The organism is Alloalcanivorax profundimaris, from assembly GCF_015265435.1.
Taxonomy (GTDB): domain Bacteria; phylum Pseudomonadota; class Gammaproteobacteria; order Pseudomonadales; family Alcanivoracaceae; genus Alloalcanivorax; species Alloalcanivorax profundimaris.
The window spans coordinates 113,240-226,535 of record NZ_JABJWH010000005.1; the positions used below are offsets into that span (position 1 = coordinate 113,240).

Sequence of the window (113,296 nt, forward strand, 5' to 3'; positions counted from 1 at the left end):
ACCAGATAGGGTTTGCGCGCGCCGCTGCCCCGGAACCGGCCCACCAGGGAAAGGCCATAGAACAGGTGTCGGGCGCTGAGCAGAAAGATGGCCACGCCGATCTCGGTCAGCGAGGCGCCCGCCGCCAGCAGGCTCAACAACAGGAACTGGCTGGCGCCGGAGTAGATCGCCACGGACATCAGCGGCGCCAGCCACCAGGCGTGGCCCATTTGCACGCAGAGCACGCCGAAGGCGATGCCCAGGGGCACGTAGCCGAGCATCACCGGGGTGGTCAGGGAGAGCGCGTGGCGCCAGGAAGAAAAACGGGACATCGCTACCACTTCAATCATGCGGCCGGGACGCGGTGGGCGTCATGGTCGCGCATGGTAGGCCGCCCCGGCGCGGATCGCCAGGGGTCAGCCGGTGACCTGGCGGGCGATCAGCCGTTTGAACGGGGTCAGGGTGTTGGCGGCTTTCAGGGCGGCGCCGCGCAACAGCCGGGCCGGTGCCCGGTCGTCGGTGTACAGCGACACCACCAGGTGGGTGGCGTTGAACAGCGGCAGGCTGCCGCGCCGGTGGGCGCGGTGGTAGCTTTCCAGCAGGTCGGCGGCCCCCGGATCGCGGCCCGCCCGGTGGGCCGGGGCGAGCCGGGCGGCCAGGTGCGCCACGCTGCTCAGGCCCAGGTTGAAGCCGTGGGCGGTGACCGGGTGCATGCCCACGGCGGCGTCGCCCACCAGGGCGAAGCGCGGGCCGTGAAAACGGCTGGCGTAGACCCCCACCAGGGGGTAGACGTGGCGCTCGCTGATGCGCGTCATGGCCCCCAGGCGGCCCTGGTAGCGCCGGGTGATGTCCTGGTCGAAGGCGTCGTCGTCCAGGGCCAGCAGGCGTTCCATTTCGGTGGCCGGCAGGGTCAGCACCACCGAAGCCCGGTCGCCGTTGAGCGGCAGCAGGGCGCGGGTCTGGCCGTGGCCGAACCACTCCCAGGCCTGATGATGGTGGGGCCGCTCGTGGCGCACCCGGAACACCATCATGCTCTTGCCGTAGTCGCACACCCGGGCCGGGATGCCCAGAGCCCGGCGGGTGGCGGAGAAGCGGCTGTCCGCGGCCACCAGCAGACGGGCCCGTGGCCGCCGGCCATCCTGGAGCGCGACGCTGGCCGCGTCCCGTTCCACGCGCGGGTCGCTCACTTCGAGGCCGGTCTCCACGGTGATCCCCGGGTGCCCCTCGACCGCCAGCCAGGCCGCCCGGCGCAGGTCCTGGTTGGGGACCAGCCAGCCGAGCTGATCGCGGTCGCCCAGGCGCGCCTCGATGTCCAGGCTGTGCCGGCGCAGGCCGTCGTCGAACACCCGCGCATGGCGCAGATCGGAAATGCCGTCGGCGGGCAGATGGTCCCAGATGCCCCAGTCGATCAGGTGGCGGCGGGAGGTGTGGGTGAGGGCGATTTCGCGGCCGTCGAAGGCTGGCTCCGCCAGGGCCGCGCGCGGCTGCTTCTCCAGCACGCGTACCTGGAGGCCGGCGTCGCCGAGCACCCGGGCCAGGCTCAGACCGGCGGGCCCGGCGCCCACGATGATCACATCCGCGTCCATTTCGCTTCCTTCCCCTAAGCCATGCTTGTCGCGCATTCTAGCGGCATCGCGACCCGGCACCTTGATCCAGGGCAGGGTTCGGTGCCTCCTTGGGCGGCGCGGGTGCATATGGCCATATGGGGCTGCTCCGTCGGTTGAGCGGTAGGAGGCTGGGCGGAGCACCTCGGAACAATCGCGAGTGAAGCCGCTACTACGGAGAGGGTCGGAGGGCGCGAAATGAGCAACCGGAGGGTGAAGCGGCGCCGGCTTTGCGCCTAAACTGCCGCCTTCGGGGAATCATGGGGACACCGGCATGAGCGAGTTGGAATTCTGGTTCGATTTCGCCAGTCCGTACGCCTACCTGGCGGCGGAAACCATCGAGTCCGCCGCCGGCGAAGCCGGCGTGGCGGTGCGCTGGAAACCCTTCGTGCTGGGCCCGATTTTCCAGGAACAGGGCTGGGCCGACTCGCCGTTCAACCTGTTCCCCGCCAAGGGGCGCTATCTGTGGCGGGATCTGCAGCGCGAGACGCGCCGGCTCGGGGTGCCCTGGCGGCGGCCCACCCGGTTCCCGTTCAACAGCGCCCTGGCCACCAAGACCGCCACCTGGATCGAGCCGGACGAGCGCCTGCCGGTCTACTGCCGGGCGGTATTCCGGGCCGGCTTCGCCGAGCGCCGCGACCCGGCCACCCCCTCGGTGGTGTCCGCCTGCCTGCGCGCCGCCGGCCTGGACGACAGCGCCCTGGAGCGGGCCCGGGCCGAGGACGGCGGCCGGCGCCTGCGCGCCGACGTGCACCGGGCCCGGGAACTGGACATCTTCGGCGCGCCGTCCTTCGTGGTGGACGGCGAGCTGTTCTGGGGCAACGAACGTCTTGCCTCGGCCCTTGAGCGCGCCTGGATCAGCCCCACCCTGGATTGCCGGTCGCCGCCGTAGGAGCGGCCGCGCGGCGTTCCTACAGCACCGAGACGCGGCCCGAATGGAGAACCCCACCAAAGCGTGGGCGGAACTACAGGTTTTCGACGTCGTCGAGCAGCGCCTCGGCGCGCTGGAGGATGGCCCGGCGCTTGGCCGGCTCCATGCGCTCCCAGGCCTTGTAGACCATGCCCATGCGCGGATGCTTCTCGAACCGCCCCCGATGGCGCTGAATGAAGTGCCAGTACAGGCTGTTGAACGGGCAGCTGTTGTCCTCCTCGGCGCTGCTCACCTTGTACCGGCAGTCGCCGCAGTAATCGGACATGCGCTGGATGTACTTGCCACTGGCCGCATAGGGCTTGGAACCCAGATAGCCGCCATCGGCGTGCATCACCATGCCCAGGGTATTGGGCAGCTCCACCCATTCGTAGGCATCCGCGTACACCGCCAGATACCACTCGTGGATTTGTTTCACCTCCACCCCCAGCAGCAGCACCAGATTGCCGGTGACCATCAGCCGCTGGATATGGTGGGCGTAAGCGTGTTCCCGGGTGGCGCGCACCGCCTCCGCCACGCAACGCATTCTGGTCTCGCCGCTCCAGTAGAACCAGGGCAGGTCGGCGTGGCTGTGGAGCCGGTTCTCCTCCTTGTAGTCGGGCATCAGCAACCAGTAGATGCCACGCACGTACTCCCGCCAGCCGAGAATCTGGCGGATGAACCCCTCCACGGCGTTGAGCGGCGCGCGGCCCTGGTAATAGCGCTGCTCGGCGGCCTCGCACACCGCCAGCGGGTTCAGCAGGCCGGCGTTCAGGTACTGGCTGAGCACGCCGTGGAACAGGAAATCGTCCTCCCGGGTCATGGCGTCCTGGTAATCGCCGAAGCCGGGCAAGGCGTGGTCCAGGAAATGCTCAAGGGCGTCCCGGGCCTGGCTTTCGGTGACCGCGAACCAGAACGGCTCCAGATCGCCGAACCGGTCCGGCCAGGTTTCCGCTACCTGCTCGATGACCCGGCGGGTGGTGGCGTCCGGCTCGAAACGCAGCGGGCCCGGCAGGGGGCGGCCGCCGTCGTAGCGCTTGCGGTTGTCGGCGTCGAAGTTCCAGCGGCCGCCCACCGGTTCACCGTCCGGTTCCATCAACAGGCCGGTGTGGCGGCGCATTTCCCGGTAGAAGAACTCCATGCGCAACTGCTTACGGCCCGCGGCCCAGCCCCGGAACGCCTCGGCGGTGCACAGGAAACGGCGGTCCTCGAGCAGCCGCACCGACAGGCTCAGCCGTTGCGGCCAGCGCCGTTTCATGGCCTCGCGCAGGCGGTACTCGCCGGGCTCGGTGACCAGCAATTCGCCGGCGTCCAGCTCCCGGGCGCTGGCCAGCACCGCTTCGCACAGATCCTCCAGGCCCTGGTCCAGGGAGTAGTAATCCACGCGCCAGCCCTGGCGGCGCAGGCGCGCGGCGAAATGGCGCATGGCGCTGAACAGGAACGCCAGCTTCTTGCGGTGGTGGGGCACGTAGCCGGCTTCCTCGCGCACCTCGGCCATGACCACGCGATCGCGGGCCGGGTTGCCTTCGGCCAGGCTGGCCAGGTCGGTGCTGAGCTGGTCGCCGAGAATCAGAATCAGGCGTGGGCGGGGCATGGGACGTCCTTTTCGTGGCGGGTGAAGCGTCGTGGCTGGCGAAAAAGCCTCCCTCCAGTGTAGCCACCGGCCATCAACGGCGGGTCAAACCGCCCGGTCGGCCATGCCATTCGGCGCCAGTTTCATTATCATGGGGCGCTTGCCCGCTTCGGGCTGGGTTCCCCCGGGGACGACGACGCTTCAGGACGGTCAATGATTCAGAAAAGAACCATCAATGTGCGCCGCGTGGTGAAGGTGCTGCAGGGCGCCGCCCGTGGCGGCGTGAGCATTCCCGCCTTGCTCGACGACTGCGGCATCGAGCGCCGGGTGCTGGAGGATCCTGAGGCGCGCATCGAGCGCGACACCTTCATCAAGCTGATGCTGCGTGTCATGCAGCAGACCCAGGACGAGTTCCTGGGTTTCGGCCAGGGCCGCAAGTCCAAGCCGGGCACCTTTTCGATGATGGCCCACGCGGTGATCAACTGCCCCAATCTGGAGTCGGCGGTGGACCGGGGCATCCGTTTCTACCAGCTGTTCAACCTCAGCATGGACAGCGAGCTGGTGCGCGACGGCGACACCGCCCGCCTGATCACCCGGGTCGATCCGCGCCTGGATTTCCGCGACGTCATCATCGAGGCGATGCTGTTTTTGTCGCTGCGCTTCATGAGCTGGCTGGTGGGCAAGCCGGTGGAACCGGAGGCGGTTTATCTGGACTACGAACCGCTGCGCGAGGACGACGAATACCGCTTCATGTTCGATTGTCCCACCCACTACGACAGCGAGTGCAACCAGGTGCTGTTCCCGGCCCACTACCTGGACCTGCCCCTGGTGCAGAACGAGCTGTCGTTGTCCAAGTTCCTGCGCGATTCCCTGGCGCAGTTGTTCGACGGCACGGTGCACAACGTGGGCCTGCCGGCGCAGATTCGCGCCATCATTTCCAATGAGTACGGCAACCACTTTCCGGATTTCGGCGAAATCTGCGAGAAGCTGGACATGACCCCGCAGACCCTGCGGCGCCGGCTCAAGGAGGGCAATACCAGTTACCAGGAGATCAAGGATTCGATCCGCAAGGACGCCTCGGTGTACTACCTGTCCAAGCCGGAACTGAGCATCGACGAGATCGCCCTGCTGATGGGTTTCAGCGAGGCCAGTTCCTTCCACCGGGCGTTCAAGAAATGGACCAACCAGACCCCGTCCGCCTACCGGCGGCAACATTTCGGCGATTTCCACGGAGACCTCAATGACCGCCGCTGACGACGCCACCGCGCGCCTGCTCGTGACCTGCCCGGACCAGCCGGGCATCATCAGTGCCGTATCCACGTTCCTGTACAACCACGGCGCCAACATCACCGATTTCGACCAGCATTCCAGCGACCAGCAGGACGGCACCTTCTTCCTGCGTCTGGAATTCCAGACCCCGGACCTGGACTGCAGCCACGAGGCCCTGGAAAACAATTTCCGCAACCGGGTGGCGGCGCGCTACGGCATGCAGTGGCACATCAGCCATCCCGGCGCCAAGAAACGCATGGCGATCCTGGTGTCGCGCCACGACCACGTGCTCATGGACCTGCTGTGGCGGGTGTCCCGGGGCGACATGCCGGCCACCATTCCCATGGTGATCAGCAACCACGACGATCTGCGCGACGAGGTGGAACGCTTCGGCATTCCCTACCACCACATCCCGGTGAACAAGGACAACAAGGCGGAGGCGGAAGCCCGCGCCCTGGAGTTGCTGGAAGGCCAGGCGGACGTGATCGTGCTGGCGCGCTACATGCAGATCCTGAGCCCGGAGTTCGTGTCCCGGCATCCGCACCGCATCATCAACATCCACCACTCCTTCCTGCCCGCCTTCGTCGGCGCCAACCCTTACCAGCAGGCCTGGGACCGGGGCGTCAAACTGATCGGCGCCACCAGCCACTACGTCACCGAGGACCTGGACCAGGGGCCGATCATCGAGCAGAACGTGCAGCGCGTGTCCCACCGCCATTCCGCCGCCGAGCTGCGCGGCCTGGGTCAGGACGTGGAGCGCCAGGTGATGCTGCGCGCGGTGCGCTGGCACCTGGAGGACCGCATCATCGTCGACGGCAACAAGACCGTGGTGTTCGTTAAGTAGCCGCCCCCCACGTTTTCGTAGGAGCGGCTTCAGCCGCGATGGGGCCCTTTTCATGGAGTCATCATGTCATCCAGCGAGGAAGTGTTCCTGGCGCTGTGCCGGCCCGGGTTCGAATCGGACCTGGCCGCGGAACTCACCGACCGCTGTGCCGAACTGGGGGCCTCCGGGTACCCCCAGGCCACCGACGACAGCGGCTATGTACTGTGGAACAACCTGCAGGGGGACCCGGACGCCCTGCTGGAAACCGGGCTGATCTTCGGTCGCTCCTTCTACCCGCTTACGGCGGCGTTCGAGGACCTGCCGGAGCAGGATCGCATCGGCGCCCTGTGGCCGGAGCTGGAACGCCAGGGGCCCTTCGCGGAGCTGTTCCTGGAGCACGCCGACACCAATGCCAGCCGCGAGCTGGCGCGTTTTCTGCGCGGTTTCCGCAAGGCCCTGGAGCCGCGCCTGCGCAAGGCCGGCCTGCTGCGCGACCGGGCCGACCGCCGCCTGCATCTGTTCTTCGAGGATTCCCGCAACGGCCGGGTCGGCGTGAGCCCGCTGGCGGTGCCGTTGCCGGAGGGCGGGCTGACGCGGCTGCGGCTGGCGCCGGAGGCGCCCAGCCGCTCGGCGCTGAAACTGGAAGAGGCGATGCTGCGCTTCCTGGGCCGGGGCAAGCCGCCGGGCCTGCACACCGCCGTGGACCTGGGCGCCGCCCCGGGCGGCTGGAGCTGGCAGCTGGCGCGCCTGGGCATCAAGGTCACCGGCGTCGACCATGGCCGCCTCGATCCCCGCCTGCTGGATGAATACCCGGTGCGCCATGTGTCCGGCGACGCCTTCACCTGGCGCCCGGAGCGGCCGGTGGATCTGGTGGTCTGCGACGTGGTGGACAAGCCGGCGCGCACCCTGGCGTTGATGCAGAAATGGCTGGAGCAGGGCTGGGCGCGCACCGCGCTGTTCAATCTGAAGCTGCCCATGGCGCGCCGCTACCGGGAGAGCCGGGCGCTGCTGGAGCGTCTCGGCGATGGCCTGGAGCGCCGGCAGGTGGGGGCGATGATCCAGGCCGCCCATCTCTACCACGACCGCGAGGAAATCACCGTCTGGGTGGACACCCGCGCTCACTGACCGGGGCGGCGCTTGCCGCCGCCCTCGGCGGGGCGGTTATAATGGCCGCCCTTTCACGCACCGCCCCGGGAACACCGATACCCGCCATGAGTGACATTCAGCCCCAACATCACCTCGACGCCACCGGCCTGCTGTGTCCGGAGCCGGTCATGCTGCTGCACGGCAAGGTGCGCGACATGGCCCCCGGCGAGCTGCTGGAAGTGCGTGCCACGGACCCCTCCACCGAGCGAGACATCCCCAAGTTCTGCCAGTTTCTCGGCCACCGCCTGGTGGACCGGCGCCAGGACGGCGAGCTCTACCTGTACTGGATCGAGAAGAAACCGGCCTGACCGGCGCCACCGGCGCTTGCCCCGGCGCCCCGGCCGGGCAAAGCTGGCGCCAATTGCCGCTGACCGTTTTTCCCCTAGTGTCGATCACCATGGTCAACGGCCACGGAACGGGGAGTGGTTGTTGACGTACGGCCGTGCTAGCTTTTCATCGCCAGCCGCCGATCCATAACAACAAGCACAACACTGGGGGAACGACCATGCGCATCGGTATCGTTGTCGACTCGACCTGCGATTTGCCGGAAGAGTATTTCCGCGAACACAATCTCCGCATCCTGCCCATTTCCATCCGTCTTGGCGAAGACGTGCTGGTGGATAAACGCGACCCGGACGTTACCGCGCGGTTCTATCGCGACCAGCTCGACGCCAAGGGCCGCGACGCCGAATCCATTCCCTATTCGGTGGACCAGATTCGCGCCGTTTTTCTCGACGAGCTGGTGCTCGACTACGACCTGGTGTTCTGCATCACCGTGTCCGGCAAGCGCAGCCAGATTTTCGACAACGCCACCCAGGCGTCCTTCTCGATCCTCAAGGAGTACCAGAAGGTGCGCGCCGACGCCGGCGTGCAGGGCCCATTCTCCATGCGCGTGATCGACAGCAAGACGCTGTTCTCCGGCACCGCGGTGCTGGTCTGCGAAGCGGTGGAGCTGATCCGGGGCGGCGCCAACCGCAACGCCATCCGTCTCAATATCGACGAGATGATTCCCCATGTATGCGGCTACATGGTGCCCGAGGATCTCGGCTATGTGCGCGACCGGGGCTTCAAGAAGGGCGAGCGCAAGCGGCTCTCGGATTCCATGCGCGGCCTGGCGTTGAGCGTCGGGTCGGCGCTGTCCATGCACCCGATCATCCGCATCCACGGCGGCGAGGAAAATCCGGCGGCGGTGAACCGCAGCTACGAGAAATCCGTGCGCCGGCTGTTCGAGCACGTGGCCGGGCGCATTCGCGGCGGCCATCTGATTTCCCGGCACGTGTGCCTGAGTTACGCCGGCGACATCAGCCGGGTCACGGCCATGCCCGGATACGCGGAACTGAAGGTGGCGGCGGAGGAGCGCGGCGTGCGGCTGCTGATTTCCACCATGAGCCCCACCGGCGCCATCAACGTGGGCGCCGGCTGCCTGTTCGTGGCCTACGCCAGCGAGAACGACCAGTTCGAGTAGAGCCCTCCCCCCTTGTAGGAGCGGCTTCAGCCGCGATCCCCGGCGGTTGCCGAAACCGGATCTTGGTGGGCTCCGTCGCGGGGTAATCGCGACTGAAGTCGCTCCTACAGGCGCTCCTACAGCCGCTCAGGGTTTAGTCCCGGAAGCGCTTGGTCAGGTCCTCGTAGGCGTCGATGCGCCGGTCGCGCAGGTAGGGCCAGATACGGCGCACGGACTCGGAGCGGTCCGGGTCCAGATCCGCCATCAGGATCTGCTCCTGGTCGTCGCCGGCGCGGGCCAGGTATTCGCCCTGGGGCCCGCAGATGAAGCTGTTGCCCCAGAATTGAATGCCGCCGTCGCCGTCCGGGGCCGGCTCGAAGCCGGTGCGGTTGGCCACCACCACCGGCAGGCCGTTGGCCACCGCGTGGGCGCGCTGCACGGTGATCCAGGCGTCCAGCTGGCGGGCCTGCTCCTCCGGGTCGTCGCTTTGGTCCCAGCCGATGGCGGTGGGGTAGAGCAGCAGGTCGGCGCCGGCCAGGGCCATCAGCCGCGCCGCTTCCGGGTACCACTGATCCCAGCACACCAGCAGCCCCAGCTTGCCGACGCTGGTGCGGATCGGCGTGAAGCCGGACTGGCCGGTGTTGAAGGTGGCGTCGCCGGGGGTGAAGTAGAATTTCTCATAGAAGCCGGGATCGTCCGGGATGTGCATCTTGCGGTACAGGCCGGCCAGGTTGCCGTCGCGCTCCAGCACCACGGCGGTGTTGTGGTACAGGCCGGTGGCGCGTTTTTCGAACAGGCTGGCCACGATCACGATGTTCAGCTCCCGGGCCAGGGCGCCGAGCACGTCGGTGCTGGGGCCGGGGACCGGCTCGGCCAGGTCGAACACCGAGGTGTCCTCGGTCTGGCAGAAATACAGGCTGCGGTGCAGCTCCTGGAGCATCACCAGCTCGGCGCCGGCGGCGGCGGCCTCGCGGATCTTCTCCATGGAGCGGTCCAGGTTGCGCGCCAGGTCGGCGCTGTTTTGCTGCTGAATGGCGGCGACGCGCATGGTGTTTCTTTCCAGAGTCAGGGCCAGAGTTGGGTGAATCAGTCTACAGCACGCCTTCCGGCAGTTGCATGGTCACGCAGTGCAGGCTGCCGCCCTGTTCGATCAGCGGCCGGCAGGGGATGCCCTCCACGGTCCGATCGCCGGCCACCTCCGCCAGGGCGTCCAGGGCCGCCGCGTCGCTGGCGCAGCCGTACACCGGCACCAGGATCTTGCGGTTGGTGATCAGGAAGTTGGCGTAGGTGGCCGGCAGCCGCTCCCCCTCGGCGTTGTACTGCGGCGTGGCCATGGGCAGGCGCGCCAGCTTCAGGTCGTGCCCGGCGGCCAGGGCTTCCAGTTCCCGGGCCATCTCGGCCAGGTCCGCGTAGTGCGGGTCCTGGCGGTCGTCGCAGCCCACGTAGGCGAGGGTGTCCGCGTTCACGAAGCGGGCCAGGGTGTCCACGTGGGCGTCGGTGTCGTCGCCTTCCAGTTCGCCGTGGTCCAGCCACCAGATGCGCTCCACGCCCAGGGTGGCGCGCAGCCGTTCGCTCAGCTCCGCCTCGGTGAGCAGCGGGTTGCGGTTGGGGTTGCGCAGGCAGGCGCGGGTGGTGAGCAGGGTGCCGCGGCCGTCGGTGTCGATGGCGCCGCCTTCCAGCACCAGGTCCACCGGCTCCCGGGGCGCCCGCCAGGGCAGGGCGGCGTTGAGGGCGTCGTCCCGTTGCGCGGGGAACTTGTGGCCCCAGCCCGTGAAGCGGAAATCCAGCAACCGGGTGTGGCCGTCCTCGGCCACGCTGATCGGGCCGAAGTCCCGGGCCCAGGTATCGTCGTAGTCGGCCCGCTCGATGCGCAGCCGCTCCAGGTCGGCGCCGGCCTCCGCCAGGCATTGGCGGGCCTGGTCGGCGCGCTCGTCGTCGCGGCACAGCAACAGCACCCGCTCATGGTCGAGCAGGGCACGGATCAGGGCGGTGTAGGTGGCGTGGGCGGCGTCCAGCTGGCCGGCCCAGTCGGTGTCGGCGTCGGGCCAGGCCAGCAGCACCCCCCACTGGGGGTGCCATTCGGGCAATAACAGGCGCATCGGGCGGCTCGCTGATTGGTAACGGCGCGATTGTGTGGCCGGCGCCGCACAGCGTCAATAGGCCGGCAGCGGTGTTATTCCTCGTCGGTGCGGCTCAGCGGTTCGTCCTTGTCGGCGTCTTCCGGCGGTGTTTCCCCGTCGATCACGATGCGCCCGGAGGCGGGATCGAAACGGAAGCGATCCGAGGACTGGTCCTGTTCCCGGCGGCGCTCCGCGTCGTCCCGGTCGATCTCCCGTTCTTCGTCGCCGCCGGCGGCACGCACGCCGGTGGTGCCCGGGGCGACGTCGGATTCGTCGGTCTCGCCGTCGTCATCGCGCTTGTTGTCGCGATCATCGTCGGAATCCGCGTCCCGGTTCTCGATGCGGGATTCCACCTCGATCTGGGCTTCCTCGTTCTCCACGTCGGCGGGCAGGGATTTGCCCTCCCGACGCTCGCGGATGGTGGTGGCCTCCCCGGCGCCGTCATCCTCGCCGCCCCGGGCGGCGCGTTCCTCGGAGACGCTGTGCAGGACGATGTCGTTCTCGAAATAAACGGTGAAGTCCGGGTAGTGCCAGCGGCCGATGGGCGGGTTGCCCACCGGGGCCTGCACCCGGGCCGGTTCGCCGAACTGCTGGCGAACCTGGGCCTTGCTCATGCCCCGGCCGGGCCCGTCGGCGGCCCAGGCGGCCATGGGCGAGACAGTCAGCGCCAGGACCAGCGCGGCAATGGTTATGTGCATGTTGTTCCTTCCCCCAAATGTGGATCGGCGAGTCTTATGTCCCGATAGCATCCACAGTCTGAACCTTTGTTCAAGTCGCGCGGTCCCAACTGGACCCTTGTCGCGAACGCCGCCGGTGTTCGCCGGCGGATTCAAATTCAACCAGGACCGCGCTGGACGGTCGTGGATGCCGATCACAACCTGCCGTGCCAATCCCGGTGACGGGCCGGTTTTCGTCTGGCGCCCCGCGGCCTTTTAGTGCTTAAATGCGCGCCATGTTTCGACCCTTTGCCCTGTTCGTGGGCCTGCGCTACACCGGCGCCCGGGCCCGTAATAGCTTCATTTCCGTGATCACCCTGATCTCCGCGCTCGGGTTGATGCTCGGCGTCGCCGTGTTGATCACCGTGCTGTCGGTGATGAACGGTTTCGACCGCGAGCTGCAGACGCGCATCCTCGGGATGGTCACCCATTTGTCCGTGCACGGCCGCGAGCCGGTGGAGGACTGGCGGCAGCTCGCCGATCAGGTGAGCGGCTACCCGGGCGTGGCCGCCGCCGCTCCCTTCATCCAGCTGGAAGGCATGCTCACCCACAAGGGCAACGTGGCCGGCGCCCTGGTCAACGGCGTGGAGCCGGAGGCGGAGCGCCGCGTGTCCATCGTCGGCGACATGATGTGGGAAGGCGAATTCGACGCCCTCCAGGACGGCGGCTTCGGCGTGGTGCTCGGCTACGGCCTGGCCCGCAAACTGGACGCGGAGGTGGGCGACAAGGTCACCCTGGTGCTGCCCGAGGCCAGTGTCTCGCCGGCGGGCGTGATGCCGCGCTTCAAGCGTTTCGAGGTGGTGGGGGTGTTCCGCGCCCGCGCCGAGGTGGACGGCCTGTACGCCTATGTGTCCTCCCGGGACGCCGCCGTGCTGCACCGCCAGCCCGGCACCGTGGAGGGCATTCATCTGCGCCTCGACGATCTGTTCGCGGCCCCGGAGATCGGCTGGCGCCTGCAGCAGGCCCTGGGCCCGGATTACTACACCACCGACTGGACCCGTACCCACGGCAACCTGTTCCAGGCCATCAAGATGGAAAAGAGCATGATGACGCTGCTGCTCAGCTTCATCGTCGCGGTGGCCGCCTTCAACATCATTTCCAGCCAGGTGATGCTGGTCACCGAGAAGCGCGGCAACATCGCCGTGCTGCGCACCCTGGGTGCCTCGCCGGGCACCATCATGCGCATCTTCATGGTCCAGGGCGCGGTGATCGGCCTGGCCGGCACCATTCTCGGCACGTTGCTCGGGGTGCTGCTGGCCAACAACGTCAGCGAGGTGGCCACCTGGATCGAGCGCACCTTCAACACCCGGCTGTTCGACGCCTACTTCGTGAACTATCTGCCCTCGCAACTGGAGTGGAGCGACGTGGGGATCATCGTCGCCATCGCCATGGTGATCACCTTCGCCGCCACCCTGTACCCATCCTGGCGGGCCAGCCGGGTCCGTCCGGCGGAGGCGCTGCGCTATGAATGACACCGTGCTGGCCGCCGACGGCCTGATCAAACGCTACCAGGAAGGGCAGGGCGAGCTGGAAGTGCTGAGCGGCGTGAACCTGACCGTGCGCCGGGGCGATACCGCCGCCATCGTCGGTGCCTCCGGGTCCGGCAAGTCCACCCTGCTCAATCTGCTCGGTGGCCTGGACACGCCCAGCGAAGGCTCAGTGGCGATCGGCGGCCAGCCCCTGGCCGGCCTGAACGACCGGGGGCTGGGCCGCATCCGCAACCACTACCTGGGTTTCGTCTACCAGTTCCACCACCTGCTGCCGGAATTCACCGCCCTGGAGAACGTGGCCATGCCGCTGCTGATCCGCCGGCTGCGGCCCGCCGAGGCCCGCGAGCGGGCGGCGCGGCTGCTGGACCAGGTGGGGCTGGCGGCCCGGGCCACTCACAAGCCGGCCATGCTCAGCGGTGGGGAACGCCAGCGGGTGGCCATCGCCCGGGCCCTGGTCACCGACCCGGCCCTGGTGCTCGCCGACGAACCCACCGGCAACCTGGACGAGCGCACCGCCGACCAGGTCCAGGAATTGATGCTGGATCTCAACCAGCGTCTTGGCACCGCCCTGTTGATCGTCACCCACGATCACCGCATCGCCGGGCGTTGCCAGACCCGCCACGAACTCCACGAAGGTCTTCTGCGAACCTTCTGACACCGGGTAAGCCCACGCCTACGCGAACTCACCGCGATCGCCGACAGCGGCGGCGCGGTGTGGCGGGGTAGTCTGGGTGTCGAAGGAAGGGGCGCCTCAGGCGCCGTCGCGGTCCTGCCGCCGGCGCCGCCGGGCGCGCAGGTTCCAGCTGCGCACCACCGCCAGCCGCCAGAACAGTTTCACCGCCAGGTAGGCGGTGAGGCCGGCGGCCAGGGCGCACACCAGGGACCCGGCCCACAGCGGCACCAGCTGCTCCACGAACCAGGCCACGTCGATGCCATGGGGCGGGCTGGGCGTCATGCCCAGCATCCAGGCGCCGATCCGGTAGGTGAAATAGAAGATCGGCACATAGGTGACCGGGTTGGAGATCCACACCAGCACCACGGACAGCGGCAGGTTGCAGTGGAAGCGCACCGCCAGCAGGGCGGCCAGCCCCATTTGCAGAGGAATCGGCAGCAGCCCGGTGAACACGCCGATGAAGGCGGCGCCGGCCAGGGAATGGCGATTGATGTGCCAGAGGTTGGGATCCGACAACACGCCGCCCAGAAAGCTCAGGGACTTGTGTCCTTTGAGGCGGTCAGGCGAGGGCAGGTATTTTCGGAATAACCGTTTCGGCATGTGAGACTGCTTCCCGGGCGGGAATCCGTACGAGGGTTCCGTTGCGGGCGCTATTATGCCGATCCGGAGCGCCCCCGCCTAGGGAATCTCCCCGGTCATGGCGGGTGGCCCCATCAAGGGAAGCGCAAGGATGCGATACGCGGGCCCCGCCGTGGCACTGATGGCGGCGGTATGGAGTGATTCTCCCTGGCCGCTGGCGGGCCTGCTGGCCCTGGCGGCGCTGACCCGCCGGTGGCGCCCGGTGGCCGCCGTGGCACTGGCCTGGACCCTGGGCGCGCTGGCGCTGCACCAGGGGCTGGCGGCGCGGCTGCCGGAGCGACTTAACGGCCAGGAACTGGCGGTGGAGGCCCGGGTGGTGGACCTGGTGGAACGGGACCGGCGCGCCCGCTACGGGGAGCCGGTGGCCCACCAGCGGCTGACCCTGGCGGTGCGCCTGCGCGACGGGGATCGCCGCTGGCCGGGCCGCCACCGGGTACGGGTCACCGCCTGGGGGGCGATGCCGGCCCTGGGCGCCGGGGATCGTTTCCAGGGCCGGGTGCGGCTGTATTTTCCCCACGGCTGGCACAACCAGACCGGCCCGGACCGGGCCCGTTTCGCCCTGGCCCGGCGGCTGGACGCCCGCGGCGTGCTGGTGGCGGTGGACGGCCCGGTGCGCGCCGCCGGTGGCCTGCACGCCTTCCGCGAGCGGCTGGCGGACCGACTGCGCCGGCGGCTGGCGGCCAGCCCCCTGGGCGCCGCCGTGATCCCGGCCCTGGTGGCCGGCGACCGGCGCGGCCTGGGCCCGGAATTGCGCGAACACTTCCAGGCCACCGGCACCGCCCATCTGCTGGCCATTTCCGGGCTTCACCTGACCCTGGTCACCGGCCTGCTGTGGTTCGCCGGTCGCTGGCTGCTGGCGCCGTTGTGCTGGTGGCTGTGGCCGGCCACCCGGCGGTTGGCCCTGCAGCAACTGGCCTGGGCGCCGGCCCTGGCCGGCGGGCTCGGCTACGCCGCCCTGGCCGGTTTCAGCCTGCCCACCCGGCGTGCCCTTATCATGGTGGCGGTGCTGGCGCTGTGCCAGTGGCACCGGCGGCACCCGCCGGCGGGGCACACCCTGGCCCTGGCGCTGTTGGCGGTGCTGCTGGTGGATCCGCTGGCGGCGTTGTCCGCCGGGCTGTGGCTGTCGTTCGGGGCGGTGGCGATGATCCTGCTGCTGATCCACGGTGGCCGACTGCCGGTGATGCTGGCCCTGCCGGTGCCCATGGCGGTGGCCGGCGCCGGCCTGTTCGGCGGCTGGGCCTGGTGGGCGCCGCTGGCCAATCTGTTGCTGGTGCCGCTGTTCAGCGCGCTGGTGGTGCCGGCGGCGTTGCTGGGCGCGGTGCTCGATGTGGGGCCGGTATTGACCGTGGCGGCCACCGGCGTGGAGGCGGCGGTGTGGGTGATGGAACAGCTGGCGACCTGGCCGGCGCCGCCGCTGCCACCGGCGGCGGGGTGGGGCGGGGTGCTGCTGGGAGTGGCCTGCCTGCTTTGGCTGCTGCCGGCCTGGCCCTGGCCGCGCCGGTTGTTGCTGCTGTGCCTGCTGCCCTGGTGGCTGCCGGACCCGGGCGCGCCGCCGCCGGGCCGGGTGGACCTGGTGGTGTTCGAGGTGGGCCAGGGCCAGGCGCTGGCGCTGCGCACCGCCGGCCATTTGGTGCTCTACGACGCCGGCCCGGGCTGGAACGGCGGCTCCGCCATGGCCCGGGTGGTGGTGCCCTGGCTGCGCCGCCACGGGCTGCGCCCGGACGTCACCGTGATCAGCCACGGCGATGGCGACCATGCCGGCGGCCTCGAGGATCTGCCCTGGCCGGGCCGCTTGCTGGCCGGAGAGCCGGACCGCGTCCCCGGCGCGGCGCCTTGCCGGGCCGGTCAGCACTGGCGTTTCGACGGCGTGGATTTCCGCGTGCTCTGGCCCCGGGACCGGGACTGGCAAGGCAACGATGCCAGCTGCGTGCTGCGGGTGGACGCGGTGGGCGCCAGCCTGCTGCTCACCGGCGACATCACCAAGGCGGTGGAATACCGGCTGCTGGGCAAGGTGGCGCCGGTGGACGTTTTGCAACTGGCCCACCACGGCAGCGCCTCGTCCAGCGCCGATGCCTGGGTGGCTTCCCTGGCGCCGCGCTGGGCGGTGGCCTCGGTGGGCTACGCCAACCGCTTCCGGCACCCGGCGCCGGACCTGGTCGCGGGCCTGGAAGCGGCCGGTGTCACGGTTCTGCGCACCGACCGGACCGGCATGATTGTGTTTCGTCTGGGGGGCCTTGATAATGCCGCGCTTGTAGAAAAATGGCGTCGGGATCACGGGCGACCCTGGCATCGGCCGGTGGGCGGGCGCTCCTGGTGAATTGGGAAAGGGGATTTACGTGCAGGATCTAGTGCAGTCCGGGGGCTGGATGATGCTCCCGATCCTGATCAGTTCGGTGGTGGCCCTGGCCATCGTGGTGGAACGCTTCTGGACCCTGCGTCCGAGTAAATTGTCGCCGCCGGATACGCTCAACCAGGTGCGCGGCTGGCTGCGCAAGGGGCAGCTCAACGCCCAGCGTCTCAACGCTCTGCGCGAGCAGTCGCCGCTGGGGCGCATTCTCGCCGCCGGCCTGGCCAATGCCCGCCACGGCCGCGAAATCATGAAGGAAAGCATCCAGGAGGAGGCCACCGGCGTGGTCCACGACCTGGAGAAATATCTGGCCACCCTGGGGTCGATCGCCGCCATCGCGCCGTTGCTCGGTCTGCTGGGCACGGTGATCGGCATGATCGACGTGTTCGCGGCGATCATGATCCACGGCACCGGCGACGCCGCCCAACTGGCCGGCGGCATTTCCCAGGCCCTGCTGACCACCGCCGCCGGCCTGGTGGTGGCGATCCCGGCGATCTTCTTTCACCGCTTCTTCGTGCGCCGGGTGGAGGAAATCACCGTGGGCATGGAGCAGAACGCGGTGCATCTGGTGGATCTGGTGCACGGCGACCGGGAAGCGGCGCCGGAGGACAACGCCGGAGGTAAGCCGTGAAATTCCCGCGCCCGCGTCAGGAGGAAATCAGCGTCAACCTGACGCCGCTGATCGACGTGGTGTTCCTGCTGTTGATTTTCTTCATGGTGTCCACCACCTTCACCCGCGAGACCCAGCTGGCGCTGACCCTGCCGGAAGCCCAGGGCACGCCGCCGGAGGCGGTGCCCGAGGCGGTGGAAATCCTGGTGTCGCCGCTGGGCGAGTATCTGATCAACGGCGAGAAGCTGGCCGACAACAGCGAGCAGGGCCTGCGCTCGGCGCTGCTGCGCCTGGGTCAGGACAAGACCACCCGGCCGATGATCATCACCGCCGACGCCAACGCCAGCTATCAGGCGGTGGTGCGCGTCATGGATGTGGCCGGACAGCTCGGCTTTGATAAGCTGTCGCTCACCACGCGCGAAGCCGATGACGAGGGGCAATGAGCCAACTACCCGATGATGCCTGGCAGACCTACAAGCGGCTGCTGTCCTACGTAAAACCCCATTGGCCGATCCTGCTCGCCAGTTTTTTCGGTTACGCCATCTACGCCGCCACCCAGGCCGGCGCCGCCCAGCTCGCCGGCTACCTGGGCGAGACCGTGGTCAACCCGGAACCGCACCGGGTGGTGATCGTGTCCGTGGCCCCGTTCTTCATCGCCCTGGCCCAGGGCCTGGGCCAGTTCATGGGCAGCTATTCGATGACCTGGGTGGCCCAGGAAATCGTCTACCGGCTGCGCAATGATGTCTTTGGCCACGTGCTGCGCCTGCCCCAGGCGGAGTACAACAACAACGCCTCCGGGCGCATCATGTCGAAGATCATCTTCGACGCCCAGCAGGTCACCAGCGCCGGCACCGACGCCATCATCGTGATCCTGCGCGAGGGCCTCACCGTGATCGGCCTGATCACCTTCCTGCTCTACCAGAACTGGAAGCTGACCCTGATCCTGCTGGTGATGGCGCCGCTGGTGGCCACCGTGGTCAACCTGACCAGCAAGCGCTTTCGCCGCATCAGCCGCCGTATTCAGTCGTCCATGGGCAACATCACCCAGTTCCTGGGCGAGGCCATCGAGGGCAACCAGGCGGTGAAGATCTTCGGCGGCCAGAAGCTGGAGGCGGACCGCTTCCATTCCGTGAGCCGGCGTTTCTCGCGGCAGAACACCAAGCTTAACGCCAGCAAGATCGCTTCCACGGTGATCGTGCAGCTGTTCGTGGCGGTGGCCATCGGCGCGGTGACCTACCTGTACATCACGCTGATGGGCGAGGCGCTCACCGTGGGCGGCTTCCTGTCCTACATCGCCGCCGCCGGCATGGTGCAGAAGCCGCTCAAGCAGCTCACCGACGTGAACGTAAAAATCCAGCGCGGCGTCACCGGCGCCTCGTCCCTGTTCGAACTGATGGACCGGCCCGGGGAACCGGACCTGGGCACGCGCACCCTGAGCCGTACCAACGGCGAGATCGAATTCCGCGATGTCACCTTCGGTTATGAACCGGCGCAGCCGGTGCTGCGCAACCTGAGCTTTTCCGTGAACAGCGGCGAGACCATCGCCCTGGTGGGCCGTTCCGGCGCTGGCAAGAGCACCATTTCGGCGATGCTGCCGCGTTTCTTCGACCCGGACGCCGGCGAGGTGCGCCTGGACGGCGTGGCGCTGACGGACTACAAACTCGCCGACCTGCGCGCGCAGATCGCCATGGTCAGCCAGAAGGTGGTGCTGTTCAACGACACCGTGCGCAACAACATCGCCTACGGGGAAATGCGCGGCGCCGACGACGCCGCCATCGAGGAGGCGGCGCGCAACGCCTATGCCTGGGACTTCATTCAGCGCCTGGATCACGGCCTGGACACCGAGGTGGGCCAGGACGGCGCCCAGCTTTCCGGCGGTCAGCGCCAGCGTCTGGCGATCGCCCGGGCGTTGCTCAAGGACGCCCCGATCCTGATTCTGGACGAGGCCACCAGCGCCCTGGACACGGAATCCGAACACCACATTCAACAGGCCCTGGAACGGCTGATGGCCGGGCGCACCACCCTGGTGATCGCCCATCGCCTGTCCACCATCGAGAAAGCGGATCGCATCCTGGTGCTGGACCAGGGCCAGTTGATCGAGCAGGGCAGCCACGAGGAGCTGCTGGCTCGCAACGGCCTTTACACCCAGCTCTACAAGATGGACTTCGCCGACAACGGTAATGGCTGATTGGGCGCGCCGCATCGAGCAAGGCTGGTACGCCGGCAGCCCCTGGCTGGCGCCGCTGCGCCCGCTGGGCTGGCTGGTGAGCCGGGTGGCGCGGCGCCGGCTGCGCCGCTTCCGCGCCGCCGCCCCGGTGCCGCCGGTGCCGGTGCTGGTGGTGGGCAACGTCACCGTGGGCGGCACCGGCAAGACCCCCTTGGTGATCGCCCTGGCGCGCCGCGCCCGGGAACGGGGCCTCACCGTGGTGGTGATTTCCCGGGGCTACGGTGGCGAGAGCGACGATTATCCGCTCACCGTGCGCGCCGATGACGACCCGGCCCGGGTCGGCGACGAACCCCTTCTGATCGCCCGCCGCGCCGCCGTGCCGGTGGTGCTCGACCCGCGCCGGGCCCGGGCTCTGGACGAAGCGGTGCGCCGCCACGGCGCCGATCTGGTGATCAGCGACGACGGTCTGCAGCACTATGCCTTGCCGCGCTCCGCCGAGGTGGCGGTGATCGACGCCCGGCGCGGGCTCGGCAATGGCCGCTGCCTGCCCGCCGGGCCCCTGCGTGAACCCGCCGACCGGCTCGACCAGGTGGATTTTCTGGTCGCCAACGGCGGCCGCTGGCCGGGCGCCCTGACCATGCATCTGGTGCCCGGTGACCCGCAGCGCCTGGCCGACGGCGAAGCCCTGGACGCGGCCCGCTTCCGGGAACGCCATCCGGCGGTGCACGCGGTGGCCGGCATTGGCAACCCGGAGCGCTTCTTCCGCACCCTGGACCTGCTGGGCCTGGCGGTAACCCCCCACGCCTTCCCCGATCACCACGCCTTCCAGGCGTCGGACCTGGCGTTCGGCGACCAGCGGCCGGTGATCATGACCGAAAAAGACGCGGTAAAATGCCAGGGCTTCGACGATCCCCGTCTGTGGACGCTGCCGGTGCGCGCCGATCTGCCACCGGTCACCCTGGACGCCATGATCGACCGGACCCTGAGTCCTGGAGAGGAGAAACAATGAGTTTTTACGTGGTAGTGCCGGCCCGGTACGCGTCCTCGCGGCTGCCGGGCAAGCCCCTGGCGGATCTGGCCGGCAAGCCGATGATCGTGCGCGTGGCGGAACGCTGCGCGCGCAGCGGCGCCGGCCAGGTGCTGGTGGCCACCGACGACCCTCGGGTGCGTGATGCCGTGGGCGACGCCGCCCGGGTGGTGATGACCCGGGACGACCATCCCTCCGGCACCGACCGGCTGCAGGAAGTGGCCGCCCAATTGGGCCTCGACGACGACGACATCGTGGTCAACGTGCAGGGCGATGAACCCCTGATCCCGCCGGCGGTGATCGACCAGGTGGCCGACAACCTGCGCCTGCACGGCGACTGCCAGATGGCCACCCTGTGCGAGCCCATCGAGGACGCCGCCGACCTGTTCAACAGCAATGTCTGCAAGGTGGTGTTCGACGTCAACGGCCGCGCTTTGTATTTTTCCCGGGCGCCGATACCTTGGCACCGGGACGGCTTCGCCCGGGACCGGGAGGACCTGAGCGGCGGCCGCTGGTGGCGCCACATCGGCATCTATGCCTACCGGGTGGGCTTTCTGCACCGCTTCGTGGGCTGGCCGTCGGCGCCCCTGGAGCAACTGGAATCCCTGGAGCAACTGCGCGCCCTCGCCAACGGCGCCGCCATCCACGTGGCACCGGCCCGGGAGCCGGTGCCCGGCGGCGTCGACACCGAGGACGACCTGGCGCGCATGCGCCGTCACCTGGCGGGAGAAGCCTGATGTCCGTTTCCGTTCTGTTCGTGTGCCTGGGCAACATCTGCCGCTCGCCCACCGCCGAGGCGGTGTTCCGCCAGCGGGTGATCGACGCCGGCCTGCAAGAACGCATTCGCATCGACAGCGCCGGCACCGGTGACTGGCACATCGGCAAGGCGCCGGACCGCCGCGCCAGCGCCGCCGCCGGGCGCGGCTACGCCATGGACGACCTGCGCGCCCGCCAGGTCAGCGGCGACGATTTCCAGCGCTTCGACTATGTGCTGGCCATGGACGACAACAACCTGGCGGACCTGGAAGACCTGCGCGCCGCCGCCGGCGCCGGCGAGGGCGTGGTCCTGGCGCGCTTCCTGGATGTGCTCGGCGAGGACGGCCCCCGGGAGGTGCCGGACCCGTACTACGGCGGCGACGACGGCTTCGACCATGTGCTCAACCTGGTGGAGAAGGCCTGCGACCTGTGGCTGGAACGTCTGCGGGAGCGGCTGTGATCGAACGGGACGCGGACCTGTCCGGCGCCAACACCCTGGCGCTGCCGGCCCGGGCCGAGCGCCTGGCGCGGCCGGACAGCGAGGCGGCCCTGGCCGAGGCGCTGGCGACGCGGGGCGCCGGCGAGCCGCTGTTCGTGCTGGGGCAGGGCAGCAACATCGTGCTTGACGGTGATCTGCCCGGCCTGACCCTGATCCCGTCGCTCGGCGGCGTCGATTACCAGGAGCAGGGCGATGACACCGCCCGCGTCACCGTGGGCGCCGGGGTGGTCTGGGACACCCTGGTGGCGGACACCGTGGCGCGCGGCTGGCGCGGCCTGGAAAACCTGTCGCTGATTCCCGGCACCGCCGGCGCCGCGCCGTTCCAGAACATCGGCGCCTACGGCGTGGAGCTGGCGGACGTGCTGGACAGCGTGGACACCCTGGCGGTGGCGGACGGCCGGCCGGTGCGCTTCGCCGCCGCCGACTGCGAATTCGATTACCGGGACAGCCTGTTCAAGAGCCGCCGGCGCGGCGAGTTCATCATCACCGGCATTACCCTGACCCTGCGCCGCCACGGCCCCTGCCGGGTGGACTACGGCGGCCTGGCGGCGCGCTTCGCCGACGCCGACCCGGCGAATCTGGACCCGGCCACGGTGCGCCAGGCGGTGATCGAGCAGCGGCAAAGCAAGCTGCCCGACCCGGCGGTGCTGCCCAACGCCGGCAGCTTCTTCAAGAACCCGGTGGTGAGCGTTGCCCACCACCACCGGCTCAAGGCCGCCTGGCCGGAGCTGGTGGCCTTCCCCCACCGCGATGGCATGAAGCTGGCCGCCGGCTGGCTGATCGAGCGGGCCGGCTGGAAGGGCCGCCGCCTGGGGCCGGTGGGCATGCACCGCGACCAGGCCCTGGTGCTGGTCAACCACGGCGGTGCCCGCGCCGCCGACGTGCGCGCCCTGGCGGCGGCGGTACAGGCCGACGTGCGTGAACGCTTCGCCGTGGAACTGGAACAGGAACCGGTGGTGCTGCCCTGAGCCGTGCGTGACGTTGCCTCGTAGCGCCTCGTCGTGGTCCCCCTTCCGGGACCCTGTTTGACAGGATGTCAAACCGGGAGCCCCCAGGGACGGGTTCACGGCGTTCCCGGAAGGGGGACCACGACGAGGCGCGGCCTGGATGGAGGGCTCGGCTGGGTGTTCCGGCGAGCGCGATGAGCCCGGAATAATCCCATTATCCGTCGGTGGTTATGCCGGGACGCGCCTGTTAGCCTATTGGCGCTTCGTCTCGCCGGCGCGCCGCCATAAGAAATCAGGGTTTTTCGAGGTTCATGTCCTTTTCCGCCGACTTCCGGTTCGCGGCCCGCGCCGCCTTGCTGTCCGCGCTCCTGGCGCTGGGCGCCTGCGCCGTTCAACCGGACCCGCCGCCGACGCCGGTGGCGCCACCGGAGGCGTTTTCCCGGGACGGTGAGCGGCCCGCTCCCCAGCGCTGGTGGACCGCCTTCGACGACGACTCCCTGAACACCCTGGTGGACCAGGCCCTGGGCGCCAACCTGGACCTGCGCGTGGCCTATGAGCGGCTGCGTCAGGCGCGGGCGGTGCGCGACCGTCAGGAAGCCGGCCTGTTTCCCAGTGTCGAGGCCAACGCCGGTGCCCGGCGCCGCGACGACGGCGACACCGAGACCGACCTGTTCAGCGCCGGCCTGGCCGCCGAGTACGAGCTGGATCTGTGGGGGCGGGTGGGATCCCGGGCGGACGCCGAGGCCCTGCGCGCCCGGGCCGGCCTGGCGGACTACCGGGCCGCCGCCCTGTCCCTGGCGGCGGAGGTCTCCAATACCTGGTTCCAGCTGCTTACCCAGCGCACCCAGCGCCAGCTCGCCCGGGCCCAGCTGGACACCAACCAGGACGTGCTGTCGCTGATCCGCGCCCGTTTCGCCATCGGTGAAAGCGCCAGCGCCGACGTGCTGCGCCAGCGCCAATTGGTGGCCGCCTCCCGGGAGCAGCTGCTCAACGTGGAGGCGCGCATCCAGGTGCTGGAGCACCAGCTGGCGGTGTTGCTGGGCGTGCCGCCGGGGGCGGTGACGCTGCCCGGCGACGGCACCCTGCCGGCGCTGCCGCCGCTGCCCGCCACCGGCCTGCCGGCGGAGCTGGTGCGGCGGCGCCCGGATCTGCTCAGCGCCTGGTACCAGCTGCGGGCCGCCGACTCCGATCTGGCCGCCGCCGTGGCCGAGCGCTTTCCACGCCTGACCCTGTCCGCCTCGCTGACCAGTGAAAGCGAGGACAGCGCCGACCTGTTCGACGACTGGCTCTCCACCCTGGCCGGCAATCTGGTGTTGCCGCTGGTGGACGGCGGCCAGCGCCGCGCCGAGGCGCGTCGCTTCCGCTCCCTGCGCGAGCAGCGCGTGTACGAGTACGGCCAGGCCGCCCTGGTGGCCTTCCAGGAGGTGGAGGACGCCCTGGTCCAGGAGCGCCAGCAGCAGCGCCGCATGGACAGCCTGCGCGAGCAGGTGGAACTGGCGGACACCGCCTACCGGCAGCTGCGCATCCAGTACGTCAATGGCGCGGTGGGCTACCTGGAAGTGCTCAGCGCCCTGCAGGATCGCCAGGAACTGCGCCGCACCCTGATCACCGCCCGCCAGGAACTGCTGGCGTTCCGGGTCGCCCTGTACCGGGCCCTGGCCGGCGGCTTCCCGGTCACCGAAGAGGATGAGAACGCATGAGCAACCCGGTGGACGACCGGGCGGCGCGCCCGGAAAGCGGCCGCGCCGGCCGCCTGAAAACGGCGCTGATTTCCCTGGCCATCCTGCTGGCGGGCATTGCCCTGATGGTGCTGATTTTCAAAACCGAGCCCACCGCCACCCGCCGCGACGTGGCCAAGGAAACCGCCATGCTGGTGGAGGTGACCGCCGCCGAAGGGGGAACGTTCCGGCCGCGCATCGAGGTGATGGGGCGGGTGGTGCCGGCCCGGGAAGTGGCGCTGAGTGCCCGGGTCGGCGGCCGGGTGATCGAGCAGAGCGACGCCTTCGAGCCCGGTGGCCGGGTGGGCGAGGGCGAGCTGCTGCTGCGCCTGGACCCGGCGGATTACGAGACCACCCTGCGCCAGCGCCGCAGTGAACTGGAACAGGCCCGCGCCGACCTGGAGCTGGAGCAGGGCCGCCAGTCCGTGGCGCGGCAGGATTTCGAACTGCTCGGCGAGGACCTGGACCAGGGCAACCGGGCCCTGGTGCTGCGCCAGCCGCAGCTCAAACAGGCCCGGGCCCGGGTGGAGGCCGCCGAGGCGGCGCTGCGCCGGGCGCGGCTGGATCTGCAGCGCACCCGCCTGGCGGCGCCCTTCGACGCCCAGATTCTGAGCCGGTCGGTGACCTTGGGCAGCCAGATCAACGCCGGCGACGCCCTGGGGCGGCTGGTGGCCACGGACCGCTACTGGGTGGAGGCCAGCGTGCCCCTGTCCCGCCTGCGCTGGTTGCGCTTCGCCGAGGACGAGGGCGAGGACGGCGCGCCGGTGACCCTGCGCCAGGACGCGGTCTGGGGCGAGAACCGCCACCGCCAGGGCCGGCTACGGCGGCTGGTGGGCGAGCTGGACGACGCCGCCCGCCTGGCCCGGGTGCTGATCACCGTGGATGATCCGCTGGCCCTGGAGGCGCCGGAGGGCACCCCGGCGCTGATGCTGGGCGGCTTCGTGCGCACCTTGATCGAAGGCCGGGAGCTGCGCGACGTGGTGCGCCTGGAGCGCGGCCTGGTGCGCCGCGACGACACCGTCTGGGTGATGACCGACGGCGCCCTGGACATCCGCTCGGTGAAGGTGCTGCTGCGCGACGCCGGGCACGCCTACATCGCCGAGGGCCTGGAACCCGGCGACCGGGTGGTGCGCACCGACCTGGCCACGGTGGTGGACGGCGCCGCCCTGCGCCTGGAGCAGCCCGGCGAGGAGGCGCCGGAATGAGCGCGCCGCGCCGCCAGGGCTGGGTGGGCCCGATCGAGTGGATGGCGCGCAACAGCATCGCCGCCAATCTGCTGATGATCCTGCTGCTCGGCGGCGGCCTGTGGATGGCGGCGCAGGTGCAGAAGGAAATCTTCCCGGAAGCCCAGCTGGACGTGGTGGAAGTGGAGGTCACCTATCCCGGCGCCGCCCCGGAGGAGGTGGAGCAGGGCGTGCTGATGCCGGTGGAGGAGGCGGTCCAGGGCGTGGAGAGCATCGAGGAGATGGTCTCCACCGCCCGCGAGGGCAGCGGCGTGATCCAGCTGGAACTGGTGGCCGGCGCCAATCGCATGCAGGCGCTGCAGGACATCGAGCAGGCGGTGGACCGGGTGCGCACCTTCCCGGACCAGGCCGAGGAACCCCGGGTGCGGCTGCTGGCGCATACCTCGGACGTGATGGAACTGGTGCTCTACGGCGACGTGGACATCTGGACCCTGCGCCAGCTCGGCGAGCGGGTACGCAACCGGCTGCTCAGCGAGCCGGGCATCACCCGGGCGGACATCAGCGACGTGCCGGATTACCTGACCAGCGTGGAGATTTCCCAGGACGCGCTGCGCGAGTACGGCCTCACCCTGGAGCGGGTGGCGTCGATCATCGAGCAGTCCAGCCGCGACGTGCCCGCCGGCAACCTGGCCACGGACAACGGTGACATCCTGCTGCGCCTCAAGGAGCGCAAGCAGTGGGCGGACGAATTCTCGGGCATCGTGGTGAGCCGCGCGGACACCGGCGCCGTGGTCACCCTGGGCGACATCGCCACGGTCCGCGACGGCTTCGACGAGACCGGCTTCCATTCCCGTTTCAACGGCAAGCCGTCGGTGGAGATCGAGCTGTTCCGCACCGGCGACCAGTCGCCCCTGGACATCGCCGAAGCCGCGGAATCGGTGATGGCGGAGCTGGAGACCACCCTGCCGGAGGGCATCCGGGTACGCATCGACAGCAACCGCGCCGAGCAGTTCGAGGACCGCATGACCATGCTGCTGGAGAACGGTGTGCTGGCCATGGTCATCGTGCTGGTGGTGCTCAGCCTGTTCCTGGAGTACCGCCTGGCGTTCTGGATCATGATGGGCATGACCGTGTCCTTCGTGGGCGGCGTGCTGTTCCTGCCGGCCATGGGCGTGAGCATCAACATGATCTCCATGTTCGGCTTCCTGATGGTGCTCGGCATCGTCGTCGACGACGCCATCGTGGTGGGGGAGAACATCTACGAGTACCGCGAGCAGGGCATGGATTTCATGGAGGCGGCGATCCAGGGCGCCCGAGACATCGCCGGGCCGGTCACCTTCAGCATTCTCACCAACATCGTCGCCTTCATGCCGCTGCTGTTCATGCCCGGCGTCACCGGCAACTTCTGGTGGCCCCTGGGGGCGGTGGTGATCGTGGTACTGGCGATCTCCCTGTTCGAAGCGCTGTTCATCCTGCCCGCCCACCTGGCCCACAGTGGCCGGGGCACGGTGACCGTCTACGGGCGCGCCCTGCACTGGGTGCAGCGCGCCTTCTCCAGTCGCTTTCAGGTGCTGGTGGAGCGGGTCTACCGGCCGCTGCTGGACCGCGCCCTGCGCTACCGCTACCTGACCCTCAGCGCCGCCATGACCCTGATGCTGGTGGTGGGCGCCTACGCGGTCAGCGACCACATGGGCATGATCATGATGCCGGAAGCGCCGGCGGACGAGATCGAGGCGGGCATCCGCCTGCCGGTGGGCACCACGCCGCGCCAGGCCGCCGAGCTGGCCCTGGCCCTGACCCGCGAAACCGAGCGCCTGTTCGAGGAACACGACCTGGGCCGCAACGCTTACGGCATCAAGAGCAACGTGCGCGGCGAGCAGGCCATCGACGTGGAGCTGGTGCTCAAGCCCGAGCACGAGCGGGACCTCACCGTGCAGCAGATCGTCGAGCTGTGGCGGGACCAGATCGGCGACTTCAAGGGCGTCGACCAGATCACCTTCGAGGCGGAGCAGGGCCCCGGCTCCTGGCGGGACGACATCAGCGTCGACCTGAGCCACACCGACATCGACGTGCTCGCCGTCGCCAGCGAGCGGCTGCTCAACGAGCTCAAGGCGCTGTCCCAGACCCGCAACGTCAACGACAGCTACACCGCCGGCAAGCCCCAGTTCGACATCAGCCTGACGCCCCAGGCGGACGCCCTGGGCCTCACCGGCGCCGAGGTGGGCCGGCAGCTCCGCGACGCCTTCTACGGCGCCATCGCCCTGCGCCAGCTGCGCGGCATCAACGAAAACGAGATCCGCGTGCGCCTGCCGGAAGCGGAGCGCCAGGATCTGCGCTATCTGGACACCTTCATCGTTCAACTGCCCGACGGCGGCGAAGTGCCGCTGATGGACGTGGCGCGGGTCACGGTGAGCGAGTCGTTCCGCTCCATCGACCGCCGCGACGGCCGCCGGGTGATCACCGTGGGCACCGACGTGCTGCCCAAAAGCGCTACCAGCCAGGTGCTGGACGTGGTGCGCAACCGCATCCTGCCGGAACTGCGCGCCGACTACCCGGGCCTCACCTGGACCTTCCAGGGCGGCCAGGCGGACATGCGCGAATCCACCTCGGCCCTGTGGGGCGGCTTCGCCCTGGCCCTGGGGGTGATCTTCGCCCTGCTGGCGGTGGCTTTCGGCAGCTATGTGCAGCCGCTGGTGGTGATGCTGGCGATTCCGTTCGGCGCCGTGGGCGCGGTGCTCGGCCACATGCTGCTGGGCATGGAACTGTCCCTGGTCAGTTTCATGGGCATCATCGCCCTGGCCGGGGTGGTGGTGAACGACTCCCTGATCATGGTGGACTACGCCAACCGCCAACGGCACCGGCTGAGCGCCGCCGAGGCGATGTACGAGGCGGGCCTGCGCCGTTTCCGGCCGATTATTCTGACCACCCTGACCACCTTCGCCGGCCTGATGCCGATCATCTTCGAGACCTCCCTGCAGGCGGCCTACCTGATTCCCATGGCGGTCTCCCTGGGCTTCGGCATCGTGTTCGCCACCGCGCTCATCCTGTTCGTGGTGCCGTGCCTCTATCTGGCCCTGGACGACCTGATTGAAAGCGGCCGGCGCGGCTTTAACCCCGATCAACCGGCGCGGCATTAACCGACCCGCCGGGCCATCGCGGCTAAAGCCGCTCCTACCGCAACCTCCCACGCCATACTACGGTGCCGCGCATGACGCTACCTCGAAGCATCCGGGCGTGGGCCCCCTTCCGGGACCCTTGAGAACAGGACGTTCGAAAGGGAGCCTACAGGGACGTACTCGCGGCGTTCCCGGAAGGGGGCCCACGCCCGGATGCGGCCCGGATGGAGAAAACACAGACCGGAAGATCACCACCATAATGCCGGCACAAAAAAAGCCGCCCGAAGGCGGCTTCTTTTGTTACGGCGGGCTCAATCAGGCGCCGGGGTTGGCGTCCTGATCGTCCCCGGACGCCTGCTCGGCCTGCTGCTGCCGACGGCGCTGACGCGGGTCGTTGCCGGCCCGGCCGGCGGGGATGTCCGCCGGCTTCGGCTTGGCGAAGGAGGGCGCCTCGAAGGTGCTCTCCTGGGCCGCCGGTGCCGGCTTCTCGGGCTCCGGCTTGGGCGCCGGACGCGGCGCCGGCGTACCCGGCGCGCGGGAGCGCGGGTCGTTGGCGGCGCGGCGCGGCGCGGCCTGGTCGCCGTCGGCGCGGGGCGCTTCGGCGGCCGGCCCGGCCTCGGGCTTCGCCGGGGCGGCGGCCTCCGGTTTTGGCTCGGCGTCCGCCGGCGCCGGGGTCTCCTCCGGCTTGGCGTCAGCGGCCGGTTCCGGCTGCTTGGGCGCTTCGGCCGCGGGGGCCGGCTGTTCCGGCGCCGGCTGCCGAGCCGGTTCGGCCTGCTTGGCCGGCTCCGGCTGCTCGGCCTGCTTCGGCGCCGGCTCGACCGGAGCCTCGGCGGCCGGCTCAGCCGGTGCCGGAGCGGCGGGGCGGGCCTGGTCGGCACGATCCGCCGCCGGCGTGGCCGGTTGCGCCTCGGCGGCCGGTTTGGCCTCCTCCGTCGGTTTGGCGGCCTCGTTGTCGGCCGGCTTGGGCGCGGCGGGCTCCGCCTTCGGCTGGTCGGCCTCGGCGGCCGGCTTCACGGTCTCGGCGGGACGCTCGTCCCGGGCCGGTGCCGGAGCGGGCTGCTGATCCGCCTTGGGCCGGTCGTCGGCCGGAGCGGCCTGGGCCGCCGGCTTCTGGTCGCGGTCGGCGTCGGGCACGGTGGCCTGCTGCTCGGCGGTTTTCTCCACGGCGGCCTGGGGCGCCTGGGCCTCGGCGGCCTGCTCGGCCTGGTCGCTTCGGGCGGCCTGGCTGGCCGCGTGCTCGTCGGCGGGCACCAGCTTGGCCTTGGGCGGCCGGCTGTCACCGCGCTCCTGATCGCGGCCCGGAGTATTGTCCTCCGAGGTCATGCGCGGGGGCAGGGTGGAGGCTTCCTCCCGGGGCGCGCCGTCCTGGGCCTTGGCCGGTTGCTGGGCCGGAGCGTCCTGGCCGTCGTCGCTCTTGGCGGCGGGGCGCTGGCGTTCGCGCAGCGGCCGGTCGTCCTTGGACTCGTTGCGGCGCGGGGCCTTGGGGCCATCGTCCTTGCGCGGACCCTTGTCCTGCTTGTCGCCGCCTTTATTGCCGGTGCCGCCCTTGTTGTCTTGACGGTTGTCTTGACGGCTGTCTTGACGGTTGTCCTGACGATTGTCGGGCTTGCCGTCGCTCTTGTTGTCCGGACGATTGTCGGACTTGTTGTCGCGGTTGTCACGATTGTCGTTATTGCGGTTGTTGCCGCCACGACCGCCACGACGGTTGCGATTGCGGCCACCACGGTTGTCGCCGCCCTTGCTGTCGCCGTCGTCCTTGCCGCCCTTGCGCTTGTCGTCGCGCTGGCCGTTCTGGTCGCGGTTGCCCTTGTCGGCTTTGTTGTCGCCGCGCGGGTCGCGCTGGCCGTCACCACGCTGGTTGCCGCCCTTGCCCCGGTTCTGGCCGCCGCGACGGTTGTCGTTGCGGTTGCCCCGGTTGGCGTCACGGCCGCCACGGCCCTGAGTCTTGCCGTCGCGCTGGTCGTCACGCTGCTTGCCGCGCGCCTGCTGCTCCTCGTCGGAGCCGCTGAACAGGGCCGCCAGCCAGGTGAAGAAGCGGGCCAGCAGGCCGGGCTGCAGGGGTGCCTGGTCGCCCTTGGCGGGCGCTTTGGCGGGCTGCGGCTTGCTCTGCTGTCTGCTTTGCGGCTTATTCTGCTGCTTGGGCGCCTGGGGCTTTTCCGCCTCCGGCTTGGGCGGCGGCGGCGCGGTGTCCGGAGCGACCACCTTGACGGCGGGCTCCTGGGTCTTGATCTCGGTGTCCTGGGCGGAAACCGTGGCCGGGTCCTTGTGCCCTTCGTGGAGCTCCAGCTCGTGGCTCACCAGGGCCTTGGTCTGGTCGTCGCGGATGCGCTCCACCTCGAAGTGGGGCGTTTCCAGGTTGGGGTTGGGGATGACCAGCACGCGGACCTTGTGGTTGGCCTCGATCTCGCGCAGTACCTGGCGCTTCTCGTTGAGCAGGAAGGTGCCCACGGCGACCGGCACCTGGGCCTGGATCTCGCCGGTGCGCTCCTTCATCACCTCCTCCTCGATCAGGCGGAGGATGCTCAGGGCCAGGGATTTCACGTCGCGGATATGGCCCAGGCCGTCACAGCGCGGGCAGACGATGCTGGAGGTCTCGCCGAGGCTGGGGCGCAGCCGCTGGCGGGACAGCTCCAGCAGGCCGAAGCGGGAGATGCGGCCCAGCTGGATGCGCGCGCGGTCCGCCTCCAGGGCTTCGCGCATGCGGTTTTCCACCTCGCGCTGGTTGCGCGCCGGGCCCATGTCGATGAAGTCCACCACGATCAGGCCGCCGATGTCGCGCAGACGCAGCTGGCGGGCGATCTCGTCCGCCGCCTCCAGGTTGGTCTGCAGGGCGGTTTCCTCGATGTCCGCGCCCTTGGTGGCGCGGGAGGAGTTGATGTCAATGGACACCAGCGCCTCGGTGGGGTCGATGACGATGGAGCCGCCGGAGGGCAGCTTCACTTCACGCTCGAAGGCGGTCTCGATCTGCGACTCGATCTGGTAACGCGAGAACAGCGGCGTGTCGTCGTTGTACAGCTTGATCTTGTGCTGGAAGTCGGTCATCACCTGCTGCACGAAGGCCTGGGCTTCGTCATAGACCTTCTGCGAGTCGATCAGCACCTCGCCGATGTCCTTGCGCAGGTAGTCGCGGATGGCGCGGATGATGACGTTGGATTCCTGATAGATCAGGAACGGCGCCTTGCGGGTCTCGGACGCCTCGGCGATGGAGCTCCACAGCTTGAGCAGGTAGTTGAGGTCCCACTGCAGCTCCTCGGCGGAGCGGCCCAGGCCGGCGGTGCGCACGATCACGCCCATCTCGTCCGGGATCTGCAGGCTGCCCAGGGCATCCTTGAGCTGCTGGCGCTCCTCGCCCTCGATGCGGCGGGAAATGCCGCCGGCGCGGGGGTTGTTGGGCATCAGCACCAGGTAGCGGCCGGCCAGGCTGATGAAGGTGGTCAGGGCGGCGCCTTTGTTGCCGCGCTCCTCCTTGTCCACCTGGATGATCACTTCCTGGCCTTCCTTGATCACATCCTTGATGTTGATGCGACCCTGGATGTCCTTGGGATCCTTCTGGAAATACTGGCGGGAGATTTCCTTCAGGGGGAGGAAGCCGTGGCGCTCGGCGCCGAAGTCCACGAAGGCGGCTTCCAGGGAGGGTTCGATGCGGGTGATCTTGCCTTTGTAGATATTGGCTTTTTTCTGCACGCGGGTGCGATGTTCGATGTCCAGATCATAGAGTCTCTGGCCATCCACCAGCGCAACCCGAATCTCTTCGGGGTGCGTGGCATTGATCAACATACGTTTCATTGTGCTACCACAAGGTTCGTGGCGGCATGCAGCGGGCCGGTATCAATACCGGTATCAGACCTGGGGTCCGGGGGCGGGGAAATGCCTGTCAGGCATGAACGTCACGTGTGGTGGCGCGAAGCGCCGGATCAACGGTGATGGCGTGCCTGCTCTCGACCTTTCCTTGTTCTCCGGACTGGGTGAAGTTGCGCCGTTGGCGTCGCTCGCGAGGCGATATCCTCGTATCGGCTTCACGCTGCGTCCGGCGCGCCAGGGCGCCGGACCGGGTAAACTCTTTGCGTCTGTATACCGTCTCGGTGTGTCGTCGGGCGCGTAACGCGCGGCCACGACGGCACGCCGTTTTGTCTTCGACCGGATGCTGCAGACCGCCGGTGTTGGTTGTCGGTCGCCCGCCGGAGGGAGTGTGTGACCGCTCCGCGGTGCCATGCAGCGTCGGGGCCCGGAGGCCCGTTCGTCTTTTTTTGTCGGGCGGGCTGGCGGGTACTGTGTCTACCGACGGCGAATGGTCGCTGCGCGTCGCCGTTGGCCAGCCTCGGCCGACACCGGATAATAGCAGTGAAACTGCAATACGATCAATCAGATACATTAATGAAGCGTGAACCGGTCTAAGCCGACCCGCCGACGCTGGCGCGCGCCCGGCGCCTTGGCTAGAATCGCCGCATGTCAGACACCCCCGCCGCCGATCGCGTCACCTTCATCACCATCGATGATGGCCGTGACGGCCAACGCCTGGATAATTTCCTGTTCGTCCACCTCAAGGGCGTGCCGCGTTCGCGCATCTACCGGATCATCCGTTCCGGGGAGGTGCGCGTGAACAAGAAGCGCGCCAAGCCCACCACCCGGCTGGCCACCGACGACCGGGTGCGCATCCCGCCGATCCGCACCAGCGAATCCTCGGCGCCGCCGGTGGTCAGCGACGGCCTCGCCGAGCGCCTGTCCCGGGCGCTGCTGTACGAGGACGAGCGGCTGATGATCTTCAACAAGCCCGCCGGCTTGGCGGTGCACGGCGGCAGCGGCGTCAGCCTGGGGCTGATCGAGGCGCTGCGCGTGCTTTACCCCAAGGAAACCCAGCTGGAGCTGGTGCACCGGCTCGACCGCGACACCAGCGGCTGCATCATGGTGGCCCGCCACCGGGGCTTCTTGCGCAAGCTGCAGAAGCTGATGCAGAACGGCGGGGTGGAAAAGCGCTACTGGCTGCTCTGCCAGGGCTTCAAGGGCAATACACGCCGCATGGAGGCGCCGCTGCTCAAGCTCATGCAGGGCAATGAGCGGGTGGTGCGGGTGTCCCGGGAGGGCAAGCCCTCGGTGACCGATTTCACCCTGATCGAGCGGCTCGGCGACGTGGCCCTGGTGGAAGCCGTGCTGGGCACCGGGCGCACCCACCAGATCCGCGTGCACGCCCAGTTCGGCGGCTTCCCGCTGCTCGGCGACGACAAGTACGGCAGTGACCGGGGCGACCGCAAACTGGCGGACCTGGGCCGTCGCCGGCTGTGCCTGCACGCCCGCACCCTGGCGTTCCGCCACCCGCACAGCGGCAAGAACATCTCCGTGACCGCGCCCCTGGACGAGGATTTCGAGGCCATCCTGGATGGCCTGCGGGCGGGGAAACGCCGATGAACTATGATCTGGTGATCTTCGACTGGGACGGCACGGTGATGGATTCCACCGCCCGCATCGTCGAATGCATGCACAGCGCCGGCCGTGATCTTGATCTGCCGGTGCTGGACGACGACACCGTCCGTGGCATTATCGGGCTGGGGCTGCCGGAGGCGATCCGTACCCTCTATCCGGACATCGACGCCCCCATGCTGGGCCGCATGCGCGACCGCTACGCCTTCCATTTCGTGGCGGCGGAAGCCACCCCCAGCCGGCTCTATCCGCACGCGGAGGCGACCCTGGCGGCGCTGCGCGACGCCGGCCTGCGGCTGGCGGTGGCCACCGGCAAGAGCCGCAAGGGGCTGGACCGGGTATGGGGCAACGCCGGCCTGGGGCACTGGTTCCACGCCTCCCGCTGCGCCGACGAGAGCCGTTCCAAGCCCCATCCGGCCATGGTCGAGGAATTATTGCTGGAACTGGCTGTCCGTCCGGAACGGGCTCTGGTGGTGGGGGATACGTCCTTCGATCTGGAAATGGCCCGGTCCGCCGGCGTGGACCGGGTGGGCGTCAGTTACGGCGCCCATCCCGTGGACCGGCTGATGACCTTCGAACCCCTGGCGGTGATCGATGCCTTGCCGCAGCTGCTGCCCGTGGTGGGGCTGCCCGGGGACCCTGAACGCGAGCGACTTGAACACGAGCGAAGAGTGTGACGATGGAAGGCAACAATAAAGAGTGGAAACTGATCGAGAAACTGCTGGGCCAGGCCCAGGCGGAGCAGCGTAAAAGCCGGCGCTGGGGGATCTTCTTCAAGAGCCTGGGCTTTATTTATCTGTTCTCGCTGCTGTTTCTGTTCTCCGCCAACCGGCCCGGGGATTCCCTGGCGGTGGCCGAGCCCCATGTGGCCATGGTGGACCTGAACGGCGCCATCATGGCCGACTCCCCGGCCAGCGCCGATCTGATCAGCACCGGCCTGCGCGAGGCCTTCGAGGCGGAGAACGCCCAGGCGGTGCTGCTGCGCATCAACAGCCCCGGTGGCTCGCCGGTGCAGTCCAATTTCGTCTACAACGAGATCCGTCGCCTGCGCGCCGAGCATCCGGACAAGAAGCTGTACGCGGCGATCACCGACATGGGCGCCTCCGGGGCCTACTACATCGCCTCGGCGGCGGATGAGATCTACGCGGACCCGGCCAGCATCGTCGGTTCCATCGGCGTGATCATGGCCAACTTCGGCCTCCAGGAAGCCGCCGACAAGCTGGGCGTGGAGCGCCGCGTCTACACCGCCGGGGAGAACAAGGACCTGCTGGATCCGTTCGCGCCGGTGAAGGACAAGGACCGCGAGCACGTGCAGACCATGCTCGACGAGATTCACCAGCAGTTCATCGGCGCGGTGAAGCAGGGCCGGGGCGACCGCCTCAAGGTGGACGGCCATCCGGAGCTGTTCTCCGGGCTGTTCTGGACCGGCCAGCGGGCCCTGGAGCTGGGTCTGGTGGACGGCCTCAAGAGCCCGGGGCAGGTGGCCCGGGACGTGGTGGGCGTGGAACGCACCGTGGACTACACCGTGAGCGCTTCGCCGCTGGACAAGGTAATGAAGAAGTTCGGCGTGTCCATCGGTGACGGCCTCGGCCAGGCGCTCGGGTTGGAAAGCGGGGCGCCGACCATTCGGTAGCGACTGATCGCGACTAAAGTCGCTCCTACAGCGAATCAATGGCGCGTAGGAGCGACTGGGCGGCATGCCGCTTTAGTCGCGATCCGCCGTCAGGCGGGCAGGGCGACGCCTTCGGCGGCCAGGAAGTCGGTGAGCAGGATCAGCGGCAGGCCCACCAGGGCATTCGGGTCGCGGCCTTCCAGACTCTTGAACAGCACGATGCCCAGCCCCTCGGATTTGAAGCTGCCGGCGCAGTTGAGGGGTTGCTCCACCTCGATATAGCGCTCAATCTGGGCGTCGCGCAGGTGCCGGAAGTGCACCGTGAAGCGCTCGCAGGCGCTTTGCGGGCGGCCGGTTTCCGCGTTCAGCAGGCACAGGCCGGTGAGAAAGGTCACGGTGCGGCCGCTGGCGCGGCGCAGCTGGGCCACGGCGGTGTCCCGGTCGCCGGGTTTGCCGAGCACCTCGCCCTCGATCACGGCGACCTGGTCGGAGCCGATGATCAGGGCGTCCGGGTGCCGGTGGGCGAGGGCGGAGGCCTTGGCGCGGGCCAGGCGCAGCACCAGTTCGGTGGGCGTTTCGCCGGGCCGGGCGCTTTCGTCGATGTCCGGGCTGTGGTGGTCGAACGCCAGACCCAGCTTGCCGAGCAATTCGCGGCGGAACGGCGACGAAGAGGCCAGGATCAGGGGCTGAGACCGTTGCTTCATGGCTGACTCGCTTGCTGTTGGGGGCTTGGGCGCGGCGCAGTGTACCGACCCGATCCGGCCCGTGCACGAAAAATCCAGCTTTCTCAACCAGTTAACGCGTGTCCCCCGGTCGCAATTTGGCTTTGACAGGACGCGGGGGCGCGCCTAGAATTGCGCGCTTATGTTTTCAGGGCAACTGCCACCGTATCTGGAACCGCGCAAGTACGCGGACCAGGAACGCGTCGTCGAAGGCGAAGCCCGGGTCGGGGACCTGCCCCGATTGCGGGAATATCGCGACAGCCAGGATCAGCCGGTCCGGGTGAAGCTGGCCTTTGGCCGCGATGATGACGGCCGCGGACGTGTTCAAGGTCGTGTGGAGACCACCCTGATACTGGTTTGCCAGCGTTGTCTGGAACCGGTGCACCATCCCGTCGCGGCCGACGTGGATCTGGTGCTGGTGTGGAGCGAGGGTCAGGCGAAGGCGTTGCCGACGTATCTGGATCCCCTGCTGGTCACCGAGGAACGCGTGAGTCTGGCGGAGCTCGTCGAAGAGGAGCTGCTGCTGGCCCTGCCCCTGGTGGCTCTGCACGATGAGTGCCCGCGTCCGGCGTCGACCGGTTCCGAGCCGGAACCGGAGGATGACCCGGACGACACGCAAACCAATTCGGATAATCCGTTTGCCGTGCTGGCCCAGCTGAAGGGCCGCCGCAAGTAACACGCCGAGGAGCAAGTAATGGCTGTTCAACAGAATCGCAAGACCCGTTCCAAGCGCGGCATGCGCCGTTCCCACGACGCGCTGTCCGCGCCCACCCTCACCGAGGACGCCAACACCGGTGAGGTGCATCGTCGTCACCACATCTCTCCGGACGGCATGTACAAAGGCCGTCAGGTGATCCGCAACGACGAGATCGACGACGAAGAAGAGTAAGTCCCGCCGCCGCCCGGCGTGGTGGCGTTCGGACCGAACCGAGACGGGAGCCCTGGAGGCTCCCGTTTTGTTAAGGCCATGACGACCCCGTATCATGGCCGTCGCTTCTTCCAGATGGAATCTTGCCATGTCAGCGGTTGTGACCTTGGCCGTGGACGCCATGGGTGGTGACCACGGTCTGCCGGTGACCGTGCCGGCGGTGGCGCGGGTGCTGGCCCGCCATGCCAATCTGAACGTGATCATGGTGGGCGCGCCGGACGCGCTCGCCCCGGAACTCAAGAAGGACGGCCTGGACAGCCACCCCCGGGTGAGCGTGGCGCCGGCCTCCGAAGTGGTCGCCATGGACGATCCGGTGGCGGTGGCCCTGCGCCAGAAGAAGGATTCGTCCATGCGCGTGGCCATCAACCAGGTCAAGGAAGGCCACGCCCAGGCCGCCGTCAGCGCCGGCAACACCGGTGCCCTGATGGCGGTGAGCCGGTTCGTCCTCAAGACCCTGCCTGGCGTCGACCGGCCCGCCATCTGCACCGCCATCCCCACCGCCTCCGGGCATTGCCACATGCTCGATCTGGGCGCCAACGTGGACTCCGAACCGGAACACCTGCTGCAGTTCGCCATGATGGGCCAGGCGGTGGTGCGCGCCGTGGACGGCCAGAAGCGCCCCAAGGTGGCGCTGCTGAACATCGGTGAGGAGGACATCAAGGGCAACGAGCAGATCAAGGAAGCCGCCAACCTGATGCAGGCCGCCGGCGACCTCAATTACGTGGGCTTCGTGGAAGGCAACGGCATCTTCCTGGGCGACGTGGACGTGGTGGTCTGCGACGGCTTCGTTGGCAATGTGTCGCTCAAGACCATGGAAGGCGTGGCCAAGATGATCGGCGGCATGATCCGCGAGGAAGCCGGCCGCTCCCTGCTGCGCAAGCTCAGTGGCCTGTTCGCGCTGCCGCTGCTGGGCGGCCTGAAGAAACGCATGGACCCGGATCGCTACAACGGCGCCAGCCTGGTGGGCCTCAATGGCGTGGTGGTGAAAAGCCACGGCGGCACCAGCGTGGAAGGCTTCGCCAGCGCTCTGGAAGTGGCGGTACTGGAAGCCGAGCGCAACGTGCCGGCGCTGATTCGCGACGCCCTGGCGCCGGCCGACTCTTTGTAGGAGCGGCTTCAGCCGCGAAACGGCGTTGCCGGCTGCGAGCCATCGCGACTGAAGCGGTACGCCGCCCAGTCGCTCCTACAAAGCGGCCGGGCGTCGCGATCGCGGGGCGGGCCCGAACGGCTCCGGTTCATACTTTGTTGCAGGCCGGCACCGGACAAGTCCGGCGAGGACGGGCATACTGCCGGCCACGAAGCAACGGGCGAATACCGATAGAGGATCCCCATGTCGAAAACCGCATTCGTTTTTCCCGGTCAGGGCTCCCAAGGTCTCGGGATGCTGGCCGATTTCGCCGACCGCACCCCGGTGCGTCAGGCCTTTCAGGAAGCCTCCGGCGCCCTGGACCTGGACCTTTGGGCCCTGGCCCAGGACGGCCCGCAGGACGCCCTCAACCGCACCGAGAATACCCAGCCCCTGCTGCTTACCGCCGGCGTGGCGCTGTGGAAGCTGTGGGAGCAGGCCGGCGGCCCGCGCCCGGCGCTGCTGGCCGGCCACAGCCTGGGTGAGTACACCGCGCTGACCTGCGCCGGCGTGCTCAACCTGGGCGACGCCGTGCGCCTGGTGCGCACCCGTGGCCAGTTGATGCAGCAGGCGGTGCCGGACGGCCAGGGCAGCATGGCCGCGATCCTGGGGCTGGACGATGATCAGGTGCGCCAGGCCTGCGCCGACGCCGCCGCCGGCGAAGTGGTGGAGGCGGTCAACTTCAATGCCCCCGGCCAGGTGGTGATCGCCGGCCAGGCCAGCGCCGTGGAGCGCGCCGTGGCCGCCTGCAAGGAGGCCGGCGCCAAACGGGCCATGCCCCTGCCGGTGAGCGTGCCGTCCCACTGCGCGCTGATGAAACCGGCGGCGGAGCAACTGGCCGGCCATCTGGAGAGCACCAATTTCCATGCCCCGGAACTGCCGGTGATCAACAACGTGGACGTGGCCCGGGAAACCGACCCGGCGCGCATCCGCGAAGCTCTGGTGCGCCAGCTCTACTGCCCGGTGCGCTGGGTGGAAACCGTGCAGGCGCTGGCCGCCGAGGGCGTCGCGACGCTGTACGAGTGTGGCCCCGGCAAAGTGCTCAGTGGTCTGGCCAAGCGCATCGACCGGGGCCTGGCGGCGCGCCCCCTGGAAACCGGCGACGCCTTCGACAAGGCCCTGAGCGGCGAATAATCACGAGGACAGCGTTATGAGCGAAGACAAGAAGGTGGCCCTGGTCACCGGCGCCACCCGCGGCATCGGCCGCGCCATCGCCGAGCAGCTGGCGGACGCCGGCTTCTTCGTGGTGGGGTCCGCCACCAGCGAGAAGGGCGCCGCCGCCATCGGCGAGTACCTGGGCGAGCGCGGCACCGGCGTGGTCATGAACGTGGCCGACGACGCCTCCGTGGCCGACACCCTCAAGCACATCAACGAGGCCCACGGCGCGCCGCTGGTGCTGGTCAACAACGCCGGCATCACCCGCGACAACATCATGCTGCGCATGAAGGCCGACGAGTGGTCGGACGTGATCAACACCAACCTGAACTCGCTTTACCGGGTGTCCAAGGCGTGCCTGAAGGGCATGACCAAGGCGCGTTGGGGGCGGGTCATCAACATCAGCTCCGTGGTCGGCACCATGGGCAACGCCGGCCAGGCCAACTACGCCGCCGCCAAGGGCGGGGTGGAAGGCTTCACCCGGGCGCTGGCCCGGGAGCTGGGCTCGCGCAACATCACCGTCAACGCGGTGGCGCCGGGCTTCATCCAGACCGACATGACCGACGCCCTGCCGGAGGCGCAGCGCGAGGCGCTGCTCGGCGAGATCCCCCTGGGCCGTCTGGGCGCGCCGGCGGAAGTGGCCAGCGCCGTGGCCTGGCTGGCCAGTGACGGCGGCGGTTACGTGACCGGCACCACGGTGCACGTCAATGGCGGTATGTTCACCGGTTGACGGAAGTCAGGGAATTGCACGGGACACCGGCGGCAAAAACCGCTATCGTGCCCGCAAAACATTTGGAAACCTAATCCGTGAAAGCGGGTGGCGAGAGCGGCTTGCAAGCGCGAATGGCGTTCACCTAGAATAGCCGCTCATAGGTGCTCGCACACCATCAACAGGAGAGTTATAACATCATGAGCAGCATCGAAGAACGGGTCCAGAAGATCATCGTCGAACAGCTCGGCGTTAAGCCGGAAGACGTCAAATCCGAAGCCTCCTTCGTCGAGGACCTGGGTGCCGATTCCCTGGACACTGTTGAGCTGGTAATGGCCCTCGAAGAAGAATTCGAGACTGAAATTCCCGACGAAGAAGCGGAGAAGATCAGCACCGTTCAAGCTGCCGTGGATTACATCAAGGTGCACAGCTGATACTGATCGCGGCCGACTGAACAGACAGTCAAAAAAACCGCAGGCTCGTCGGGCTTGCGGTTTTTTTTCGGAATATCGCCGGCCCGCGCCCGGGCTTTCGGGGACCGTGGCGCGTGCTACAGTGGGGATTGCGGCGGTCGCCGCGCGGCAATCCTGACGCGGGAGGAAAGCAGGTGACACGACGTCGAGTAGTAGTGACAGGTCTGGGCATGTTGAGCCCCTTGGGGGCGGACGTGGCCAGCACCTGGGAGGGCATCAAGGCCGGCCGCAGCGGCATCCGGCCCATCGAGCACTTCGATACCGAGGCCTTCGCCACCAAATTCGCCGGCCTGGTGCCGGAGTTCGCGCTGGAGGACTACCTGTCCCCCAAGGAAGCGCGCAAGATGGACCTGTTCGTGCAGTACGGCATGGTCGCCGCCATCCAGGCGATCCGCGACGCCGGGCTGGAGATGGACAAGGAAAACGGCGAGCGCATCGGCGCCGCCATCGGCTCGGGCATCGGTGGTCTCACCAACATCGAGGAGAACCACGAGAAGCTGCTGGCCTCCGGCCCGCGCAAGCTGTCGCCGTTCTTCGTGCCCAGCACCATCATCAACATGATCGCCGGTAACCTGGCGATTCTGTACGGCCTCAAGGGCCCCAACTTCGCCACCGTCACCGCCTGCACCACCGGCACCCACAACATCGGCTTCGCCGCCCAGCAGATCCAGCTCGGCACCGCCGACGTGATGATCGCCGGCGGCGCCGAGAAGGGCTCCACGCCCCTGGGCATGGGCGGTTTCGCCGCCGCCCGGGCGCTCTCCACCCGCAACGACGATCCCCAGGGCGCCAGCCGGCCCTGGGACAAGGACCGCGACGGTTTCGTGCTGTCCGACGGCGCCGGCGCCGTGGTGCTGGAGGAATACGAACGCGCCAAGGCCCGTGGCGCCACCATCTACGGTGAAGTGGCCGGTTTCGGCCTCAGCGACGACGCCTACCACATGACCGCGCCCTCCGAGGACGGCGCCGGGGCGGCCCTGTCCATGGGCAATGCCTTCCGCGACGCCGGCATCGATCCCTCGGAAGTGGGCTACGTGAACGCCCACGCCACCTCCACCAAGGTGGGTGACCTGATCGAGATCCACGCGGTGAAGAAGATCTTCGGCGACCATGCCCACAAGCTCGCCATGAGCTCCACCAAGTCCATGGTCGGCCACCTGCTGGGCGCCGCCGGCGCGGTGGAAGCGATCTTCACGCTGCTGGCCATGCGCGACTCCGTGGCGCCGCCCACCATCAACCTGGACAGCCCGGACGAGGGCTGCGACCTGGACCTGGTGGCCAACGAGGCCCAGGCCCGTCCCATCGACGTGGCCCTGTCCAACTCCTTCGGGTTCGGCGGCACCAACGGTTCCCTGCTGTTCCGCAAGGTGTGAGCGGCACGGTCGCCAGCGATGACCGGGGCCTCGCCTACGGCGACGGCCTGTTCGAGACCCTGCGGGTCTCCGCCGCCGGCGCCACGCCGCTGTGGCCGCGCCACCGGGCGCGGCTGCTGGCCGGCGCCGAACGCCTCGGCATTCCGGTGGACGCGGACGCGCTGGAGCGGTGCCGCGCCGAGGCCCTGGCCGACGCGGCCGGGGCCGGCGTGCTCAAACTGACCCTCACGCGCGGCCCCGGTGGCCGTGGCTATCTGCCCCCGGAACACCCCACGCCGACCCTGTTCGCCGGTTTCGGCCCGCTGCCGGTCTGGAGCGAGGCGCGCCGCCGCGACGGACTCGACCTGGGCGTCTGCGACACCCGCCTGGGCCTGGACCCACTGGCCGGCTGCAAGCACCTGAACCGTTTGCCCCAGGTACTGGGGCGCCGCGAGGTGGCCCGTGGGGGCTGGCACGAGGGGCTGATGCTGGACGAATGGGAGCGGCCGGTGGAGGCCACCGCCATGAACCTGTTCGCGGTGCATGGCGATACCCTCTGGACCCCCGCCGTGGACCGCGCCGGCGTCGCCGGCGTGGCCCGGCAATGGCTGCTGGAGCGGGCGGAAGGGCAGGGGTGGTGCATCGATGTGCGTATGAGGCCGCTGTCACATCTGCAAAGCGCCGACGGGGTTTTTCTCGCCAACAGTGTTGTGGGCGTGCTGCCGGTGCGTAAACTGGCGCCATGGGTCTGGCCGGTGCCTGAACCGGTACGACGATTTCAACGGGATCTGGATCACCTCTTTCAATAATGCGCCGAAAAATTCGATTACTCGGGCTACTGGTGCTGTTCATCGTGATCGGCATTCCGGTCGCCGGTTTCTGGGTGAGCAGCTATTTGCACAAACCGTTGCCGCTGGAGGACCAGGCGGTGGTGGACGTACCCAGGGGCGCGTCGTTCAGTGGCCTGCTCTCGGGCATGCGCCGCGACGGCCTGCTGGGCGACCCTGGCGAAGCGCGCCTGCGCCGCTGGGGCGCGCGCCTGTACAGCGCCTTCACCGGCCTGGACGCCCGGCTATACGTGGGCGAGTACCAGCTGGTGCCCGGCGACTCCCTGCTCACCCTGCTGGAGAAGATCGACCGGGGCGAGGTGATGCAGCGCAGCGTCACCCTGGTGGAGGGCTGGACTTTCCGCGAATGGCGCGCCCTGCTCGAGGGCCTGGACGGCCTGGCCCATGAAACCAAGGGTCTTGAGGAGGGCGAGATCATGGCCCGCCTGGGGCTGCCGGAACAGCATCCCGAGGGCTGGTTCGCGCCGGAAACCTATTTCTACACCCGTGGCACCTCGGACCTGGATCTGCTGCGCCGGGCCCTGGAACGCCAGCAGCGGATTCTCGACGACGCCTGGCTCTCCCGGGACGAGGACCTGCCCTACGACGAGCCCTATCAGGCCCTGATCATGGCCTCGATCATCGAGAAGGAAACCGCCGTGCCCGACGAGCGCGGCCGCATCGCCGGCGTGTTCATCAACCGCCTGCGGCGGGGTATGCGCCTGCAGACCGATCCCACGGTGATCTACGGCATGGGCGAGGACTACGACGGCAACATCCGCCGCTCCGACCTGCGCCGCGCCACCCCCTACAACACCTACCGCATCAGCGGGTTGCCGCCCACGCCCATCGCCATGCCCGGGCGCGACTCGATTCTCGCCGCGGTGCGCCCGGCGCCCACCGAGGACCTGTTCTTCGTGGCCCGGGGCGACGGCAGCCACAAATTCTCCAAGACCCTGGCCGAACACCAGCGGGCGGTGCGCGAGTACCAGTTGCAGCGCCGCTCCGACTACCGTTCGCGGCCGGAGCCCGCCAAGTGACCGGCCGCTTCATCACCCTGGAAGGCGGCGAGGGCGCCGGCAAAAGCTCCAACCTGGAGTGGCTGGCCGGACGTCTGCGCGACGCCGGGGTGGCGGTGACCGTGACCCGGGAACCGGGCGGCACCGATCTGGCGGAGCGCATCCGCGCCGTGCTGCTGGACCCGGGCCCGGAGCCCATGGCCGACACCACCGAACTGCTGCTGGTGTTCGCCGCCCGCGCCCAGCACCTGGCGGCGCGCATCCGGCCGGCCCTGGCGCGCGGCGACTGGGTGCTGTGCGACCGCTTCATGGACGCCACCTGGGCCTACCAGGGCGCCGGGCGGGGCCTGGACCGGGCCGCCATCGCGGCCCTGGAATCCCTGGTGCTGGAGGGGCTCAACCCGGACCGCACCCTGCTGTTCGACGTGCCGGTGGCCCAGGGCATGGCCCGCGCCGGCAAGCGCTCCAGCCCGGACCGCATCGAGCGGGAAGCGCAGGCCTTCTTCGAGCGGGTGCGGCAATGCTATCTTGAGCGGGCGGCGGCGGAGCCGGAGCGCTTCCGGGTGATCGACGCCGGCGCCGACCTGGACGCGGTGCGCGCGCAACTGGAAACCCATCTTCAGGAGATGCTGCGGTGGCGGTAAGCCAATCCCAGAGCCGGGCGCCGATCCAGGTGCCCTGTCCCTGGCACCGGGACGAAATGCAGCGGCTGCTGGACCAGCACGGCCAGGGCCGTCTGCCCCATGCCTTGCTGTTCGCCGGCGCCGCCGGCATCGGCAAGTTCCGCCTGGCCCAGGCGCTCGCCCAGGCGCTGCTCTGCGAGCAGCCCCGTGGCGGCCTGGCCTGCGGCGAATGCGGCGGCTGCCACCTGAGCGCCGCCGGCACCCATCCGGACGCCCAGACCCTGGCGCCGGAGGCCGGCGCCAACGGCATCAAGATCGATCAGGTGCGGCGGCTGGTGGAATTCGCCGGCCGCACCGCCCAGTACGGCGGCGCCCGGGTGGCGCTGATCGCCCCCGCCGAGGCGCTCAACCGCAGTGCCCAGAACGCCTTGCTGAAGACCCTGGAAGAGCCCGGCCGGGGCCTGGTGCTGCTTCTCGTCAGCGACCAGCCGAGCCTGCTGTTGCCCACCATTCGCAGCCGCTGTCAGCAACGTCATCTGCCGCTGCCCGGCCGCGACGCGGCCCTGGAGTGGCTTACGCCCCAGGTCGGCGAGCGCGACGCGCCGGCCCTGCTGGCCGCCGCCCAGGGCGCGCCGCTGCGGGCCCTGGGCCTGCAGGAGGCGGACTGGTTCGCCGCCCGCGAACAGCTCGCCGGCCAGCTGCTGGCGGTGGCCCGGGGCCACGCGTCCCCGGCCCAGGCCGGCCAGGCCCTGGCCGCCCACGATCCCCGGGTGATGGCCGGAGTGCTTTATGGCTGGCTGGCGCGCGCCTCGGTGCTGGCCGCCCTGGGCGAGCAGGGCGGCGAAGCGGACCCGGCCACGGTCACCGACCCCAAGGTGGAGCCGCTGCTGCGCCAACTGGCCGCCCAGGTGCCGCCGGCGCGGCTGCTGCGCGCCGCCCACCGGGTCATGGAAGGGCGCCGGCAGCTGCTGGGCGGCGCCAACCCCAACAAGGAGCTGCTGATGGAGCAGTGGCTGCTGGTGCTGGTGGGCGTTGACGCTTCCGCCAGCGGCTTCTAATCTGCCTGAAACAAAAAACGGGCGCCCGAGGGCACCCAGACGGGGGAGACAGACATGAAAATGCCCGGAGGCCGCAGCGGCATCCTGTCGCTGAGCATCAAGGACAAGGCGGCCCTGTATTCCGCCTACATGCCCTTCATCGCCAACGGGGGCCTGTTCATCCCCACCGACAAGGACTACCAGCTGGGCGAGGAAATCTTCCTGCTGCTCAACGTCATGGACGAGCCGGAGAAGATTCCGGTGGCCGGCAAGGTGGTCTGGATCACTCCCCAGGGCGCCCAGGGCAATCGCACCGCCGGCATCGGCGTGCAGTTCTCCGACCAGGACGACACCGCCCGCCGCACCATCGAGAACCACCTGGCCGGCGCCCTGCAATCGGATCGCCCCACCCATACCATGTAACCCCCCGATAGCGTGTAGAATAGGGCGCTTGTTCAAGTAAGCAGCGGAGACGCCGAGCCCTATGTCCGACACCGCGATCGACCTGGTGGATTCCCATTGCCATCTCGACCGGCTCAACCTGGACGCCTACGAGGGCGACTTCCAGGCCATGATGGCCGCCACCCGCGCCGACGGCATTTCCCACATGCTGTGCATCGGCGTGGACCTGGAAACCTTCCCGCGCGTGCGTGAGCTGGCGGAACGCCACGACGACGTGCACGCCACCGTGGGCGTGCATCCCCTGTACAAGGATTCCCGTGAGCCGGACGCCGACGAACTGGTACGCCTGGCGGATCACCCCCGGGTGGTGGCGATCGGCGAGACCGGCCTGGATTATTTCTACGCCAAGGAAGAGCGGGACTGGCAACGAAAGCGTTTCGTGGCGCACATCCAGGCGGCGCGGCGCACCGGCCTGCCGCTGGTGATCCACACCCGGGGCGCCAAGGACGACACCCTGGCGCTGCTGCGCGAGCACGGCGGCGGCGAGGTGCGCGGCGTGCTGCACTGCTTCACCGAGGACACCGACATGGCCGAGCAGGCCATGGCCATGGGCTTCTACATCTCCATTTCCGGCATCGTCACCTTCCGCAACGCCGAGACCCTGCGCGACACGGTGCGGGCGCTGCCGGTGGAGCGCCTGCTGATCGAGACCGATTCCCCCTGGCTGGCGCCGGTGCCGTTCCGTGGCAAGCCCAACGAACCCCGCCACGTGGCCCGGGTGGCGGAATGCGTGGCCGACCTCAAGGGCCTGCCGGTGGCGGAGCTGGCGCGCGTTACCCGCGATAACTTCTACACCCTGTTCAGCAAGGCGGCGTCATGAACGATCCGGTGCAACTGGGCCTGGCCGTGGCCCTGGCGGTGGCGGTCACGGCGCTGGTGGCGGTGATCCTGGCCCGGGCGCCGCTGACGCGGGCGCGCCGGGAGCGGGACCAGGCGATGCACGACGGTGACGCCCTGCGCCGGGAAGGCGAGCGCGAGCGCGAGCGGCTGCGGGCGCTGGAAGAGCAACTGCGCGACGCCCAGGAACAGGTGGCCCGGGAGCGCGCCGACAAGGCCCGCCTGGAAGAACGGCTCACCGGCCAGCGGGACAAGCTGGCGTTCCTGGAGCAAAGCCGCGAGCAGCTCAAGCAGGAGTTCGAGAACCTGTCGGCGAAAATCTTCGAGCACCGCAGCAAGCAGTTCGAGGAGAAGAACCGCCAGGGCCTGGACACCCTGCTCAACCCGTTCCGCGAGCAGCTGGCCGAGTTCCGCCGCCGGGTGGATCAGATCCACAGCGACGACACCCGCGCCCAGGCGGCCATGACCGAGCAGCTCCAGCATCTGAAAAGCCTGAACCAGCAGATGCACCTGGACGCCCGCAACCTGACCCAGGCGCTCAAGGGCCAGGTGAAAACCCAGGGCAACTGGGGCGAGATGATCCTGGAACGGGTGCTGGAAAGCTCCGGCCTGACCAAGGGCCGCGAGTACGACACCCAGGTGGCGCTGAAAAGCGAGGACGGCGGGCGCCGGCTGCCGGACGCCATCGTCCACCTGCCGGAAGACAAGGACGTGGTGATCGACGCCAAGGTGTCGCTGGTCGCCTACGAGCGCCTGGTCAGTGCCGAGGACGACGACACCCGGCGGGAAAGCCGCGACCAGCACCTGCAATCCCTGCGCGCCCACATCAAGGGCCTGAACATCAAGGATTACGGCAACCTGGAAGGGGTGCGCAGCCTCGACTTCGTGCTGCTGTTCATTCCCGTGGAAGGGGCCTTCATGACCGCCATGGAAGCGGACCCGGGGCTCTACACCGAAGCCTATGAGCGCAATATCGTGCTGGTCAGCCCGACCACGCTGCTGGTCACCCTGCGCACCATCCAGAATATCTGGCGCTACGAGTACCAGAACCGCAACGCCCTGGACATCGCCAACCGGGCCGGCCTGATCTGCGACCAGATCACCCGGCTCACCGAATCCCTCGGCGATGTGGGCGACAAGATCCACAAGGCCCAGCTGTCCTGGGAAACCGCCTACAAGCGCCTCACCGAGGGGCGCGGCAACCTGCTCGGCCAGGCCCACAAGCTGCGCGACCTGGGCGCCAAGGCGCGCCGGGCGCTGCCGGAGAAGGTGGACGACGAGGACGGCGAGGAGCGCGCCGACGATATCACCGACGCCGGCGACGATTAACGGCTTGGGAAACGCTCGCCGGCGCCCCCAGCGGGGCCGCGTCCCGCGCGGCTCCGTGGCTTGGAGACTGTAGGAGCGACCGGGCGGCGCACCGCTTCAGTCGCGATCAACGGTGGTCCGGTTGCACCAGCACCCGCACCCGTTGCCGGGTGCCGCCGCTCAGTTGCAGCACATAGTCATGGTCGGCTTCCAGGGTGTAGGCCACGAACTTGCGCAGCGCACGGCAGTCATGACGGCCGCCGAAGTCTTCCGAGGGCACCCGCTCGCCGTTGTCGTCCACCAGGTCCACCCAGCTGGCGTCGTCGATGTAGGCGCGGTAGGGCCCGGCCTGTTCGGTGTGGAACACCAGCGTGGTGGCGTAGGCGCCGTCCGCCAGGGTGTGGCGGCCGGGCTCGGCGACGAACCGCACCCGGGCCTGAGGCATCAGCGTGGCCCGGTAGGCGGTACCGGTGTCCAGGCGCGCCGGGGCGCCGTCCTCCCCGCCGGCCGGGGCCGGCAGGGACGGGGCGGCGAACCGGTCGATCACCGCCTGCTCCGGGGCCTCGTAGGTGTCGCAACCACTGTTCTCCGCCTGGGCCAGGGCGGCCACGGGCAAAGGCAGCAGCGCCAGGGCCAGCGCGTAGCGGGGCAGCGTGGTGGCGGCCCGGACCGTCCGCGCCACGGCGCGATCAAACAATGCTTTCATTCCGATCTCCTGAAGGCCGGCCATCAGTAACGCCAGCGCACCTTGGTGAAGTAGGTGCGGCCCGGCTCGTAGTAGCCCTCGTCGTAGGCGTGGAGTTTGTCGCCCAGGTTGTCCACGCCGGCTTCCACCCGCCATTGTGGCAGCGGCCGCCAGGCGGCTTTGAGGCCGGTGGTGACGAAACCGGCGGTTTGCCGGGTGCCGTCGCTGTCGTTGTAGCGGCCGCTGTCGGCGCGGGCGCTGGCGGTGAGCGTCCAGGTGTCGCCCAGGAACCAACTCAGGTAGGTGAAGCCGCTGTGGCGCGGGGTGTCCAGCGCGCGCACGTCCGGGTCGGACTTGTTGTCCCGGTCCAGGTAGGTGTAGTTCAGGTGGTACTGCCAGGCGGCGCCGATGTTCAGGGTCAGCTCCGCCTCGGCGCCCTGCAGCACCGACTCCGCCACGTTTTGCAATTGCGAGCAGGGTGGCGAGGTGCACAGGCTGTTGTCGATGGCGATGCTCTCGATGCTGTCGCCGATTTCATTGCGGAACAGCGCCGCGCCCCAATGCAGCCGGGTATCGGTGCCGACCAGGGCGTCGCCGGCCAGGCCGGCCTCCACGCCGGTGCTGGTTTCCGCGTCCAGATCCGGGTTGGGCAGGGCGGACCCCATGCGGAAGGAATAGCGGTCCTTGATGGTCGGGTAGCGGCTGCGTTTGGAGGCGATCAGGCGGCCCTTCAGTCGGTCATTGAAGGCGTAGAGCGCGCCCGCCTGCAGATTGACCGCGGAGGTGGACGCCAGGTCGAACGGCTGGATGTCGCCGTTGACCAGATTGTCCGCCTGCTCGCCGCGCAGCCGGTCGTAGCTGACGCCGGCCAGCAGTGTCAGCCGGTCGGTGGCGGCATAGCGGTCCTCCAGGCCCACCGACACGGTGCGGTCTTCAAAGCGCTGTTCCGGATCGCCGGCGTCGCCCACCTCCCGGTGCACATCGGTCTTGTAGTGCGCGGCCAGGCGCGGATCGTGGCGCTCGAACAGATCGGTGCCCAGTTCCACGCTGCCGCCCCAGGAGTAATCGTCGTAGGTGCTGTCGAAGGCGTAGGGCCGGTTCATGGTGCTGTAGGTGGCGTCGTCGTAGGAGCGCAGCGAATTCTCGAAGCTGTCGTAGTAGAGCCGCACCTTGGCCTGCAGATGCTCATGCAGCCGGGTCCTGGAGTTGAAGTAGAAACTTTCCTTGTCGTACCAGGGCCACCGCCAGAAACGCACCCGGGTGTTGGGGTCGTCGCCGGCGTAGGGCGGGGTCTGCTTCTCGCCGTCCTGCTTGTAGTAGCTGAACACGTACTCGTCGGAGGCGTTGGGGGTGAAGCCCAGACGCAGCGACAGTTTGCGATCCGTGTATTGCGAATTTTCGCGGCGGCCGCCGTCTTCGTCGGCGGTGGGCTCGAAATCGCCGGCCAGCGGGAAATAATCCTGATCGCGGATCGAGCCGCCGACCTGGGCGTACCAGAGCCCCTGGTTGGTGCCCACGTTGGCGTGGCTGTCCCAGGCATTGCGGGAAAAACGATCGTCGAAGCTCATGCCATAGCCGGCCTCCGCTTCGCTACCGAGACGGGGGCGGCGGCTTACCACGTTGATGGCGCCGCCCAGAGTGTTGGGGCCGGCCAGCAACGAGGTGTAACCCTTGCTCACCGAGATCTCGGCCACGTCGTAGGTGGTCAGGCGCGACAGGTCGATGTTGCCGTCATAGGGCACGTATACCGGTACGCCGTCGATGAACAGCGGTACCTGACGGGAATCGAAACCACGCACATTGATCAGTCGCTCACCGCGACCGCCCATCATCACGGTGTTGACGCCGGGCAGCAGCTCCAGGGCCTGGGACACATCGGTGCGGTTGAAACGGGCCATGTCGTCGGCGTCCACGGTGTCCTCGGTGGTGGCGTCGGAGAAGTCGGCCCGGGTGCCGTCGACGACCACCGGTTCAAGGACGCCCAGTTCGAAGCGGGAGGGCGTGTCATCGGCCTGAACGGCGGAACAAAGCAAGGCCAGCGGCAGGCACAGCGCCGCCGACGGGTTCGGTTTTTTCATGGAAGCTCTCGGTTATTCGTTATGCACGGCAGGATATAGCGAAGGGAATGGCGAGGGCAACCATGGGTCCAGCGGCGGGCTTCAGCGCAGGTCTTTTTTCAGGTCCTTTTCGAACTCATCGGCGAGAGCGCGCAGGGCGTCTTCCATTTCCAGGTAACGCTGGCGCACGCGGCGGCCGGTGTCGGTGAGGCGGGCGCCGCCACCGTGTTTGCCGCCGGGAGCGGAATCCACCAGTGGCGAGCGGAAGCAGCGGTTCATGGTGTCCACCAGCAGCCAGGCGCGCCGGTAGCTCATGCCCATGTCCCGGGCGGCGGCGGAGATCGAGCCGGTGCGGTCGATGGCCGCCAGCAGATCCGCCTTGCCGGGACCGAAGGCGATTTCCTCGTCGCGCATCCACCGCGCGCGAAGCTTGATGTACTTTTTGCTCGCCATGAAACTCCACCACCGGATTCGTCGAGGGCAGAGTGTAATCCACCGGCGCCTTCCCGCCCATGCCATCGGCACACAGGCTGGCCGCTTTGCGTTAACCTGCTTGATGCATTGCCCGTTATTGCTCGCTATTGAAGGAAACCGGTTATGAGTGGTTCCGCCTCGGCCCGTTTCGGGCCGCTGATCCTGGTGTTATTGCTGGCGTTCGCCGCCGCCGTGGCGGTGCTGATGGCGCCCCGGTCGTGGCTGGCCTGGACCGCCCTGGCCGGCGCCGGCGCGCTGGCCGTGCGCGGGGTCTGGGATTTGTTCCAGCCGCGCCACACGCTGTTGCGCAATTATCCGCTGCTGGCCCATTTTCGCTGGTTCTTCGAATTTCTGCGGCCCTTCCTGCGTCAGTACATCGTCGAGAACGACCGGGAAGGGCGGCCCTACAACCGTGACCAGCGTTCGCTGATCTACGAGCGGGCCAAGGACCAGGTGGACGTGAAACCCTTCGGCAGCGACCTGGATGCCTACGACGCGGAATTCCAGGTGCTGGCCCATTCCATGGCGCCGTGCCCCAAGCCGGACGCGGATTTCCGCGTGCGGGTGGGCGGCGAGCAGTGCGCGCGCCCCTACGACGCCTCGCTGCTGAACGTGTCGGCGATGAGCTTCGGCTCGCTGAGCGCGCCGGCGGTGGAAGCGCTCAATCTGGGCGCCCGGCGCGGCGGCTTCTACCAGGACACCGGTGAGGGCGGCATCAGTCCCTATCACATGCGCCACGGTGGCGATCTGGTGTGGGAGATCGGTAGCGGCTACTTCGGGTGCCGGGACAAGCGAGGGCATTTCGATCGCGGCCTGTTCCGCGAGCAGGCCGCCCGGGAGCAGGTGCGCATGCTGGAGATCAAGCTCAGCCAGGGTGCCAAGCCCGGCCACGGCGGAGTCTTGCCGGCGGCCAAGATCACCCCGGAGATCGCCGATACCCGCCGCATTCCACTCCATGAAGATTGCCGTTCGCCAGCGTACCACAGTGCTTTTTCCTCGCCCCGGGAACTGCTTGAGTTCGCCGCGTCATTGCGCGAGGACGCCGGTGGCAAGCCGGTGGGCGTGAAGCTGTGCGTGGGTCATCCCTGGGAGGTGTTCGCCCTGTGCAAGGCGATGCTGGAGACCGGCATTGAGCTGGACTACATCGTGGTGGACGGCGCTGAGGGCGGTACCGGCGCGGCGCCGGAGGAATTCTCCGACCATGTCGGACTGCCGCTGCGCGAGGGCCTGCTACTGGTGCGGAACGCCCTGGTGGGCACCGGACTGCGGTCGCGGGTGCGGCTGGCCGCCAGCGGCAAGATCTACAGCGCCTACACCCTGGCCGCCAATCTGGCCCTGGGGGCGGACTGGTGCAACGCGGCGCGTGCCTTCATGCTGAGCCTGGGTTGCGTGCAGACCAAGAGTTGCCACAACGACCGCTGCCCCACCGGGGTGGCGACCCAGAATCCGAGCCGCCAGCGCGGGCTGGTGGTGGCGGACAAGGCCCCCCGGGTGGCCAATTTTCAACGACACACCCTGGAGCATCTGGCGGAACTGATCGCCGCCGCCGGGCTGGAACACCCGGGCGAGTTGCTGCCGCGCCATCTGCTGCAACGGCGCGGCGCCACCGATCTGGTCACCCTGGACCGGCTCTATCCGTTCCTGGCGCCGAACAGCCTGCTGGAAGCGCCGGACGCCACGCCTTACGGGGACTGGTGGCATGCCGCCGACCCGGACAGTTTCCGGCCGCGTTGGCCGGTGGGGCCGGGGCATCACGCCCGGGTCGGCTAGCGGCCGAGCAGGTAGAAGGCCGGGTAGGCCGCCGCCCAGGCCAGAATCACCGGCGCCCAGTAGCCCGCCGCCAGTGTCAGGCGTGGCGCGGCGCGGTCGGCATCGCGGCTGGCGGCCAGCGCCGGCAGCAGGGCGGCCAGCGCCACCGCCGTGAACAGCAGATGCAGCCCGGCGAGCAGATGGTGGAAGTGGAAGAACAGCAGCGCCTGGTGTGGCTGCGTGCCCTCGTAGGCGAACGGCTGCCCGGGCAGGGGCAGCAGCCCGGCGCGGTACTCCAGATAGCCCTCCAGCCCCCGGCAGGCCAGAAACAGCAATCCCAGCAGCAGTGCCAGCACGATCCGGCCGGTGACCGGGCGCCGGCGACGGGTGGCCCGGTCGGCGCCTCCCAGGATCAACCCGGCGGTGAGCAGGGCCAGGCCACCGGCGGCGGCCAGGTCCGCGTGCAGACTTTGCGAGGCGGCGGCGAACACCGAGGGGGTGGTGCGCAGGTGCAGCAGGAACGCCAGCAGTATCGAGGCGAACAGCACCGTGGCCACGAACAGGTACAAGGCCAGACGCGGCCGCCCGCCATCGAGCAGACGGTGCAGCCCCGGCATGCCGTGGGCGACGATCATGGTGTGGCGGTGCGGGGCGCGCGCCATCATGCAAGCCGCTCCCCGCCACGCCCGGGGGCGGCCAAGGCGCGCCGCGCACCGATGGCCCGCTTGGCCATGGAGCCTCCTGCGTTGGGTGGCGGTCGTTCCCTGGTGAACTCAGAGTAGGGCGGCCTCGGGCGGGCCACAAGCGCCGCCGGCGCCGGGAACGTAAACAACTCAAAAATTCGCGCCATACGCCGCCACCACCCTGGCACCGGGATGACAGCCGCGTTACAAACGGGGACAACGTATTCAACAGCAAGGAGCAACCAATGCGTATTCGCGAACGTTTTGCCCTGGGCCTGTTCGCCGCCGCCCTGGCCGGCACCACCCAGGCCGCGATCACCGTTCCCATGCACGCCGTGGACGAGGACGGCGTCGGCGAGCGCGTCGGCCAGATCACCGTGACTGAGTCGGACCACGGCCTGGTGTTCACCCCGCAACTGGAAGGCCTGGACGAAGGCATCCACGGCTTCCATCTGCACCAGAACGGCTCCTGCGAGCCGGCCAAGAAAAACGGTGAGATGACCGCCGCGGCCGCCGCCGGCGGCCACTATGATCCGGACGAGACCGGCCACCACGGCACGCCCTGGGGCGACGGCCACCTGGGCGATCTGCCGGCGCTGTACGTGGACGATGACGGCAAGGCCACCTTGCCGGTGCTGGCGCCCCGCCCGGAGATGGACGACCTCAAGGGCCGCGCCCTGATGATCCATGCCGGCGGTGACAACTACTCCGACCAGCCCAAGCCCCTGGGTGGCGGCGGGGCCCGTGTGGCCTGCGGCGTGATTCCCGAATAATCACTGGCCTGAATCAGCCTTACGGCTGAGTAGCGATAAAGAAAAAGCCCCGCCGGTGTCGAACCGGCGGGGCTTTTTCGTGTCCGTTTCCTCTCTCGCTTATCCCCCCATTTTTCGTAGTCTTCACCAAATTTCATCGTTTTTCACTGCGATGAGTTTCATATTTTTCCGTAATATTCTGTGATTCATGGCACTTAATGGTCATTAATCTCATCACAAATACGATGAAAAGGTGAGCTCTTCATTTTTTTGCTAATGGTTTATTCACAGACCATTACCTACTATCCGCGCACTACGAATATCTTCTAGGTAGAATTAAATGCGCGGTTCAATCTTCTTAATCTTTCTCCTCCTTGCGGGGCTCATCGGCTCAACCAAAGCGGATCAGGTGGAGCCGCGCATCATCGGCGGCCAGCCGGTGAGCCAGGCACCGTCCTGGATGGTGGAGGTGGAGCGCAGCCTGTCGGGCCACCCGGCCCACGGCGCCACCCGCTGCGGCGGCACCCTGGTGGCGCCTCGCTGGGTGCTCACCGCGGCCCATTGCGTGCGTGACGACAACGGCACCTTCGCGGCCGATACCCTGTTCGCTGCCCTGGGCCATCTGAACCGCCACGACGAGCCCGAGGAGCGCATCGCGGTGGTGGCGGTGCATGTGCACCGGGGCTACCGCGACGACATCTATCACAACGATCTGGCCTTGCTGGAGCTTGAGCGGCCCTCCGCCATGCAGGCACTGGATCTCGCCAAGAGCGCGGAAATGAACCGTCTGCGCCGGGGCAATCCGGATGAAGCGCTGCTGGCGCTGGGCTGGGGCAAGACCGAGGACAGCAACCTGTCGCCGACCCTGCAACAGGCCGCCCTGGATTACGTCACCCCCAGCGAATGCGGCCGTTACTGGAACAATCTGGGCAGTGGCCAGCTGTGCGCCGGGGAAATGAATCCGGTGAGCGGGGTCGACCAGGACACCTGCCGTGGCGACAGCGGCGGCCCCCTGGTATTCCGCCGCGATGGCGGCGTCTGGCTGGCGGGCATCACCAGCTACGGCACCGCCCGGTGCGCCTCCGGCGTGCCGGCGGTCTACACCCGCGTCAGTGCCTATCTCGACTGGATCGAGCGCACCTCCGGCGGCGCCATGGTGGACCTGGAAAGCGCCAGCCACGGCGAAGCCCGGTACGCCGGCCCGGGCCAGTCCCTGAGCCTGGACACCCGCATCAGCAACCGCAGTCTGGTCAACCCGGCGCGCCGGGTCGGCGTGCGGATTTTCCACGGCGGCGGGCTGACGGTGTACGCCGACAACCTGAACTGCACAGCGTTCGCGGATCACACCGATTGCCTGGGTTTTGAAAGCCTGGACACCGGCGCCACCGGTGATGAGCACCGGTTGTGGTTGTCCCACGCCGACGCCGGTACCGGGGCGGCCTCCGCCCGGGTGGTGCCGATCAGCGACGAGCACGATTACTACACCGCCAACGAGGAAAGCCTGGATCTGGTGTTCTCCGACCAGCCGGATCTGAAGCTGGCCGCCACCGCGGTGCGCCGTGACGGCAAGGTACGCATCAGCGCCGAGGTGGAAAACCGTGCCGACCACCGTGACGCCTTCAATGCCTGGGTCAGCTTCCAGGTGCCGGACGGCTGGGACTGGACCAGCCTGCCGGAAGGTTGCACCGCCACCCAGCCGGTGCGCTGCGACCTGGGCGACCTGGGCCGGGGCGAGACCGTGACCCGTACCCTGGTGCTGGACGGTTCCGGGGATGGCCGGGTGTTCATGGAAGCGGGCAGTGCCAGCGGCGACTTCCCGGCCGGCGACGCCCGCTCCTTCGTGACCCCGTCCCGGGCCGGCAGCGAGACCGTGCGCGAGAGCGGCGGCGGTGGTGGTGGCGGTGGCGGCGGTGGTCCGGTAGGCCTCTGGCTGCTGGTGGTGCTGGCGGGGCTGGGCGCACTGCGCCGCCGTTGATCGGCCGGTCAGTCCACCACGGACAGATGCGGGCGCCGTTGCTCGGGAGTGAGGGCGCCCGCGTTGCCTTTCCAGGGCACGGCGCCGAAACCGGCGGGGACGGCGTCGAGCAGATAGGGCGTCTTGATGATGTCGAAGTAGGGCGAATGGTCGAAGTCGGCGGCGTGGAACACGCGCGGTTGCAGCCGCACCAGCCGCGCGCTGTCGCCATCGGCCTGCTTGACCAGCGGGTGCACCGGAAACTGAATGAAGGCGAACGCCTCGCCGGCGGTGGTGCCGGTGAGGGCGCGCAGCAGATCGTTGGCCCAGCGGTTCAGCAGGCGCCGGCGCAGCCGTCCGGGGAGCGCCCGCCAGGGCAGCAGCCACAGCAGGGCCAGGGTGCTCCAGCCATGCTGGGTGCCGGCGCCCAGCCGGCTGATGGCGAAGCGCAGGGCGTCCTGGCACTCCTCCGGGGACAGGTTCTGGGCACGGCACACGCGCAGATGCAGCCCGTGCAGGTTGCTCAGGTCCCGCACCCAGAGGCCGCGCTCCAGGCTGGCGTCCAGCACCAGCTGGGTGTCCGGGCCGCAGGGCAGGTAGTCGGCGAGCAGGGCGCGCAACGCCGGGTCGGCCACCTCGTGGGGACGGCCGATGTAGAGCAGGGCGCGGGAAAAGCGCGCGCCGGTGAGCACTTTCAGGCGCCGGTCCAGGGGGCTGTCGCCGTCCACCAGCAGCACGTCGCAGGGCTGTAGCTGGGCGCGCTGGCTTTCCAGATCACCGAGCGGCCACTCGCCTTTGTCGGGCTGCCGCTGGAGCCGCTCGCACAACCATTGGTAAAGCCGTTGGGAATTCATGGGGCGATCCTACAGCAGCGCCAGGGCGCGTTCCATGACCGAATAGTCAGTATGGAAGTGCGGTGACAGCCGCACGCCGCCACCGCGCTCCGCGCACACCACGCCGCCGGCCTGCAGCCGGGCACGGGTGTCCGCCGGCGCCTCGTCCTTCAGGCGGAAGGTGACGATGCCGGCGCGGCGGGACGGGTCCGCCGGGCTCAGCAGCTCGGCGCCGCGCGCCGCCAGGGTGTCGTACAGCCAGGTCACCCGTTCCCGCAGCGCCGCTTGCACGGTGTCCATGCCCAGTTCCTGGAACAGCGACAGGGAAGCGTCCAGGGCATGGGTGGCGAGCATGTTGGGGCTGCCGCATTCGAAACGGGTGGCGCCCTCGGCCACCCGCCAGTCCTTGCGGGTGTAGTCGCCGGCGGCCTCGATCATGTGCCAGCCGTACTGGTGCACGGTGAGCTGTTCGCGGGCCGCCGGGCGGGCGTAAAACAGCGCCAGGCCTTCCGGCCCGAGCATCCATTTGTGGCCGTCGGCGACCACGAAATCCGCGCAGCAGGCGGCGGCGTCGAAGGCCACCGCCCCCAGACTTTGAATGGCGTCCACGCAGAACAGCACGCCGCGCTCCCGGCAGGCGCGGCCGATGGGCGCCAGATCCAGACGGATGCCGCCGCCGTACTGCACCGACGACAGCGACACCAGCCGGGTGCCTTCGCCGATGGCGTCGATCACCCGCTGCTCGGCGCCTTCGCCGCTCACGTCCACTTCCACTACGTCCACGCCCCGGTCCGCCAGGGCCTGCCAGGGAATCCGGTTGGATGGGAATTCCTGGTCGCTGATCACCACCCGGTCGCCGGGGCGCCAGTCCAAGCCCTCGGCGATCACCGACAGGCCCTCGGAGGTGTTCTTGAGCAGCGCCACGTCCGCCGGGTCGGCGTTGATCAACCAGCCCAGGCGCTCGCGCAGGCGCGCTTCCACCGCCAGCCATTGGGGATAATCCCGGGCGCCGAGATGGATGTTCTGGTCGGCGAAGGCGACGACCGCGTCGCGGGTACGGCGCGGCCATGGGGCCACCGCCGCGTGGTTGAGATAGAGCACGTCGTCGCGCAGGGGAAATTCCGCTTTGAGATCGACCATGGGAGGCTCCTTGAGTATGATCCAGCCCGAATGGGGAGCGGCTCGGCGGCCGTCTCCGGGGGATTGTAGCGAGCCGGGCGGGGGCGTGCAGCGTCCCGGCTTGTGGTAGGGTAAACGCAGTCGCCACGAGGGCGGCGGATTGAGGAGAAGTCGATGGGTGATCTGGAAAAAGCGACGCGCAAGGCGCGGGAATTCCGCCAACGCGAGCAGGAAATCCTCGACGCCGCCCTGGCGCTGTTTCTGGAGCAGGGGGAAGACCGGGTCACGGTGGAAATGATCGCCGACCGGGTCGGTATCGGCAAAGGCACCATCTACAAGCATTTCGAAACCAAGAACGAAATTTACCTGCTGCTGATGCTGCGCTACGAGGAGGATCTGGCCGAGGTCTTCGACAGCATTTCCGACAGCAGCGACAAGGAAGCCCTGGCCCGGGAATACTTCCGCTTCCGCATCGGCGACCCGGCCCGCTACCAGCTGTTCGACCGGCTCGAGAACAAGGTGATCAAGGATCACGCCGTGCCCGACCTGGTGGACAAGCTGCACCGTCTGCGCGAAGCCAATTTTTCCCAGCTCACGCACATCGTCGAGGCGCGTATCCAGGAAGGGTCCCTGGAGGACGTGCCGCCCATGTACCACATCTGCGCCGCCTGGGCGCTGGCCCACGGTGCCGTGGCCTTGATGCAGTCGCCGTTCTATCAGCGACTGATCGACGACAAGCCGGATTTCCTCGACTTCCTGGTGGAAATCGGTATCCGCATGGGCAACAAGGGCCAGCGCGGCAAATAATCCGAACGGAAGGAGCCCATGAGCAAAGCCGAGGAATTACTGGCGCTGCTGGAAAAAGCCGAGCAGGACGAACAGGGCCTGCCGCCGGTGCACAAATGGAACCCGGAGCGCCACGACGACATCGACATGCGCATCGCCCGGGACGGCACCTGGTACTACCAGGGCTCGCCCATCGAACGCCATCGCATGGTGAAGCTGTTCTCCACCATCCTGCTGCGCGAGGGCGACGACTACTTTCTGATCACGCCGGTGGAGAAGCTGCGCATCCAGGTGGACGACGTGCCCTTCGTGGCCACCGGGGTGGAGCGGGTCGGCGGTGACGGCCCGGACAAACTGGTATTCACCACCAACGTGGACGGCCATGTGGTGGCCGGCGAAAAACACCCGCTGCGGGTGGAGACCGACCCGGACAGCGGTGAGCCGTCTCCCTATGTGCACGTGCGCGACAACCTGGAAGCCCTGATCGCCCGCAATGTTTTCTACCAACTGGTGGACTGGGCGCGCCAGGAAGAGCGCGACGGCGCCACCGTTCTGGTGGTCTCCTCCGGCGGCGTGGATTTCGAGCTGGGCCGCCTGTAGGGCCTACTTCACGGCCAGCACGGTCAGCAGCAACACCAGCAGCACCACGCTGATACCCCGCCACAAACGAATCCGCGCCTCCGGATCGCCGCCGGCGGCCCGGGGCACCGGGCCCGGCCGGCGCAGCGCCGCGCGCAGTTCCGCCACGTCATGGAAACGGTCCTCCGGGCGCGCCGACAGGGCCCGGGCCAGGGCCCGCTCCACCCCTTCGGGCACGAACGGATTGAGCCGGGTCATGGGCGGCAGCGGCCGGCCGGCGGCGCGCCGGTAATGGCCCCGCCAGGGCAGGATGCCGGTGAGCATTTCATGGATCACCGCCGCCGCCGCGAACTGATCCGCCCGTTCCGAGGGCGCCTCGCCCCGCGCCCGCTCCGGCGCCGTGTAGGGCCGCGTGCCCTGGGGGTGGGTGGAACCGGGCCGGTCGCCGCCGCGGGGGTGGGCGTTGCCCAGGTCGATCAGTTTCACCACGCCGTGGCGGTCCACCATCAGATTGTCCGGCTTCAAATCGTCGTGGAGCACATCGGCGCGGTGCAGGGCGCGCAGCCCGTTGAGCAACTGATCGGCCAGATACAGCCGTTCCTCCACCGGCGCGTCCGGGTGCTCCCGGGCCCATTGGTCCAGGGTCACGCCGTCGATGTACTCCAGGTAGAGGTACTGGCAGCTGGGCGGCCGGGGTGGCGTCAGCGGGCGCGGGAAATGGGGCCCGCGCAAGCGCGCCAGCAGCCAGCCCTCCAGGGCGAAACGCTGCAGCGCCTCGGCGTCGTCCTCCAGGTTCACCGACGGCGCCTTGATCACCCCGGTCCGGCCGTCGCCATCGCGCACCCGGTAAAGCTGGCTGCGCGGGCTGGCGTGCAGTTCCCGCTCCACGGTGAGGCCGTCCAGTTCCATGCCCGGGCGCAGCGGTGGCGGCAGCGGTCGTTCGTCCAGGGCGGCGCGGCGATCATTCAGGTCCGCCGACCCCGGGCTGTCCACGCACAGCAGCTGGCAGCTCAGGTTGTCTCGGGCGCCCAGGCGCCGGCCCGCTTCGATCAACCGCTCGGCCAGCAGGGCGGGGGCCTCCGGGCCAACCATGCCCTGCGCCAGCTCCTCCGTGGCGAGGGCGTCGTGGAGCCCGTCGCTGGTGAGCAGGAAGCGGTCGCCGGCGAGCAGCCCGGTGCTCACGTAGTCCACCTCCAGGCGCGGGTCAGCGCCCATGGCCCGGGTCAGCACCCGGGTGCCGCCCAGGGGCCGCTGGTGGTCCCGGGTCAGGCATTCCAGGCGACCCTCGCGCAGCCGCCAGATGCGCGAATCGCCCACCTGGAACAGATGGGCGCGGCCGCCGCGCAGCACCAGCACGGAGAGCGTGCACAGATGGGCGTCGCCGGCCCGGGTCTGGCGGTACAACCAGCGGTTGAGGGCTTCCAGCACCCGCTGGGCGGATCGTGGCACGCTCCACAGCGAGGGCGTGGCGTAGTAGTCGTTGAGAAAGCCGAGCACGCAGGACTCCGCCGCCTCGCGGCCGGCGGCGGCGCTGGACAGACCATCCGCCAGGGCCGCCGCCACGCCCTTGGTGCGCAGCGCCGCCGGGTCGTCGCCGGGCACCCGCAGGGCCACGGCGTCGGCGTTGTGCGGGCGGGGGCCGGCGTGGCTGGCCTGGCCGGCGCGCACGCGCAGGGCGGTCATCAGCCCACCTCGATAAGCTGCACGCGGCCCTGGTCGTCCACCTCGGCGATGTGGCCGTGGGGTTCCTCCAGGAAGCGCACCGCCAGCAGGGTCACCAGGGCGGCGCCGGCGATCACCAGAAAGAAGGTGCTGGCGTCCACGAAGGTGAGCACGGTGAGAAACAGTACCGCCCCGGCGTTGCCGTAGGCGCCCACCATGCCGGCGATCTGGCCGGTGAGGCGACGCTTGATCAGCGGCACGGTGGCGAACACCGCGCCTTCCCCGGCCTGCACGAAGAACGAGCAGCCCATGGTGGCCAGCACGGCGAGAACCAGCGGCCAGCCTTCGTTGACCCGGCTGAGCACGAAGTAGCCCACCACCAGGCCGGCGATCAGCAGCGCCAGCGCCTTCTTGCGGCCGAAGCGGTCGGACAGCCAGCCGCCGCCGGGTCGCGCCACCAGGTTCATGAACGCGTATCCGGCGGCGAGCAGGCCGGCGGTCACCGGCTCCAGGCCGAAGGTGTCGGTGAAGAACAGCGGCAGCATGGACACCACCGCTAGCTCCGAGCCGAAGGTAACCATGTAGGCCAGATCCAGGATCGCCACCTGCTTGAAGGCGTAACGGTCCCGTTCCGCCACGCCCTCGGCGAGCCGCTCCCGGTTCACCCGCCAGGCCTGCCACAGTTGCGCCAGCGCCAGCGCCAGCACCACCGTGCCCATGGCCAGTTGGGCGCCGGCGCCGAACAGGTTCAGGTTGCCTGGGCCGAGACGCCACAGGATCACCAGCAGGGCCCCGTAGAGCGGCACGCTCATGGCCAGGTAGAAAATCAGGTCGCGGCGGCTGGTCACCTCCAGGGCGCCGGTGCGCTTGGGCTTGAAGTAGGCGCTGCCCTTGGGGGTATCCCGGGCGCGCCACAAAAACACCAGGCCGTAGAGCAGGGCGACCAGGCCGGTGCTGGCGATGGCCCAGCGCCAGCCGTCGTCGCCGCCGAACAGCACCGCCACCGTGGGCAGGCTCATGGACGCCGCCGCCGAACCGAAGTTGCCCCAGCCGCCGTACATGCCCTCCGCCAGGCCCACTTCCCGGGCCGGGAACCATTCGCCGATCAGACGGATGCCGACCACGAAGCCGGCGCCCACGAAACCCAGCGCCAGCCGGGTGATCGCCAGTTGCTGGTAGGTTTGCGCGAAGGCGAACAGCCAGCACGGCACCGCCGCCAGGATCAGCAGCACGCCGAACACCCGGCGCGGGCCGAAGCGGTCCACCAGGGAACCGATCACCACCCGGGCGGGGATGGTCAGCGCCACGTTGAGAATCAGCAGCGCCTTGACCTGCTCGTCGGTGAGCGAAAACGCCTCGCGGATGGTGCTCATCATCGGGGCGTGGGCGAACCACACCATGAAGGTGATGAAGAAGGCCAGCCAGGACAGATGCAAAAGCCGGATGCGTGATTGTGAAAAAGCCAATGGATTCAAACCGGTCGAACTCATGGTTGCTCCCCTGCGTGTGAATACCTGGGGCGAACCGGCAGCAAGGCCCGTGCCATGGCGCCAGATGCTTGAAAACCTTGAAGAAATGTCCGTGCCGGGGGCGCCTTGGCCGGTTCCGGTGCGCGATCGGGGTTCAAAATGTGCCCGTTTGGAGTGCACGAAAACGTGCCTTCAAGTTGTGCACTCTTGCCCGACGAGGAGGCAGGCGGCCGCGTTGAATGCCCGCTCAAGGAGGGCCTTAGTTCAATAAAAACAAGGGTTTGTGGGTCTGGTATGCCCCTTGCTTGTAAGGCGGAGAACGATTCGCGACAGGGGTGCAACCCATGAACGAGCAAAAGGTTCTGCTGATTGGCCACGGCATGGTGGGCCAGCGTTTTCTGGAAGCCTTGACGGCCCGGGACACCGGGCGCCGTTATCGGATCACGGTATTGGGCGAGGAACCGCGCCCGGCCTACGACCGGGTGGGGCTGACCCGCTACTTCGCCGACCGGGACGCGGCGGCCCTGTCCCTGCTGCCGGATGGTTTCCTGGAGGAGCACGGCATCGAGCTGAAGCTGGGCACCCGCGCCGAGCACATCGACCGCCAGGCGCGCACCGTGCGCACCGACAGCGGCGAAACCCTGCACTACGACAAGCTGGTGCTGGCCACCGGCTCCTACCCGTTCGTGCCGCCCATCGACGGCAACGACCGGGACCACTGTTTCGTCTATCGCACCATCGAGGATCTGGACGCCATCATCGCCGGCGGCGAGGGCGCCCGGGTGGGCGCCGTGGTGGGCGGCGGTCTGCTCGGCCTGGAGGCGGCCAAGGCGCTCCACGATCTGGGACTGGAAACCCATGTGGTGGAGTTCGCGCCGCGCCTGATGGCGGTGCAGGTGGACGACGCCGGCGGCGGCCTGCTGCGCGACAAGATCCAGGATCTGGGCGTCACCGTGCACACCGGCACCGGCACCCGGGCCATCGTCGATGGCCAGGACCACCGCCACCGCATGGACTTCGGCGATGACCGCCACCTGGAAACCGACCTGATCGTGTTTTCCGCCGGCATTCGGCCCCAGGACACCCTGGCCCGGGAGTGCGGTCTGAGCCTGGGCGAGCGCGGTGGCGTGATGATCGACGACCACTGCCTGACCAGCGACCCGGACATCTACGCCATCGGCGAGGTGGCCCTGTGGGACAACCGGGTGTTCGGCCTGGTGGCGCCGGGCTACCAGATGGCCGAGGCCGCCGCCGCCCATCTGGACGGCGACCGGGAAGCCGCCTTCCGGGGCGCCGACATGAGCACCAAGCTGAAGCTCATGGGCGTGGACGTGGCCTCCATCGGCGATGCCCACGGCGCCACCCCCGGTGCCCGCAGCACGGTGTTCATGGACCAGGCCGCCGGCGTCTACAAGAAGGCGGTGGTCAGCGAATGTGGCAAGAAACTGCTGGGCGCGGTGCTGGTGGGCGACGCCGCCGATTACGGCACCCTGCTGCAGCTGTGCCTCAATGATATGGATCTGCCCGGCGACGCCGCCGCCCTGGTGGCCCCGGCCGCCGGCGAGGCGCCGGCCCTGGGCGCCGATGCCCTGCCGGACACGGCGCAGATCTGCTCGTGCAACAACGTTTCCAAGGGCGACCTATGCGCCGCCATCGACGCCGGCTGCCACAGTGTCGGCGAGCTCAAGGCGGAAACCCGCGCCTCCGCCACCTGCGGCGGGTGCGCGGCTCTGGTCAAGCAGGTGCTGGACACGGAACTGGAGAAGCGCGGCGTGGCGGTCAACAACCACGTCTGCGAACACTTCGCTCATTCCCGCCAGGAGCTTTACCACCTGGTGCGGGTGGACGGCATCCGCACCTTCGAGGAACTGTTGGCGCGCCACGGCAGCGGCCATGGCTGTGATGTCTGCAAGCCCACGGTGGCCTCGATTTTGGCGTCCTGCTGGAACGAGCACGTACTCGACCCGGCCCTGGCCGGCCTGCAGGACACCAATGACTACTTCATGGCCAACATGCAGCGCGACGGCACCTATTCCGTGGTGCCCCGGGTGCCCGGTGGCGAGATCACCCCGGACAAGCTGATCGTGATCGGTGAGGTGGCGCGCAAGTACGACCTCTATACCAAGATTACCGGCGGCCAGCGGGTGGACCTGTTCGGCGCCCGGGTGGACCAGTTGCCAGCGATCTGGCGGGAATTGATCGACGCCGGTTTCGAATCCGGCCACGCCTATGGCAAGGCCATGCGCACGGTGAAGTCCTGCGTCGGCTCCACCTGGTGCCGCTATGGCGTGCAGGACTCGGTGGCCATGTCGATCCGCCTGGAGGAGCGTTACCGGGGGCTGCGCGGCCCGCACAAGATCAAGATGGCGGTGAGCGGCTGCACCCGGGAATGCGCCGAGGCGCAAAGCAAGGACGTGGGCGTGATCGCCACCGAGAAGGGCTGGAACCTGTACGTGTGCGGCAACGGCGGCATGCGCCCGCGCCACGCGGAGCTGTTCGCCGCGGACCTGGACGACGACCAGCTGATCCGCGCCATCGACCGCTTCCTGATGTTCTACATCCGCACCGCCGACCGCCTGCAGCGCACCGCCGCCTGGCGGGAAAACCTGGAAGGCGGCCTGGATTACCTCAAGGCGGTGATCCTGGAGGACAGCCTGGGCCTGGGCGAGGAGCTGGACGCGCAGATGGCGCACATCGTCGAAACCTACCAGTGCGAGTGGCGCGCCACCCTGGCGGACCCGGAAAAGCTCAAGCGTTTCCGCCACTTCGTCAACGACGAAGGCGACGACGACCTGGTCTATGTGCGCGAGCGCGAGCAGCGCCGCCCGGCCTATCCCCACGAACGCATCCCGGTGCTGGAGGACGCATGATGAACGAGCAATGGCGGGCGGTGTGCCGCCTGGACGACATCGAGCCGGAAACCGGCGTCGGCGTGCGCCTGCCGGACCACCGCCAGGCGGCCCTGTTCCGCACCCGGGATGACCGCCTGTTCGCCCTGGACAACCACGACCCCTTCAGCCACGCCAATGTGTTGGCCCGGGGCCTGCTGGGGTCGCTGCAGGGGCGGCGGGTGGTGGCCTCGCCAATCTACAAACAGCATTTCTGCCTGGACACCGGCCAGTGCCTGGAAGACGAGGGCGTGCGACTGAGCGTTTACCCGGTGCGGGTGTCGCAAGGCCAGGTGGAACTTCTGGTCGAGCCTTCGCCATGACGGCCAGGCGCCTGGTGGTGGTGGGCAACGGCATGGCCGCCCGCCGTCTGCTCGAGGAACTGCTGGCCCGGGCACCGCGCCGCTACCGGATCACCGTGGTGGGCGACGAGCCCGGCGCCGGCTACAACCGCGTCATGCTGTCGCCGCTGCTGGCCGGCGCCACCGGCGAGGACGCCATCGTCACCCATCCGGCGGCCTGGTACCGGCGCCACGGCATCCGCCTGATCAGCGGCACCCCGGTGACCGCCATCGACCGGCGTCGTCGCCAGGTGCGCACCGGCGCCGGGCATCGGCTCGCCTACGACCGCCTGGTGCTGGCCACCGGCGCGGCACCGCGGCGGCTGGCGCTGCCCGGCGCCGACCTGGATGGCGTGCTCAGCTTCCGGGACCTGGCGGACACCCGCCGGCTGCAGGGGCTCGCCCCCCGCGCCCTGGTGGTGGTGGGCGGCGGTTTCCTGGGGCTGGAAGCCGCCGAGGCGTTGCTGCGCCGGGGCCACCGGGTGACCCTGGTGCACGGCCACGGCCATCCCCTTAACCAGCAACTCGATGCCTCCGCCGGCGCCCGCCTGCGCGCGGACCTGGAGGCCCGGGGGCTGCGCTTCGTGCTGAACCACCGGCCGGCGGCCCTGGAAAGCGACGGCCGGGGCGCGGTGACGGCGGTGCGGCTGGACGACGGCCGGCGCTTGCCGGCGGACGCGGTGATCCAGGCGGTGGGCATCGAACCCCGGGTGGCGCTGGCGCGCCAGTGCGGCCTGGCCCTGGGCCGCCACGGGGTGCGCGTGGACGACACCCTGCAAACCTTCGATCCGCGTGTCTACGCGGTGGGGGAGTGCGTGGAACACCGTGGCCGCACCTTCGGCCTGGTGGCGCCGCTCTACCACCAGGCGCGGGTGTGCGCCGGCCACCTGGCGGAGCAGGGCCTGGAGCGCTATCACTTCGAGGGCGCCGCCACCCGCCTCAAGATCGGCGGCATCGATCTGCTGTCCGCCGGCGATTTCCTGGGCGGCGAGGGCGATCAGGTGATCACCCTGGACGATCCGGCGGGAGGCTACCGGCGTCTGGTGCTGCGCGACCACCGCCTGGTGGGGCTGGTGCTGTACGGCGACGTGGCCGACGGCCCCTTCTACGAAACCCTGTGGCGGGAGGGGCGGGACCTGTCCGCCCTGCGCCTCAAGCTGCCGTTCGGCGAGGCGGCCTGCGCGCCGTCGCGACCGGCCGCCGCCGAGGAGGCCGCCGCATGAATCCGGGCGCCCAACCGATCACGAAAACCACCTGCCCCTACTGCGGGGTGGGCTGCGGCATGCTCACCGATGGTGCCCGTCTGCGTGGCGACGGCGATCACCCGGCCAACGCCGGGCGGCTGTGCGTCAAGGGCAGCAGCGTGCTGGACACCCTGGGCGAACAGGGCCGGCTGCTACATCCGCGCATCGGCGACCGGCGGGTGAGCTGGGACCGGGCCCTGGACGAAGTGGCCGGCCGCTTCCGCCGCGTGATCGAGGACCACGGCCCCGAGGCGGTGGCCTTCTACGTCTCCGGCCAGTTGCTCACCGAGGACTACTACGTCGCCAATAAGCTGATGAAGGGGTTCCTGGGCGGCGCCAACATCGACACCAATTCCCGGCTGTGCATGAGCAGCGCGGTGGCCGCCCACAAGCGCGCCTTTGGCGAGGACGTGGTGCCCGGCTGCTATCAGGACCTGGAGCTGGCGGACTTGGTGGTGCTTACCGGCTCCAACACCGCCTGGGCCCACCCCATCGTGTACCAGCGGCTGGCCGCCGCCAAGAAGCGCCGGCCGGCCATGAAGGTGGTGGTGATCGACCCGCGCCGCACCGCCACCTGCGACCTGGCGGACCTGCATCTGGCGATCCGGCCCGGCCAGGACGTGGCCCTGTTCAATGGCCTGCTGCGCTGGCTGCATGATCACGACGCCCTGGACCGGGACTACATCGACGCCCATACCCGGGATTTCCAGGCCGCCCTGGACGCCGCCGGGGACCAACCGTTGGCGGGCCTGGCGCGGCGGCTGGGGCTGCCGGCGGCGGACCTGGACACTTTCTATCAATGGTTCGCGCGGACGCCGCGCACCGTGACCCTGTTTTCCCAGGGCATCAACCAGGCCCGCAACGGCACCGACCAGGGCAACGCCATCATCAACGCCCACCTGGGCACCGGCCGGGTAGGGCGGCCCGGCGCCGGGCCCTTCTCGATCACGGGCCAGCCCAACGCCATGGGCGGCCGGGAAGTGGGCGGCCTGGCCAACCAGCTGGCGGTGCATCTGGATCTGGAGGACGCCGCCCACCGGGCGGCGGTGGCGGATTTCTGGGACGCCCCGGCCCTGCCCGCCGAACCCGGGCTGATGGCGGTGGACCTGTTCCAGGCGGTGGCGGACGGGCGCGTCAAGGCGATCTGGATTCTCGCCACCAACCCGGTGGATTCCATGCCGGAGGCGGACCGGGTGCGCGCCGCCCTGGAGGCCTGCGACACCGTGGTGGTGTCCGACTGCATGGCCGACACCGACACCCTGGCCTGCGCCGACATCGCCCTGCCGGCCCTGGGCTGGGGGGAGAAGGACGGCACCGTGACCAACTCGGAGCGCTGCATCAGTCGCCAGCCCGCCTTCCTGCCGGCGCCCGGCGAGGCGCGCCCGGACTGGTGGGCGCTGTGCCGGGTGGCGGAGCGGCTCGGGTACGGCGCCGCCTTCGACTACGCCGGCCCGGCGGACATCTTCCGCGAATACGCGTCCATGACCGGCCTGGCCCGTCGCTTCGGCAAGCAACTGGACCTGAGCGCCGCCGGCGACCTGTCCGATCACCAGTACCAACGCTGGGCGCCACGGGCCTGGCCTTTGGACGGTGGCGCGCGCTGCTTTGGCGACGGCCGTTTCAGTACCGCCGACGGCCGCGCCCGGTTCGTCGCCTGCGCGCCGCCGCCGGCGCCGGACACCAACCACCGCCGGCCCCTGCTGCTGAACAGCGGCCGCCTGCGTGATCAGTGGCACACCATGACCCGCACCGGCCGGGCACCGGCGTTGTTCAGCCACCGGGACGAACCCTTCGTGGACATGCATCCGCGCCGGGCCGCCCGGGAAGGGCTGGAGGAGGGCGGTTTCGCGCGGGTGCGCGGCGACGTCGGCGAGGCCCTGGCGCGGGTGCGCCTGGACCGGGGGCTGGGCGAGGACCAACTGTTCATGCCCATGCACTGGAGCGATTGTTTCAGTGGCCGCGCCCGGGTGGATGCCCTGGTGCCGGCGCACACCGATCCGGTGTCCGGCCAGCCGGCCTTCAAGCACACCCCGGTGGCCGTGGCGCCCTGGCGACCGGCGTGGCACGGCGTGATGCTGGGCGCCGGCGCGCCGCCGGCGGTGGACTATTGGGCGCGGATTCCCCTGGACCGGGAGATGGCCCTGGACCGTTATGTACTGGCGGGGGGCGCCCCGGTGGAGCCGGCGCGGTTCCAGGATTGGCTGCCGGCGGCGGCGCAGTGGCTGACCCTGGATGATCCCGCCGCCGGTCACTACCGCCGTGCCGGACTGGACGGCGAGGGCCGGCTGGTGGCCTGGCTGGCCCTGGCACCGACGCCACCGGCGGTGGACGTTGACTGGCTGGCCGGGGCCTTCCGGGAGCCGCTGGACGTCGCCGGCCGGGCACGGCTGCTGCTCGGCGACGGCGGTCAGGGGGGCGCCGATCGCGGCGCGGTGATCTGCACCTGCTACCAGGTGCGCGAGGCCACCTTGCGCGAGGCGGTGGCCGGGGGCGCCGACAGTGTCGCCGCCCTGGGCCGCTGTTGCCGGGCGGGCACCAATTGCGGCTCCTGCATTCCCGAGCTCAAGGCGTTTCTGGCCTAGAGGGCGTCTCGCCGGGTTTCGGCAGCCCGGTGCCGCACTGCTTGCAGTAGCGCGCGTCCGGGTCGTGGTCGTGGCGATGGCAGCCGGGGCACTCGCGCTCGTAGCGGCGCACCATGTGCGCCTTGGACATCTCGGCGCTGACGATGCCGGTGGGCACGGCGATGATGGCGTAGCCGGTGATCATCGCCATGGAGGCCACCGCCTGGCCAAACGGGGTCTGCGGGGAAATGTCGCCGTAGCCCACCGTGGTGATGGTGACGATGGCCCAGTAGATACTGCGCGGAATGCTGGTGAAGCCGTTGGCGGGCCCTTCCACCACGTACATCAGGCTGCCGAAGATGATGATCACCACGGTCACCGCGAACATGAACACGCCGATCTTGCGGCGGGTGCGCACCAGGGTGCTGCCGAGCTGGTTGGCCTCGTCCATGAGCTGCGCCAGCTTGAGCACCCGGAACACCCGCAGCACCCGCAGGGCGCGAATGGTGAGCAGGTAGTTGGCGCCCGGGAACAGCAGGCTCAGGTAGGTGGGGATCACCGATACCAGATCCACCACGCCGTAAAAACTGCGCGCGTAGCGCACGGGCCGGTCGCTGACCCACAGGCGGATCACGTACTCAAAGGTGAACAGCAGGGTGAAGAACCACTCCGCCGCGTACAGAATGACGCCGTATTCCTGGTGGATGGACTGCACGCTGTCCAGCATCACGGCGATCACGCTGGCGATGATGGCGATGATCAGCAACTGATCGAAATAGCGCCCGGCCGGCGTGTCGGTGCCGAAAATAATGTGGCGCCAGCGGTCGCGCAATGAGGCGGAGTCGAGGCTCATAACCCTCCTTACCGGGCCGCCCGCGGGCGGCGGTTCGTCGTGGAGTCGTCGGGGTCCGGCTATTGTGTCTTGTTCGGCCCCGCCTGACCACTTAGGGTTCGGCGCCATAGAAGAAAGAACAAACGCGTCCACGGGGGATTCATGACACGCTTGAAGGCGTTGTTCATCGCCTTGTACCCGGTTGCCGCCCTGCTCATCTGCCTGCACGCCCTGGGCCGCTGGTGGCCCGACGGCCACTGGCTGTGGCTGGGGGTGGTGCTGGTCAACGCGCCGATCCTGGCGCTGCTCGCCTGGCTGCTCGGGCGCGGCCCGGCACGCACCAGCCCGCATCTGCCCGCCGTGACCCTGTGCGCCTGGCTGGGCGCCGCCGTGACCCTGCTCGGCACCCTGGCCCTGGGCGACCCGCGCCCGCTGGCCTGGTTGTACACGGCGCTGGGCCTGCTCGGGATGTGCGCCTACCTGTTCTGGTACAGCCCCATGCAGCGTGACCCGGCGCGCGGCCCCCAGCCGGGGCGGCTGCTGCCGCCGCTCAGTTTCCGTGACTTGCGGGGGCGGCTGCGCAGCAGCGGTGATCTGCACGGCCGGCCGGCGGTGTTGCTGTTCTTTCGCGGTAACTGGTGCCCGATCTGCATGGCCCAGGTGCGTGAGCTGGCCCGCCGCCGGCCCCAGCTGGAACGGCGCGGCGCGCGCATCGTGCTGATCAGCGCCCAGCCCGGCAAGCGCACCGAGCGGCTGGCCCGGCGCCTGGGGCTGGAGCTGGAATGGTGGCTGGACGACGACCTGCGTGCCGCCGCCGCCCTGGACATCCTGGACCGGGGCGGCACCCCCCTGGGCCTGGAACTGTTCGGCTACGGCCCGGACACGGTGTTGCCCACGGTGCTGATCACCGACGCCCGGGGCGAGATCCGCTATGTGGACCTGGCCGACAACTACCGCGTGCGGCCGGAGCCGTCGGTGTTCCTGCGCGTGCTGGACAACATGACCCCGGTGCCTCGCTAGGGGTTTTGAACCAACGTCCCAAAAAACGCCCTCCCGGTAAACAAAGGTGTCCGGCCCGGGCCGCGCGCTAACCGTACGATTACCCCCGCTACGCTTCCTTACACAGCCGCAACGGCCTGTGTCTACATCGCGCGAACGCTTCCCTCCCATAGTCGGGAAATACCGAGAATCACTAAAATAAAGGGAGGGGTAGACCTTGGATATCAAACTCAAGCCTTTGCTCGGCGGCGGCCTGTTGGCGCTGATGCTCACCGCCTGTGGTGGCGGTGGCGGCGGTGGCGGGGGCAGCGACGGCGCCAACACGCCCACCCCGTCCACCCGCGAACTGCCCCAGGAAATGGCGGCGGTGGTGGACCAGACCAATGAATTCACCAACGAGTTCTGCCCGGACACCACCAACGGCCAGGCGCCCGGCGCCGAACTGGACCCGGCGGCCTGCTTGCGGGAAGCCGAGGACGGCGAGGGTGGCGGCGTGCCCGGCCTGGACGGCGTGGTGGCGCGTTTCTGCCCGGTGGCGGCGCAATCCTTCGACCCCGCCGGCCTGTTCGATCCGGCGGCCTTCGAAGCGGCCTTCGCCGACCCGCAGGGCTTCATCACCGACGGCCCGCTCAGCTTCCCGGTGGCCTGTCTGCAGGAATCCGCCACCAACCTGGGCGATATCCAGGAACTGGTGGGCGGCGACAACCCGCTCACCGATCAATTGTGCCCGCAGGCAGCGGCGGCGGATGAGTTCGACCCGGCCACCTGTTTCTCCGAAGTGGCCGGCTCCCTGGGTGGCGACGGCCTGCCCAGTCTGCCCGGCGGCGGTGGCGACGGCTCGCCCATCGGCGGCGCCGAGCAGATCTGCCCGGAGGCGTCCCAGAGCGAGATGGGCCCGGAAATGGCGATCAACTGCCTGAGCGAGACCACCCGGGTGTACATCACCATCATGGACATGATCACCAACCCCAATCCGGTCACCGGCGCGGTGTGTCCGGTGGAGGACAGCACCGGCCGGGTGGACCCGGTGGTGTGCTTCGAGGAAGCGCTGTCCGGCGGCGGCATGCCATCCCTGCCGGGCCTGGGCGATTTGCCGGGCCTGCCCGGTCTGCCCGGTCTGCCCGGCGGTGGCGACGGCGGTGACACCCCGGAGCTGCCCAGTGAATTCACCGACGCCCTGTCCGCCATCTGCCCGGACACCCTGGAAGGCGAAATCGGCCCGACCACCCCGGTGGACTGCCTCACCGAAGCCGGCGGCAACCTGGGAGGCCTGACCGACCTGCTCGGCGGCCTGGGTGGCGGTAACCCGCTTACCGACGCCCTGTGCCCGGTGGCGTCCGGCGGCGACTCCCTGGATCCGGCGGCCTGCTTCAGCGAAGCCCTGGCCAATCTGCCCTCCGGCGGGGGCGGCGGCGAGCCGCAGATTCCCGGCACCGGCATGTTGCTTGAGCAGATCTGTCCGAGCGCGGCGGCCGGCGAGTTGGGCCCGACCACCCCGATCGAGTGTCTGTCCGAACTGGGCAGCGGCTTCGGCGGCCTGGAAGACCTGCTCAGCGCCCTGGGCGGCGAGGGCGGCAACCCGCTCACCGGCCAGCTCTGCCCGGCGGCCTCCGAAGGCGGCCAACCGGACCCGGCGGCCTGCTTCATGGAGGCCCTGGAAGGCCTGCCCGGCGCCTTGCCGCTGCCCGGTGGCGACGGCGGCGGCACGCCGGAGATTCCCGGTGCCGACCAGCTGCTCGGCCAGATTTGCCCGGCCACCGCCGACGGCGAGATCGGCCCCACCACGCCGGTGGATTGCCTCACCGAGGCCGGTGGCAACCTGGATGGCCTGCAGGACCTGCTGGGCGGCCTGGGCGGCAGCAACCCGCTCACCGACGCCCTGTGCCCGGCGGCGTCCGGCGCCGATCAGCTGGACCCGGCGGCCTGCCTCACCGAGGCCCTGGGCAATCTGCCCGGCGCGCCGGGCGGTGACGGCGGGGTGCCGGAGATTCCCGGCCTCGGCGACGGTTTAAGCCAGATTTGCCCGAACGCCAGCGCGGGCGAGGCGGGTCCGACCACGCCGCTGGAATGCCTGATGGAAGCCGGCGGCAACTTTGGCCAGTTGGAGGACCTGCTGGGTGGCCTGGGCGGTGGCAACCCGCTTACCGATGCCCTGTGCCCGGTGGCTTCCGGCGCCGACTCCCTGGATCCGGCGGCCTGTTTCACCGAGGCCCTGGGCAATCTGCCCGGCGCGCCGGGCGGTGACGGCGGGGTGCCGGAGATCCCCGGCCTCGGCGATGGGCTGAGCCAGATCTGCCCGACCACGGTGGAAGCCGGCGTGGGCCCGACCACGCCCATCGACTGCCTGGTGGAGGCGGGCGGCAATCTGGAGCAGTTGCAGGATCTGCTGGGCGGCGGCCTGGGCGGTGGTGACGAGGGCGGCGACCCGATCACCAGCCAGCTGTGTCCGGAGGCGGGGGCCGGTGGTCTGAGTCCGACCCTGCCGTTCGAGTGTTTGTTGGAGGCGGGCGGCAGCCTGCCGGATTTGCTCACCGGTCTGCTTGGGGGGCTGGCGCCCTGATCGTCTGACCGGCTTTCAGTCCAGTCCGAAAAAGCCCCGGTTCCCGCCGGGGCTTTTTTCGTTGCGGTGCTTGCGGTGTGCCCTCCAGCGGGGACGCGACCGGGGGGAGGAGGATCAGCGGCCGCGGCGGGGCAGGGTGTCGCGCACCTTGTCGGCCAGGTCGCGGACCGCTTGCTCGGTGGTGTCCCAGCCGATGCAGCCGTCGGTCACCGACACGCCGTACTCCAGATCCTCCAGGTTGGCGGGGATCTTCTGATTGCCCTGCTTGAGGTGGGATTCCACCATCAGCCCGACGATGGAGGTGTTGCCCTCCAGGATCTGGTTGCCGATGTTTTCCATCACCAGGGGCTGCAGGCTGGGGTCCTTGTTGGAGTTGGCGTGGGAGCAGTCGACCATGATGTTGGTGGACACGCCGGCCTTGTCCAGGGCGGTTTCCGCCAGGGCCACGGACACCGAATCGTAGTTCGGCTTGCCGCCGCCGCCGCGCAGTACCACGTGGCCGTACTGGTTGCCCTTGGTGGTGGTCAGGGCGACGCGGCCGTCCGGGTCGATGCCCAGGAAACGGTGCGGGTGACGCACGCTGAGCATGGCGTTGACCGCCACGTCCAGGCTGCCGTCGGTGCCGTTCTTGAAGCCCACCGGGCCGGACAGGCCGGAGGACATTTCCCGGTGGGTCTGGGATTCGGTGGTGCGCGCGCCGATCGCCGACCAGGAGATCAGGTCCTGGATGTACTGCGGCGTGGTCGGGTCGAGCGCCTCGGTGGCCGCCGGCAGGCCCAGTTCGGCCACGTCGAGCAGCAGCTTGCGGGCGATGTGCAGGCCGTCCGCCACCTTGAAGGAGTCGTTCATGTAGGGGTCGTTGATGAGCCCTTTCCAGCCCACCGTGGTGCGCGGCTTCTCGAAGTAGACGCGCAGCACCAGAAACAGGGCGTCGTCCACGTCGGCGGCCAGTTTCTTGAGCCGCTCGGCGTATTCCAGCGCCGCCTTGGGGTCGTGGATGGAGCAGGGGCCGATCACCACGAACAGGCGCGGGTCCTTGCGGTCGAGGATGTCGCGGATTTGCTGGCGACCTTGCAGCACGGTGTTCAGCGCGCCGTCGCTCAGCGGCAATTCTTCCTTGAGGGCCCGGGGGGTGACCAGCACCTCCTGGGACTCGATGTTGATGTCGTCTACCTGTATCTGACTCATGATCTGGCTGCTTGTTGGTGGTGATGGCCGGAAGACCCGCAGTCTAGCGGAATACCATTAAGGTTTCAGCCTATGGCGCCGATAACGTGAATGCATTTTTTTGCTTTATTCACTAGGACTGTCATGAAACCTTTCTCTTTTAATGGTCTGCGTTTGCAGGCCAAGATTCTGTTGCTCTCACTGCTGCCAATGGTGGTGGCGGTGCTGGTATTGACGCTGTGGTCCGCGGTGGAACGGACCCGCGCCACCGATCACAGCCTTGAGCAGCAGCGTCAGGCGATGATCGGGATGCGCGAGCAGGGTATGCGCAATGCCACCGAAGTGGCCCGCTCGGCGATCCGCCCCTTGCTGAGCATGGATGACCAGGCGCAAGCGAAGCGCCGCGCCAAGGAGATGCTGCTCGGCATGAAATTCGGCGCGGACGGTTACCTGTTCGCCTATGACTTCCAGGGCAATAAAGTCGCCAACGCCAACAACCCCAACGATAACTCCTGGGATCAGCAGGACGCGGACGGCCAGTACCTGGTCCGCGACATGGTCCATATCGCCCAGGATCAGGGCGATGGCCCCTATCAGTACAAGTGGCTGCACCCCGGCACCGGCGAGGTGGAGACCAAATACGGCTATGTGGTCGCGGTACCGGAATGGGACTGGGTCATCGGCACCGGTGTCTACATCACCGACATCGACGAGGACATGGCCGCCATCGAAGCCGCCGCGCGGGCGGACCAGCGCCACTCGCTGATGGTCACCGCCCTGGCCGGCGGCGGCCTGCTGGTGGTCGTCGGCGTGCTGGCCACCTGGCTGGTCCGCCGGGTGGTCAAGCCGATCCGCGACACCGCCGGGGCCATGGAGGACATCGCCCGGGGCAAGGGCGATCTGACCCGCCGCCTGGCGGTTACCGGCAATGACGAGGTGGGCGAGCTGGCGCGCCAGTTCAATGCCTTCGTGTCGCGCATGCAGGACGCTCTGCGCGAGGTGCGCGACACCACCGGCTCGGTGAACGGCGCCGCCGACGAGATCGCCTCGGGCAGCGAGGAACTGGCCACCCGCACCGAGCAGTCCGCGGCCAGCCTGCAGGAAACCTCCGCGTCCATGGAGGAGATCACCGCCACCGTGGACCACACCGCCGACTCCGCCGAGCGCGCCAGCACCATGGTGGGCAGCGCCGCCCGGGTCGCCGGGGAGGGCGGCCGCGCCATGCAGGAGGTGGAAACCACCATGGCCGCCATCGACGAATCGGCGGCGCGCATCGCCGAGATCATCGGCCTGATCGACGGCATCGCCTTCCAGACCAACATCCTGGCCTTGAACGCTTCCGTTGAGGCGGCCCGGGCCGGCGAGCATGGCCGAGGCTTCGCGGTGGTGGCCCAGGAGGTGCGCAATCTGGCCGGGCGCAGCGGCGAGGCTTCCGCCGAAATCCGTGCCCTGATCGATACCTCGGTGACCCGCACCCGGCAGGGCTCGGAACTGGTGCGCCGGGCCGGCGCCACCATGAAGGAAATCGTCGACAGCGTGACGCCGGTGAGCGAGCTGATCGCCGACATCAGTACCGGCGCCCGGGAACAGAGCCGGGGCATCGGCCAGGTCAACACGGCGGTGGCGGAAATGGACGCCATGACCCAGCGCAACGCGGCCATGGTGCAGCAGACCTCGGCCTCGGCGGCGGAAATGCGCCGCCACGCCGAGCGCCTGGATACGCTGATCAAATCCTTCGTGCTGTAATCAGCCGCCGGCCAGCAGTTCCTCCACGTAGTCCGGCACCCGCTCGGAGGCCGGGCCGTGGCGGTGCTCGGCGAAGGCGGTGGCCTGCTCCGAGGGCTCCAGGTTGAGCTCCACGGTGTGGGCGCCGTGGGCGCGGGCCTCGGCCACGAAGCCCGCCGCCGGGTAGACGTTGCCGCTGGTGCCGATGCTGATGAAGCGTTCGCAGCCGGCCAGGGCGTCGAAAATGCGGTCCATCTCCAGGGGCATTTCCCCGAACCACACCACGTGCGGACGCAGGCACCCGGCCGCGCCGCACACCTGGCATTCCAGATCCGCGGCCAGGTCCGCCTCCACCGGCACCAGGGTGTCGGTGCTTTGGCAGCGGGCCTTGAGCAGCTCGCCGTGCATGTGAATGACGTTGCGGCTGCCGGCCCGTTCATGCAGGTTGTCCACGTTCTGGGTGATCACCAGCACCTCGCCGGGCCGCTCCCGCTCCAGCCGCGCCAGGGCCTGGTGGGCGGCGTTGGGGCGGATCGCCGGGTCGCGCAGTTGTTCGCGGCGGCGGTTATAGAATGCCTGCACGCCGTGGGGATCACGCTGGAACGCCTCCGGCGTGGCCACGTCCTCGATGCGGTGGTTTTCCCACAGGCCGCCGGCGTCGCGGAAGGTGTTGATGCCGGATTCCGCCGAGATTCCGGCGCCGGTAAGTATTACAATCTTTTCCTGCATGGTTCGCCGTCTCCGGTTTACCGTGGAACGTTCGCGGAGTCTTAATGGATACGATTATCGCACGGCAGGAAGTCCTGTCATTACCCGCCCGGGGGTCCGTCAATCTGCTGCATTTTCACCAGGGCATGGTGCTCCTGGTGGGCGCCGACGCCGTGGCCCTGTACCGCGACCGGCGCGCGGTGGAGGACCCCCTGGCCAACGGCCTGGTGGGCTACCAGCCGATCCCGGACGCGCTTTGTCCGCTGTACCTGGAGCCGGATGGCTACGTGGCGGAGCAAAGCTCCGGCTACATCGGCCTCAACTCCGGCGCGGTGCTGTTCGTGCGCCCGGACGGCGTGGCCCTCTACGCGTCCGGCGAGGACGCCCTGCGCAACCGGGATTGCCACTGGGTGATTCCGTTTCCGCCCCTCAACGCCTGACACCCAGCCTGCGATTGGAGACAAGCATGGCCGAAGAAAGTACCCGACTGCGTTTGCGTCAGCTCACCCTGGAGGATTACCCGGCGCTGGCGCGGCTGATGGACCAGGTCTACCACGACATCGGCGGTGCCTGGCCGGAGGAAACCATCGCCACCCTGATCCGTCTGTTTCCGGAGGGCCAGCTGGCCATCGAGGACAACGGCAATCTGGTGGCCACGGCCCTGACCGTGAAGGTGAGCTACGACCGCTTCTCCAACCCGCACCGCTACGAGGACCTGATCACCGACGACAAGGTGCGCTCGCACAGCCGCAAGGGTGATGCCCTGTACGGCCTGGACGTGTTCGTCGATCCGGAGTACCGGGGCTACCGGCTGGGCCGGCGTCTCTACGAGGCGCGCAAGGAACTGTGCCGGGAAGAAAACCTGCGCGCCATCCTGGCCGGCGGCCGGTTGCCCGGCTACAAGGATTACGCCGACAACATGAGCGTCACCCAGTACATCGAGGAGGTGGAATCCCGGGCCATCTACGACCCGATTCTCACCTTCCAGTTGTCCAACGGCTTTGACGTCAAGCGCCTGCTGGTCAAGTACCTGCCCGAGGACGAAAGCTCGCGGGGCTACGCCACCCTGCTGGAGTGGGACAACATCCTCTACCAGCCCGACGACGACGGCGACTGGCCGCGCCGCTCGGTGGTGCGCCTGGGCGTGGTGCAGCGGCGCATGCGCGCGGCCCGTTCGGTGGAGGACCTGCTCGGCCAGGTGGAGTTCTTCGTCGATTCGCTGTCCGATTACCGCGCCGATTTCGCGGTGCTGCCGGAGTTCTTCAGCGCGCCGCTGATGGGGCTCAAGCCGGACCTCAACTCGGTGGAGGCGGTACGTTATCTGGCCAGCTTCACCGAGGAGATCCGCGACGCCATGGCGGACATGGCGGTGAGCTACAACATCAACATCATCGGCGGCTCCATGCCGCTGGAAGAGGACGGCCGCATCTACAACGTGGCCTACCTGATGCGCCGCGACGGCTCCGTGGAGCAGCAGAAGAAAATCCACATCACCCCCCACGAACGCAAGGACTGGGCGATCCAGGGCGGCGATGATCTGCGCATCTTCGACACCGACGCCGGCCGCATCGGCATTCTGATCTGCTACGACGTGGAGTTTCCGGAGCTGGGCCGGCTGCTCGGCGAGCAGGGCATGGAAATTCTGTTCGTGCCGTTCTGGACCGACACCAAGAACGGTTACCTGCGGGTGCGCCACTGCGCCCAGGCCCGGGCCATCGAGAACGAATGCTACGTGGCGATCTCCGGCAGCGTCGGCAACCTGCCGCGGGTCGACAACGTGGACATCCAGTACGCCCAGTCCTCGGTGTTTTCACCCAGTGATTTCTACTTCCCCCACGATGCCATCATCAGTGAGTCCCAGCCCAACACCGAGATGCTGCTGTTCGCCGACATCGACCTGGAAAAGCTCAAGCTGCTGCACAGCGAGGGCTCGGTGACCAACATCCGCGATCGCCGCAAGGATCTTTACAGCCTGGTGTGGAAAGGCCAGCAGGCGCTCGATTCGGAAACCTAGACCGCGGTCAGCGCCGCTCGCGGAACGCCTGGGTGATCTGCCCGGCCAGGGCCTCGGCGGCGGGGGAGGGCGCCTCGCCGCGCACCAGGGCCACCCGGTAGTCGCCCAGGGCCGGCAGGCCGCTCTCGGCGCCGAGAATACGCAGGGGCGGGCGCACCAGGCTGCGCGGAAAGGCCGCCACCGCCAGATCGGCGATCATCGCCGCTTCCTGGCCGGCGCAGTGCTCACTGCTGTAGGCCAGCCGGTAGCCGATGCCGGCCCGGTCCAGCGCCGCCAGGGCCATGGCCCGCCAGGCGCAGCCGGCGTTGGCCACCGACAACGGCAGCGGCGAGCGCCGCGCCGCCACGCCGCCCTCGCGGCCCGCCCACACCAGCGGCTCGGTGTGCACCACCTCGCCGAGCCCCGGCGCCAGGTCGTCGTTGCCCTCGGTGATCAACACCATGTCCAGCCGTTCCTCCGCCATGCGCCGCACCAGCTCGCCGCTGCGCCCGGCCAGCACCTCCACCTGCACCGCCGGATGGGAACGCGCGAAGCGGCTCAGCACCTGGGGCAGGATGCGCGTGCCCACGTCGTCCGGGGTGCCCACCCGCACGGTGCCTTCCACCGACGGCGCCAGAAACCGCGACACCGCCTCCTGGTTCAGCTTGAGCAGCCGCCGGCCGTAGCCAAGCAGGGTCTCGCCCTCCGGCGTCAGGCGCACCTGGCGGGCCTCGCGCACGAACAGCGGGTGGCCCAGGGTCTCCTCCAGGCGTTTGATCTGCATGCTCAGCGCCGATGGCGTACGGAACACCTGCTTGGCGGCGCGGGTGAAACTGCCGCTTTCGGCGATGGCCACGAAACTGCGCAGCACCTCGGTATCGAGCAGCGGCGGGGCGGCCGGTTCCGGTCGGGGGGCGGTCATGGGCGGCTCCGGATTGCTTTCAGAAAAACTGAACGGTCAATGTAGAACTTTTCGTTGGATTGAACAAGGCGCCGACGCCACCCTGCGGTCATCCGATACCGAAAACCGCAGGAGGTGAACCATGCCGCGCTTCGATTGCGACCGTCCCAAACCGATCCCCCGGCGCCCGCCGGAACCGCCGTTCCCGATGCCCGCCATGCCGCCCCTGGGCCTGATCCACGCCCTGGAAACGCGGCTGCGCGCCTGGCTGAAACGCCGCCGCCTGCGCCGTCTGCTGGACTACGACGACCGCCGGCTCCGTGACCTGGGCTTCCACCGCGAGGATCTGCTCTGGGCTCTGCGTTTACCCCTCAGCCATGACCCCATCCAGGCCTTGCGCCACCGCCAAGAAGCCAGCACAGGCGATTAACCGCCAATGCCATACTTCGAAGCCGCGCGGGACGCTACCTCGTAGCGTCTTGTCGTAGTCCCCCTTCCGGGACCCTGTTTGACAGGATGTCAAACCGGGAGTCTCCAGGGATGGATTCACGACGTTCCCGGAAGGGGGACTACGACAAGACGCGGCCCGGATGGAGGGAACCTTCCGCCGCGTTTTCCCCTTCCGGGCGGGCATAAAAAAAGCGCCCCGAAGGGCGCTTTCTTGTTCCGCGAGGGACCCGCTTACATGTTCGGGTAATTGGGCCCGCCGGTGCCTTCCGGCGCCACCCAGTTGATGTTCTGGGTCGGGTCCTTGATGTCGCAGGTCTTGCAGTGGACGCAGTTCTGGGCATTGATCTGGAACCGCTTGTCACCGCTTTCCTCGTCGGTCACCACCTCGTACACGCCCGCCGGGCAGTAACGCTGCGCGGGTTCGTTGTACTTGGGCAGGTTGTACTCGATGGGAATGCTGGGATCCTTGAGCTGCAGATGGCAGGGCTGATCCTCTTCGTGGTTGGTGTTGGACAGGAACACCGAATCCAGCTTGTTGAAGGTCAGCTTGCCGTCCGGCTTCGGATAATCGATCTTCTTGCACTGATCCGCCGGCTTCAGGGTGTCGTGATCCGGCGTGGTATCGCGCATGGTGAACGGCAGCTTGCCGTTGAAGATGTTCAGATCGACGAACGCGAAGGCGGAACCCAGCAGGTTGCCGAACTTGTGCTGGGCGGGGCCGAAGTTGCGCTGCTGATGCAGTTCCTCGTACACCCAGCTGTTCTCGAAGGTGGCTTTGTACTCGCTCAGTTCGTCGCTGGCGCGGCCGTCGGCGATCGCCTTGGCGATGGTCTCGGCGGCCATCATGCCGGACTTCATGGCGGTGTGGTTGCCCTTGATCTTGGCGAAGTTCAGGGTGCCGGCGTCGCAGCCCACCAGAATACCGCCGGGGAAGGTCATCTTCGGCAGCGACTGCAGGCCGCCCTTGGCGATGGCCCGGGCGCCGTAGCTGACGCGCTTGCCGCCTTCCAGGTACTTTTTGACTTCCGGATGGGTCTTCCAGCGTTGCATCTCGTCGAACGGCGAGACGTGCGGGTTGGAGTAGGCCAGGTCGGTGATCAGCCCCAGGGTCACCTGATTGTCTTCCAGGTGATAAAGGAAGGCACCGCCCGGGCTGCCGGATTCGCTCAGCGGCCAGCCGGCGCTGTGCATCACCAGACCTTTCTGGTGCTTGGACGGATCGATTTCCCACAGCTCCTTGATGCCGATGCCGTAGTGCTGCGGATCCACGCCCTCGCGCAGGTTGTATTTCTCCATCAGCTCCTTGCCCAGGTGGCCACGGCAGCCTTCGGAGAACACGGTGTATTTGGCGTGCAGCTCCATGCCCGGGTCGTAGCTGGGCTTGTGCTCGCCGTCGGCGGCGACGCCCATCTGCCCGGTGGCGATGCCTTTCACGGAGCCGTCTTCATGATAGAGAACCTCGCTGGCCGGGAAGCCCGGGAAGATCTCGATGCCCATGCCTTCCGCCTGTTCCGCCAGCCAGCGGCACAGATTGCCCAACGAAATGACATAGTTGCCTTCGTTGTGCATGGTCTTCGGCGCGAACGGGCCGGGGACCTTGCTGGCCTTGTCGGCGCCGGTGAAATAATAGATTTCGTCGGCGGTGACCGGGGCGTTGAGGGGCGCGCCTTTGTCTTTCCAGTCGGGGAACAGTTCGTTCAGCGCACGCGGCTCGAACACCGCGCCGGAAAGAATATGGGCGCCCACTTCGGAGCCCTTCTCGACGACTACCACGCTGAGTTCCTGGCCGCTTTCCTGGGCGATTTGTCCCAAACGGCAGGCAGTTGCCAAACCGGAGGGACCGGCGCCGACGATGACGACGTCGACTTCCATTGATTCGCGTTCCACAGCCTGTCTCCTAGCTTTCGGTTGCGTTACGGCCCTTATCTTGCCTTATAGGGGCCGGCCGGGACCTCCACGCCGCGCTGCCGAGGGCCGGCCGGGGCCGAACGGCTTGGCTTATTTAAGGACGGAGGTTCTTGGGGTGGCGCGGAGTATATAAGCATCCTCCTTGTCGCACCACTGATTGCACCATTTTCGGAATCGTCTTTCACTTCGATTCAAACGGATGTTTGGATTATCCGTCGCCAGGTGGTTGATTTTCAAGAAGATCGGCGACCGGCGGGTCATGAAAAATGAACACAATTGGCAGAGAAATCATCCGCTTACGCATTTTTGGCCTATTGACGTTCCACAGGGCAGCGTTCAAGATACCGGACCTCGCGCGGGGCCCCGTGTTCGGCGTCGTCTCGCCCTTTTCATCGTTTCCGTCCCTCCCGGGGGCCGGGTTGCCACAAGGCTCGGTGGACTTCCAGACCCTGCTTTGTCGCAGCCACCGAACGCGCCGGTGGGTGACCGCTGGCGAACGCCCGCGGACGGGAACGACTCAAGTCACCAAGTGGAAGATTCCGAGGATCCTATGAAGGTTCTTGTACCCATCAAGCGAGTCATTGACTACAACGTTAAGGTTCGCGTGAAGGCGGACAACTCCGGTGTTGATCTCGCCAATGTGAAAATGGCCATGAACCCCTTCTGCGAAATCGCCGTGGAAGAAGCCGTTCGCCTGAAGGAAAAAGGCGTGGTGTCCGAGATCGTGGCCGTGAGCATCGGTCCCAAGGCCGCCCAGGAACAACTGCGTACCGCCATGGCGCTGGGCGCGGACCGTTCCATCCTGGTGGAAACCGATGAAGAGGTGCAGCCTCTGGGCATCGCCAAGGCACTCAAGGCCATCGTCGACGACGAGAAGCCGGACCTGGTGATCCTCGGTAAACAGGCGATCGACGACGACAACAACCAGACCGGTCAGATGCTGGCCGCGCTGGCCGGCATGCCGCAAGGCACCTTCGCTTCCGAAGTGGACGTGGCCGACGGCAAGGTCAAGGTTACCCGTGAAATCGACGGTGGCCTGCAGACCGTGGAACTGAAGCTGCCGGCGGTGGTGACCACCGACCTGCGCCTCAACGAGCCGCGCTACGCTTCCCTGCCCAACATCATGAAGGCCAAGAAGAAGCCGCTGGACAACAAGACCCCGGCGGACCTGGGCGTCGACCTGACCCCGCGCGTGACCATCGAGAAGGTGGAGAATCCGCCGGAGCGTCAAGCGGGCATCATCGTGGGCTCCGTGGACGAGCTGGTTGAAAAACTGAAGAACGAAGCGAAGGTGATCTGATGAGTGTTTTAGTTTACGCCGAACACGACAATGCCGCGCTGAACAAGGCAACCCTCAGCGTCATCGCCGCCGCCAAGGAAATTGGCGGTGACATCACCGTTCTGGTGGCCGGCAAGGGCTGCGGCGCCGTGGCCGAGGAAGCCGCCAAGGCCGAGGGTGTCGCCAAGGTGCTGTGCGCCGACAACGACGCCTACGAGCATCAACTGGCCGAGAACATCGGCGAGCTGGTGGCCGAGGTGGGCGCGGACTACGGCCACATCCTGGCCGCCGCCACCACCACCGGCAAGAACTTCGCGCCGCGCACCGCCGCGCTGCTGGACGTGGCCCAGATCTCCGAGATCTCCGACGTGGTCGACGCCGACACCTTCAAGCGTCCGATCTACGCCGGCAACGCCATCGCCACCGTGAAGTGCGCCGACGCCAAGAAAGTGATCACCGTGCGTCCCACCTCCTTTGATCCGGTGGCCGCCGAGGGTGGTTCCGCCGCCGTGGAAAGCCTGGACGTGGTGAAGAACTCCGAGCTGTCCTCCTTCGTGGGCGAGGAACTGGCCAAGTCCGACCGTCCCGAGCTGGCCAGCGCCGAGATCGTGATCTCCGGTGGCCGTGGCATGGGCAACGGCGACAACTTCGAGATCCTCTACAAGGTGGCCGACAAGCTGGGCGCCGCCGTCGGTGCCTCCCGCGCCGCCGTGGACGCTGGCTTCGTGCCCAACGACATGCAGGTGGGCCAGACCGGCAAGATCGTCGCCCCGAACCTGTACATGGCGGTGGGCATCTCCGGTGCCATCCAGCACCTGGCCGGCATGAAGGACTCCAAGGTGATCGTGGCGATCAACAAGGACGAGGAAGCCCCGATCTTCCAGGTGGCCGACTACGGTCTGGTGGCGGATCTGTTCGAAGCGGTACCGGAGCTCGACAGCAAGCTCTGAACCCGGTTCGACGTCCGACCCTGAAAAAGCCCGGCCACGCGCCGGGCTTTTTCGTTCCGGGCCTTAGCGGCTCCTACACGCCGTTCCCGGTGACGGCGTTGCCCGATGCCGTGCGCCATGGTGGCGCACAGGTCGCCCCGGGCGCCGCTTTGGCGCACGATTGCCGCCTAAAGATTTACAATTGCTGGCACGGCCTTTGCTCATACTGGAAAGGGCCCCGCAAGGTGGCGGGGCCGTGCCAGCGAGGGCGCCATGCGGTCATTATCCCTGCCGGAAGTCTCCGGCTACGACGAAATGATTCAACCGGGCGGGAAGGTCCGGGATTCCTACAAGGGTTACCACCGGTGGTTACTGGGCCAGGCCCGGGACAACCTGGTGCGCAAGCGCAAGGAAGCGGAACTGCAGTTCCACCGGGTGGGCATCACCTTCAATGTCTACGGTGAGGAGAACGGCACCGAGCGCCTGATTCCCTTCGACGCCCTGCCCAGGGTGATTCCGGCGCGGGACTGGCGGCATCTGGAAGCCGGCGCCATTCAGCGGGTGCGGGCGCTGAATCATTTCCTGCACGACATCTATCACGATCAGGCCATCGTCCGTGACGGCCGCATCCCCGCCGAGCAGATCTTCGGCAACAGCCAGTATCAGCCCTGCATGCAGGACGTGGACCTGCCCAATCAGGTGTATTCCCAGGTCAGCGGCGTGGACCTGATCCGGGACGGGGAGGGCACCTGGTACGTGCTGGAGGACAACCTGCGCACCCCGTCCGGGGTCAGCTACATGATCGAGAACCGGCGCATGATGATGCGGCTGTTCCCGGAGCTGTTCGCCCACCAGTCGGTGGCGCCGGTGGAGCACTACCCCTCGCTGCTGCTGGAAACCCTTCAGGAGGACAGCGGCGTGGCCTATCCCACCGTGGTGCTGCTCACCCCGGGGCGTTTCAACAGCGCCTATTTCGAGCACGCCTTCCTGGCCCAGCAGATGGGCATCGAGCTGGTGGAGGGCGCCGACCTGTTCGTCAAGGACGGCTTCGTCTACATGCGCACCACCGCCGGCCCCCAGCGGGTGGACGTGATCTACCGGCGCATCGACGACGACTACCTGGACCCGCTGGCGTTCCGCCCGGATTCCATGCTGGGCGTGCCCGGCCTGCTCTCGGTGTACCGCCAGGGCAACGTGGTGCTGGCCAACGCGGTGGGCACCGGGGTCGGCGACGACAAGTCCATCTATCCCTATGTGCCGGAGATGATCCGCTTCTACCTGGATGAAGAGCCGATCCTTTCCAATGTGCCTACCTGGCAGTGCCGCGACCCCAAGGCGCTGGATCATGTGCTGGCTCATCTGCCGGAGCTGGTGGTCAAGGAAGTCCACGGCGCCGGCGGTTACGGCATGCTGGTAGGGCCGGCGGCCAGCCAGGCGGAGATCGCCGCCTTCCGCGACCGTCTCAAGGCGCGCCCGGACAACTACATCGCCCAGCCGACCCTGTCCCTGTCCACCTGCCCGATCTTCGTGGACGAGGGCATCGCGCCGCGCCACATCGACCTGCGCCCCTTCGTGCTCAGCGGCAAGGAAAGCCGCCTGGTGCCCGGTGGACTCACCCGGGTGGCGATGAACGCCGGCTCCCTGGTGGTGAATTCCTCCCAGGGCGGCGGTACCAAGGACACCTGGGTGCTGGAGGACGGATCATGCTAAGCCGCACCGCCGCCGATCTGTACTGGCTGTCGCGCTATTTCGAGCGCGCCGAGAACACCGCCCGCATGCTGGACGTGGCTTGGAACCTGTCGCTGATCCCGTTTGCCGTGAATGCCCGAGAGGAAATCGCCGCGCCCCTGGTGATTTCCGGCAGCGGCGCGCTCTATGAACAGTGCCATGGCGAGGTTCGTATCGACCGGGTGTTGCACTTCTTCACCCTGGATGAGAACAACCCAGGCAGCATTTTTCATTGCCTGCGCGACGCCCGGGAGAACGCCCACGCGGTGCGCGGCAAGATCACCGCGGAAATGTGGGAAAGCGTCAACAGCACCTGGCTGGAGCTGCGCGAGATCCGCGAGTTGGGGGTGGACGGCTACGGCGTCAGCGAATTCTTCGACTGGGTGAAAAACCGCTCGCACCTGTTCCGGGGCGCCACCTACGGCACCAGCATGCGTAACGATGCCTTCCGCTTCCTGCGTCTTGGCACCTTCATCGAGCGCGCCGACAACACCGCGCGAATTCTCGACGTTCGCCATCTCAGCGGTGCCCCCGCCGGGGACACGGCGGTGGACTTCTACCGCTGGCACGCCCTGTTGAGGTCGGTGGGTGCCTACGAGGCCTACCGGGAAATCCACAGCGAAACCATCAACGCCGAGCGCGTCGCCGAGCTGCTGATCCTGCGGCCGGAAGTGCCCCGGTCGCTGCGTTCCTGCGTGCAGCAACTGTGCGAGCTGCTGCCCGCCATCGAGGGCGACGCCGGCCAGACCGCCAAGCGGCTGGCGGCGGTGCAGTTCGCCCGCCTGCAGTACGGCGACCTGGGGCACATCGTGGACACCGGCCTGCACGAATACCTGACCGACTTTCTGCGCCGCATCAACGAACTGGCGGACACCATCCGCGAGGAATACCTGGAGGTGGTATGAAACTGTCCATCCGGCACCGCACCGAGTACCGCTATTCCGAGCGGGTCCGCCACAGCACCCAGTACCTGCGGCTGACGCCGCGCCCGTCCCGGCGCCAGCGCATCCTCGACTGGCATCTGGATCTGCCGGAACGGGCCGAGCGGGCCTCCGACGGCTTCGACAACATCCTGCACGTGCTGACCCTGGATCAACCCCACCAGGGTATCGAGCTCACCGCCCGGGGCCAGGTGGAAATCACCGACGAGGACAGCGAGGACGACGACGACCGCCTGTCGCCGCTGGTGTTCGCTCGGGTGTCGCCGCTCACCGGCGCCGACCCGGCGCTCATCGACCTGGCGGAATCCCACCTTAGCACGCCGGTGCTGGAGCGCCTGGAACGGCTCAGTGAGCGCATCCTCGCGGACATGCCGTTCACCCCCGGCGCCACCGACGTGGCCAGCGACGCGATCAGCGCCTACCAGGGCGGGCGCGGCGTGTGCCAGGACCACACCCATGTGTTTCTCGCCTGCTGCCGGGTGCAGGGGATTCCGGCCCGCTACGTAAGCGGCTATCTTTACAGCGACGATTCCGAACATGTGGCCAGCCACGCCTGGGCCGAGGTCTGGCAGGACGGCGGCTGGCACACCTTCGACGTCACCAACCAGACCCGCCGTCCGCGTCATCACCTGAAGCTGGCGGTGGGCCTCGACTATCTCGATGCCTGCCCGGTGCGGGGCGTTCGCTATGGCGGCGGCGTGGAATCGCTCAAGGCGGTGGCACGGGTACGCCAATCCGGCGCTGACCACCAGTAAGGCGGGTGGAACGGAGTACAGCATGACTTATTGCGTGGCCCTGGCCCTCAAGGACGGCCTGGTGTTCGCCGCGGATTCCCGCACCAACGCCGGCGTCGATCAGATCGCCACCTACCGCAAGCTGCACAAGTTCGTGATTCCCGGCGAGCGCGTCATCGTCTTGATGACCGCCGGCAACCTGGCCACCACCCAGAGCGTACTGAGCCTGATGCGCATGCGGCTCAACAGCGACCAGCCCAACCTGTTTGGCGCCGCCTCGCTGTACGATGTGGCCAGCATTGTCGGCGCCACCGGCCGCGAGGTGGTGGCCCGGGACAGCGGCCAGGGGCAGGGCGGCGTGGATTTCGGCAGCAGCTTCATCGTCGGCGGCCAGATTCAGGGCGAGCCGCCACGGCTGTTCCTGGTCTACCCGGAAGGCAACTTCATCGAGTGCACCGCCGACACGCCGTACTTCCAGATCGGCGAAACCAAGTACGGCAAACCGATCCTGGACCGGGTGATCGACTACGACACCCCCCTGGACGACGGCATCAAATGCGCCCTGATCAGCATCGATTCCACCATCCGCTCCAACCTGTCCGTGGGCCTGCCCCTGGACGTGCTGCGCTACCCCCGCGACAGCTTCAGCGACCAGGCCCACTTCAACGTGGACGAACACCACGAAGGCTTCCGCCAGCTCGGCGAAGCCTGGTCCCAGGGCCTCCGCGACGTCTTCCAGCGCATCCCCGACCTGACCTGGGAGTGAGCCCGCCGCCCGGGCGGCGACAGGGCGATGGGCCGCATCAACGAGCCCGCGAGGCCGAATCCGGCCTCCGTTTTCATCGGTTAACTTCTGATCAATTTGTTCGGTGGAATTTTCCGGCCTCGTTTTGTTCTTTTTAATCAATGAGATACATTTAGAGTGTTCCCCACGGGCGTGGGGATGAACCGGGCTTGTCAGCGCCACCAGCGGGCGGCTGAGTGTGTTCCCCACGGGCGTGGGGATGAACCGGGTTCACCGTTTGCCGGTGATTGGGGGTCCAGGTGTTCCCCACGGGCGTGGGGATGAACCGCCCGCTCAGGACGGGCATGGAATCCACCGGGAGTGTTCCCCACGGGCGTGGGGATGAACCGGGCCTCAGCGCAGATTCCAGGGCCGCGATACGCGTGTTCCCCACGGGCGTGGGGATGAACCGTGATCGCTGCGGTGGCGCTGCTGCTGCGCACTGTGTTCCCCACGGGCGTGGGGATGAACCGGCCATTGCCGCAGTGCGCCTGGTCACCCTGAAGTGTTCCCCACGGGCGTGGGGATGAACCGTAATCACGTCGTTGTCCGGGTCCAGACTGGCAGTGTTCCCCACGGGCGTGGGGATGAACCGGCGCCTTGGATTTATCCGCACCGCATCGGGAAGTGTTCCCCACGGGCGTGGGGATGAACCGCTCCGCCATTTCCTGTTCCGGACTCACCTGCCGTGTTCCCCACGGGCGTGGGGATGAACCGAAAGCCGAACGCCTGGTCGTGGACATTGAACAGTGTTCCCCACGGGCGTGGGGATGAACCGCGGCCGGCTACACCGAGGACCTGGGCGGCCTGGTGTTCCCCACGGGCGTGGGGATGAACCGTACCGGCAGGCGTACTGCTCGGACTGGCTGCTGTGTTCCCCACAGGTGTGGGGATAAACCGTAGGCCGCCCATTCCGTCAGCTCACGGGCGGCGTGTTCCCCACAGGCGTGGGGAGATAAGCGAGGTTGCCGATTTGCCGCGCGTGCGGTGGTATCGGTTTCAACCCCGGGTTGCTCTGATTTGGAAGCGATAGTATATTCCATGATATATATCATGCCCTGGAGGTGCTTCATGACCGATACAGCAAAGGTATTCATGAGTGGGCGGAGCCAGGCAGTGCGGCTGCCGGCCGCGTATCGCTTCACTGAAAAAGAGGTTTTTATCCGCCGGGACCCGGTAACCGGGGACATCGTGCTGAGCCCGCGTCCGGAGAACTGGGCGGGCTTCCTCGAAGCGCAGGCCCGGACCGAGGTGCCGGATGACTTTCTGACACCGGATGACCGTGCCGCTCGCGATGCGCATCGCGACCCTCTTGAGGGCATGGATCGTGGCTAGATTCATGCTGGACACGAACACGGTGAGCCATTTGCTGCGAGGTCAGCCCGCCGTCGTCGCGGCCGTCACGGCTACTTCAATTGGTGAGCTCTGCATCTCGGCCGTCACCGAGGGAGAGTTGCGATTCGGGCTTGCACGTCGACCTGGCGCCACACGTCTGGCGGCTCTGGTTCGTGAGTTCTTGGCCCGGGTGTCCGTTGAGCCTTGGGATTCCGATGTGGCGCAACGATACGGTACGCTGCGGGCCGACAACCAGGCCCTCGGTGTATCACTGTCCGACCTGGATATGATGATCGCGGGGCATGCCTATTCGCTCGGCCTGGTGTTGGTGACGTCGGACAAGGCATTCAGACACATTCGGGGTCTTGAAGTCGAAGATTGGGCCGAAAGGTAAGCTTTATTCATGCGGACCTGGCAAGCCAGGGTGAACCCCGGCATGTCGTACTCCTGATCGCTGCAATCATATAAAAAGCTTGCCTCCATGCGGGTTGTCGAGCATGAGCCCCCTTTCCCGCGGATCCATACGATGCCGCCGCCCCTCAACCTGAAAGCGTGATACGCCAGCCCTGGCACCGCTGGAACCGGCTGGTCGCGTATCTACTTGCCCTCTATCAGGAGGCTAGGATAGGGCACTATTGCCCTGTCGGTTTTTTGATCGATTCGGTTGGTGGAAAATTGGAGCCTTAATTTATTCTTTTGAATCAATGGGATACATTTAGAGTGTTCCCCACAGGCGTGGGGATGAACCGCGGATCCAGTACAACGAGGGCGAACCGTACCTGTGTTCCCCACAGGCGTGGGGATGAACCGTATGGCCACGTCGTTGATGAATCCGGCGAGGAGTGTTCCCCACAGGCGTGGGGATGAACCGCAGCGCCGTGATCTGCCCGTCTGGCCCACGAAGTGTTCCCCACAGGCGTGGGGATGAACCGCGGCACCGACCGGAATTTTGGCTCGTTGAACCGTGTTCCCCACAGGCGTGGGGATGAACCCGGTCACTTTCAGGAAAACAAGCCGGTCTACCGGTGTTCCCCACAGGCGTGGGGATGAACCGGACATGGATTTGGGCCACCGCTGGCTGACCACGTGTTCCCCACAGGCGTGGGGATGAACCGAGCCGTCCGGAAGGTGGGTCACGTAAATCTGCGTGTTCCCCACAGGCGTGGGGATGAACCGATCCAGGTCGAGAGCTATCCGGCCCAGGGTCTGTGTTCCCCACAGGCGTGGGGATGAACCGGCCAGCTCGGGGCAGGCGCCGCGGCTTCGGTAGTGTTCCCCACAGGCGTGGGGATGAACCGGAGAACAACAATGCCGCAGTACATCGTTAATAGTGTTCCCCACAGGCGTGGGGATGAACCGGAACTCACCTGGGATGAACAGGCCACCTGGGGGTGTTCCCCACAGGCGTGGGGATGAACCGCGTGGGTCGAGGACCAGGTGAGCCAGTGGGCCGTGTTCCCCACAGGCGTGGGGATGAACCGGATCTGGCCGACCACATCGACCAGCAGCGCGAGTGTTCCCCACAGGCGTGGGGATGAACCGGGCAGCCGCGCGAGGGGGATTACTCGCGCACAGTGTTCCCCACAGGCGTGGGGATGAACCGCTGATGAAAGCGCGCCGGAGCCTGGACCAGAAGTGTTCCCCACAGGCGTGGGGATGAACCGGGCTCCCCGAGCACGTCCGCGAGGCGATGAAGGTGTTCCCCACAGGCGTGGGGATGAACCGAGTCAGGGGCCGCAATCCCGCCGGAAGAAATGCGTGTTCCCCACAGGCGTGGGGATGAACCGGAGGCCCCTTCAATCTCTGCGGCGGCGCCCCGGTGTTCCCCACAGGCGTGGGGATGAACCGTAGATCACGGCGACGATCGCCAGGGCGGCGACGTGTTCCCCACAGGCGTGGGGATGAACCAGATGCGGCGGACCTGCTGGAAGCCTACGACCAGTGTTCCCCACAGGCGTGGGGATGAACCGGCACCCCAGGGATAGCTGGGTGCAGTAGATCCGTGTTCCCCACGGGTGTGGGGATGAACCGGGTGAGGGCGACGCGCCGGACTGGAAACTGATGTGTTCCCCACGGGTGTGGGGATGAACCGCAGGACATGGAGGCCGAGCTGGGACTGGCCGCGTGTTCCCCACGGGTGTGGGGATGAACCGGGCAGCATGGTGCGCTCGGCGCGCTCCATCAGGTGTTCCCCACGGGTGTGGGGATGAACCGCTGGGCGCGGATTACGCCCGGGCCGGCAACGGGTGTTCCCCACAGGCGTGGGGATAAATTGGCGCGCATGCCAGGAAAGGGCGGTAACCGCCGCCGGGACTAAGCCGGCATGACGCCACAGTCAATTTTTCCCATTGTGATCCGCATCACGGATGCGCTAGATTGTGGCTTTGGCGGCGAGGCTTGGGGCAACGCCGCCAATCGCTCCACATTATGGGCCGAAGAGCCCAGACACAAAAAACCTCACCGTCGGATGGAACGGTTAAAAGAGGCGAAAGGGATTTGTCATGGGGACGCACGCTACTGAGTGGCCTTCCTGTTTTTATTATTGGGGTAAAGCACGGCCTGTTTCCGACGACGGTGCGGCGTACCACCTGTTACCGTTCCACAGCCTGGACGTGGCGGCCGTTGGCTGGCATTTGCTGGCACCGGAGCGCCCTTTGGCCAGGCTGTTAGGGCGTCGTCTCTCTCTTCCTCCGGCTCTATTGCGCCCTTTGTTGGTGTTCTTTCTCGGGTTGCACGATCTGGGAAAGTTCGCTCGTGCTTTCCAGGGGCTGGTGCCCATGCCGTCGCTGGTTGCACCGCTGACGTCCTGCCAGTATACCGAGCGTCACGACCGTCTGGGTGCCTTGCTGTGGTCGGAGGTCGGCATACGCTGGCTACGGGACGGTACCCTGGGATTTCCCGCGCAATCCTTTAACGGTGATCAACGCGCCGCGCTTGGTAACTCCTTGGGTGTTTTGACCAGCGTGGTGTTTGGTCATCACGGCAAACCCGTGGCGAGGGACGGCCTGCGAATCCAGTCGTTTTTTGGCGCCGACCAGCACACGGACGATGTCGAGGCGGCCGGTGCTTTTGTCGCCGAATGGTCGGCGCTCATGGACGTGCAATGGCCGGTTGAGCAACTGACCTCACCGCAATGGTCGACATCGTTACGCGGGTTGAGCTGGACCCTGGCCGGCTGGGCGGTATTGAGTGATTGGCTCGGCTCCAATCAGACTTACTTCGAATACGACGACCAGCCGGCTCCGTTGCAGGACTACTGGCCGGCGGCGCTTGAGAAAGCGGAGAAAGCCCTTCAGGGCACCGGTTTCGGGCACGCTCTTGAACCCCGGCCTTACGGTGGCCTGGCGGCGTGGTTCGGCGGTGTGCCGGTGACGCCCACACCGCTGCAAAAAGCAGTGGAGGAGGTGGAGCTGTCGGCCGGGCCTCAGCTTTTTATCCTTGAGGACGTGACCGGCGCCGGCAAGACCGAAGCGGCTTGTATCCTCGCTCAACGGTTGCTTCACGCGGGGGCGGCGGAAGGGCTCTATTTCGCATTACCCACCATGGCCACTTCCAACGCCATGTATGCCCGCCTGGGCAGCCTGCACCGTCACTTCTATACGGGAGAGGGCAAGCCATCCTTTGTCCTGGCCCATGGCGCCCGTGAACTGAACGAGGATTTCGTCCGCTCGCTGGTGGGTGACCAGCCTGACGATCGGAATTATGGTGCCGACGAGGCCTCTGCGTCGGCGCAATGCAATTACTGGCTGGCGGATTCGCGGAAGAAGGCGCTACTAGCGGACGTGGCGGTGGGGACCATCGATCAGGCGTTGATGGGGGTACTGCCATTCCGGCACCAGTCGTTGCGCCTGTATGGGCTGGCGCACAAGCTGCTGATCGTCGATGAAGTCCACGCCTACGATGTCTATACCCGGTCACTGCTGGCCGCGCTGCTGGCTCACCATGCCAGGCAGGGCGGCAGCGCCATCTTGCTGACCGCGACCCTGCCCCTTGCCCAGCGCCAGGCTCTGGTGAACGCATGGCGCCAGGCGTTGAACACCGACCCGGCGTTGTTGGAAGAGATGGCCTTCCCATTGCTGACCCGGACAGGCGGCGATCCGGTGGTCCTGGAGCAGCCGGTAGCGGCGCGGCCGGAGAGCCGCCGGTCGGTGGCGGTGGATTGGCTGCAGGATGAAGAGCAGGCGGTGGCAAGCGTGCTCGACGCCGTATCCCGGGGGCTGTCCGTGGCCTGGGTGCGAAACACGGTGGATGACGCCATCCGGGCTTACCAGGTGTTGCGGGAGCGTCACCCCGAGCCGGATCGCTGCGTCCTGTTCCATAGTCGTTTCGCCATGGCCGACCGCCAGCGGATTGAGTCCCGGGTGCTGTCGGCGCTCGGCAAGCATTCCGAACCGGAAGGGCGTCGAGGTCAGGTACTCATCGCTACCCAGGTTTTTCAGGAGAGCCTGGATTGCGACGTGGATGTGATGATCAGCGATCTGGCGCCGGTGGACCTGCTGATACAGCGGGCTGGCCGGCTTCAGCGTCATTCGCGTGGCGAGCGCCCGCCGCCGCGCCTGTGGGTGCTGGCGCCGCCGTGGGATGAACGGCCTCGGGCCAGCTGGCTGCGTGATGCCTTGCCTGGTACTTCCTTCGTTTATCCGAATGTGGCGATAAGTTGGCTCACTCAGAAGGTGTTGCGGGAGCGCGGCGGCATCCATCTGCCTGATGACGCGCGGACATTGCTGGAGGGCGTCTACGGCGTGCCCGAAGACGCCCTGCCGGAAGGGCTGCGTGATGCGCACCTTCAGCAGGAAGGTGAGGACCAGGGCCGGATCTCCATGGCGCGCTACAACCTGCTGGACCTGGCGGCCGGCTACGTTGGGGATGATCAGCCCTGGCTGGACGATCACCAGGAAATCGGCACCCGACTCAGTGACGAGCCCACCGTGAACGTGGTGCTTCTGAAGAAAGACGCACGGGGCGGGATGGAACTATGGAGCCAGGGCGAGCGCCACGCCGCCATGCTCAGCCAGCTTCGCCTGCGGGAAAGTCAGGCGCGCAAGCTGCCGGAATTGGCCGGGGCGGACCTGGCCGCCTGGGAAGAGCTGCAGGGCCGGTACAAAGCACTGAAATACACCCGGCCCTGGCTGCCCGAGCCGGACGCAGCGGTGCGCTACGATCCGGCCCTTGGGTGTGTGTTGGATTGAAAAAGCCCCGCTATGGCGGGGAACGTGTAGGTCGAATTAACAGGCACTGGCCTGCCGACGGTTCATCCCCGGCAGCGAGGAAATACGACCATGGGTGTAGTATAGATCGCTGCCGCTGGAAAAATCCAGTGACCGGCCGACTTGTGATTTCTGGTTTGCCTCAGTACGATGTTTCTTAATGGTCGTGCTAAGAGGCATTGCTTGTGAACAGACTGGCTGCTCATATCGCTCGTTGGTTTGCAGATCTAGAGTCTTGGAATTACGTCACCATCGCATTCTGGACGACGCGATTCGTCTGGAAGGGTTGGCGGTATTACCGAAACAGAAAGAAGCGGAGATAACTCAGGATGAATCTTCTGGCGGATGCTTGGCTACCATTCATAACGAAGAGCGGTGAGCGGTGTTATCTATCGCCTCTTAAGATGGCCAGTGCTGATGTCGTTGATCTGGCTCTGCCGCGCGCCGACTTTCAAGGCGCCGCCTACCAATGGCTGATTGGGCTGCTGCAGACTGCCTTGCCGCCCAGGCACCACGTTGACTGGCTAGAGCGTCTGACGCCGCCGGACCAGAAAACTCTGGAAGAGGCCTTTGCCCCGTTCCTGCCTGCCTTTGAATTGGACGGCGATGGCCCCCGTTTCATGCAGGACCTGGACCCGCTGGACGACGCCAAATCGTCGCCGGTGGCCGGGCTGCTGATCGACGCGCCGGGCGCCAACGGCATCAAGAACAATACCGATTTCTTCGTCAAGCGCGGCGGCACCGAGGTGATGTGCCCGGACTGCGCAGCCATGGCCTTGTTCACCATGCAGATCAACGCGCCGTCCGGGGGCGCGGGCTACCGGGTCGGCCTGCGCGGCGGCGGCCCTCTGACCACGCTGATTCTTCCCGAGGATGGCAACGCCAGTCTTTGGCAGCGGCTGTGGCTGAACGTGATGCCGGCGTCGGTGTTCGACCGTGACGGGCAGTCCTACACCGAGCCCTCGGCGGAGGAGGGCACTCTGTTTCCCTGGATGGTTCCCACCCTGGAAAGCAAGGCCAAAAATACCGAAGTGTTCCCGGAACACATGCATCCATTGCATCCGTATTGGGCCATGCCGAGACGCTTCCGTTTGATGATCGAAGACCGCCCCTGCCGCTGCGATTTGTGTGGCCGTGAGGCAGACCGCAGCGTACGCGGGGTGAAGGCCAAGAATTATGGCGCCAACTATGCCGGGCCCTGGCTGCACCCGCTCACTCCCTATCGCACGGACCCGAAAAAACCCCAAGAGCCGCCCTTGTCCAGCAAGGGCCAGCCGGGGGGCATCGGTTACCGCAATTGGCCCTACCTGGTGCTGCCAGACCCGGCCAATACCGGAGCGCTGCCGGCGACGGTGGTCCGTGATTTCCTCGGGGCCAAGTATCAGATCAGCAAAGATGAAAGGGCCTGGGGAAAAAACGTGGAGGCTCTGCTGACGAGGCCCCGGCTTTGGGTGTTCGGTTATGACATGGACAACATGAAAGCCCGCTGTTGGTACGGCACGGAAATGCCGTTGGTGATACTGCCGGAGGCCCTCCAGGACGTCTTTCGCCAGGTGGTGCAGCATTTCTGCGAGCTGACCCGCCAAGTGGTTTGGTTCACGCGTATGCAAATTAAGAACGCCTGGTTCGAGCGCCCCGGCGATACCAAGGGCGACACTTCGTACCTGGAGGCGCAGTTATACGAGAACACCGAGGGTGCCTTCTTCCAGGCGCTAGAAAGCATCAAGGCGGTGTTGATCGAGCACGGTGAAACAGCCGACCTGAGCGGCCCCGCCGACGCCTGGTTCCGGGCCCTGCGCGCCGCCTCACTGGCACTGTTCGAAGACCAGGTGCTGACCGCCGCCCAGGAGGCGCTGAATTGGCCGCGCGTGGTGTCCGCAAGGGGCCGCCTGCTGGCTTTCCTGAGCGGGCAGGGCAAGGGCGCCAAACCGATTACGAAGTTCGCCAGCGAATACGATGTTCCTCTGACGCGCAGCGAACGCGATACCAACAAGCGGGAGGAGGCGGTATGACCGAGATGGAGCTTGAAAACCCACGGAAGAAAGACGCGCGGATAGAGCGCTGTCACGTTCTCTCCGGCCACGAAGCATGGGCGGTGCGCGACTGGTGGCAGCGGCTGACTCTGGCCCCCGAGATGCTGAAGAAACAGGGTTCCCGGCCAGGCTGGTCAAAAGGCGTGCGCGCCGAGTTGCGCCGTTGCGACCGCCCGGAAGCCGCGCTGCTCACCGAGGGCTTTCGGCATCTTTGGGACGCGTTGGATCGTGATGAAACCCGAAAGGATCAGCTCTATGTCTGGGCCGGGGTCGCCATGGTCTTGTCGGAGCTGCGCGACGAGCAGGCCGGCGTTAGCCTGGCCGCCGAAGCGGGCAAACAAAAAGGCGATACCAAAAAGCCACGCATGAGCGAACTACGTTTTCAGCAACTGATGGAATGCCATTCCTTCGAGGAACTGCTGATGCGGCTCCGGCGTGCCCTGGCGCTGGTCAACAAGGAAGGCGTCAGCGTGGTGTCCCTGGCCGACGATATTCTGCAGTGGTGGAAGGAAAACGAGAGCCCGTGGCGGCCCGAACGGCCCACGCAGGGGGTGGCGTTCCGCTGGGCCAATGACTATTTCCGGCAAGTAGCCGGCTACCGCTCGAACAACGACTGAATTTTCACTCATTATAAATAGGGATGTGCCATGACTCATTTCATTCAAATGCATCTGCTGACGTCCTACCCGCCGGCCAATCTCAACCGGGACGACCTGGGGCGCCCTAAGACGGCGATGATGGGGGGCAGGAAGCGGCTGCGGGTATCCTCGCAAAGCCTGAAGCGTACCTGGCGCACCTCCGCGCTGTTTGAGGAAGCATTGGGGGAGCATTGCGGTAAGCGCACCAAGAAAGTGGGGCTTAACGCGGCCGCGGATCTGATCGGCAAGGGCGTCGATGAAAAAAAGGCGAATCAATGGGCGCTGGAGATCGCCAAGGTGTTCGGCGATGTGGAGAAAGGCAAGCTGGAAACCAGTCAGTTGGTACACATCGGCCCCGAGGAACAGACCGCGGTGAACGCCTTGGTGGCTACGCTGGCGGGGGAAGATCGGGCGCCGGAAAAAGATGAGTTGGTGGCCTTGCGGCACCATACCAGCGCCGTGGACGTGGCCCTGTTTGGCCGCATGCTGGCCGCGTCACCGTCTTTCAATGTGGATGCGGCCTGTCAGGTGGCGCACGCCATTACCGTGCACGCCGCCGAAGTGGAGGACGACTATTTCACCGCCGTGGACGACCTGAACACCGGCGAGGAACATCGCGGTGCAGCCCATGTGGGCGACGCGGGTTTTGGCGCCGGCCTGTTTTATTCCTATGTCTGTATCGATCGTCATGCTCTTGAGGAGAATCTAAAGGGCGACCGGAACCTGGCGGATCGGGCTATTGCCGCGCTGCTGGAAGCCGCCGTACGTACCTCACCCAAAGGCAAGCAGAACAGCTTTGGCTCCCGGGCTCACGCCAGCTATGTGCTGGTGGAAGCCGGCGATCAGCAGCCTCGCTCGCTGTCGGTGTCGTTCTTGAAGCCGGTGGGCGGTGACAACCAGGCGCTGGATGCCATTCAGCGTCTTGAACGTCAGGTGAGTGCCTTTGACGGCGCCTATGGCGCCGGTGCCGATCGTCGCTTCGTGCTGTCCGCCGAGCCGGACTACCCGGGCGCGCCTGAAGGCATGACGTCCGGGGATCTCGCTTCGCTGATCGAGTTTCTGAAGGCGGATCGCTAGGGGGCGCCATGAGCGAGTATCTTGTCTTCCGCCTGTACGCGCCGCTGGCCAGTTGGGGCGAAGCGGCGGTGGGCGAAACGCGCCCGTCGGGCACTTGCCCGGGCCGCGGTGCGGTGCTTGGCCTGCTGGGCGCGGCGCTTGGTGTGCGCCGTGACGATGCGGAAGGGCAGGCGGCTTTGTTCGGTGGCTTTAGGGTGGCGGTGAAGCAATACCGTGCCGGCTCTTTACTGAGCGATTATCACACCGCCCAGGTGCCCGCCTCGCAGTCGAAGGTCCGCTATCACACCCGCCGGGATGAGCTGAATGCGCCCCGCAAAGTGATCAATACCATTCTCTCCAGTCGGCAGTATCGCTGTGACGGCCTGTGGACGGTGGCGGTACAGGCTACTCCGGCGGTTCGGCAGGATCTGTCGACGCTTCGCGCGGCGTTGCTCAAGCCGGTGTTCCCTCTCTATTTGGGGCGTCGGGCCTGTCCTTTGGCGGCGCCACTGGCACCCGAAGTGGTGGAGCGCGACAGTTTAAAGGCGGCCCTGGACCACCAGTTCGAGCCGTTGCTCACCGGTCAGCAAGCCTGGTTGCGTGACGACACGGCTTGTCTGTATGCCTGGGAAGGCGCGGCCACGGACCTGGACGGCGACGATCGTCATGTTGAAAGCAACGACGTTTGGGATGACCCGCTCAACCGAGACCGCTGGCAGTTTGGCCCGCGCAAGGCATTCCGTCGCTATCAAGACGCCCGGGAGGTGGCCTGATGCATCTCTCTCGCGTTCGTGTCGATCTCAATGGTCTCGGCCGCGATGATCTGTTCGCGGTCATGGGCGGCGAGCCTTATGGCACGCACCAATTGCTATGGCGTTTATTCCCGGATTACACCGGGCCGAGGCCTTTTTTGTTCCGCCAGGAAATGGAAGACGGCGCCGATGGCGAAGGCCGCTGCAAGGGGCTGCCGTTGTTTTATATGCTTTCCCAGCAAACGCCGGTGGCGCTGCCGGGCCTGTTGGACGTGGAGAGCAAGTCCTTCGCGCCGCGCCTGGATGCGGGGGAAACCCTGGCGTTTCGATTGCGCGCCAACCCCACGGTGTCGCATCGCGTCGATGGGCAAAAACACTCCCGCCGCAGTGATGTACTGATGCACGCCAAATCGGCGTTTGCGCTGGACCAGCGCGCCAGCCAGGAGTGTAAGGACGCCATGGACGCGGCCGCGTGCCAGTGGCTGGCCGGGCAGGGCGAGAAGCACGGGTTTGCATTGTGCGGGCCACCGGAGGTCAGTGGTTATCGTCAACACAACCTGGGTCGCCGAAAAAAGGGTAAGCCGATTCAATTCTCGGGCGTTGACTATAGCGGCAAGCTGGAGGTGACCGACCCCGAGGCTTTCTTGGCATCACTGACGCAAGGCCTGGGACGTTCCAAGGCATTTGGTTTCGGCATGATGATGATCCGGCGTCCCTGACCATGGCGTTCGTGCCGCTCAAACCCATTCCCATCAAGGATCGCGTTTCGATGATGTTCGTCGCCTACGGGCGCATTGATGTGAAAGACGGCGCCTTCGTGGTGGTCGACGAGGTCAACGGGGAGCGGATGCACATTCCCGTCGGCTCGGTGGCGTGCATCATGCTGGAACCGGGCACCCGTGTCTCCCATGCGGCGGTCAAGCTGGCCGCGGTGACCGGCACCTTGCTGATCTGGGTTGGCGAGGCTGGCGTCCGGCTTTATGCCAGCGGGCAGCCCGGTGGCGCCCGCTCCGACAAGCTGCTCTATCAGGCGAAGCTCGCCCTCGATCCGGACCTGAGGCTCAAGGTTGTACGCCGTATGTTCGAGCAGCGGTTCGGCGAACCGGCTCCGGAGCGACGCAGCGTGGACCAGCTGCGAGGTATCGAGGGCGCGCGGGTACGCAAAATCTACGAGCTGATGGCGAAACAGTACGGCGTGGTCTGGAAGGGGCGGCGTTACGACCCCAAGGAATGGGACAAGTCCGATGTGGTCAATCAGTGCCTCAGTGCCGCCACCGCCTGTCTGTACGGTGTCACCGAAGCGGCGGTGCTGGCCGCCGGGTACGCACCGGCGGTGGGGTTCGTTCACTCCGGCAAGCCGCTGTCATTCGTTTACGACATCGCCGACCTGTTCAAATTCGATACCGTGGTGCCGGTCGCCTTTCGCATCGCGGCCAGTAAACCGGTTACCCCGGACCGGGCCGTGCGCGTCGCCTGTCGCGATGTCTTCCGGCAAAGCAAATTGCTCAAGCGCATCATCCCCGCCATTGAGGACGTCCTCGCCGCCGGCGGTATTGAGCCACCGCCCCCACCGGAAGACAGCCAGCCACCCGCCATTCCCGAACCGCAATCCCCGGCCGACAGCGGGCACAGGAGCCAGGGATGAGTATGCTGGTGGTGGTGACCGAGAATGTACCGCCGAGATTGCGCGGACGCCTTGCCGTCTGGCTGCTTGAGATACGCGCCGGCGTGTACGTTGGCGACGTCAGCAAACGCCTTCGTGAGATGATTTGGGAACAAGCCCAGGAACTGGCCGAAGACGGCAATGTGGCGTTCTGCTGGGCCACCAATACTGAATCCGGCTTCGACTTCCAGACCTGCGGTCAGAATCGCCGTGTTCCCGTCGATCACGATGGCCTGCGACTGGTCTCCTTTCTACCCGTCGACGAATCGTCGTCCTCCTGATTTCCCCTCTTTAATAATGCGCATTTTTTGACCGATTTATTCGGTGGATTTTCTGCCCCTGATTTTTTCCTTTTAGATCAGTAGGATACATTTAGAGTGTTCCCCACAGGCGTGGGGATGAACCGCGAGGTTGGCGGTTGACCAGCCCTTGTTCACGGTGTTCCCCACAGGCGTGGGGATGAACCGCCATCATCGGGGCGATGCTTAGCCGTCGATCCGTGTTCCCCACAGGCGTGGGGATGAACCGCCGGCGGGCTTTGGGTGCTGTTCGTTCTGGTCGTGTTCCCCACAGGCGTGGGGATGAACCGGCCATGGCGGCGTCACGACAGGTGGCCGGAAAGTGTTCCCCACAGGCGTGGGGATGAACCGGGCCGGCCACAGCCGGCGGGCGACCGGCTGGCGTGTTCCCCACAGGCGTGGGGATGAACCGCGATTTCGCACGCTGGGCAGACGCCGCCCTGTGTGTTCCCCACAGGCGTGGGGATGAACCGGGCATTCCGCTTCCATTCGGCTGCGCCCCATTGTGTTCCCCACAGGCGTGGGGATGAACCGCACCAACTGCAGCGGAACAGCGATGGCAGAACGTGTTCCCCACAGGCGTGGGGATGAACCGAAAACCAAGGCCTCCGGCAAGGCGCCAGCCAAGTGTTCCCCACAGGCGTGGGGATGAACCGTCCCACGGTTGCGTAAAAAACCAGCGGATCAAGTGTTCCCCACAGGCGTGGGGATGAACCGCCGGGCACCCTGGCACGATTCATCCGCCCGCCGTGTTCCCCACAGGCGTGGGGATGAACCGTTTCATACGCCTAGAGGGGCTTCCCTCCTATAGTGTTCCCCACAGGCGTGGGGATGAACCGTCGAATCCCTCTCATCAGCGATCGGCGCCTCAAGTGTTCCCCACAGGCGTGGGGATAAATCGGTGTCGGGGTGTTTTACCGCGAGGCTGGATCGCGACTGAAGTCGCTCCTACCGCGTTCTAGCGCGCTTTGGCGGCGACGTTTTCGGCCAGGGCGAGGGCGGCGGTGAGGCCGGGGGATTCGATGCCGAGCAGGTTGATCAGGCCGTCCAGGCCGTGATCGCGGTGATCCTGGATCAGGAAGTCCGGGTAGGGGTCGCCGTGCATTCGCAGCTTGGGGCGCACGCCGGCGTAGTCCGGGCGCAGGGCGCCGTGGGGCAGGGCCGGCCAGTAGCGGCGCACCGCTTGCTCGAAGGCCGGCCGGCGCGCCTCGTCGACGTGGTAGTTGGACGCCGGGATCCATTCCACGTCCGGGCCGAAGCGGGCGCGGCCGGCCAGGTCCAGGGTGAGGTGGACGCCCAGGCCGTGGGCCTCGGGCAGGGGGTAGATCAGCCGTTGGCTGGGCGCCGGTCCGTTGAGGGCGAAGTAGCTGCCTTTGGCGAAGCCCTGGTCCGGGCGCTGCCGGTCGGGGAAGCCTTCCATGGCCGCCACCAGGGGCACGGCACCGAGGCCGGCGGCGTTGATCAGCCGCTCGCAGGCCAGGTCCACGGTGCCGTCCGGCGTCGCCACCTCCAGCCGGAAATCCCCGGGCGCGCAGCGTACCGCCGTCACCCGGTGGCGGGGCGCGAGCAGGGCGCCGCCGTCTTCCGCTTCGCGCGCCAGGCTGGCCATCAGGCCGTGGCTGTCGACGATGCCGCTGTGGGCGGAGAACAGTGCCCGCTCGCCGGCCAGCCAGGGCTCTTCCCGGCGCAGGGTGTCCCGGTCCCATTCCGTCAGGCCGGTGGCGCCGGCGGCGCGGGCGTTGTCGTGCAGCCGTTGCAGGGCGTCCCGCTGGCCGGGGCCGGCGACGATCAGCTTGCCGCAGCGCCGGTGGCCGATGCCGCGCATCTCGCAGTATTCATGGAGGAGGGCGTTGCCGCGCAGGCAGGCGCGGGCCTTGAGGGAGTCCGGCGGGTAGTAGAGCCCGCCGTGGATCACCTCGCTGTTGCGCGAGGAAAGGTGCTCGCCGAAATGGGCCTCGTGTTCGAGCACCACCGGCGCCTGGCCGGCCCGGGCCAGGGCCCGGGCGATGGCCAGACCGACAACGCCGGCGCCGATGATGACGGTGCCGACGGTGTCCATCAGTCCGCGCCGTCCCCGGTGGCCTGGCGGGCGTGTTCGTCGCGGATGGCGTTGTCGTAGAACAGGTAGCGGGAGGTTTCGTAGAAACCCCGGGCCAGGTTGAACAGGTGCTCGTAGGTTTCCGGCTGCTCCTCGGAGCGGTCCTGTTCCGGGTTGTCGCTATACAGCTCATGCAGGCTGGCGGCTTCGCCGTCGTGGTTGAGCCGCGCCAGATGGTCGGCGGTGACCGCGCCGATCTGCGGCGCCGGCCCTTCGCGCAGCACCACGAAGGCGGTGCGGTCGCCTTCCGGTGCCGGTTGCTGGATGTCCCGGCCCAGGGTGGTGTTGTCGTAGTCCTGGCCGATCAGGCCGGCCACCGTGGGCATCACGTCGATCAGGCTCACCGCTTCGCGTATGTGGCGGGGTTCGAGCAGCGCCGGCGCGTAGATCATATGCGGCACATGGTGGCTCTCCAGGCCGAGCACTTCCTGGAAGCGGGGCATGTGGGGCAGGGTGGTGATGCGGTTGTTGTGGTCGCCGAAGAACACGAAGAGGGTGTTGTCGAAGTAACCGCTTTCCCGGGCCATTTCCATGTAGCGGCCGACGTTGTAGTCGAGCAGCCGCACGGCGTTGTACTGGGCGGCGTTGCGGAAGCCGTTGGCGCGCAGCTCCTCCTCGGACAGGTCGTCACGGACCTGGAAGTCGTCGTTGTTGGGCGGAATGGTGAACGGCCGGTGGTTGCCGGCGGTCTGGATGAAGGCGAAGAACGGCTGGTCCTCGGGGATCTGTTCGAGAATGGCGTTGGATTCCTTGAACAGCTCCAGGTCGGAGATGCCCCAGACGTCCACGTTGCCGCCTTTCCAGTCGCCTTCCTCGTACAGCTCCAGGCCCTGGATGCTGCGCGTGAGCAGCCCTTCCAGGTTGGCCCAGCCGGCGTTGCCGCCCACCATGTAGAGCTTCCGGTAGCCATCCAGCTGATTGACGATCATGCGTTGATGGCCGATCAGCGGGTTGCGGCTGGCGGTTTCCTCCGGGGCCACGTCGGGGATACCGGTGAGGAACGCCCAGATGCTCTTGGCGGTGCCGGTGACCGGCACGTAGAAGTGCTCGAAGAACCAGCCGTCCTCGGCGATGCGGTCCAGGTTGGGGGTGGGATCGAAAGGCGTGCCATAGGCTCCCACGCGGCTGGCGCCCAGGGATTCCAGCATCACCACCACGATGTTGGGCGGCCGTTGCGGGTCCAGGCGATGGGGCTGGACCGCCACGTGGCGTTCGTAGTTGAGCTCGCCCCGGCGTTCGGCGGGCAGGTCCAGGAAGTCCGCCATCATCGGGTAGTAGCGTTTCACCGCGTCCAGATCATAGGGGTCGGCGTCCAGCTGGCTGGTGTCGTAGAGGAACAGCACCGGGTTCAGGCCCAGGGCGGCGACCGCCTTGTCGCCGGACGCGAAGGCGTCGCTCCAGCGCAGAGGTACCGGGTTCTCCCAGTTGATGTGGGTGACCCGGCCGAGCAGGCCGAACACCACCAGCACGAACACGATGGCGCCGCCGGCCCACAGAGAGCGGGCGCGGATGCGCCGGGCCGGGCGTTTCAGCAGGCGCCGGCCGAGCACCGCGAACAGCCAGGCCATCAGGGCGGTGAGGCCGAGCCAGCCCAGGGTGATCCACACCACCGGGTAGCTCTCCCACACCATCTGCGTGGAGATGGCGGTGTCTTCCAGGAAGCGCAGGGCGGTGACGTTGAGCCGGTCACCGAGATAGACGTAGTGGCCGAAGTCGAGAATGTAGATCAGCACCACCACCAGCGTGGCCAGGGTCAGATAGGCCTGGGCGAGCCCGCGCATGAAGGCGGAGGTGGCCAGGTTGACGCGCGGCAGCCAGGCCAGCACGCACAGCGGCAGCACCAGCAGCAGGGCCAGCCTGAGGTCGAAACGCAAGCCCACGCCCAGCGTCTGCCAGAGCGCGCCGGAAGAGGCGGTCACGGTTTCGCCGACCTCCGAGAAAAACAGGTAGAACACCGCCCGCAGGGCCACCAACAGGACGAAAAACGCCGCCACGCAGGCGGCCAGAAAACGAAGCCGTCGGGACTGCAACCACCCCATGCGTGCCTCCTCGTAAAGGGAATTGACCCGGTTGATCCGGTAAACCGCCCATGGTACTCCCCCTGTCGGGTCGATGCATGGGCCATGATGGCGAATGGGACCGGCGTCAACGCGACCCGTTCCCGGCCCGGAGGACGGGGCGTTTCCATCACCGTGCCGGCGGTGCGATGATAATGGCTCCCTAACGCAGCCGAGCCCGAGCCGCGACATGGTGCGCAGCGAAACCCGCGACGGGGTCACGACCATCACTCTGACCCCGCATTTGTCCGCCGACTGGTCCCAGGTGAAGCGCTTCATGGCGCTGATCGCCGCGGTGGTGTTCGTGGTGGCCGCCGCCTGGACCGCCGCCGGCATCTGGCTGGCGCTGCCGTTCGCCGGCTTCGAGGTGGGCCTGCTGTGTTATCTGATGTACCGGGTGTGTTTCCGGCTCAGCTACCTCTACCAGCGCGTCATCATCGAGCCGCACCGGGTGCGCGTGCAGCAGGGCGTGCGCGGGCCGCCGCGCCGGGAGTGGGAGCTGCGCCGCCCGGACGCGCACCTGCATCTGATCATGCCGGTGAAGGCCATCGATCTGATGCGCCTGCGCCTGTGCGACGACCAGGGCGGCGTGGAACTGGCCGCCTTCCTCAACGGCGAGGGCCGCGAGGAGGCCCGCCAGGCTCTGCGCCGGGCGGGGCTGGTGGAAACCGCCGACCGCTGGTGGGAAACCGCCCGGCCTTGACACTTCCGCGATGGCGACGAAGGAAAGGCGATGAAGTACATCTTCGAAGTGCGCATGAAGGACGGGTACACCGTGGAGGAGTACGCCGAGGCCTGGCGGGAAGCCAGCCGTATGATCCAGCAGAGCCCCGGTGCCCGGGGCACCTACCTGCACCGCAAAATCGGCGAGCCGGACACCCTGCTGGCCATTGCCCACTGGGACTCCAAGGCGCAACGGGACGCCAAGGACGACAGCCGCAGCGCCCGGGTCAAGGCGATCCTGGAAAAACACGCCCGCACCTGCGAGATCACGCCCCTGGGCGAATTCGAGGAACCGGAATGGCAAGTGCCGCCGCAGCCGGGCAGTGGCAATGAGGGGCCGGACAATGAGGCGCCGGACAATGATTAGGCGCGCCGGCGTGATACTGGCGGTGGCGCTGCTGGCGGGCTGCGATTACAGCGACGCGCCCCAGGGCGCGCCTCTGCGGGCACTGGCCGCCCAGCCGGAGCGCTACCAGGAGACCCTGGTGGCCACCAGCGGCGTGGTGCGCGGTTTCGACGATCCGGAGCATTACTGGATCGAGGACGAGGCCCTCAACCGGGTGGAACTGATGCCCCTGACCGTGGCCCGGGACCACCTGGACCAGCGGGTCCAGGTGGTGGGCGAGTTTCATTACGAGCCGGGCCGGGGGCGGTGGCTGGAGGTTCGCGCCCTCAGCCCGCTTTGATCAGCCTTCTACCTTGAACTTCAGCCCGGCGTGCTCGGTGAGCCGCTTGATCAGCTTGTCGCCCAGGGCCGGCGCCGTGGTCCAGATGCCGCCGGCGGTGTCGGTGGCGTCGCGCAGCAGGCACAGGGCGCTTTCGCTGATCATCCGCGAGGTGGAACCGTAGCCCGGGTCCTTGTCGCCGGACACGCTCACCGCCAGTTGCTCGCCCTGGTCGTTGGCGCCGACGAACAGCACGTCGTAGAGGCCGTTTTCGCGCTCTTCCTTGCTCGGGCCCTCGCCGGGTTTGGGGGCGTCCTCGCCGGCCAGGGAGCGGTCCTCGGCGACCGCCTCGGCGGTGGCCTTGCCCTTGTCGCCGTCGCCGGTGAGGATCATTTCGTCATAGACGAAATCCTCGCCGTAGGGATGGCCGAGCAGGAAATTGGAGCGGTGCACGTTGCGGGTGTTGATGGCGGCCATGATGAACGGTGCCGCCCAGCTGCCCAGGGCGTCGTCGTACTCCGGCTTGGCCGCCGGCGGTTGCTCCGGCCCGCTGAAGCCCGGCGTGAGCGCGAACGGGTTGGTGAGCAGGGCGCGGATCTCCGGGTCCTTGGCCGCCGCCAGGGTGGCCTTGAGGCTGGCGGCGGTGCCGCCGGAGAAGGTGCCCTTCATGGCCCGCACCCGGCCCTTGACCCGGTTCAGCGGCGCCAGGCCTTTCTCTTTCGCCTGCTGTTCCAGGAAGAACACGCCCAGGTCGAAGGGGATGGAGTCGAAACCACAGGAAAACACGATGCGCGCGCCGCTCCGTTGGGCGGTGTCGCCGTAGCGGTCGATCATCTGGCGCATCCAGGCGGGCTCGCCGCACAGATCCACGTAATCGGTGCCGGCCTCCGCGCAGGCCTTCACCAGCGGCTCGCCGTAGAGCTGGTAGGGGCCCACCGTGGTCAGCACCAGACGGGTGCGTTCCGCCAGCGCCTTGAGCGTGTCCGGCTGGTCCGCGTCGGCGGTGACCACCGGCACGCTGTCGGCGATGCCCATCTCGGCGCGTACCGCCGCCAGCTTCTCGGCGTTGCGGCCGGCCAGTGCCCATTTCAGGTCGCCGCCGTAGGTCTGGTCCAGGTACTCCGCCACCAGCCGGCCGGTGAAGCCGCTGGCGCCGTAGACGATGAGATCGAATTCTCTCCCATTGCTCATAATCGGCAATCCGTTCTGTTGCGAATGATGCGCTCACTATAGACCCCGGACCGGCCCTCCGTGCAGGGTCGCGAACGGCCTTTTGATGGTGAAGGTGGCCGTTACTTGAAGTCCCGCGAGCGCACCTGCAGCTCGTCCAGGGCGTCGCGGGCGTCCTGGAGGCGCCCGGCCATCAGATGGACGATGCCCTCCGGGCTGATCTCCACGGTGCCGGTGACGATCACCAGCGGGCTTTTCAGCAGGGTTTGCCGGAAACGCTCCTGCACCGAGGTCCAGACCACCACGTTGGTGTTGCCGGTTTCGTCCTCCAGGGTCATGAACAGGGTGCCCTTGGCGGACCCCGGGCGCTGCCGGTTGGTGACCAGGCCCGCCACCCGCACCAGCTGGTTGGGCCGGGCGCGCTTCAGCTCCTTGGCCCGGTAGCAGCGCTTGAAGCGCGGCAGGTGGCGTACCAGGGCCATGGGATGGCGGCCCAGGGTCAGCCCCAGGTGCCGGTAGTCCTCGATCAGGGAGGTGTGTTCCGAGGGCGCGTCCAGGTAAACCCCGTCGTGGTCGTCGCGCACCGCGTCGCCGTCGCCGCCGAGCAGCGGCCGACGCGCCTCCAGGCCCTGCACGTCCCAGTGGGCCTGGTGGCGGTGGCCGCTGAGGCCACGCAGGGCGTTGCCGGCCACCAGGGCCTCCCGTTCCCGGTGATTGAGGCCGGCCCGCTGGCACAGGTCGCGCACGCTGGCGAAGGGGCGCTCGGCGCGGGCCGCCACCAGCCGGTCGGCGGCCTGTTGGTTGAAGCCCTTGATCTGACGCAGCCCCAGGCGCAGGGCCGGCTGCACCCCCAGCTTCTGCCGTTGCGGCTCCTCCAGGGTGTGGTCCCAGTGACTGTGCCGGGCGTCCGGCGGCCGCGTCTCGATGCCGTGGCGGCGGGCGTCCTGGAGAATCTGCGACGGTGAGTAGAACCCCATGGGCAGACTGTTGAGCAGGCCGCAGTAGAAGGCGCTGGTGTGGTGGCGCTTGAGCCAGGCGGACACGTACACCAGCAGGGCGAAACTGGCGGCATGGGATTCCGGGAAGCCGTAGCCGCCAAAGCCTTTCATCTGCTCGAACAGGCGGCGCGCGTAGTCGCCGCTGTAGCCGTTGGCGCGCATGCCCTGGATCACCTTGTCCTCGAAGCCCATCAGCTCGCCGCTCTTGCCCCAGCGGGCCATGGCCCGGCGCAGCCGGTCCGCCTCGCCGCCGGAGAACCCGGCGGCCACCATCACCAGCTGGATCACCTGCTCCTGGAAGATCGGCACGCCCTTGGTGCGCTCCAGCACGCCGCGTACCTTCTCGTCCGGGTAGTCCTCTTCCTCCAGGCCGTCCCGGCGGCGCAGGTAGGGGTGCACCATGTCGCCCTGGATCGGGCCCGGGCGCACGATGGCCACCTCCACCACCAGGTCGTAGAAGGCCCGGGGGCGCAGGCGCGGCAGCATGTTCATCTGCGCCCGGGATTCCACCTGGAATACCCCCAGGCTGTCGCCCTGGCAGAGCATGTCGTAGGTGGCCTCATCGCCGGCGGGGATGTCCTGCATCGCCATTGGCCGGCCCCGGTAGCCGCTCACCAGGCCCAGGGTCTTGCGGATCGCGGTGAGCATGCCCAGGGCCAGCACATCCACCTTCATCAGGCCCAGGGATTCCAGGTCGTCCTTGTCCCACTGGATCAGGGTGCGGTCGGGCATGGCGGCGTTTTCCACCGGCACCAGGGTGTGCACCGGGTCGCGGGTGATCACGAAACCGCCCACGTGCTGGGACAGATGGCGGGGAAAACCGATCATTTCCTGGACCAACTCCCGGTAGTGGCGGCCCAGGGTGGAGCCCCCCAGGCCCAGTTCCTGGAAGCGCTCCACCAGGGAGTCCGGTTTGTCCCACCAGGCCAGATTGCCACTGAGGCGCTCGACCACGTCCTGGTCCACGCCCAGGGCCCGGCCCACGTCGCGCACCGCCGAGCGGGTGCGGTAGCGGATCACGGTGGCCGCCAGGGCGGCCCGGTCGCGGCCGTACTTGCGGTACAGGTACTGCATCACCTCCTCGCGGCGCTCGTGCTCGAAGTCCACGTCGATGTCCGGCGGCTCGTCCCGCTCCTGGGAGATGAAGCGCTCGAACAGCAGCTGGCCGCGGTCCGGGTCCACCTCGGTGACCCCCAGGCAGTAGCACACCGCGGAGTTGGCGGCGGAGCCGCGCCCCTGGCAGAGAATGCCCTGGCTCCGCGCGAAGGTGACGATGTCGTGGACGGTGAGGAAGTAATGGGCGTAGCCGAGCTGGCGGATCAGCGCCAGCTCGCGGTCCACCAGGGCGCGCACCCGCTCCGGCACGCCGTCCGGGTAGCGGGCCTCGGCGCCCTGGTGGGCCAGGCCGGCCAGGTACTGGTCCGCGTCCTGGCCCGGCGGTACTACCTCCTCCGGGTACTGGTAGCGGATCTCGTCCATGCGGAACACGCACTGATCGGCGATCCAGGCCGCCTCTTCCAGCAGGGCCGGCGGGTAGATCGCCGCCAGCCGCTCCAGGGGGCGCAGATGGCGCTGGTCGTTGCGAAAGCGCTTATCGCCGAGCCGTTGCACCGTGGTGTTCAGGCGCAGGGCGGTGAACACCTCCTGCAGACGCTGACGTTCCGCCACGTGGTAGTGGACGTCGTTGGCGGCGGTCATGGCCAGCCCGTGGCGGCGCGCCAGGCCGTGCAGATAGCGGTAGAGCAGGGCGTCATTGCCCTCCTGCAGCAACTCGCAAGCCAGCCACAGACGCTCGCCGAAGTGCGCCTGGAGCAGGGCGGCGTGGGCCTCGTCGCGGGCGTCGCCGGCGGGCAGCCACAGGCACAGGGCATGGCGCTCGATGCGCGCCAGATCCCGCCAGTGCAGGTCGTAGTGGCCTTTTTCCGCGCGCCGGCGGCCCTGGGTAATCAGGGTGGCGATCTCCCCATAGGCCCGCCGATCCCGGGCCAGCAACACCAGCCGCAGCGCCCCCCGGTCTTCCTTGAGACGGAAATGGCTGCCAACGATAAGCTTGAAATTCAGAGGCTTACCCGCGTCTTTGTAAGTGGTTTCGAGGTTTTTCCAGGCCTGCCAGGCCCGCGCCACCCCGGCCAGGGAACCGTCGTCGGTGATCGCCAGCGCCCGGTAGCCCAGCGCATGGGCTTGCTCCACCAACTCCTCCGGATGGCTGGCCCCGGCCAGGAAGGTGAAGGCGGAGGTGCAATGCAGTTCCGCGAAGGCCATCAGAAAAAACCCTGCAACCACCAACCGTCCCGATCGTCCTGAAACACCCAGCAGCACAGCCCGTCCGGATGGTGGGCCACGTGGTAGCGGCGGGCGGCCTGGTCGTGCCAGGGCTGGCTGAAGCGCTCCTCCTGGGGAAACAGGCTGAGCGGCCGGTCGCGCCAGTGGGGCACGGCGTCGCGCACGCTCAGCGGGCGCGGCGGGTCCAGCAGCCACAGGGGCCGGTCCTCCGGCGTGGCCGGCGCGGCGGGGGGCGCCGCCGGCGCCGGCGGCCGTTCCAGGGGCGCCCGGCCCCGTTCGGTTTCCTCGGGCAGGTGGCCGGGGTCCCGGTCCGGCCGGTACAGGCGCAGGGCCGGCTCCGCGGCCAGCTTTTCCAGCAGGCCGGCCAGGGGCGCCCGGGCACCGGGGTCCGGGAACAGGTCCGCCAGGGCCGGATTGCGCGGGCGCGGCCGGCCGCCGTCCAGCCCCAGGCCCAGCACCGGCGCCTCCAGCACCTGATGCTCCAGG

Annotated in this window: 97 protein-coding genes and 3 CRISPR repeat arrays (2 of these 100 cut by a window edge); of the genes, 70 read left to right on the forward strand and 27 right to left on the reverse strand. The window is 67.8% G+C overall.

The window, feature by feature from the left end:
• Both HMJ39_RS01960 and ubiM read right to left on the reverse strand, forming a co-directional pair.
• Positions 1–311: the start of an AzlC family ABC transporter permease gene (locus HMJ39_RS01960; protein WP_194296076.1), read on the reverse strand. The gene continues 385 nt to the left of window position 1, outside the view; 311 of the gene's 696 nt are visible here — the first part of the coding sequence; it begins with the start codon at positions 309–311; its stop codon lies beyond the left edge, outside the window.
• 84 nt (positions 312–395) lie between these two features.
• Entirely contained in the window at positions 396–1,565 is a 1,170-nt protein-coding gene (gene ubiM, locus HMJ39_RS01965; protein WP_194296077.1) for a 5-demethoxyubiquinol-8 5-hydroxylase UbiM, read from the reverse strand.
• 292 nt (positions 1,566–1,857) lie between these two features.
• Here ubiM and HMJ39_RS01970 point away from each other — a divergent pair, with 292 nt between their 5' ends.
• On the forward strand, positions 1,858–2,475 hold the full coding sequence (locus tag HMJ39_RS01970) for a 2-hydroxychromene-2-carboxylate isomerase (RefSeq protein ID WP_194296078.1): 618 nt from the start codon (positions 1,858–1,860) through the stop codon (positions 2,473–2,475).
• Positions 2,476–2,548: 73 nt separating this feature from the next.
• Here the strand turns inward: HMJ39_RS01970 and HMJ39_RS01975 are convergent, their stop codons facing one another.
• Positions 2,549–4,084 (reverse strand): cryptochrome/photolyase family protein, encoded by a 1,536-nt coding sequence (locus HMJ39_RS01975; RefSeq protein WP_194296079.1) that lies wholly within the window; start codon positions 4,082–4,084, stop codon positions 2,549–2,551.
• 192 nt (positions 4,085–4,276) lie between these two features.
• Here HMJ39_RS01975 and HMJ39_RS01980 point away from each other — a divergent pair, with 192 nt between their 5' ends.
• From HMJ39_RS01980 to HMJ39_RS02000, 5 genes are all read left to right on the forward strand, one after another.
• Positions 4,277–5,317, forward strand: coding sequence for an AraC family transcriptional regulator (locus HMJ39_RS01980; RefSeq protein ID WP_194296080.1), 1,041 nt, complete (start codon positions 4,277–4,279; stop codon positions 5,315–5,317).
• Positions 5,304–6,176: a formyltetrahydrofolate deformylase gene (gene purU / locus HMJ39_RS01985; protein WP_194296081.1), complete on the forward strand. Its 873-nt coding sequence runs from the start codon at positions 5,304–5,306 to the stop codon at positions 6,174–6,176. The genes HMJ39_RS01980 and purU overlap by 14 nt, the downstream gene beginning before the upstream one ends.
• A 63-nt stretch (positions 6,177–6,239) precedes the next feature.
• Positions 6,240–7,280, forward strand: a complete 1,041-nt coding sequence (gene rlmM, locus HMJ39_RS01990; protein WP_194296082.1) for a 23S rRNA (cytidine(2498)-2'-O)-methyltransferase RlmM — start codon at positions 6,240–6,242, stop codon at positions 7,278–7,280.
• A gap of 86 nt (positions 7,281–7,366) precedes the next feature.
• Positions 7,367–7,609 (forward strand): sulfurtransferase TusA, encoded by a 243-nt coding sequence (gene tusA, locus HMJ39_RS01995; protein ID WP_161383814.1) that lies wholly within the window; start codon positions 7,367–7,369, stop codon positions 7,607–7,609.
• Positions 7,610–7,806: 197 nt separating this feature from the next.
• Positions 7,807–8,766, forward strand: coding sequence for a DegV family protein (locus HMJ39_RS02000; protein WP_194296083.1), 960 nt, complete (start codon positions 7,807–7,809; stop codon positions 8,764–8,766).
• A 133-nt stretch (positions 8,767–8,899) separates the two neighbouring features.
• Here the strand turns inward: HMJ39_RS02000 and HMJ39_RS02005 are convergent, their stop codons facing one another.
• The 3 genes from HMJ39_RS02005 to HMJ39_RS02015 form a co-directional block, all read right to left on the reverse strand.
• The gene (locus HMJ39_RS02005; RefSeq protein WP_194296084.1) at positions 8,900–9,793 is read right to left on the reverse strand and encodes a carbon-nitrogen hydrolase; all 894 of its coding nucleotides are present in this window, start codon (positions 9,791–9,793) and stop codon (positions 8,900–8,902) included.
• A 43-nt stretch (positions 9,794–9,836) separates the two neighbouring features.
• Complete coding sequence (locus HMJ39_RS02010) at positions 9,837–10,844, reverse strand: agmatine deiminase family protein (protein WP_194296085.1); 1,008 nt, start codon at positions 10,842–10,844, stop codon at positions 9,837–9,839.
• Positions 10,845–10,918: 74 nt separating this feature from the next.
• Entirely contained in the window at positions 10,919–11,563 is a 645-nt protein-coding gene (locus HMJ39_RS02015; protein ID WP_194296086.1) for a hypothetical protein, read from the reverse strand.
• Between the two features lie 254 nt (positions 11,564–11,817).
• Here HMJ39_RS02015 and HMJ39_RS02020 point away from each other — a divergent pair, with 254 nt between their 5' ends.
• Together HMJ39_RS02020 and HMJ39_RS02025 are read left to right on the forward strand one after the other, a co-directional pair.
• Entirely contained in the window at positions 11,818–13,053 is a 1,236-nt protein-coding gene (locus HMJ39_RS02020; protein ID WP_194296087.1) for a lipoprotein-releasing ABC transporter permease subunit, read from the forward strand.
• Positions 13,046–13,726, forward strand: a complete 681-nt coding sequence (locus HMJ39_RS02025) for an ABC transporter ATP-binding protein (protein WP_194296088.1) — start codon at positions 13,046–13,048, stop codon at positions 13,724–13,726. Before HMJ39_RS02020 ends, HMJ39_RS02025 begins: the two co-directional genes overlap by 8 nt.
• Before the next feature lie 96 nt (positions 13,727–13,822).
• Here HMJ39_RS02025 and HMJ39_RS02030 read toward each other — a convergent pair whose 3' ends face one another.
• A complete protein-coding gene (locus HMJ39_RS02030; RefSeq protein WP_194296089.1) occupies positions 13,823–14,344 on the reverse strand; it encodes a DUF2062 domain-containing protein in 522 nt (173 codons plus the stop codon).
• Between the two features lie 130 nt (positions 14,345–14,474).
• On the opposite strand from HMJ39_RS02030, the gene HMJ39_RS02035 reads away from it, so the two are divergent.
• The 11 genes from HMJ39_RS02035 to HMJ39_RS02085 all read left to right on the forward strand — a co-directional run bounded on the left by HMJ39_RS02035 (position 14,475) and on the right by HMJ39_RS02085 (position 28,775).
• Positions 14,475–16,700 (forward strand): ComEC/Rec2 family competence protein, encoded by a 2,226-nt coding sequence (locus HMJ39_RS02035; RefSeq protein WP_228462102.1) that lies wholly within the window; start codon positions 14,475–14,477, stop codon positions 16,698–16,700.
• 19 nt (positions 16,701–16,719) lie between these two features.
• A complete protein-coding gene (locus tag HMJ39_RS02040) occupies positions 16,720–17,361 on the forward strand; it encodes a MotA/TolQ/ExbB proton channel family protein (protein WP_194296090.1) in 642 nt (213 codons plus the stop codon).
• Complete coding sequence (locus tag HMJ39_RS02045; RefSeq protein WP_161383823.1) at positions 17,358–17,783, forward strand: ExbD/TolR family protein; 426 nt, start codon at positions 17,358–17,360, stop codon at positions 17,781–17,783. Before HMJ39_RS02040 ends, HMJ39_RS02045 begins: the two co-directional genes overlap by 4 nt.
• Positions 17,780–19,528: a lipid A export permease/ATP-binding protein MsbA gene (gene msbA / locus HMJ39_RS02050; protein WP_194296091.1), complete on the forward strand. Its 1,749-nt coding sequence runs from the start codon at positions 17,780–17,782 to the stop codon at positions 19,526–19,528. Before HMJ39_RS02045 ends, msbA begins: the two co-directional genes overlap by 4 nt.
• Positions 19,521–20,516, forward strand: a complete 996-nt coding sequence (gene lpxK, locus HMJ39_RS02055; RefSeq protein ID WP_194296092.1) for a tetraacyldisaccharide 4'-kinase — start codon at positions 19,521–19,523, stop codon at positions 20,514–20,516. The genes msbA and lpxK overlap by 8 nt, the downstream gene beginning before the upstream one ends.
• Positions 20,513–21,271, forward strand: coding sequence for a 3-deoxy-manno-octulosonate cytidylyltransferase (gene kdsB / locus HMJ39_RS02060; protein ID WP_194296093.1), 759 nt, complete (start codon positions 20,513–20,515; stop codon positions 21,269–21,271). The genes lpxK and kdsB overlap by 4 nt, the downstream gene beginning before the upstream one ends.
• A complete protein-coding gene (locus HMJ39_RS02065) occupies positions 21,271–21,750 on the forward strand; it encodes a low molecular weight protein-tyrosine-phosphatase (RefSeq protein ID WP_194296094.1) in 480 nt (159 codons plus the stop codon). Before kdsB ends, HMJ39_RS02065 begins: the two co-directional genes overlap by 1 nt.
• The gene (gene murB / locus HMJ39_RS02070; protein WP_194296095.1) at positions 21,747–22,757 is read left to right on the forward strand and encodes a UDP-N-acetylmuramate dehydrogenase; all 1,011 of its coding nucleotides are present in this window, start codon (positions 21,747–21,749) and stop codon (positions 22,755–22,757) included. Before HMJ39_RS02065 ends, murB begins: the two co-directional genes overlap by 4 nt.
• Positions 22,758–23,047: 290 nt before the next feature.
• Positions 23,048–24,436 (forward strand): efflux transporter outer membrane subunit, encoded by a 1,389-nt coding sequence (locus HMJ39_RS02075; RefSeq protein WP_194296096.1) that lies wholly within the window; start codon positions 23,048–23,050, stop codon positions 24,434–24,436.
• Entirely contained in the window at positions 24,433–25,659 is a 1,227-nt protein-coding gene (locus HMJ39_RS02080; RefSeq protein WP_194296097.1) for an efflux RND transporter periplasmic adaptor subunit, read from the forward strand. Before HMJ39_RS02075 ends, HMJ39_RS02080 begins: the two co-directional genes overlap by 4 nt.
• A complete protein-coding gene (locus HMJ39_RS02085) occupies positions 25,656–28,775 on the forward strand; it encodes an efflux RND transporter permease subunit (protein WP_194296098.1) in 3,120 nt (1,039 codons plus the stop codon). The genes HMJ39_RS02080 and HMJ39_RS02085 overlap by 4 nt, the downstream gene beginning before the upstream one ends.
• Before the next feature lie 294 nt (positions 28,776–29,069).
• Here the strand turns inward: HMJ39_RS02085 and rne are convergent, their stop codons facing one another.
• Positions 29,070–32,540, reverse strand: coding sequence for a ribonuclease E (rne, locus tag HMJ39_RS02090; RefSeq protein ID WP_194296099.1), 3,471 nt, complete (start codon positions 32,538–32,540; stop codon positions 29,070–29,072).
• A gap of 660 nt (positions 32,541–33,200) precedes the next feature.
• On the opposite strand from rne, the gene HMJ39_RS02095 reads away from it, so the two are divergent.
• Genes HMJ39_RS02095 through sppA form a run of 3 tightly spaced genes read left to right on the forward strand, consistent with a single transcriptional unit; the run spans position 33,201 to position 35,802 of the window.
• Positions 33,201–34,157: an RluA family pseudouridine synthase gene (locus HMJ39_RS02095; protein WP_194296100.1), complete on the forward strand. Its 957-nt coding sequence runs from the start codon at positions 33,201–33,203 to the stop codon at positions 34,155–34,157.
• The gene (locus HMJ39_RS02100) at positions 34,154–34,846 is read left to right on the forward strand and encodes an HAD-IA family hydrolase (protein WP_194296101.1); all 693 of its coding nucleotides are present in this window, start codon (positions 34,154–34,156) and stop codon (positions 34,844–34,846) included. Before HMJ39_RS02095 ends, HMJ39_RS02100 begins: the two co-directional genes overlap by 4 nt.
• 2 nt (positions 34,847–34,848) lie before the next feature.
• On the forward strand, positions 34,849–35,802 hold the full coding sequence (gene sppA / locus HMJ39_RS02105; protein WP_194296102.1) for a signal peptide peptidase SppA: 954 nt from the start codon (positions 34,849–34,851) through the stop codon (positions 35,800–35,802).
• Between the two features lie 89 nt (positions 35,803–35,891).
• Here the strand turns inward: sppA and HMJ39_RS02110 are convergent, their stop codons facing one another.
• Positions 35,892–36,485, reverse strand: coding sequence for a Maf family protein (locus tag HMJ39_RS02110; protein ID WP_194296103.1), 594 nt, complete (start codon positions 36,483–36,485; stop codon positions 35,892–35,894).
• A gap of 160 nt (positions 36,486–36,645) precedes the next feature.
• Here HMJ39_RS02110 and HMJ39_RS02115 point away from each other — a divergent pair, with 160 nt between their 5' ends.
• The 14 genes from HMJ39_RS02115 (at position 36,646) to rmuC (ending at position 48,380) form a co-directional block, all read left to right on the forward strand.
• Positions 36,646–37,179, forward strand: a complete 534-nt coding sequence (locus HMJ39_RS02115) for a YceD family protein (RefSeq protein WP_194296104.1) — start codon at positions 36,646–36,648, stop codon at positions 37,177–37,179.
• 18 nt (positions 37,180–37,197) lie between these two features.
• Positions 37,198–37,392, forward strand: a complete 195-nt coding sequence (gene rpmF / locus HMJ39_RS02120; RefSeq protein WP_194296105.1) for a 50S ribosomal protein L32 — start codon at positions 37,198–37,200, stop codon at positions 37,390–37,392.
• A gap of 127 nt (positions 37,393–37,519) precedes the next feature.
• On the forward strand, positions 37,520–38,539 hold the full coding sequence (gene plsX, locus HMJ39_RS02125) for a phosphate acyltransferase PlsX (RefSeq protein WP_194296106.1): 1,020 nt from the start codon (positions 37,520–37,522) through the stop codon (positions 38,537–38,539).
• 222 nt (positions 38,540–38,761) lie between these two features.
• Positions 38,762–39,691 (forward strand): ACP S-malonyltransferase, encoded by a 930-nt coding sequence (gene fabD, locus HMJ39_RS02130; RefSeq protein ID WP_194296107.1) that lies wholly within the window; start codon positions 38,762–38,764, stop codon positions 39,689–39,691.
• Positions 39,692–39,707: 16 nt separating this feature from the next.
• The gene (fabG, locus tag HMJ39_RS02135) at positions 39,708–40,442 is read left to right on the forward strand and encodes a 3-oxoacyl-ACP reductase FabG (protein ID WP_194296108.1); all 735 of its coding nucleotides are present in this window, start codon (positions 39,708–39,710) and stop codon (positions 40,440–40,442) included.
• 179 nt (positions 40,443–40,621) lie between these two features.
• Positions 40,622–40,855, forward strand: coding sequence for an acyl carrier protein (gene acpP / locus HMJ39_RS02140; RefSeq protein WP_194296109.1), 234 nt, complete (start codon positions 40,622–40,624; stop codon positions 40,853–40,855).
• 173 nt (positions 40,856–41,028) lie between these two features.
• A complete protein-coding gene (fabF, locus tag HMJ39_RS02145; RefSeq protein WP_194296110.1) occupies positions 41,029–42,267 on the forward strand; it encodes a beta-ketoacyl-ACP synthase II in 1,239 nt (412 codons plus the stop codon).
• Positions 42,264–43,055 (forward strand): aminodeoxychorismate lyase, encoded by a 792-nt coding sequence (gene pabC / locus HMJ39_RS02150; RefSeq protein ID WP_194296111.1) that lies wholly within the window; start codon positions 42,264–42,266, stop codon positions 43,053–43,055. The genes fabF and pabC overlap by 4 nt, the downstream gene beginning before the upstream one ends.
• The gene (gene mltG / locus HMJ39_RS02155) at positions 43,055–44,113 is read left to right on the forward strand and encodes an endolytic transglycosylase MltG (RefSeq protein ID WP_161384429.1); all 1,059 of its coding nucleotides are present in this window, start codon (positions 43,055–43,057) and stop codon (positions 44,111–44,113) included. Before pabC ends, mltG begins: the two co-directional genes overlap by 1 nt.
• Positions 44,110–44,736, forward strand: a complete 627-nt coding sequence (gene tmk / locus HMJ39_RS02160) for a dTMP kinase (protein WP_161384428.1) — start codon at positions 44,110–44,112, stop codon at positions 44,734–44,736. Before mltG ends, tmk begins: the two co-directional genes overlap by 4 nt.
• Positions 44,727–45,773 carry a DNA polymerase III subunit delta' gene (locus HMJ39_RS02165; RefSeq protein WP_256245230.1) on the forward strand — a complete coding sequence of 349 codons (1,047 nt, stop codon included), beginning with the start codon at positions 44,727–44,729 and terminating at the stop codon, positions 45,771–45,773. The genes tmk and HMJ39_RS02165 overlap by 10 nt, the downstream gene beginning before the upstream one ends.
• A gap of 54 nt (positions 45,774–45,827) precedes the next feature.
• Positions 45,828–46,175 carry a PilZ domain-containing protein gene (locus HMJ39_RS02170; RefSeq protein ID WP_161384427.1) on the forward strand — a complete coding sequence of 116 codons (348 nt, stop codon included), beginning with the start codon at positions 45,828–45,830 and terminating at the stop codon, positions 46,173–46,175.
• Positions 46,176–46,236: 61 nt separating this feature from the next.
• Entirely contained in the window at positions 46,237–47,034 is a 798-nt protein-coding gene (locus tag HMJ39_RS02175; RefSeq protein WP_194296112.1) for a TatD family hydrolase, read from the forward strand.
• Positions 47,031–48,380, forward strand: coding sequence for a DNA recombination protein RmuC (gene rmuC, locus HMJ39_RS02180; RefSeq protein ID WP_228462103.1), 1,350 nt, complete (start codon positions 47,031–47,033; stop codon positions 48,378–48,380). The genes HMJ39_RS02175 and rmuC overlap by 4 nt, the downstream gene beginning before the upstream one ends.
• A 106-nt stretch (positions 48,381–48,486) precedes the next feature.
• On the opposite strand, the gene HMJ39_RS02185 is transcribed toward rmuC, so the two are convergent.
• The 3 genes from HMJ39_RS02185 to HMJ39_RS02195 form a co-directional block, all read right to left on the reverse strand.
• Positions 48,487–49,065, reverse strand: coding sequence for a hypothetical protein (locus HMJ39_RS02185; RefSeq protein WP_194296113.1), 579 nt, complete (start codon positions 49,063–49,065; stop codon positions 48,487–48,489).
• Between the two features lie 23 nt (positions 49,066–49,088).
• The gene (locus HMJ39_RS02190) at positions 49,089–51,122 is read right to left on the reverse strand and encodes a TonB-dependent receptor plug domain-containing protein (RefSeq protein ID WP_194296114.1); all 2,034 of its coding nucleotides are present in this window, start codon (positions 51,120–51,122) and stop codon (positions 49,089–49,091) included.
• An 81-nt stretch (positions 51,123–51,203) separates the two neighbouring features.
• Positions 51,204–51,554, reverse strand: a complete 351-nt coding sequence (locus tag HMJ39_RS02195) for a winged helix-turn-helix domain-containing protein (protein WP_194296115.1) — start codon at positions 51,552–51,554, stop codon at positions 51,204–51,206.
• A 144-nt stretch (positions 51,555–51,698) separates the two neighbouring features.
• Here HMJ39_RS02195 and HMJ39_RS02200 point away from each other — a divergent pair, with 144 nt between their 5' ends.
• Positions 51,699–53,345, forward strand: a complete 1,647-nt coding sequence (locus HMJ39_RS02200; RefSeq protein WP_194296116.1) for an FMN-binding glutamate synthase family protein — start codon at positions 51,699–51,701, stop codon at positions 53,343–53,345.
• Here HMJ39_RS02200 and HMJ39_RS02205 read toward each other — a convergent pair.
• Positions 53,342–53,989, reverse strand: a complete 648-nt coding sequence (locus tag HMJ39_RS02205) for a hypothetical protein (RefSeq protein ID WP_194296117.1) — start codon at positions 53,987–53,989, stop codon at positions 53,342–53,344. The two genes, HMJ39_RS02200 and HMJ39_RS02205, sit on opposite strands and share 4 nt — an antisense overlap.
• Before the next feature lie 263 nt (positions 53,990–54,252).
• Between HMJ39_RS02205 and sodC the strand changes: the two genes are divergently transcribed.
• Positions 54,253–54,780, forward strand: a complete 528-nt coding sequence (sodC, locus tag HMJ39_RS02210) for a superoxide dismutase family protein (RefSeq protein ID WP_194296118.1) — start codon at positions 54,253–54,255, stop codon at positions 54,778–54,780.
• Positions 54,781–55,168: 388 nt separating this feature from the next.
• Positions 55,169–56,734, forward strand: coding sequence for a S1 family peptidase (locus HMJ39_RS02215; RefSeq protein ID WP_194296119.1), 1,566 nt, complete (start codon positions 55,169–55,171; stop codon positions 56,732–56,734).
• An 8-nt stretch (positions 56,735–56,742) separates the two neighbouring features.
• On the opposite strand, the gene HMJ39_RS02220 is transcribed toward HMJ39_RS02215, so the two are convergent.
• Entirely contained in the window at positions 56,743–57,567 is an 825-nt protein-coding gene (locus HMJ39_RS02220; protein ID WP_194296120.1) for a hypothetical protein, read from the reverse strand.
• Positions 57,568–57,576: 9 nt separating this feature from the next.
• On the reverse strand, positions 57,577–58,686 hold the full coding sequence (locus tag HMJ39_RS02225; protein ID WP_194296121.1) for an aminotransferase class V-fold PLP-dependent enzyme: 1,110 nt from the start codon (positions 58,684–58,686) through the stop codon (positions 57,577–57,579).
• 153 nt (positions 58,687–58,839) lie between these two features.
• Here HMJ39_RS02225 and HMJ39_RS02230 point away from each other — a divergent pair, with 153 nt between their 5' ends.
• Positions 58,840–59,472: a TetR/AcrR family transcriptional regulator gene (locus tag HMJ39_RS02230; RefSeq protein WP_228462105.1), complete on the forward strand. Its 633-nt coding sequence runs from the start codon at positions 58,840–58,842 to the stop codon at positions 59,470–59,472.
• A gap of 18 nt (positions 59,473–59,490) precedes the next feature.
• Positions 59,491–60,051: a DUF1285 domain-containing protein gene (locus HMJ39_RS02235; protein WP_194296122.1), complete on the forward strand. Its 561-nt coding sequence runs from the start codon at positions 59,491–59,493 to the stop codon at positions 60,049–60,051.
• Positions 60,052–60,054: 3 nt separating this feature from the next.
• Here the strand turns inward: HMJ39_RS02235 and HMJ39_RS02240 are convergent, their stop codons facing one another.
• Both HMJ39_RS02240 and HMJ39_RS02245 read right to left on the reverse strand, forming a co-directional pair.
• Positions 60,055–61,713: a bifunctional protein-serine/threonine kinase/phosphatase gene (locus HMJ39_RS02240; RefSeq protein ID WP_194296123.1), complete on the reverse strand. Its 1,659-nt coding sequence runs from the start codon at positions 61,711–61,713 to the stop codon at positions 60,055–60,057.
• Positions 61,713–63,182, reverse strand: coding sequence for a NarK family nitrate/nitrite MFS transporter (locus HMJ39_RS02245; RefSeq protein ID WP_161384401.1), 1,470 nt, complete (start codon positions 63,180–63,182; stop codon positions 61,713–61,715). The genes HMJ39_RS02240 and HMJ39_RS02245 overlap by 1 nt, the downstream gene beginning before the upstream one ends.
• A gap of 323 nt (positions 63,183–63,505) precedes the next feature.
• Between HMJ39_RS02245 and nirB the strand changes: the two genes are divergently transcribed.
• From nirB to HMJ39_RS02265, 4 genes are read left to right on the forward strand one after another with little or no spacing between them, the layout of a single operon-like run.
• Positions 63,506–66,031 carry a nitrite reductase large subunit NirB gene (nirB, locus tag HMJ39_RS02250; protein ID WP_194296124.1) on the forward strand — a complete coding sequence of 842 codons (2,526 nt, stop codon included), beginning with the start codon at positions 63,506–63,508 and terminating at the stop codon, positions 66,029–66,031.
• On the forward strand, positions 66,028–66,372 hold the full coding sequence (nirD, locus tag HMJ39_RS02255; protein WP_194296125.1) for a nitrite reductase small subunit NirD: 345 nt from the start codon (positions 66,028–66,030) through the stop codon (positions 66,370–66,372). Before nirB ends, nirD begins: the two co-directional genes overlap by 4 nt.
• Positions 66,369–67,613, forward strand: coding sequence for an NAD(P)/FAD-dependent oxidoreductase (locus HMJ39_RS02260; protein WP_194296126.1), 1,245 nt, complete (start codon positions 66,369–66,371; stop codon positions 67,611–67,613). The genes nirD and HMJ39_RS02260 overlap by 4 nt, the downstream gene beginning before the upstream one ends.
• Complete coding sequence (locus HMJ39_RS02265; protein ID WP_194296127.1) at positions 67,610–70,216, forward strand: nitrate reductase; 2,607 nt, start codon at positions 67,610–67,612, stop codon at positions 70,214–70,216. Before HMJ39_RS02260 ends, HMJ39_RS02265 begins: the two co-directional genes overlap by 4 nt.
• Here HMJ39_RS02265 and HMJ39_RS02270 read toward each other — a convergent pair.
• Positions 70,197–71,048, reverse strand: coding sequence for an ion transporter (locus HMJ39_RS02270; protein ID WP_194296128.1), 852 nt, complete (start codon positions 71,046–71,048; stop codon positions 70,197–70,199). The genes HMJ39_RS02265 and HMJ39_RS02270 overlap by 20 nt on opposite strands.
• A gap of 141 nt (positions 71,049–71,189) precedes the next feature.
• Here HMJ39_RS02270 and HMJ39_RS02275 point away from each other — a divergent pair, with 141 nt between their 5' ends.
• Together HMJ39_RS02275 and HMJ39_RS02280 are read left to right on the forward strand one after the other, a co-directional pair.
• A complete protein-coding gene (locus HMJ39_RS02275) occupies positions 71,190–72,047 on the forward strand; it encodes a peroxiredoxin family protein (protein WP_161384395.1) in 858 nt (285 codons plus the stop codon).
• Positions 72,048–72,243: 196 nt separating this feature from the next.
• A complete protein-coding gene (locus HMJ39_RS02280; protein WP_194296129.1) occupies positions 72,244–74,586 on the forward strand; it encodes a hypothetical protein in 2,343 nt (780 codons plus the stop codon).
• A 114-nt stretch (positions 74,587–74,700) separates the two neighbouring features.
• Here HMJ39_RS02280 and HMJ39_RS02285 read toward each other — a convergent pair whose 3' ends face one another.
• Positions 74,701–75,774: a 3-deoxy-7-phosphoheptulonate synthase gene (locus HMJ39_RS02285; RefSeq protein ID WP_161384393.1), complete on the reverse strand. Its 1,074-nt coding sequence runs from the start codon at positions 75,772–75,774 to the stop codon at positions 74,701–74,703.
• 123 nt (positions 75,775–75,897) lie between these two features.
• Between HMJ39_RS02285 and HMJ39_RS02290 the strand changes: the two genes are divergently transcribed.
• Positions 75,898–77,499 carry a methyl-accepting chemotaxis protein gene (locus HMJ39_RS02290; protein ID WP_194296130.1) on the forward strand — a complete coding sequence of 534 codons (1,602 nt, stop codon included), beginning with the start codon at positions 75,898–75,900 and terminating at the stop codon, positions 77,497–77,499.
• Here the strand turns inward: HMJ39_RS02290 and cobB are convergent, their stop codons facing one another.
• A complete protein-coding gene (gene cobB, locus HMJ39_RS02295; RefSeq protein ID WP_161384391.1) occupies positions 77,500–78,207 on the reverse strand; it encodes a Sir2 family NAD+-dependent deacetylase in 708 nt (235 codons plus the stop codon).
• 44 nt (positions 78,208–78,251) lie between these two features.
• Here cobB and HMJ39_RS02300 point away from each other — a divergent pair, with 44 nt between their 5' ends.
• Together HMJ39_RS02300 and HMJ39_RS02305 are read left to right on the forward strand one after the other, a co-directional pair.
• Positions 78,252–78,626 carry a hypothetical protein gene (locus HMJ39_RS02300; protein WP_161384390.1) on the forward strand — a complete coding sequence of 125 codons (375 nt, stop codon included), beginning with the start codon at positions 78,252–78,254 and terminating at the stop codon, positions 78,624–78,626.
• A gap of 26 nt (positions 78,627–78,652) precedes the next feature.
• Positions 78,653–80,200, forward strand: coding sequence for a bifunctional GNAT family N-acetyltransferase/carbon-nitrogen hydrolase family protein (locus HMJ39_RS02305; RefSeq protein WP_161384389.1), 1,548 nt, complete (start codon positions 78,653–78,655; stop codon positions 80,198–80,200).
• A gap of 7 nt (positions 80,201–80,207) precedes the next feature.
• On the opposite strand, the gene HMJ39_RS02310 is transcribed toward HMJ39_RS02305, so the two are convergent.
• Positions 80,208–81,101: a LysR family transcriptional regulator gene (locus tag HMJ39_RS02310; RefSeq protein ID WP_161384388.1), complete on the reverse strand. Its 894-nt coding sequence runs from the start codon at positions 81,099–81,101 to the stop codon at positions 80,208–80,210.
• Positions 81,102–81,222: 121 nt separating this feature from the next.
• On the opposite strand from HMJ39_RS02310, the gene HMJ39_RS02315 reads away from it, so the two are divergent.
• Entirely contained in the window at positions 81,223–81,510 is a 288-nt protein-coding gene (locus HMJ39_RS02315) for a hypothetical protein (RefSeq protein WP_194296131.1), read from the forward strand.
• A gap of 251 nt (positions 81,511–81,761) precedes the next feature.
• Here the strand turns inward: HMJ39_RS02315 and HMJ39_RS02320 are convergent, their stop codons facing one another.
• Positions 81,762–83,417, reverse strand: coding sequence for an electron transfer flavoprotein-ubiquinone oxidoreductase (locus HMJ39_RS02320; protein ID WP_161384386.1), 1,656 nt, complete (start codon positions 83,415–83,417; stop codon positions 81,762–81,764).
• 571 nt (positions 83,418–83,988) lie between these two features.
• Here HMJ39_RS02320 and HMJ39_RS02325 point away from each other — a divergent pair.
• The 16 genes from HMJ39_RS02325 to cas2e all read left to right on the forward strand — a co-directional run bounded on the left by HMJ39_RS02325 (position 83,989) and on the right by cas2e (position 102,798).
• Complete coding sequence (locus HMJ39_RS02325) at positions 83,989–84,738, forward strand: electron transfer flavoprotein subunit beta/FixA family protein (RefSeq protein WP_161384385.1); 750 nt, start codon at positions 83,989–83,991, stop codon at positions 84,736–84,738.
• Positions 84,738–85,667, forward strand: coding sequence for an electron transfer flavoprotein subunit alpha/FixB family protein (locus tag HMJ39_RS02330; protein ID WP_161384384.1), 930 nt, complete (start codon positions 84,738–84,740; stop codon positions 85,665–85,667). Before HMJ39_RS02325 ends, HMJ39_RS02330 begins: the two co-directional genes overlap by 1 nt.
• A gap of 252 nt (positions 85,668–85,919) precedes the next feature.
• Entirely contained in the window at positions 85,920–87,356 is a 1,437-nt protein-coding gene (locus HMJ39_RS02335) for a circularly permuted type 2 ATP-grasp protein (protein WP_194296132.1), read from the forward strand.
• Entirely contained in the window at positions 87,350–88,279 is a 930-nt protein-coding gene (locus HMJ39_RS02340) for an alpha-E domain-containing protein (RefSeq protein ID WP_161384382.1), read from the forward strand. Before HMJ39_RS02335 ends, HMJ39_RS02340 begins: the two co-directional genes overlap by 7 nt.
• Positions 88,276–89,070, forward strand: coding sequence for a transglutaminase family protein (locus HMJ39_RS02345; RefSeq protein ID WP_194296133.1), 795 nt, complete (start codon positions 88,276–88,278; stop codon positions 89,068–89,070). Before HMJ39_RS02340 ends, HMJ39_RS02345 begins: the two co-directional genes overlap by 4 nt.
• A 22-nt stretch (positions 89,071–89,092) precedes the next feature.
• Entirely contained in the window at positions 89,093–89,815 is a 723-nt protein-coding gene (locus tag HMJ39_RS02350) for a proteasome-type protease (RefSeq protein ID WP_194296134.1), read from the forward strand.
• A 156-nt stretch (positions 89,816–89,971) separates the two neighbouring features.
• Positions 89,972–90,734: direct repeats of the CRISPR family, unit length 29 nt.
• A 170-nt stretch (positions 90,735–90,904) separates the two neighbouring features.
• Positions 90,905–91,168: an antitoxin gene (locus tag HMJ39_RS02355; protein ID WP_194296135.1), complete on the forward strand. Its 264-nt coding sequence runs from the start codon at positions 90,905–90,907 to the stop codon at positions 91,166–91,168.
• Positions 91,169–91,172: 4 nt separating this feature from the next.
• Positions 91,173–91,562 (forward strand): type II toxin-antitoxin system VapC family toxin, encoded by a 390-nt coding sequence (locus tag HMJ39_RS02360; RefSeq protein WP_202553013.1) that lies wholly within the window; start codon positions 91,173–91,175, stop codon positions 91,560–91,562.
• Between the two features lie 326 nt (positions 91,563–91,888).
• Positions 91,889–93,443: direct repeats of the CRISPR family, unit length 29 nt; unit sequence GTGTTCCCCACAGGCGTGGGGATGAACCG.
• Between the two features lie 226 nt (positions 93,444–93,669).
• Positions 93,670–96,357 (forward strand): CRISPR-associated helicase Cas3', encoded by a 2,688-nt coding sequence (gene cas3 / locus HMJ39_RS02365; protein WP_194296136.1) that lies wholly within the window; start codon positions 93,670–93,672, stop codon positions 96,355–96,357.
• Between the two features lie 347 nt (positions 96,358–96,704).
• Positions 96,705–98,387 (forward strand): type I-E CRISPR-associated protein Cse1/CasA, encoded by a 1,683-nt coding sequence (casA, locus tag HMJ39_RS02370; RefSeq protein ID WP_194296137.1) that lies wholly within the window; start codon positions 96,705–96,707, stop codon positions 98,385–98,387.
• The gene (gene casB / locus HMJ39_RS02375; protein WP_161384375.1) at positions 98,384–99,025 is read left to right on the forward strand and encodes a type I-E CRISPR-associated protein Cse2/CasB; all 642 of its coding nucleotides are present in this window, start codon (positions 98,384–98,386) and stop codon (positions 99,023–99,025) included. The genes casA and casB overlap by 4 nt, the downstream gene beginning before the upstream one ends.
• A 30-nt stretch (positions 99,026–99,055) precedes the next feature.
• Positions 99,056–100,123, forward strand: coding sequence for a type I-E CRISPR-associated protein Cas7/Cse4/CasC (gene cas7e, locus HMJ39_RS02380; RefSeq protein WP_194296138.1), 1,068 nt, complete (start codon positions 99,056–99,058; stop codon positions 100,121–100,123).
• A gap of 8 nt (positions 100,124–100,131) precedes the next feature.
• Positions 100,132–100,875 carry a type I-E CRISPR-associated protein Cas5/CasD gene (cas5e, locus tag HMJ39_RS02385; protein ID WP_194296139.1) on the forward strand — a complete coding sequence of 248 codons (744 nt, stop codon included), beginning with the start codon at positions 100,132–100,134 and terminating at the stop codon, positions 100,873–100,875.
• Entirely contained in the window at positions 100,875–101,573 is a 699-nt protein-coding gene (gene cas6e / locus HMJ39_RS02390; RefSeq protein ID WP_194296140.1) for a type I-E CRISPR-associated protein Cas6/Cse3/CasE, read from the forward strand. The genes cas5e and cas6e overlap by 1 nt, the downstream gene beginning before the upstream one ends.
• Before the next feature lie 2 nt (positions 101,574–101,575).
• Entirely contained in the window at positions 101,576–102,499 is a 924-nt protein-coding gene (cas1e, locus tag HMJ39_RS02395; protein ID WP_161384371.1) for a type I-E CRISPR-associated endonuclease Cas1e, read from the forward strand.
• The gene (gene cas2e, locus HMJ39_RS02400; protein ID WP_194296141.1) at positions 102,496–102,798 is read left to right on the forward strand and encodes a type I-E CRISPR-associated endoribonuclease Cas2e; all 303 of its coding nucleotides are present in this window, start codon (positions 102,496–102,498) and stop codon (positions 102,796–102,798) included. Before cas1e ends, cas2e begins: the two co-directional genes overlap by 4 nt.
• 96 nt (positions 102,799–102,894) lie before the next feature.
• Positions 102,895–103,717: a CRISPR direct-repeat array (repeat unit 29 nt; unit sequence GTGTTCCCCACAGGCGTGGGGATGAACCG).
• A 57-nt stretch (positions 103,718–103,774) separates the two neighbouring features.
• Here the strand turns inward: cas2e and HMJ39_RS02405 are convergent.
• Both HMJ39_RS02405 and HMJ39_RS02410 read right to left on the reverse strand, forming a co-directional pair.
• Positions 103,775–104,875, reverse strand: coding sequence for an NAD(P)/FAD-dependent oxidoreductase (locus tag HMJ39_RS02405; RefSeq protein WP_194296142.1), 1,101 nt, complete (start codon positions 104,873–104,875; stop codon positions 103,775–103,777).
• A complete protein-coding gene (locus tag HMJ39_RS02410) occupies positions 104,875–106,953 on the reverse strand; it encodes an LTA synthase family protein (protein WP_194296143.1) in 2,079 nt (692 codons plus the stop codon). The genes HMJ39_RS02405 and HMJ39_RS02410 overlap by 1 nt, the downstream gene beginning before the upstream one ends.
• A gap of 208 nt (positions 106,954–107,161) precedes the next feature.
• On the opposite strand from HMJ39_RS02410, the gene HMJ39_RS02415 reads away from it, so the two are divergent.
• The 3 genes from HMJ39_RS02415 to HMJ39_RS02425 are packed head-to-tail and all read left to right on the forward strand — an operon-like array spanning position 107,162 to position 108,380.
• A complete protein-coding gene (locus tag HMJ39_RS02415) occupies positions 107,162–107,674 on the forward strand; it encodes a DUF2244 domain-containing protein (protein WP_194296144.1) in 513 nt (170 codons plus the stop codon).
• A gap of 30 nt (positions 107,675–107,704) precedes the next feature.
• Positions 107,705–108,061, forward strand: coding sequence for an antibiotic biosynthesis monooxygenase family protein (locus tag HMJ39_RS02420; protein WP_194296145.1), 357 nt, complete (start codon positions 107,705–107,707; stop codon positions 108,059–108,061).
• Positions 108,054–108,380 (forward strand): hypothetical protein, encoded by a 327-nt coding sequence (locus tag HMJ39_RS02425; RefSeq protein WP_194296146.1) that lies wholly within the window; start codon positions 108,054–108,056, stop codon positions 108,378–108,380. The genes HMJ39_RS02420 and HMJ39_RS02425 overlap by 8 nt, the downstream gene beginning before the upstream one ends.
• Here the strand turns inward: HMJ39_RS02425 and HMJ39_RS02430 are convergent, their stop codons facing one another.
• The 3 genes from HMJ39_RS02430 to HMJ39_RS02440 all read right to left on the reverse strand — a co-directional run.
• Positions 108,381–109,550 carry a saccharopine dehydrogenase family protein gene (locus HMJ39_RS02430; RefSeq protein ID WP_194296147.1) on the reverse strand — a complete coding sequence of 390 codons (1,170 nt, stop codon included), beginning with the start codon at positions 109,548–109,550 and terminating at the stop codon, positions 108,381–108,383.
• Positions 109,551–109,651: 101 nt separating this feature from the next.
• Positions 109,652–112,789 carry an error-prone DNA polymerase gene (locus HMJ39_RS02435; RefSeq protein ID WP_194296148.1) on the reverse strand — a complete coding sequence of 1,046 codons (3,138 nt, stop codon included), beginning with the start codon at positions 112,787–112,789 and terminating at the stop codon, positions 109,652–109,654.
• Positions 112,789–113,296, reverse strand: the 3' portion of a protein-coding gene (locus HMJ39_RS02440) for a Y-family DNA polymerase (protein ID WP_194296149.1). It continues 923 nt past the right edge of the window; the window shows 508 of its 1,431 coding nt (coding positions 924–1,431); its start codon lies beyond the right edge, outside the window; the stop codon is at positions 112,789–112,791. The genes HMJ39_RS02435 and HMJ39_RS02440 overlap by 1 nt, the downstream gene beginning before the upstream one ends.

Excerpts from the sequence above, each read along its gene's own strand:
- ubiM (WP_194296077.1), bottom strand. The coding sequence starts at position 1,565 with ATGGACGCGGATGTGATCATCGTGGGCGCCGGGCCCGCCGGTCTGAGC.
- HMJ39_RS01970 (WP_194296078.1), top strand. The coding sequence starts at position 1,858 with ATGAGCGAGTTGGAATTCTGGTTCGATTTCGCCAGTCCGTACGCCTAC.
- HMJ39_RS01975 (WP_194296079.1), bottom strand. The coding sequence starts at position 4,084 with ATGCCCCGCCCACGCCTGATTCTGATTCTCGGCGACCAGCTCAGCACC.
- HMJ39_RS01980 (WP_194296080.1), top strand. The coding sequence starts at position 4,277 with ATGATTCAGAAAAGAACCATCAATGTGCGCCGCGTGGTGAAGGTGCTG.
- purU (WP_194296081.1), top strand. The coding sequence starts at position 5,304 with ATGACCGCCGCTGACGACGCCACCGCGCGCCTGCTCGTGACCTGCCCG.
- rlmM (WP_194296082.1), top strand. The coding sequence starts at position 6,240 with ATGTCATCCAGCGAGGAAGTGTTCCTGGCGCTGTGCCGGCCCGGGTTC.
- tusA (WP_161383814.1), top strand. The coding sequence starts at position 7,367 with ATGAGTGACATTCAGCCCCAACATCACCTCGACGCCACCGGCCTGCTG.
- HMJ39_RS02000 (WP_194296083.1), top strand. The coding sequence starts at position 7,807 with ATGCGCATCGGTATCGTTGTCGACTCGACCTGCGATTTGCCGGAAGAG.
- HMJ39_RS02005 (WP_194296084.1), bottom strand. The coding sequence starts at position 9,793 with ATGCGCGTCGCCGCCATTCAGCAGCAAAACAGCGCCGACCTGGCGCGC.
- HMJ39_RS02010 (WP_194296085.1), bottom strand. The coding sequence starts at position 10,844 with ATGCGCCTGTTATTGCCCGAATGGCACCCCCAGTGGGGGGTGCTGCTG.
- HMJ39_RS02015 (WP_194296086.1), bottom strand. The coding sequence starts at position 11,563 with ATGCACATAACCATTGCCGCGCTGGTCCTGGCGCTGACTGTCTCGCCC.
- HMJ39_RS02020 (WP_194296087.1), top strand. The coding sequence starts at position 11,818 with ATGTTTCGACCCTTTGCCCTGTTCGTGGGCCTGCGCTACACCGGCGCC.
- HMJ39_RS02025 (WP_194296088.1), top strand. The coding sequence starts at position 13,046 with ATGAATGACACCGTGCTGGCCGCCGACGGCCTGATCAAACGCTACCAG.
- HMJ39_RS02030 (WP_194296089.1), bottom strand. The coding sequence starts at position 14,344 with ATGCCGAAACGGTTATTCCGAAAATACCTGCCCTCGCCTGACCGCCTC.
- HMJ39_RS02035 (WP_228462102.1), top strand. The coding sequence starts at position 14,475 with ATGCGATACGCGGGCCCCGCCGTGGCACTGATGGCGGCGGTATGGAGT.
- msbA (WP_194296091.1), top strand. The coding sequence starts at position 17,780 with ATGAGCCAACTACCCGATGATGCCTGGCAGACCTACAAGCGGCTGCTG.
- lpxK (WP_194296092.1), top strand. The coding sequence starts at position 19,521 with ATGGCTGATTGGGCGCGCCGCATCGAGCAAGGCTGGTACGCCGGCAGC.
- kdsB (WP_194296093.1), top strand. The coding sequence starts at position 20,513 with ATGAGTTTTTACGTGGTAGTGCCGGCCCGGTACGCGTCCTCGCGGCTG.
- HMJ39_RS02065 (WP_194296094.1), top strand. The coding sequence starts at position 21,271 with ATGTCCGTTTCCGTTCTGTTCGTGTGCCTGGGCAACATCTGCCGCTCG.
- HMJ39_RS02075 (WP_194296096.1), top strand. The coding sequence starts at position 23,048 with ATGTCCTTTTCCGCCGACTTCCGGTTCGCGGCCCGCGCCGCCTTGCTG.
- HMJ39_RS02080 (WP_194296097.1), top strand. The coding sequence starts at position 24,433 with ATGAGCAACCCGGTGGACGACCGGGCGGCGCGCCCGGAAAGCGGCCGC.
- HMJ39_RS02085 (WP_194296098.1), top strand. The coding sequence starts at position 25,656 with ATGAGCGCGCCGCGCCGCCAGGGCTGGGTGGGCCCGATCGAGTGGATG.
- rne (WP_194296099.1), bottom strand. The coding sequence starts at position 32,540 with ATGAAACGTATGTTGATCAATGCCACGCACCCCGAAGAGATTCGGGTT.
- HMJ39_RS02095 (WP_194296100.1), top strand. The coding sequence starts at position 33,201 with ATGTCAGACACCCCCGCCGCCGATCGCGTCACCTTCATCACCATCGAT.
- HMJ39_RS02100 (WP_194296101.1), top strand. The coding sequence starts at position 34,154 with ATGAACTATGATCTGGTGATCTTCGACTGGGACGGCACGGTGATGGAT.
- sppA (WP_194296102.1), top strand. The coding sequence starts at position 34,849 with ATGGAAGGCAACAATAAAGAGTGGAAACTGATCGAGAAACTGCTGGGC.
- HMJ39_RS02110 (WP_194296103.1), bottom strand. The coding sequence starts at position 36,485 with ATGAAGCAACGGTCTCAGCCCCTGATCCTGGCCTCTTCGTCGCCGTTC.
- HMJ39_RS02115 (WP_194296104.1), top strand. The coding sequence starts at position 36,646 with ATGTTTTCAGGGCAACTGCCACCGTATCTGGAACCGCGCAAGTACGCG.
- rpmF (WP_194296105.1), top strand. The coding sequence starts at position 37,198 with ATGGCTGTTCAACAGAATCGCAAGACCCGTTCCAAGCGCGGCATGCGC.
- plsX (WP_194296106.1), top strand. The coding sequence starts at position 37,520 with ATGTCAGCGGTTGTGACCTTGGCCGTGGACGCCATGGGTGGTGACCAC.
- fabD (WP_194296107.1), top strand. The coding sequence starts at position 38,762 with ATGTCGAAAACCGCATTCGTTTTTCCCGGTCAGGGCTCCCAAGGTCTC.
- fabG (WP_194296108.1), top strand. The coding sequence starts at position 39,708 with ATGAGCGAAGACAAGAAGGTGGCCCTGGTCACCGGCGCCACCCGCGGC.
- acpP (WP_194296109.1), top strand. The coding sequence starts at position 40,622 with ATGAGCAGCATCGAAGAACGGGTCCAGAAGATCATCGTCGAACAGCTC.
- mltG (WP_161384429.1), top strand. The coding sequence starts at position 43,055 with ATGCGCCGAAAAATTCGATTACTCGGGCTACTGGTGCTGTTCATCGTG.
- HMJ39_RS02170 (WP_161384427.1), top strand. The coding sequence starts at position 45,828 with ATGAAAATGCCCGGAGGCCGCAGCGGCATCCTGTCGCTGAGCATCAAG.
- HMJ39_RS02175 (WP_194296112.1), top strand. The coding sequence starts at position 46,237 with ATGTCCGACACCGCGATCGACCTGGTGGATTCCCATTGCCATCTCGAC.
- rmuC (WP_228462103.1), top strand. The coding sequence starts at position 47,031 with ATGAACGATCCGGTGCAACTGGGCCTGGCCGTGGCCCTGGCGGTGGCG.
- HMJ39_RS02185 (WP_194296113.1), bottom strand. The coding sequence starts at position 49,065 with ATGAAAGCATTGTTTGATCGCGCCGTGGCGCGGACGGTCCGGGCCGCC.
- HMJ39_RS02190 (WP_194296114.1), bottom strand. The coding sequence starts at position 51,122 with ATGAAAAAACCGAACCCGTCGGCGGCGCTGTGCCTGCCGCTGGCCTTG.
- HMJ39_RS02195 (WP_194296115.1), bottom strand. The coding sequence starts at position 51,554 with ATGGCGAGCAAAAAGTACATCAAGCTTCGCGCGCGGTGGATGCGCGAC.
- HMJ39_RS02200 (WP_194296116.1), top strand. The coding sequence starts at position 51,699 with ATGAGTGGTTCCGCCTCGGCCCGTTTCGGGCCGCTGATCCTGGTGTTA.
- HMJ39_RS02205 (WP_194296117.1), bottom strand. The coding sequence starts at position 53,989 with ATGATGGCGCGCGCCCCGCACCGCCACACCATGATCGTCGCCCACGGC.
- sodC (WP_194296118.1), top strand. The coding sequence starts at position 54,253 with ATGCGTATTCGCGAACGTTTTGCCCTGGGCCTGTTCGCCGCCGCCCTG.
- HMJ39_RS02220 (WP_194296120.1), bottom strand. The coding sequence starts at position 57,567 with ATGAATTCCCAACGGCTTTACCAATGGTTGTGCGAGCGGCTCCAGCGG.
- HMJ39_RS02225 (WP_194296121.1), bottom strand. The coding sequence starts at position 58,686 with ATGGTCGATCTCAAAGCGGAATTTCCCCTGCGCGACGACGTGCTCTAT.
- HMJ39_RS02230 (WP_228462105.1), top strand. The coding sequence starts at position 58,840 with ATGGGTGATCTGGAAAAAGCGACGCGCAAGGCGCGGGAATTCCGCCAA.
- HMJ39_RS02235 (WP_194296122.1), top strand. The coding sequence starts at position 59,491 with ATGAGCAAAGCCGAGGAATTACTGGCGCTGCTGGAAAAAGCCGAGCAG.
- HMJ39_RS02240 (WP_194296123.1), bottom strand. The coding sequence starts at position 61,713 with ATGACCGCCCTGCGCGTGCGCGCCGGCCAGGCCAGCCACGCCGGCCCC.
- HMJ39_RS02245 (WP_161384401.1), bottom strand. The coding sequence starts at position 63,182 with ATGAGTTCGACCGGTTTGAATCCATTGGCTTTTTCACAATCACGCATC.
- nirB (WP_194296124.1), top strand. The coding sequence starts at position 63,506 with ATGAACGAGCAAAAGGTTCTGCTGATTGGCCACGGCATGGTGGGCCAG.
- nirD (WP_194296125.1), top strand. The coding sequence starts at position 66,028 with ATGATGAACGAGCAATGGCGGGCGGTGTGCCGCCTGGACGACATCGAG.
- HMJ39_RS02260 (WP_194296126.1), top strand. The coding sequence starts at position 66,369 with ATGACGGCCAGGCGCCTGGTGGTGGTGGGCAACGGCATGGCCGCCCGC.
- HMJ39_RS02265 (WP_194296127.1), top strand. The coding sequence starts at position 67,610 with ATGAATCCGGGCGCCCAACCGATCACGAAAACCACCTGCCCCTACTGC.
- HMJ39_RS02270 (WP_194296128.1), bottom strand. The coding sequence starts at position 71,048 with ATGAGCCTCGACTCCGCCTCATTGCGCGACCGCTGGCGCCACATTATT.
- HMJ39_RS02275 (WP_161384395.1), top strand. The coding sequence starts at position 71,190 with ATGACACGCTTGAAGGCGTTGTTCATCGCCTTGTACCCGGTTGCCGCC.
- HMJ39_RS02285 (WP_161384393.1), bottom strand. The coding sequence starts at position 75,774 with ATGAGTCAGATACAGGTAGACGACATCAACATCGAGTCCCAGGAGGTG.
- HMJ39_RS02290 (WP_194296130.1), top strand. The coding sequence starts at position 75,898 with ATGAAACCTTTCTCTTTTAATGGTCTGCGTTTGCAGGCCAAGATTCTG.
- cobB (WP_161384391.1), bottom strand. The coding sequence starts at position 78,207 with ATGCAGGAAAAGATTGTAATACTTACCGGCGCCGGAATCTCGGCGGAA.
- HMJ39_RS02300 (WP_161384390.1), top strand. The coding sequence starts at position 78,252 with ATGGATACGATTATCGCACGGCAGGAAGTCCTGTCATTACCCGCCCGG.
- HMJ39_RS02305 (WP_161384389.1), top strand. The coding sequence starts at position 78,653 with ATGGCCGAAGAAAGTACCCGACTGCGTTTGCGTCAGCTCACCCTGGAG.
- HMJ39_RS02310 (WP_161384388.1), bottom strand. The coding sequence starts at position 81,101 with ATGACCGCCCCCCGACCGGAACCGGCCGCCCCGCCGCTGCTCGATACC.
- HMJ39_RS02315 (WP_194296131.1), top strand. The coding sequence starts at position 81,223 with ATGCCGCGCTTCGATTGCGACCGTCCCAAACCGATCCCCCGGCGCCCG.
- HMJ39_RS02325 (WP_161384385.1), top strand. The coding sequence starts at position 83,989 with ATGAAGGTTCTTGTACCCATCAAGCGAGTCATTGACTACAACGTTAAG.
- HMJ39_RS02330 (WP_161384384.1), top strand. The coding sequence starts at position 84,738 with ATGAGTGTTTTAGTTTACGCCGAACACGACAATGCCGCGCTGAACAAG.
- HMJ39_RS02335 (WP_194296132.1), top strand. The coding sequence starts at position 85,920 with ATGCGGTCATTATCCCTGCCGGAAGTCTCCGGCTACGACGAAATGATT.
- HMJ39_RS02340 (WP_161384382.1), top strand. The coding sequence starts at position 87,350 with ATGCTAAGCCGCACCGCCGCCGATCTGTACTGGCTGTCGCGCTATTTC.
- HMJ39_RS02345 (WP_194296133.1), top strand. The coding sequence starts at position 88,276 with ATGAAACTGTCCATCCGGCACCGCACCGAGTACCGCTATTCCGAGCGG.
- HMJ39_RS02350 (WP_194296134.1), top strand. The coding sequence starts at position 89,093 with ATGACTTATTGCGTGGCCCTGGCCCTCAAGGACGGCCTGGTGTTCGCC.
- HMJ39_RS02355 (WP_194296135.1), top strand. The coding sequence starts at position 90,905 with ATGACCGATACAGCAAAGGTATTCATGAGTGGGCGGAGCCAGGCAGTG.
- HMJ39_RS02360 (WP_202553013.1), top strand. The coding sequence starts at position 91,173 with ATGCTGGACACGAACACGGTGAGCCATTTGCTGCGAGGTCAGCCCGCC.
- cas3 (WP_194296136.1), top strand. The coding sequence starts at position 93,670 with ATGGGGACGCACGCTACTGAGTGGCCTTCCTGTTTTTATTATTGGGGT.
- casA (WP_194296137.1), top strand. The coding sequence starts at position 96,705 with ATGAATCTTCTGGCGGATGCTTGGCTACCATTCATAACGAAGAGCGGT.
- casB (WP_161384375.1), top strand. The coding sequence starts at position 98,384 with ATGACCGAGATGGAGCTTGAAAACCCACGGAAGAAAGACGCGCGGATA.
- cas7e (WP_194296138.1), top strand. The coding sequence starts at position 99,056 with ATGACTCATTTCATTCAAATGCATCTGCTGACGTCCTACCCGCCGGCC.
- cas5e (WP_194296139.1), top strand. The coding sequence starts at position 100,132 with ATGAGCGAGTATCTTGTCTTCCGCCTGTACGCGCCGCTGGCCAGTTGG.
- cas6e (WP_194296140.1), top strand. The coding sequence starts at position 100,875 with ATGCATCTCTCTCGCGTTCGTGTCGATCTCAATGGTCTCGGCCGCGAT.
- cas1e (WP_161384371.1), top strand. The coding sequence starts at position 101,576 with ATGGCGTTCGTGCCGCTCAAACCCATTCCCATCAAGGATCGCGTTTCG.
- cas2e (WP_194296141.1), top strand. The coding sequence starts at position 102,496 with ATGAGTATGCTGGTGGTGGTGACCGAGAATGTACCGCCGAGATTGCGC.
- HMJ39_RS02405 (WP_194296142.1), bottom strand. The coding sequence starts at position 104,875 with ATGGACACCGTCGGCACCGTCATCATCGGCGCCGGCGTTGTCGGTCTG.
- HMJ39_RS02410 (WP_194296143.1), bottom strand. The coding sequence starts at position 106,953 with ATGGGGTGGTTGCAGTCCCGACGGCTTCGTTTTCTGGCCGCCTGCGTG.
- HMJ39_RS02415 (WP_194296144.1), top strand. The coding sequence starts at position 107,162 with ATGGTGCGCAGCGAAACCCGCGACGGGGTCACGACCATCACTCTGACC.
- HMJ39_RS02420 (WP_194296145.1), top strand. The coding sequence starts at position 107,705 with ATGAAGTACATCTTCGAAGTGCGCATGAAGGACGGGTACACCGTGGAG.
- HMJ39_RS02425 (WP_194296146.1), top strand. The coding sequence starts at position 108,054 with ATGATTAGGCGCGCCGGCGTGATACTGGCGGTGGCGCTGCTGGCGGGC.
- HMJ39_RS02430 (WP_194296147.1), bottom strand. The coding sequence starts at position 109,550 with ATGAGCAATGGGAGAGAATTCGATCTCATCGTCTACGGCGCCAGCGGC.
- HMJ39_RS02435 (WP_194296148.1), bottom strand. The coding sequence starts at position 112,789 with ATGGCCTTCGCGGAACTGCATTGCACCTCCGCCTTCACCTTCCTGGCC.